This is a genomic window from Bariatricus massiliensis (genome assembly GCF_900086725.1).
Lineage (GTDB): Bacteria > Bacillota > Clostridia > Lachnospirales > Lachnospiraceae > Allocoprococcus > Allocoprococcus massiliensis.
The window spans coordinates 730,805-846,147 of the sequence record NZ_LT574836.1; the positions used below are offsets into that span (position 1 = coordinate 730,805).

General features: G+C 44.5%; 109 protein-coding genes, 1 tRNA gene and 1 riboswitch (1 of these 111 cut by a window edge). Of the genes, 28 read left to right on the forward strand and 82 right to left on the reverse strand.

Features of this window, described 5'->3' with window-relative positions:
* Positions 1–188 precede the first annotated feature (188 nt).
* From BN6465_RS05100 to BN6465_RS05180, 17 genes are all read left to right on the forward strand, one after another.
* A complete protein-coding gene (locus tag BN6465_RS05100) occupies positions 189–2,909 on the forward strand; it encodes an EAL domain-containing protein (protein WP_066732318.1) in 2,721 nt (906 codons plus the stop codon).
* A gap of 36 nt (positions 2,910–2,945) precedes the next feature.
* Positions 2,946–4,805, forward strand: a complete 1,860-nt coding sequence (locus tag BN6465_RS05105) for a TIGR03960 family B12-binding radical SAM protein (RefSeq protein WP_066732322.1) — start codon at positions 2,946–2,948, stop codon at positions 4,803–4,805.
* A complete protein-coding gene (locus tag BN6465_RS05110; RefSeq protein WP_066732324.1) occupies positions 4,795–5,481 on the forward strand; it encodes a TIGR03936 family radical SAM-associated protein in 687 nt (228 codons plus the stop codon). Before BN6465_RS05105 ends, BN6465_RS05110 begins: the two co-directional genes overlap by 11 nt.
* A gap of 3 nt (positions 5,482–5,484) precedes the next feature.
* Positions 5,485–6,657 carry a ribonuclease E/G gene (locus tag BN6465_RS05115; RefSeq protein ID WP_066732327.1) on the forward strand — a complete coding sequence of 391 codons (1,173 nt, stop codon included), beginning with the start codon at positions 5,485–5,487 and terminating at the stop codon, positions 6,655–6,657.
* Complete coding sequence (gene ybaK, locus BN6465_RS05120) at positions 6,650–7,132, forward strand: Cys-tRNA(Pro) deacylase (RefSeq protein ID WP_066732329.1); 483 nt, start codon at positions 6,650–6,652, stop codon at positions 7,130–7,132. Before BN6465_RS05115 ends, ybaK begins: the two co-directional genes overlap by 8 nt.
* Positions 7,133–7,253: 121 nt before the next feature.
* On the forward strand, positions 7,254–8,573 hold the full coding sequence (locus BN6465_RS05125) for an aspartate kinase (RefSeq protein ID WP_066732331.1): 1,320 nt from the start codon (positions 7,254–7,256) through the stop codon (positions 8,571–8,573).
* 114 nt (positions 8,574–8,687) lie between these two features.
* Entirely contained in the window at positions 8,688–9,125 is a 438-nt protein-coding gene (locus BN6465_RS05130; RefSeq protein ID WP_066732333.1) for a CBS domain-containing protein, read from the forward strand.
* A 131-nt stretch (positions 9,126–9,256) separates the two neighbouring features.
* Positions 9,257–9,565 carry a 50S ribosomal protein L21 gene (gene rplU / locus BN6465_RS05135; RefSeq protein ID WP_066732336.1) on the forward strand — a complete coding sequence of 103 codons (309 nt, stop codon included), beginning with the start codon at positions 9,257–9,259 and terminating at the stop codon, positions 9,563–9,565.
* Between the two features lie 23 nt (positions 9,566–9,588).
* Positions 9,589–9,921, forward strand: coding sequence for a ribosomal-processing cysteine protease Prp (locus BN6465_RS05140; RefSeq protein ID WP_066732338.1), 333 nt, complete (start codon positions 9,589–9,591; stop codon positions 9,919–9,921).
* A gap of 4 nt (positions 9,922–9,925) precedes the next feature.
* Positions 9,926–10,210 (forward strand): 50S ribosomal protein L27, encoded by a 285-nt coding sequence (gene rpmA, locus BN6465_RS05145; protein WP_008975781.1) that lies wholly within the window; start codon positions 9,926–9,928, stop codon positions 10,208–10,210.
* Between the two features lie 82 nt (positions 10,211–10,292).
* Entirely contained in the window at positions 10,293–11,576 is a 1,284-nt protein-coding gene (gene obgE, locus BN6465_RS05150; RefSeq protein WP_066732339.1) for a GTPase ObgE, read from the forward strand.
* 14 nt (positions 11,577–11,590) lie between these two features.
* Entirely contained in the window at positions 11,591–11,881 is a 291-nt protein-coding gene (gene yhbY / locus BN6465_RS05155; protein ID WP_066732341.1) for a ribosome assembly RNA-binding protein YhbY, read from the forward strand.
* A 16-nt stretch (positions 11,882–11,897) separates the two neighbouring features.
* Positions 11,898–12,509, forward strand: a complete 612-nt coding sequence (gene nadD, locus BN6465_RS05160; protein ID WP_066732343.1) for a nicotinate-nucleotide adenylyltransferase — start codon at positions 11,898–11,900, stop codon at positions 12,507–12,509.
* A 2-nt stretch (positions 12,510–12,511) separates the two neighbouring features.
* On the forward strand, positions 12,512–13,096 hold the full coding sequence (gene yqeK / locus BN6465_RS05165) for a bis(5'-nucleosyl)-tetraphosphatase (symmetrical) YqeK (RefSeq protein WP_066732351.1): 585 nt from the start codon (positions 12,512–12,514) through the stop codon (positions 13,094–13,096).
* A gap of 8 nt (positions 13,097–13,104) precedes the next feature.
* Complete coding sequence (rsfS, locus tag BN6465_RS05170; protein WP_066732795.1) at positions 13,105–13,455, forward strand: ribosome silencing factor; 351 nt, start codon at positions 13,105–13,107, stop codon at positions 13,453–13,455.
* Positions 13,456–13,528: 73 nt separating this feature from the next.
* A complete protein-coding gene (locus tag BN6465_RS05175) occupies positions 13,529–14,338 on the forward strand; it encodes a hypothetical protein (protein WP_066732356.1) in 810 nt (269 codons plus the stop codon).
* A gap of 111 nt (positions 14,339–14,449) precedes the next feature.
* Positions 14,450–14,704 (forward strand): hypothetical protein, encoded by a 255-nt coding sequence (locus BN6465_RS05180; protein ID WP_066732361.1) that lies wholly within the window; start codon positions 14,450–14,452, stop codon positions 14,702–14,704.
* Between the two features lie 144 nt (positions 14,705–14,848).
* On the opposite strand, the gene lexA is transcribed toward BN6465_RS05180, so the two are convergent.
* Entirely contained in the window at positions 14,849–15,466 is a 618-nt protein-coding gene (gene lexA / locus BN6465_RS05185) for a transcriptional repressor LexA (RefSeq protein WP_066732363.1), read from the reverse strand.
* Positions 15,467–15,674: 208 nt separating this feature from the next.
* Between lexA and BN6465_RS05190 the strand changes: the two genes are divergently transcribed.
* On the forward strand, positions 15,675–16,067 hold the full coding sequence (locus BN6465_RS05190) for a LysM peptidoglycan-binding domain-containing protein (RefSeq protein ID WP_082891589.1): 393 nt from the start codon (positions 15,675–15,677) through the stop codon (positions 16,065–16,067).
* Positions 16,068–16,363: 296 nt separating this feature from the next.
* On the forward strand, positions 16,364–17,422 hold the full coding sequence (locus tag BN6465_RS05195; protein ID WP_066732365.1) for a tyrosine-type recombinase/integrase: 1,059 nt from the start codon (positions 16,364–16,366) through the stop codon (positions 17,420–17,422).
* Positions 17,423–17,429: 7 nt separating this feature from the next.
* Here BN6465_RS05195 and BN6465_RS05200 read toward each other — a convergent pair whose 3' ends face one another.
* The gene (locus tag BN6465_RS05200) at positions 17,430–17,876 is read right to left on the reverse strand and encodes a MarR family winged helix-turn-helix transcriptional regulator (RefSeq protein ID WP_066732367.1); all 447 of its coding nucleotides are present in this window, start codon (positions 17,874–17,876) and stop codon (positions 17,430–17,432) included.
* Between the two features lie 161 nt (positions 17,877–18,037).
* Between BN6465_RS05200 and BN6465_RS05205 the strand changes: the two genes are divergently transcribed.
* Complete coding sequence (locus BN6465_RS05205) at positions 18,038–19,657, forward strand: FUSC family protein (RefSeq protein ID WP_066732369.1); 1,620 nt, start codon at positions 18,038–18,040, stop codon at positions 19,655–19,657.
* Between the two features lie 11 nt (positions 19,658–19,668).
* On the opposite strand, the gene BN6465_RS05210 is transcribed toward BN6465_RS05205, so the two are convergent.
* From BN6465_RS05210 to BN6465_RS05255, 10 genes are all read right to left on the reverse strand, one after another.
* A complete protein-coding gene (locus BN6465_RS05210; protein WP_066732371.1) occupies positions 19,669–20,469 on the reverse strand; it encodes an ABC transporter permease subunit in 801 nt (266 codons plus the stop codon).
* Positions 20,462–21,352: an ABC transporter ATP-binding protein gene (locus BN6465_RS05215; protein ID WP_066732372.1), complete on the reverse strand. Its 891-nt coding sequence runs from the start codon at positions 21,350–21,352 to the stop codon at positions 20,462–20,464. The genes BN6465_RS05210 and BN6465_RS05215 overlap by 8 nt, the downstream gene beginning before the upstream one ends.
* Positions 21,345–21,974 carry a TetR/AcrR family transcriptional regulator gene (locus tag BN6465_RS05220; protein ID WP_066732373.1) on the reverse strand — a complete coding sequence of 210 codons (630 nt, stop codon included), beginning with the start codon at positions 21,972–21,974 and terminating at the stop codon, positions 21,345–21,347. The genes BN6465_RS05215 and BN6465_RS05220 overlap by 8 nt, the downstream gene beginning before the upstream one ends.
* 123 nt (positions 21,975–22,097) lie before the next feature.
* Positions 22,098–23,027, reverse strand: coding sequence for a PH domain-containing protein (locus BN6465_RS05225; RefSeq protein ID WP_066732375.1), 930 nt, complete (start codon positions 23,025–23,027; stop codon positions 22,098–22,100).
* Positions 23,028–23,061: 34 nt separating this feature from the next.
* Positions 23,062–23,481 carry a DUF3887 domain-containing protein gene (locus BN6465_RS05230; RefSeq protein ID WP_066732377.1) on the reverse strand — a complete coding sequence of 140 codons (420 nt, stop codon included), beginning with the start codon at positions 23,479–23,481 and terminating at the stop codon, positions 23,062–23,064.
* Positions 23,465–24,820, reverse strand: a complete 1,356-nt coding sequence (locus BN6465_RS05235; RefSeq protein WP_066732379.1) for a sensor histidine kinase — start codon at positions 24,818–24,820, stop codon at positions 23,465–23,467. Before BN6465_RS05235 ends, BN6465_RS05230 begins: the two co-directional genes overlap by 17 nt.
* Before the next feature lie 25 nt (positions 24,821–24,845).
* Complete coding sequence (locus BN6465_RS05240) at positions 24,846–25,544, reverse strand: LytR/AlgR family response regulator transcription factor (RefSeq protein WP_066732381.1); 699 nt, start codon at positions 25,542–25,544, stop codon at positions 24,846–24,848.
* Positions 25,545–25,648: 104 nt separating this feature from the next.
* Positions 25,649–27,040 carry a dipeptidase PepV gene (gene pepV, locus BN6465_RS05245; protein ID WP_227183232.1) on the reverse strand — a complete coding sequence of 464 codons (1,392 nt, stop codon included), beginning with the start codon at positions 27,038–27,040 and terminating at the stop codon, positions 25,649–25,651.
* A gap of 61 nt (positions 27,041–27,101) precedes the next feature.
* On the reverse strand, positions 27,102–27,551 hold the full coding sequence (gene dtd, locus BN6465_RS05250; RefSeq protein ID WP_066732383.1) for a D-aminoacyl-tRNA deacylase: 450 nt from the start codon (positions 27,549–27,551) through the stop codon (positions 27,102–27,104).
* A gap of 38 nt (positions 27,552–27,589) precedes the next feature.
* Positions 27,590–27,841, reverse strand: a complete 252-nt coding sequence (locus tag BN6465_RS05255; RefSeq protein ID WP_066732385.1) for a hypothetical protein — start codon at positions 27,839–27,841, stop codon at positions 27,590–27,592.
* A gap of 137 nt (positions 27,842–27,978) precedes the next feature.
* Between BN6465_RS05255 and BN6465_RS05260 the strand changes: the two genes are divergently transcribed.
* The 3 genes from BN6465_RS05260 to BN6465_RS05270 are packed head-to-tail and all read left to right on the forward strand — an operon-like array spanning position 27,979 to position 29,798.
* The gene (locus tag BN6465_RS05260) at positions 27,979–28,713 is read left to right on the forward strand and encodes a tRNA 2-thiocytidine biosynthesis TtcA family protein (protein WP_066732387.1); all 735 of its coding nucleotides are present in this window, start codon (positions 27,979–27,981) and stop codon (positions 28,711–28,713) included.
* A gap of 30 nt (positions 28,714–28,743) precedes the next feature.
* The gene (gene azlC / locus BN6465_RS05265) at positions 28,744–29,475 is read left to right on the forward strand and encodes an azaleucine resistance protein AzlC (RefSeq protein ID WP_066732389.1); all 732 of its coding nucleotides are present in this window, start codon (positions 28,744–28,746) and stop codon (positions 29,473–29,475) included.
* A complete protein-coding gene (locus BN6465_RS05270) occupies positions 29,472–29,798 on the forward strand; it encodes a branched-chain amino acid transporter permease (protein ID WP_066732391.1) in 327 nt (108 codons plus the stop codon). Before azlC ends, BN6465_RS05270 begins: the two co-directional genes overlap by 4 nt.
* A 48-nt stretch (positions 29,799–29,846) precedes the next feature.
* Here BN6465_RS05270 and BN6465_RS05275 read toward each other — a convergent pair whose 3' ends face one another.
* From BN6465_RS05275 to BN6465_RS05310, 8 genes are all read right to left on the reverse strand, one after another.
* Entirely contained in the window at positions 29,847–30,491 is a 645-nt protein-coding gene (locus BN6465_RS05275; protein WP_066732393.1) for a cytidylate kinase-like family protein, read from the reverse strand.
* A gap of 84 nt (positions 30,492–30,575) precedes the next feature.
* Positions 30,576–31,493, reverse strand: a complete 918-nt coding sequence (locus BN6465_RS05280; protein ID WP_066732395.1) for an RluA family pseudouridine synthase — start codon at positions 31,491–31,493, stop codon at positions 30,576–30,578.
* A 2-nt stretch (positions 31,494–31,495) separates the two neighbouring features.
* On the reverse strand, positions 31,496–32,032 hold the full coding sequence (gene lspA, locus BN6465_RS05285) for a signal peptidase II (RefSeq protein WP_066732396.1): 537 nt from the start codon (positions 32,030–32,032) through the stop codon (positions 31,496–31,498).
* 33 nt (positions 32,033–32,065) lie between these two features.
* Entirely contained in the window at positions 32,066–32,842 is a 777-nt protein-coding gene (locus tag BN6465_RS05290) for a YlmH family RNA-binding protein (RefSeq protein ID WP_066732397.1), read from the reverse strand.
* A 4-nt stretch (positions 32,843–32,846) separates the two neighbouring features.
* Positions 32,847–33,389, reverse strand: coding sequence for a cell division protein SepF (locus BN6465_RS05295; RefSeq protein ID WP_066732399.1), 543 nt, complete (start codon positions 33,387–33,389; stop codon positions 32,847–32,849).
* Positions 33,390–33,424: 35 nt separating this feature from the next.
* Positions 33,425–34,117, reverse strand: a complete 693-nt coding sequence (locus tag BN6465_RS05300) for a YggS family pyridoxal phosphate-dependent enzyme (protein ID WP_066732401.1) — start codon at positions 34,115–34,117, stop codon at positions 33,425–33,427.
* 12 nt (positions 34,118–34,129) lie between these two features.
* On the reverse strand, positions 34,130–35,551 hold the full coding sequence (locus BN6465_RS05305; protein WP_227183234.1) for an HlyD family efflux transporter periplasmic adaptor subunit: 1,422 nt from the start codon (positions 35,549–35,551) through the stop codon (positions 34,130–34,132).
* Positions 35,541–36,494: a TIGR01212 family radical SAM protein gene (locus BN6465_RS05310; RefSeq protein WP_066732405.1), complete on the reverse strand. Its 954-nt coding sequence runs from the start codon at positions 36,492–36,494 to the stop codon at positions 35,541–35,543. The genes BN6465_RS05305 and BN6465_RS05310 overlap by 11 nt, the downstream gene beginning before the upstream one ends.
* A gap of 91 nt (positions 36,495–36,585) precedes the next feature.
* On the opposite strand from BN6465_RS05310, the gene BN6465_RS05315 reads away from it, so the two are divergent.
* Entirely contained in the window at positions 36,586–36,792 is a 207-nt protein-coding gene (locus tag BN6465_RS05315) for a DUF378 domain-containing protein (protein WP_066732408.1), read from the forward strand.
* A gap of 61 nt (positions 36,793–36,853) precedes the next feature.
* Here BN6465_RS05315 and BN6465_RS05320 read toward each other — a convergent pair whose 3' ends face one another.
* The 25 genes from BN6465_RS05320 to BN6465_RS05440 form a co-directional block, all read right to left on the reverse strand.
* A complete protein-coding gene (locus tag BN6465_RS05320; RefSeq protein ID WP_227183236.1) occupies positions 36,854–37,837 on the reverse strand; it encodes a D-alanyl-D-alanine carboxypeptidase family protein in 984 nt (327 codons plus the stop codon).
* Complete coding sequence (locus BN6465_RS05325) at positions 37,821–38,216, reverse strand: methylglyoxal synthase (RefSeq protein ID WP_066732410.1); 396 nt, start codon at positions 38,214–38,216, stop codon at positions 37,821–37,823. The genes BN6465_RS05320 and BN6465_RS05325 overlap by 17 nt, the downstream gene beginning before the upstream one ends.
* Before the next feature lie 13 nt (positions 38,217–38,229).
* Entirely contained in the window at positions 38,230–39,354 is a 1,125-nt protein-coding gene (locus BN6465_RS05330) for an FtsW/RodA/SpoVE family cell cycle protein (RefSeq protein WP_066732411.1), read from the reverse strand.
* A complete protein-coding gene (locus BN6465_RS05335) occupies positions 39,351–39,581 on the reverse strand; it encodes a cell division topological specificity factor MinE (RefSeq protein WP_066732412.1) in 231 nt (76 codons plus the stop codon). Before BN6465_RS05335 ends, BN6465_RS05330 begins: the two co-directional genes overlap by 4 nt.
* A gap of 13 nt (positions 39,582–39,594) precedes the next feature.
* The gene (gene minD / locus BN6465_RS05340) at positions 39,595–40,386 is read right to left on the reverse strand and encodes a septum site-determining protein MinD (protein ID WP_066732414.1); all 792 of its coding nucleotides are present in this window, start codon (positions 40,384–40,386) and stop codon (positions 39,595–39,597) included.
* 12 nt (positions 40,387–40,398) lie between these two features.
* On the reverse strand, positions 40,399–41,052 hold the full coding sequence (locus BN6465_RS05345) for a septum site-determining protein MinC (RefSeq protein WP_066732416.1): 654 nt from the start codon (positions 41,050–41,052) through the stop codon (positions 40,399–40,401).
* 16 nt (positions 41,053–41,068) lie between these two features.
* A complete protein-coding gene (locus BN6465_RS05350) occupies positions 41,069–43,903 on the reverse strand; it encodes a penicillin-binding transpeptidase domain-containing protein (RefSeq protein ID WP_066732806.1) in 2,835 nt (944 codons plus the stop codon).
* Positions 43,904–43,964: 61 nt separating this feature from the next.
* Positions 43,965–44,495 (reverse strand): rod shape-determining protein MreD, encoded by a 531-nt coding sequence (mreD, locus tag BN6465_RS05355; RefSeq protein ID WP_199882792.1) that lies wholly within the window; start codon positions 44,493–44,495, stop codon positions 43,965–43,967.
* Positions 44,496–44,509: 14 nt separating this feature from the next.
* On the reverse strand, positions 44,510–45,409 hold the full coding sequence (mreC, locus tag BN6465_RS05360; RefSeq protein ID WP_066732418.1) for a rod shape-determining protein MreC: 900 nt from the start codon (positions 45,407–45,409) through the stop codon (positions 44,510–44,512).
* A complete protein-coding gene (locus tag BN6465_RS05365) occupies positions 45,410–46,432 on the reverse strand; it encodes a rod shape-determining protein (protein WP_066732420.1) in 1,023 nt (340 codons plus the stop codon).
* A 31-nt stretch (positions 46,433–46,463) separates the two neighbouring features.
* Entirely contained in the window at positions 46,464–47,165 is a 702-nt protein-coding gene (gene radC / locus BN6465_RS05370) for a RadC family protein (protein WP_066732422.1), read from the reverse strand.
* A gap of 75 nt (positions 47,166–47,240) precedes the next feature.
* Complete coding sequence (locus tag BN6465_RS05375; RefSeq protein ID WP_066732423.1) at positions 47,241–47,501, reverse strand: DUF4321 domain-containing protein; 261 nt, start codon at positions 47,499–47,501, stop codon at positions 47,241–47,243.
* A gap of 78 nt (positions 47,502–47,579) precedes the next feature.
* A complete protein-coding gene (locus tag BN6465_RS05380) occupies positions 47,580–49,235 on the reverse strand; it encodes an NAD(P)/FAD-dependent oxidoreductase (protein WP_066732424.1) in 1,656 nt (551 codons plus the stop codon).
* A gap of 20 nt (positions 49,236–49,255) precedes the next feature.
* Positions 49,256–50,752, reverse strand: coding sequence for a carboxypeptidase M32 (locus BN6465_RS05385; RefSeq protein WP_066732425.1), 1,497 nt, complete (start codon positions 50,750–50,752; stop codon positions 49,256–49,258).
* Positions 50,753–50,788: 36 nt separating this feature from the next.
* Positions 50,789–52,036, reverse strand: coding sequence for a BaiN/RdsA family NAD(P)/FAD-dependent oxidoreductase (locus tag BN6465_RS05390; protein ID WP_066732426.1), 1,248 nt, complete (start codon positions 52,034–52,036; stop codon positions 50,789–50,791).
* 3 nt (positions 52,037–52,039) lie between these two features.
* Complete coding sequence (locus BN6465_RS05395; RefSeq protein WP_066732429.1) at positions 52,040–53,335, reverse strand: methionine gamma-lyase family protein; 1,296 nt, start codon at positions 53,333–53,335, stop codon at positions 52,040–52,042.
* Positions 53,301–54,296 carry a tRNA (adenosine(37)-N6)-dimethylallyltransferase MiaA gene (miaA, locus tag BN6465_RS05400; protein WP_066732431.1) on the reverse strand — a complete coding sequence of 332 codons (996 nt, stop codon included), beginning with the start codon at positions 54,294–54,296 and terminating at the stop codon, positions 53,301–53,303. Before miaA ends, BN6465_RS05395 begins: the two co-directional genes overlap by 35 nt.
* Before the next feature lie 13 nt (positions 54,297–54,309).
* On the reverse strand, positions 54,310–56,358 hold the full coding sequence (gene mutL / locus BN6465_RS05405) for a DNA mismatch repair endonuclease MutL (protein WP_066732433.1): 2,049 nt from the start codon (positions 56,356–56,358) through the stop codon (positions 54,310–54,312).
* A gap of 24 nt (positions 56,359–56,382) precedes the next feature.
* Positions 56,383–59,031 carry a DNA mismatch repair protein MutS gene (gene mutS, locus BN6465_RS05410; protein ID WP_330384745.1) on the reverse strand — a complete coding sequence of 883 codons (2,649 nt, stop codon included), beginning with the start codon at positions 59,029–59,031 and terminating at the stop codon, positions 56,383–56,385.
* Positions 59,032–59,090: 59 nt separating this feature from the next.
* The gene (locus tag BN6465_RS05415; RefSeq protein ID WP_066732810.1) at positions 59,091–59,549 is read right to left on the reverse strand and encodes a putative ABC transporter permease; all 459 of its coding nucleotides are present in this window, start codon (positions 59,547–59,549) and stop codon (positions 59,091–59,093) included.
* A gap of 62 nt (positions 59,550–59,611) precedes the next feature.
* Positions 59,612–61,075 carry a tRNA (N6-isopentenyl adenosine(37)-C2)-methylthiotransferase MiaB gene (gene miaB / locus BN6465_RS05420; RefSeq protein ID WP_227183244.1) on the reverse strand — a complete coding sequence of 488 codons (1,464 nt, stop codon included), beginning with the start codon at positions 61,073–61,075 and terminating at the stop codon, positions 59,612–59,614.
* 13 nt (positions 61,076–61,088) lie between these two features.
* Positions 61,089–61,286: a DUF4250 domain-containing protein gene (locus BN6465_RS05425; protein WP_066732434.1), complete on the reverse strand. Its 198-nt coding sequence runs from the start codon at positions 61,284–61,286 to the stop codon at positions 61,089–61,091.
* Between the two features lie 2 nt (positions 61,287–61,288).
* Complete coding sequence (locus BN6465_RS05430; protein ID WP_066732435.1) at positions 61,289–61,825, reverse strand: DUF5662 family protein; 537 nt, start codon at positions 61,823–61,825, stop codon at positions 61,289–61,291.
* An 8-nt stretch (positions 61,826–61,833) separates the two neighbouring features.
* A complete protein-coding gene (locus BN6465_RS05435) occupies positions 61,834–63,528 on the reverse strand; it encodes an alpha-amylase family glycosyl hydrolase (protein ID WP_066732814.1) in 1,695 nt (564 codons plus the stop codon).
* Positions 63,529–63,545: 17 nt separating this feature from the next.
* Positions 63,546–64,535, reverse strand: coding sequence for a sugar ABC transporter substrate-binding protein (locus BN6465_RS05440; RefSeq protein ID WP_066732436.1), 990 nt, complete (start codon positions 64,533–64,535; stop codon positions 63,546–63,548).
* Positions 64,536–64,664: 129 nt separating this feature from the next.
* Here BN6465_RS05440 and BN6465_RS05445 point away from each other — a divergent pair, with 129 nt between their 5' ends.
* The gene (locus tag BN6465_RS05445; RefSeq protein WP_066732438.1) at positions 64,665–65,021 is read left to right on the forward strand and encodes a DUF1292 domain-containing protein; all 357 of its coding nucleotides are present in this window, start codon (positions 64,665–64,667) and stop codon (positions 65,019–65,021) included.
* Positions 65,022–65,052: 31 nt separating this feature from the next.
* On the opposite strand, the gene BN6465_RS05450 is transcribed toward BN6465_RS05445, so the two are convergent.
* From BN6465_RS05450 to BN6465_RS05560, 21 genes are all read right to left on the reverse strand, one after another.
* Entirely contained in the window at positions 65,053–66,909 is a 1,857-nt protein-coding gene (locus BN6465_RS05450) for an ATP-dependent helicase (RefSeq protein WP_066732442.1), read from the reverse strand.
* 15 nt (positions 66,910–66,924) lie between these two features.
* Positions 66,925–68,379 (reverse strand): glutamate--tRNA ligase, encoded by a 1,455-nt coding sequence (gene gltX, locus BN6465_RS05455; protein WP_066732444.1) that lies wholly within the window; start codon positions 68,377–68,379, stop codon positions 66,925–66,927.
* Between the two features lie 90 nt (positions 68,380–68,469).
* Positions 68,470–68,925, reverse strand: a complete 456-nt coding sequence (locus BN6465_RS05460) for a threonine/serine exporter family protein (RefSeq protein WP_066732446.1) — start codon at positions 68,923–68,925, stop codon at positions 68,470–68,472.
* Positions 68,925–69,728 carry a threonine/serine exporter family protein gene (locus BN6465_RS05465; protein ID WP_066732448.1) on the reverse strand — a complete coding sequence of 268 codons (804 nt, stop codon included), beginning with the start codon at positions 69,726–69,728 and terminating at the stop codon, positions 68,925–68,927. The genes BN6465_RS05460 and BN6465_RS05465 overlap by 1 nt, the downstream gene beginning before the upstream one ends.
* Positions 69,729–70,280 (reverse strand): phosphodiesterase, encoded by a 552-nt coding sequence (gene yfcE / locus BN6465_RS05470; protein WP_066732450.1) that lies wholly within the window; start codon positions 70,278–70,280, stop codon positions 69,729–69,731.
* Positions 70,277–70,786 carry a threonine/serine exporter family protein gene (locus BN6465_RS05475; RefSeq protein WP_066732452.1) on the reverse strand — a complete coding sequence of 170 codons (510 nt, stop codon included), beginning with the start codon at positions 70,784–70,786 and terminating at the stop codon, positions 70,277–70,279. Before BN6465_RS05475 ends, yfcE begins: the two co-directional genes overlap by 4 nt.
* Before the next feature lies 1 nt (position 70,787).
* A complete protein-coding gene (locus BN6465_RS05480) occupies positions 70,788–71,564 on the reverse strand; it encodes a threonine/serine exporter family protein (protein ID WP_066732453.1) in 777 nt (258 codons plus the stop codon).
* Positions 71,565–71,777: 213 nt separating this feature from the next.
* A complete protein-coding gene (gene grdD, locus BN6465_RS05485; RefSeq protein WP_066732454.1) occupies positions 71,778–72,932 on the reverse strand; it encodes a glycine/sarcosine/betaine reductase complex component C subunit alpha in 1,155 nt (384 codons plus the stop codon).
* A 14-nt stretch (positions 72,933–72,946) separates the two neighbouring features.
* Positions 72,947–74,479, reverse strand: coding sequence for a glycine/sarcosine/betaine reductase complex component C subunit beta (gene grdC / locus BN6465_RS05490; protein ID WP_066732455.1), 1,533 nt, complete (start codon positions 74,477–74,479; stop codon positions 72,947–72,949).
* Positions 74,480–74,576: 97 nt separating this feature from the next.
* Positions 74,577–75,050, reverse strand: a complete 474-nt coding sequence (grdA, locus tag BN6465_RS05495) for a glycine/sarcosine/betaine reductase complex selenoprotein A (protein WP_082891590.1) — start codon at positions 75,048–75,050, stop codon at positions 74,577–74,579.
* 95 nt (positions 75,051–75,145) lie between these two features.
* Entirely contained in the window at positions 75,146–75,463 is a 318-nt protein-coding gene (gene trxA / locus BN6465_RS05505; protein ID WP_066732459.1) for a thioredoxin TrxA, read from the reverse strand.
* A 33-nt stretch (positions 75,464–75,496) separates the two neighbouring features.
* Positions 75,497–76,438 carry a thioredoxin-disulfide reductase gene (trxB, locus tag BN6465_RS05510; RefSeq protein ID WP_066732461.1) on the reverse strand — a complete coding sequence of 314 codons (942 nt, stop codon included), beginning with the start codon at positions 76,436–76,438 and terminating at the stop codon, positions 75,497–75,499.
* Between the two features lie 29 nt (positions 76,439–76,467).
* Positions 76,468–77,781 carry a glycine reductase complex selenoprotein B gene (gene grdB, locus BN6465_RS05520; protein ID WP_082891591.1) on the reverse strand — a complete coding sequence of 438 codons (1,314 nt, stop codon included), beginning with the start codon at positions 77,779–77,781 and terminating at the stop codon, positions 76,468–76,470.
* Between the two features lie 20 nt (positions 77,782–77,801).
* On the reverse strand, positions 77,802–79,082 hold the full coding sequence (locus tag BN6465_RS05525; protein WP_066732470.1) for a glycine/sarcosine/betaine reductase component B subunit: 1,281 nt from the start codon (positions 79,080–79,082) through the stop codon (positions 77,802–77,804).
* Positions 79,083–79,169: 87 nt separating this feature from the next.
* Complete coding sequence (locus BN6465_RS05530; RefSeq protein ID WP_066732472.1) at positions 79,170–79,550, reverse strand: GrdX family protein; 381 nt, start codon at positions 79,548–79,550, stop codon at positions 79,170–79,172.
* Positions 79,551–79,693: 143 nt separating this feature from the next.
* Positions 79,694–79,816: riboswitch (glycine riboswitch) on the reverse strand.
* A 176-nt stretch (positions 79,817–79,992) separates the two neighbouring features.
* Complete coding sequence (locus BN6465_RS05535) at positions 79,993–81,372, reverse strand: alanine/glycine:cation symporter family protein (RefSeq protein ID WP_066732475.1); 1,380 nt, start codon at positions 81,370–81,372, stop codon at positions 79,993–79,995.
* A 260-nt stretch (positions 81,373–81,632) separates the two neighbouring features.
* A complete protein-coding gene (purB, locus tag BN6465_RS05540; RefSeq protein WP_066732477.1) occupies positions 81,633–83,066 on the reverse strand; it encodes an adenylosuccinate lyase in 1,434 nt (477 codons plus the stop codon).
* 33 nt (positions 83,067–83,099) lie between these two features.
* Complete coding sequence (gene purF, locus BN6465_RS05545; protein ID WP_066732479.1) at positions 83,100–84,527, reverse strand: amidophosphoribosyltransferase; 1,428 nt, start codon at positions 84,525–84,527, stop codon at positions 83,100–83,102.
* An 81-nt stretch (positions 84,528–84,608) separates the two neighbouring features.
* A complete protein-coding gene (locus tag BN6465_RS05550; RefSeq protein ID WP_066732480.1) occupies positions 84,609–85,370 on the reverse strand; it encodes a hypothetical protein in 762 nt (253 codons plus the stop codon).
* On the reverse strand, positions 85,345–86,628 hold the full coding sequence (locus BN6465_RS05555; protein WP_066732484.1) for a DUF5716 family protein: 1,284 nt from the start codon (positions 86,626–86,628) through the stop codon (positions 85,345–85,347). The genes BN6465_RS05550 and BN6465_RS05555 overlap by 26 nt, the downstream gene beginning before the upstream one ends.
* Before the next feature lie 15 nt (positions 86,629–86,643).
* Complete coding sequence (locus tag BN6465_RS05560) at positions 86,644–89,928, reverse strand: DUF5717 family protein (protein WP_066732485.1); 3,285 nt, start codon at positions 89,926–89,928, stop codon at positions 86,644–86,646.
* A gap of 155 nt (positions 89,929–90,083) precedes the next feature.
* Between BN6465_RS05560 and BN6465_RS05565 the strand changes: the two genes are divergently transcribed.
* Positions 90,084–91,193: a pyridoxal phosphate-dependent aminotransferase gene (locus BN6465_RS05565; RefSeq protein ID WP_066732486.1), complete on the forward strand. Its 1,110-nt coding sequence runs from the start codon at positions 90,084–90,086 to the stop codon at positions 91,191–91,193.
* Positions 91,194–91,209: 16 nt separating this feature from the next.
* On the opposite strand, the gene BN6465_RS05570 is transcribed toward BN6465_RS05565, so the two are convergent.
* From BN6465_RS05570 to BN6465_RS05615, 10 genes are all read right to left on the reverse strand, one after another.
* Positions 91,210–91,554 carry a cupin domain-containing protein gene (locus tag BN6465_RS05570; protein ID WP_066732487.1) on the reverse strand — a complete coding sequence of 115 codons (345 nt, stop codon included), beginning with the start codon at positions 91,552–91,554 and terminating at the stop codon, positions 91,210–91,212.
* 62 nt (positions 91,555–91,616) lie between these two features.
* On the reverse strand, positions 91,617–93,605 hold the full coding sequence (locus BN6465_RS05575; protein ID WP_066732488.1) for an ABC transporter permease: 1,989 nt from the start codon (positions 93,603–93,605) through the stop codon (positions 91,617–91,619).
* Positions 93,598–94,365 (reverse strand): ABC transporter ATP-binding protein, encoded by a 768-nt coding sequence (locus BN6465_RS05580; protein ID WP_066732489.1) that lies wholly within the window; start codon positions 94,363–94,365, stop codon positions 93,598–93,600. Before BN6465_RS05580 ends, BN6465_RS05575 begins: the two co-directional genes overlap by 8 nt.
* A 125-nt stretch (positions 94,366–94,490) precedes the next feature.
* Entirely contained in the window at positions 94,491–95,525 is a 1,035-nt protein-coding gene (locus BN6465_RS05585; RefSeq protein ID WP_154670186.1) for a sensor histidine kinase, read from the reverse strand.
* Positions 95,526–95,539: 14 nt separating this feature from the next.
* Positions 95,540–96,211 carry a response regulator transcription factor gene (locus BN6465_RS05590; protein ID WP_066732491.1) on the reverse strand — a complete coding sequence of 224 codons (672 nt, stop codon included), beginning with the start codon at positions 96,209–96,211 and terminating at the stop codon, positions 95,540–95,542.
* A gap of 83 nt (positions 96,212–96,294) precedes the next feature.
* A complete protein-coding gene (carB, locus tag BN6465_RS05595) occupies positions 96,295–99,501 on the reverse strand; it encodes a carbamoyl-phosphate synthase large subunit (RefSeq protein WP_066732493.1) in 3,207 nt (1,068 codons plus the stop codon).
* Complete coding sequence (locus tag BN6465_RS05600) at positions 99,501–100,571, reverse strand: carbamoyl phosphate synthase small subunit (protein WP_066732494.1); 1,071 nt, start codon at positions 100,569–100,571, stop codon at positions 99,501–99,503. Before BN6465_RS05600 ends, carB begins: the two co-directional genes overlap by 1 nt.
* 126 nt (positions 100,572–100,697) lie before the next feature.
* Positions 100,698–101,132 carry a DUF1893 domain-containing protein gene (locus BN6465_RS05605; RefSeq protein ID WP_082891592.1) on the reverse strand — a complete coding sequence of 145 codons (435 nt, stop codon included), beginning with the start codon at positions 101,130–101,132 and terminating at the stop codon, positions 100,698–100,700.
* The gene (locus tag BN6465_RS05610; protein WP_066732495.1) at positions 101,122–101,667 is read right to left on the reverse strand and encodes an ECF transporter S component; all 546 of its coding nucleotides are present in this window, start codon (positions 101,665–101,667) and stop codon (positions 101,122–101,124) included. Before BN6465_RS05610 ends, BN6465_RS05605 begins: the two co-directional genes overlap by 11 nt.
* A gap of 10 nt (positions 101,668–101,677) precedes the next feature.
* Complete coding sequence (locus BN6465_RS05615) at positions 101,678–102,937, reverse strand: transglutaminase domain-containing protein (RefSeq protein ID WP_227183248.1); 1,260 nt, start codon at positions 102,935–102,937, stop codon at positions 101,678–101,680.
* 77 nt (positions 102,938–103,014) lie between these two features.
* Between BN6465_RS05615 and BN6465_RS05620 the strand changes: the two genes are divergently transcribed.
* Both BN6465_RS05620 and BN6465_RS05625 read left to right on the forward strand, forming a co-directional pair.
* Positions 103,015–104,277 (forward strand): peptidoglycan-binding protein, encoded by a 1,263-nt coding sequence (locus tag BN6465_RS05620; protein ID WP_066732496.1) that lies wholly within the window; start codon positions 103,015–103,017, stop codon positions 104,275–104,277.
* A 125-nt stretch (positions 104,278–104,402) separates the two neighbouring features.
* Positions 104,403–104,609: an alpha/beta-type small acid-soluble spore protein gene (locus BN6465_RS05625; protein ID WP_066732498.1), complete on the forward strand. Its 207-nt coding sequence runs from the start codon at positions 104,403–104,405 to the stop codon at positions 104,607–104,609.
* Positions 104,610–104,690: 81 nt separating this feature from the next.
* Here the strand turns inward: BN6465_RS05625 and BN6465_RS05630 are convergent.
* From BN6465_RS05630 to BN6465_RS05655, 6 genes are all read right to left on the reverse strand, one after another.
* A tRNA-Thr gene (locus BN6465_RS05630) sits at positions 104,691–104,763 on the reverse strand.
* A gap of 66 nt (positions 104,764–104,829) precedes the next feature.
* On the reverse strand, positions 104,830–105,063 hold the full coding sequence (locus tag BN6465_RS05635; RefSeq protein WP_066732500.1) for an acyl carrier protein: 234 nt from the start codon (positions 105,061–105,063) through the stop codon (positions 104,830–104,832).
* A complete protein-coding gene (locus BN6465_RS05640; RefSeq protein ID WP_066732506.1) occupies positions 105,060–106,715 on the reverse strand; it encodes an AMP-binding protein in 1,656 nt (551 codons plus the stop codon). Before BN6465_RS05640 ends, BN6465_RS05635 begins: the two co-directional genes overlap by 4 nt.
* Positions 106,712–108,250: an HD domain-containing response regulator gene (locus BN6465_RS05645; RefSeq protein ID WP_082891593.1), complete on the reverse strand. Its 1,539-nt coding sequence runs from the start codon at positions 108,248–108,250 to the stop codon at positions 106,712–106,714. The genes BN6465_RS05640 and BN6465_RS05645 overlap by 4 nt, the downstream gene beginning before the upstream one ends.
* A 17-nt stretch (positions 108,251–108,267) precedes the next feature.
* Positions 108,268–110,088: a sensor histidine kinase gene (locus BN6465_RS05650; protein WP_066732510.1), complete on the reverse strand. Its 1,821-nt coding sequence runs from the start codon at positions 110,086–110,088 to the stop codon at positions 108,268–108,270.
* A 23-nt stretch (positions 110,089–110,111) separates the two neighbouring features.
* Positions 110,112–115,343, reverse strand: partial view of a non-ribosomal peptide synthetase gene (locus tag BN6465_RS05655; RefSeq protein WP_066732512.1) — the 3' portion only. The gene runs 2,139 nt beyond the window's last position; 5,232 of the gene's 7,371 nt are visible here — the last part of the coding sequence; its start codon lies beyond the right edge, outside the window — the gene reads right to left on this strand; its stop codon occupies positions 110,112–110,114.

Here is a 115,343-nt window from a genome sequence, read left to right on the forward strand (position 1 = left end):
CGGCTTTCCATTATAAAGAATGTGGAGCCTTTTCTTTGCTTGCTCTTTTGCTTTTTATATCTTTATTGCTTTGTACAGGATATTAGGTTACAATTACAATATTGGTATAGCGAGAATAGGGTACTTTATTATTGCTGTACTGTCGGTCTGAAGGGATTGAATCAAAGGAAAAAGGTGAGGTTGAAACGATGAGGACGAAACGGGGATTTCAACTATATACTGGAATGTGGCTGCTTGCAGTCCTGCTCTTGGTAGTGATGCTCTTATGGAATGTGGGCGATGCCCGTATCATTAATTACAGCGGGTTAGTGCGTGGTGCGACGCAGCGTCTGGTGAAGGAAGAGATGAATAGTAAGCCTGATGACGAACTGATTGTACGTCTTGACGGAATCATTTACGATCTCCAGACTGGCAGGGGAGATTATAACCTCGCAAAAAACAATGATAAAGTATTTCAGAAGCAGTTATCAGAATTGAATCAGATATGGAAAGAGATAAAAGACGAGATAAGTGCTGTACGTTCTGGGAATACTTCTAATGAAAGATTATATGATTTGAGTCAGGAGCATTTTGAATTGGCAGATCAGTTGGTCCTGCAGGCTGAAAAAAACTCTAACCACAAATTGATTAGTTTTATTTCGGTGTACTTTGTCATTTTGCTTCTCTCTATAGTGGTCTTTGTAATTGTAAATAACCGCAATCAAAAGAATTTGAAGACAGCGGCATTTACAGATAAATTGACCGGTCTTCAAAATCGGGCCGGCTTTGAGGCTGCAGCTTCAAACCTGTTGCGACAGCAGTCCAAAAGGAAATTTGTGATTGTGGCATTCGATATCGACAATTTTAAGGTAATCAACGATTCAGTCGGATATATTCAAGGCGACGAGCTTTTGTGTGCCTTGGCATCGACACTGAAAAGCTGGAAAGACGAAAACTACCAGTGTGCGCGCCTTGATGCGGACGACTTTATCCTTATGGCCGAGGCAAAGGACTCGCTGATTCCTGAATTGCAAGATATTTTAGAGCATACTACAAAAGCACAGGGGTTTCTGGAGCCTTTTGGTGATGTTGGTTTTACATACGGTGTCTATCAAATCCAGAACAACACAGAACTGATCAAGACTATTATGGATAAAGCCAAAATGGCCCACAAAGCAGCAAAAGCTGCCGCTAATCAATCGCTGGTCTGGTATGACGAACATTTGTTGGAAAAGCTGACGCAAGAACGCAGATTAAAAGAGTTGCTGCAGCACGCTCTTGTCAACCAAGAATTTGAGCTGTACCTTCAGCCTAGAGTGGAATTGTCTGAACGGAGAATCGTTGGAGCTGAAGCTTTGGTCCGGTGGGAGCTTCCCGGACAGGGGACTTTATATCCCGACTCATTTATTCCGCTGTTCGAAGAGAATGGCTCCATCGCGAACTTGGATTTCTATATGCTTAAAAAAGTCTGCAGTTATCTGCATGAACGACGGGAGCTGGGAAGAGAACTGTTTCCTGTCTCGGTCAATTTTTCCCGAGTCACCCTTTATCAGCAGGCATTTTACGAAACGTTCCATTCCATTGTGGATCAATATAAGATACCCTATGACTGCATTGAGATCGAGGTCACGGAGAGCGCTTTTAATGATATCGCAGATAGTGTTTTAGAGATGCTGAACAAGCTGGATGAAGAAGGGTTTCCCATTGCCATGGATGATTTTGGCTCCGGCTATTCTAATATGAATTTGCTCGGGAGTCTTCCTCTCCAGATTATCAAATTAGACAAGGTGTTTTTGCAGGAAACGGACATACACGACCGAGTGAAGGGAATTATTATCTGCGCCGTGGAATTGGCTCATACCATGGGCGTCCAGATTGTGTGTGAAGGTGCAGAGAGTGAACAGCATGTCAGCTTCCTACAGGAAATAGGGTGTGACTTTGCTCAAGGCTATTACTTTACCAAGCCAATCCCACAAAAGGCATTCGATCAGAAGTATCCGGTATTTGAGAAACGGATTCCGCTGCCACCGCGCCATATGACCAGAAGTGGTATATCTATGGTTCCAAATTGGGAAAAACGAAGCAAGCGGATGTTTGAAGAAGTTCTGGCCGAGACGTATCCGGGTTTCTTGAGTCTCCGGAATGAACAGCATCAAATCGTATATCTGAATCAGAATTTCCGGGATTGGATTGCCAAGTACACGGATGTGGATCCTTTAGGCAAAACAAATATAGATCTAGCCGCAATCGTACCCGAAAACGTGGCAGATACCTTTATGCAATGTCATGACGGCAGTCTTGATCTGCAGAAGGATGAGACTAATCTGACTGGTGTAAAGAAGCTGTTAGAATTTAAGGGCGCCGCAGGGACGAACGAGCCTTCGCAGTATTTTGACGCCCTGAAATATTGGGTCGTGCTTGACGGGGCAAAGTATATATTTACCGTCGCCTACGACGTGACCGAGCTCTATCAGGAAGATATGTTCAATCTGCAGAACGCTCTGACTGACAGTTTGACGGGCGCACAGAACCGGCGGTATCTGGAGACGCATTTTGAGCAGTTCCATGGACACTATGCAGCAATCTTTGATCTAGACCATTTTAAGGCTGTCAATGATCTTGAGGGGCATATCATGGGGGATAAAATACTGCGTGATTTCGTGAACTTTATCAGGGAACAAATATCTGGTGTTATGGCTATGATTCGTCTGGGCGGTGATGAGTTTCTTGCCATTTTCCAGAGCGGAGAGACTGCCGACGCTATATTGGAGTCCCTAAAACAGGCGCGTTCCCGGTATGAGGCCGCACGTGTCCAGCACAGCAGTCTGTCTTTCAGCATGGGGGTGAGCCTGCTTGGAGAACAGATGGATGCTGCATTAGATGAACTGGACAAGCTTATGTACGAGGATAAGCACCGTAATCATACATAATGATTACATCAATATAGAATCAACGAGAGGAAAAATATGAGAAAATTAGCTTTAAGTGATGAAATATTATTAAGAATCGAAAAACCGGCGCGCTACATCGGCAACGAGGTCAATTCTGTAAACAAAGACGCCGATAAAGTGGATGTGCGGTTTTGTATGTGTTTCCCGGACGTCTATGAAATCGGCATGTCCCATTTAGGACTGCAGATTTTATATGATATGTTCAACCGCAGGGAAGACGTCTGGTGTGAACGTGTATTTTCGCCATGGACTGATATGGATAAGGAGATGCGCTCTGAAGGAATTCCGCTTTTTGCGCTGGAATCGCAGGATCCGGTGAGAGACTTTGATTTTCTCGGTATCACGCTCCAATTCGAGATGTGCTATACCAATATCTTACAGATATTGGATTTGTCAGGCATCCCGCTTTCTGCCCATGAGCGTACAGAGAAAGACCCGTTTGTCATAGGCGGCGGTCCTTGTGCTTATAATCCAGAACCGCTGGCAGATTTTTTTGATTTATTTTATATTGGAGAAGGTGAGACTGTCTATGACCAGCTTTTTGATGCCTATAAGTCTTGGAAGGCATCTGGAGGCAGCCGGGAATCATTTCTTGAAATGGCGGCTGAAATAGAAGGCATATATGTTCCCTCCTTTTATGATGTAAACTATAAAGAAGACGGAACTATTGCGTCCTTCCTTCCTAACAACCCACATGCGAAAGAAAAAATACGCCGGCAGGTTGCTTCGGATATGGGGGAGACCACCTATCCATTAAAGCCTATCGTGCCATTTATCAAAGCCACACAGGACAGAGCGGTGCTGGAAATTCAGCGGGGCTGTATCCGTGGATGCCGTTTTTGTCAAGCCGGAATGGTGTACCGGCCTGCGAGGCCAAGGGATATCGAAATGCTGAAAGAAACGGCCCGTGCTATGTTGAAAAATACAGGCCACGAAGAAATCACCTTGAGCTCTTTAAGCTCCAGTGACTACAATGAGTTAAAAGAGATTGTTTCTTTTTTAATTGAAGAATTCAAGGGACAAGGGGTGAATATTTCCCTTCCGTCTCTTCGCATCGACGCTTTTTCTTTGGACGTCATGAGCAAGGTACAGGATGTCCGCAAATCAAGCCTAACATTTGCGCCGGAGGCAGGAAGCCAGCGGATGCGTGATGTGATAAACAAGGGCTTGACCGAGTCTGAGATTATCGACGGTGCAGGGCAGGCCTTCGAGGGCGGCTGGACGAAGGTGAAGCTTTATTTCATGCTGGGACTCCCGACCGAGACGCGGGAGGATATGGAGGGAATAGCAGTCCTTTCCGATAAAGTGGCACGCCGTTACTATGAAATACCGAAGGAACAGCGTAATGGGAAATGCCAGATTACGGCCAGTTCTTCCTTTTTTGTGCCCAAGCCTTTTTCTCCCCTTCAGTGGGCGACCATGTTCTCAGCAGAAGAATATGTGGCGAAGGCCAATATAGTACAGGAAGCGATGCGGAATCAATTGAACCGAAAGAGTCTTCGCTATAACTGGCATACCGCCGAGCTGACTGTCTTGGAGGGAACCTTCGCCAGAGGTGACAGGCGGATGGGGGCGGTTCTGCTTGAGGCATACCGTCTCGGGTGCATTTTTGATTCGTGGGATGAATATTTCCGCTATGACCTTTGGATGCAGGCATTTGAAAATACAGGAACAGATGCTGCGTTCTACAATCTGCGTCCCCGTACAAGAGACGAAATTTTCCCATGGGATTTTATTGACTGCGGCGTGACAAGGGATTTCCTCTGGAGAGAGTGGGAAAACGCCATGCAGGGGAAGGTGACGCCGAACTGCCGGGAGAAGTGTTCCGGCTGCGGCGCGATGACATATAAGGGAGGCGTCTGCTATGAAGGTTAGAGTAAAATTTCGGAAATTTGGTGTCATGAAATTTATCGGGCATCTTGATGTTATGCGGTATTTTCAGAAAGCAATCCGGAGAGCGGAAATTCCTATCAAATTCACTGGCGGCTACAGTCCCCACATGGTGATGTCTTTCGCGAACCCTCTGGGTGTCGGACTGACCAGTGACGGCGAGTACTTTGATATTGAACTGACTGAATCCATTTCCAGCAAGGATGCAGTAGAAAGATTAAATAACGTTATGGTCGAGGGTATGGAAGTTTTAAGTGTTGTAGAGATACCCGATGACAAGAAAAATAAGGGAATGTCACTCGTGGCGGGCGCATCCTATCTGTCTACGCCGAAGAGTGGAGTGCTTCCCTGCGGTTGGGCGGAAAAGTTGATTGAATTCTACGGTCAGTCCGAGATTATAGTAATAAAGTCTACGAAGAAAAGTGAAAAAGAGGTGGATATCCGCCCAATGATTCATGAGCTGAGACCAGAGGGAGAGTCTATCTATATGATGGTGTCAGCGGGAAGTGTAGAGAACTTGAAGCCGGAATTAGTGACGGAGGCTTTCTGCCGCTGGCTGGGAGTTGAGCCGGCGTCATTTTCCCATCACAGACTGGAAACTTACGCGGCGTCGGCGGAAGGATTCCTCCCGTTAGAAGCACTGGGATTGGAGATTAACTAGCATATGGAGCGGAAAATTATTATTGCTCATGTCGGCGACCGGATTGCAGCGGTTTTGTCAGAGGAGGGGAAAATTGTAGAAATACACTACAGCCCTCAAAATGAGCCATATGCATTGGGGAGTATCTATGTTGGAAAGGTACGCCAGATTCTTCCCAATATAAATGCGGCCTTTATTGAGATTGGTGACAAAAATGAATGTTACTATTCAACAGAAGAAAAATATTCTCCCATCTTTACTTCAAAGGCAGGGAAAAAGCCGTTCTGCGTCGGAGATGAATTGTTAGTGCAGATTCAGAAGGAAGCGGTGAGAACAAAGAAACCTGTAGTGACTGGAAACCTGAATTTCACAGGCAGGTATGCCGTGCTGACTTCCGGAAATTTGACAGTGGGCGTCTCCTCTAAGATCTCGAAACCTAAGCGTGAAGAACTGCTCGCCAAGGCAGAAAGTTACGGGGGGCGAGGTTATGGTTTTATACTGCGGACGAATGCCGCGGATGTTCCGTGGGAGACAGTAGCTGCCGAGCTCGAAAAGCTGGAGGAGGAATATTTTCATATACGCAGAATTGCGGGGACACGCACTTGCTTTAGTTGCCTTAAGGAAGCCCCCAAGCCTTATATCTCAATGCTCCGTGATATTTACCAATCAGGGCTGGCTGAAATTGTGGCCCAAAGTGGCACATTGTATGAAGAGACTAGAGATTTTCTTGCCAAAGAACAGCCGGATGATTTGAGGCTTTTGCGGTGTTACACGGATGAACAGTACCCACTATCTAAATGTTACAGTATGGAGCATGTGACGGAAGAGGCGCTTAGAGAGCGGGTCTGGCTGAAATCCGGCTCATATCTCGTGATTCAGGAGACGGAAGCCATGCATGTCATCGACGTGAATTCTGGAAGATGTATGAAGAAAAAGAAAGAGTTTCTTGCCATGAATCTGGAAGCGGCCAAGGAAGCTGCCAGACAAATCCGGCTCCGCAACCTTTCTGGCATTATCATGATAGATTTTATCAATATGGGCACAGACACTGAAAAACAAGAGCTGCTTGCTTATTTTCAGCATGAGTTGAATAAGGATAGAAATCCAGGTAATGTAATAGACATGACAAAACTTCAGATAGTGGAAGTCACTAGGAAGAAAGTTAAAAAGACGCTGAAGGAGAGCTTGTATGAGTAAGAAAGAAGTAAAGACTAACGCCATGCGTATTCTGGACCGTATGAGAATCCCATATGAATATCAGATGTATGAATGTGATACTTTTACAGATGGAATCGAGACTGCTGACCGTCTGTCGCTTCCGTATCAACTTGTGTATAAAACGATTGTGACCACTGGAAAGAGCGGTGGTCATTATGTATTTGTCCTTCCAATAGAAAAAGAGATTAACTTAAAGGAGGCCGCCCGGACGGTGGGGGAAAAATCACTGGAGATGCTTCCGCTGAAAGACTTGACTCCATTGACGGGCTATGTGCGGGGAGGATGTACGGCCATAGGCATGAAAAAGCAGTTCCCAACTGTCATAGATAAAAGTGCAGAAAGACTGGATAAAATATATGTGAGTGGAGGACGGATCGGCATGCAGCTCGCGCTCACTCCGGAAGCACTTAAAACCGCGTCCAACGCAGTCTTCGCAGATGTGACACATGCATAAAAAATAATAGAAAACCCATGGTTTTTCGGGAATTTGCACACAATTTATAAAAAAGGTTGCATTTTTTGCGTTACCGTAATAAAGTAATAAGAAAAACTACTTGAGACGGAGGGTACTAGAGATGATAAAGGTGGTCAAATTTGGCGGTAGTTCGCTTGCAGATGCCGCACAGTTTAAGAAAGTTGGACAGATTATCCGCGAAGACAAATCGAGAAGGTATGTCATTCCATCTGCTCCGGGGAAACGGTTTTCGGACGATGTCAAAGTGACCGATATGCTCTACCAGTGTTATGGCGCGGCTGTACGTGAGAAAAAGTTTACTGAACTTTTGAAGAAAATAGAACTCCGTTACCAAGAAATTATCGAAGAGCTGGGATTAACGCTTAATCTGGAAAAAGAATTCGAGATAATCCGTCAGGATTTTGGCAAAAAGGCTGGCCGGGAATATGCGGCATCCAGAGGAGAATATCTTAACGGGATTATCATGGCCAATTATTTAGGATATACTTTTATTGACGCAGCCGAAGTGATTGCTTTTGATGAAGAAGGAGTCTTTCTATCCGAGAAGACCAACGAGCTTTTGGCCGCCCGGCTTGACGGGGTGGAGCAGGCAGTCATTCCCGGGTTTTACGGAGCTAAGCCCGACGGTTCCATCCAGACCTTCTCCAGAGGTGGTTCTGATATAACAGGTTCTCTCGTTGCAAAGGCGATTCAGGCGGATGTATATGAGAACTGGACGGATGTATCCGGATTTTTGATTGCGGACCCTCGTATTATAAAAAATCCCAAAGGAATTGAGGCTATTACATATAAAGAATTGCGGGAGCTTGCTTACATGGGGGCCTCAGTACTTCATGAAGATGCTATCTTTCCGGTTCGAAAGGAAGGAATTCCTATCAATATCCGCAATACAAATAAGCCAGAAGATAAGGGTACACTGATCGTGGAAGGCACCTGCAGGAAACCGAAGTATACGATTACCGGAATCGCTGGAAAGAAAGGATTTGCATCGATTACGATAGAAAAGGCAATGATGAACGCGGAGATTGGGTTCGGAAGAAAGGTGTTAGGTGTATTCGAGGATCAGGGCATATCTTTTGAGCATATGCCGTCGGGAATTGACACGATGACAATTTTTGTACAGCAGGATGAATTTGAAGAGCATGAACAGCAGGTAATCTCTGGTATCCACCGGGCTGTACAGCCGGATGACATTGAACTGGAGTCAGACCTTGCTTTGATTGCCGTGGTGGGCCGTGGCATGAAGCAGACCCGCGGCACGGCCGGACGTATTTTTTCTGCTTTGGCCCACGCCCATGTCAATGTAAAGATGATAGATCAGGGCTCCAGTGAGCTGAATATCATTATCGGTGTCAGAGAACATGACTTTGACAATGCCATAAAGGCAATTTATGATATTTTTGTAAACACTGTGCTTTAATCTACATTTAAACGGTAAAATATGGTATAGTATATGCGGAAGCAGTGAGGCATTCACTGCGGGCAATGGTCCGTCAACGGGCCAAATACCATAGATTAAAGCGAGGGAGCAAGCATGAATATTTTATTTTTCCTGAAACCGAAATCTGAATTGGCATATATTTATGATTACCATACTCTGCGGCAGGCCATGGAGATTATGGAGTATCACAAATATTCTTCAGTACCAATCATCAATCGGGAAGGAAAATACATAGGAACAATTACCGAGGGGGACCTTCTCTGGGGGCTGAAGGAATTGAATATATTGAATATAAAGGATGCAGAGAACATTCCAGTGACCCGGATTCAACGGCGTTTGGATTATCGTCCGGTACGCGCGGACAGCAATGTGGAAGATTTGATAGGCCGGGCCATGGAGCAGAATTTTGTTCCGGTGGTGGACGATCAGGGCAACTTTATCGGAATTGTCACTCGTAAGGATATTATCGGTTACTGTTACGACAAGATTAAGGTGATGAGCGGTAAGTCCACAAAAAAGGTAAATAATTGAAAATAATTTATTTTGACGGTTGACTTTGTGCGGCGTGCTGGTGTATAATACAACAGTATGCCGCACAACGAGGTTATAAGCTCCATTTCCGGACACCGCAGTTGGCGAGTAATGATAATAGGAGGTGCCATATGTACGCGATTATAGCAACAGGTGGTAAACAGTACAAAGTAGCCGAAGGCGATATCATTAAAGTAGAAAAACTTGGTGTAGAAGCCGGTGAGTCTTATACATTTGACCAAGTGCTTGCAGTAAGCGATAACGAACTCAAAGTCGGAGCTCCGACAGTAGAAGGTGCAACAGTAGAAGCATCTGTTATCGAGAACGGTAAAGCAAAAAAGGTTATCGTTTACAAGTATAAGAGAAAAACAGGCTATCACAAGAAAAATGGTCACAGACAGCAGTACACAGCAGTTAAGATTGAAAAAATCAACGCATAATTATTTGCAGAAGCTGGTGTTCTATGGTAAAAGTAACCATTTATAAAAATGAAAAGAATCAATATGTCGGATTTAAAGCTGTAGGCCATGCGGGATTCAGTGAAGAGGGACAAGATGTCGTCTGTGCTGCCGTATCCGTGCTTACGATCAACACAGTGAATGCTATCGACGCCTTTACGGATGATGAGACATCGGAATTATCTGATGAGACCGACGGATTGATTGATTTCCAAGTGAAAGGAAATCCAAGCAGTGATGCTGCACTTTTGTTGAACGCGATGGTTCTGGGACTGGAACAGATTGCAGACGACGATAACTACAGAAAGTATATGGAATTGACATTCGAGGAGGTGTAAGACCATGATGAAATTAAACCTTCAGTTTTTTGCTCATAAAAAGGGAGTTGGTTCTACAAAGAACGGCCGTGACTCTGAATCCAAGAGACTTGGAGCCAAGAGAGCAGACGGACAGTTTGTAAAAGCTGGTAATATCCTTTACAGACAGCGCGGAACTAAGATTCACCCAGGCGTGAATGTAGGACGCGGCGGAGATGATACATTGTTTGCATTAGTAGACGGTGTTGTCAGATTTGAAAGAAAAGGAAGAGATAAGAAGCAGGTTTCTATCTATCCGGTAGCTGAATAATAAGAGTAGTTTCAAAAGACAGGAAGCGGATGTTTTCCTGTCTTTTTTAAAAAGTAATAAAGAATAGAAAGAGGAAGTATTTATGTTTGCGGACAGAGCAAAAATAGTAATACGGTCAGGAAAAGGCGGAGACGGCCACTGCAGTTTTCGAAGAGAGCTCTATGTTCCCAACGGGGGACCAGACGGAGGAGACGGTGGAAAAGGCGGAGACTTGATATTTGAAGTCGATGAAGGGCTCAATACGCTTGTTGACTATAGACATAAGAGAAAATATGCCGCAGGAGATGGCGAAGAAGGCGGCAAGAGGCGCTGTCATGGAAAGGATGGTACAGATACTGTCCTCAGAGTGCCGGAGGGAACTGTAATTAAAGAGGCTTCCACTGGAAAAGTTATCGCCGATATGTCAGGCGATAACCGTAGACAGATCGTACTGAAAGGTGGAAAAGGAGGACTGGGTAATCAGCACTTTGCCACGGCCACCATGCAGGTGCCGAAATATGCACAGCCGGGCCAGCCATCCAAGGAACTGGAAGTTTTACTTGAACTTAAAGTGATTGCCGACGTGGGCTTGGTAGGATTTCCAAATGTGGGAAAATCCACGCTGTTGTCCAGAGTGACGAATGCGCAGCCCAAAATCGCCAATTATCATTTTACAACGTTATCCCCGAATCTTGGCGTTGTCGATCTGGAGGGTGCAAAAGGTTTCGTGATAGCGGATATTCCGGGACTTATTGAGGGAGCATCTGAAGGAGTGGGGCTGGGGCATCAGTTCCTTCGGCATATAGAACGGACGAAGCTTATGATACACGTGGTGGACGCAGCCGGAACCGAGGGCCGCGACCCGGTGGATGATATCTATAAAATCAATGAGGAGTTAAAGGCATATAATCCGGAAATAGCCGAGCGTCCCCAAGTGATTGCCGCTAATAAAACGGACTTGATTTACAGTGAGGATGAAGACCCGGTACAGCGTCTTAAGGATGAATTCGAGCCAAAGGGAATTAAAGTATTCCCAATCTCAGGGGTATCGGGAGAGGGGATACAGGAACTTTTATACTATGTAAGTGACGCGATTCAGCATATGGATGTGAAGCCTATTGTATTTGAGCAGGAGTATTTCCCGGAAGACGAGATTATTTATTTGAATCTTCCTTATACCGTAGAGAAAAAGGACGACATGTACGTTGTGGAAGGGCCTAAGATTGAAAAGATGCTTGGGTATACAAACCTTGATTCTGAAAAGGGGTTTGCATTCTTCCAGAAGTTTTTAAAGGAAGCAGGAATTTTGGACGAATTGGAAAAAGCCGGAATAGAAGAGGGCGATACTGTGAAAATGTATGGTCTTCAGTTTGAATATTTCCGTTAGAAAGGAGAGATACTATGACATCAAAGCAGAGAGCGTATTTAAAAGGACTTGCCATGACTATGGATCCAATCATGCAGATTGGAAAGTCTGGTGTGACTCCAGAGCTGACAGCATCTGTCTCAGAGGCATTGGAGGCCAGAGAGCTGATTAAGCTCAATGTTCTTCAGAACTGTTCTGATGATTTACGCCAGATGGCAGAAACACTTGCTGAGCGCACAAGAGCTCAGGTAGTACAAGTTATTGGCAAGAAAATTGTATTATACAAAGAAGGTAAAGAAGAGAAGAAGAAAATCCAGCTGCCGTAGATAGAGGTGAAGTGCAATGAGAATCGGAATTATGGGGGGGACATTCGACCCCATTCATAACGGACATCTTATGCTGGGCGAGTATGCGTATAGGAAGTTTGACCTTGATGAGGTATGGTTTATGCCCAACGGCAATCCTCCTCATAAGCAGGATGTATCTATTCGCCGAATGACCAATCACAGAGTCCGCATGACAGAGCTTGCAATAGAAGATATACCTTATTTTAAGCTCTGCACATACGAGACAGACCGGACAGAGAAGTCTTATACCTATGAGACCATGGAGTGTTTTCATGAGCGGTATCCCGAGCATGAATTCTATTTTATTATAGGTGCTGACTCACTGCTCGCTCTCGATTCATGGAAGTGTCCTCAACGTCTGCTGCAGCTTGTCACAATCTTAGCTGCTTACCGTGACGACATGGACACACCGGAAGAGATGGACAGCCGGATACGCTATTTGAATAGAAAGTATCACGGCGACATCCGCCTGTTAAGAACCCCGGTTGTTTCAGTGTCTTCGAGAGATATCCGAAGACGAATCAGGGAAGGACTTTCCTACGACTATCTGATGCCTGATAAAACGGCAGAATATATTAAGCAGTATCATATATATCAAGGTGAATAAAGATGACAGAAGCAATCAATAAAATGCGCAAAAAGGTAAAAAGATATCTGGACAGCGAAAGGTATGAACACACTCTGGGCGTAATGTATACGGCAGGTTGTCTGGCCATGAAATATGGGGAAGATATGGAACGGGCTATGACTGCAGGTGTCTTGCACGACTGCGCAAAATGTATCCCCAATGATGAGAAAATTAAGCTTTGCCGTAAATACCATCTGGACATCTCTGAGGCGGAGATGGCGAATCCCGGATTGCTGCACGCGAAGCTTGGCGCTTTTATCACATGGAAAAAATATCATGTGGAGGATAGAGAGATTATCTGTGCAATCGCGGCCCATACGACCGGACGGCCGGATATGTCTCTGCTGGACAAGATTATCTATATTGCAGATTTTATTGAACCGGGCCGGGACGAGGCTCCCAGTCTCCCTATAGTGAGAAAGCTGGCGTTTACAGATCTGGATGCCTGCCTGCTCCGGGTCTTGGAAGATTCGCTGAGCTATTTGAATACAAAAGGGGCGGCAATAGACCCAATGACAGAAAAGACATATCTATATTATAAAAATAGGAAAGGTGGTACGGTATAGTGACACAGATGGAACAATCAAGAGAAATGGCACGCATAGCCTGCAAGGCACTGGAAGATAAAAAAGGTGAGAACATTCAAGTTATCGATATATCCCAAGTATCAGTATTGGCAGATTATTTTATCATTGCCAACGGTACCAATGAAAGTCAGGTCAGAGCACTGGTAGACAGCGTAGAAGAAAAGCTTGAGAAGGCTGGCTACCGCGTGAAGCAGCGGGAGGGTTATGGGCTTGGAAGCTGGGTACTGCTGGATTTTTCAGACATTATCGTGCATGTCTTTGATAAAGAAAACAGGCTGTTCTATGATTTGGAACGAATCTGGAGTGATGGGAAGAAGATTGCGGCAGAAGATTTATAAGACAAGATAAGCAGGACCTTCATAATTATTATGTGGGTCCTGCTTTTTAAGGCAGTAGTTGTGGAGGAATAAAATGAAATTACTGGAAATTGCACTTTCTTCAGTAGTAATTGTGGCTATAATAGAAATGACTATTCAAAATAAAAAGAATAGCCTTCATTATGTAACTAATGAGCGCAATGAATGGCGGAGAGCTATGAAGAGAATCACTGTTAAAATTTATGATTCTGATAGCTCCCATATAGGGAGTGTGCTGACTGAGCTAAAAGTGAATTTAAATAGTTATGGAAGACATGATACATATGCGGAAGATAAGGCGCTCAATCTCTATAAAGATGAACATATATGGAAAGAGATTGATTACATAGAAAAAAATTGCATCAAATATAAGGATGAAAATCTATTAAAAGTACATAGAGAAAAATTGATTTACTATTTAAGCCTCCTTCTAAAATTTGACTGGGAACGTTCAAAAAAAGAAGTATATCCGGCGAAGGCAGCTTTCATTTCTGTCATATGTTATTGTTTGAGCGTATGTCTTATTATTATAGGGAAGTATGATATTACCAATCTGTTCGAAAAATTATCTGAAATAAAAATGGTAGTGGAATTGTTATTAATCCCATACATAATTTTATGGTATCCTTACATAAAAGATTTAATTGTCTTACTGCGAACCAAACATTGGTACAATGAGATTCATGTAAGTATAAAGCTTTGGATTGCAGGCGTTATTATTTATGGAATTATCTGGGCTATGTTAAAAGGAAATTTATTGGAGTATTTGCTATTTTTTGTAGCTGCTTTTGCCCTTATTATTTATGCATTTTCAAAAAGGAAATTATATATTGATTATTCTGGGTCGATAATTGATATGTTATAGATTCCCAATATAATCATATACGGGTATGGAGACGGAAACGAATTAGCGACTTTTAAAGTAATCAATTATTTTCTTCAGCTGGATATCAACGTCAATTACAAAATAATAGAGATGAAAGATATCAGAGATTCTGATTTACAAGAAGCTATGAATAGTATACAGGGAAACTGTCCAAAGAAAATGTTGAATATGGTGGGGTACATATTATTTAAACTGAGAAAGAAAAGATATGCTGACTTAAAAGCATTTATTAAAGAGAATCCCCAATATAGCCGGGTTATTGTAAAAAGACTGGCAGAGGAGGACGAGAGGCCTTTTTATACCATTGGGTATCAACAGGAAATATGGAAAAATTGGTTTGATTAAAAGTATCAGAGATGACATCCCCCTGATAGAATTTGCCAGCAGGAACCCCTGCTGGCAAAAAGTATATAATTTTGAGTATCTACTTGACGGAGAGCGGTTCAAACCGTATCTCTTTATATTTATTATGTATAATTCTAAAGTCATTTATCTCATGAAGCGGAATACGGCAATAACTTTACCTAAAATTTCAACATCGGGGAGAATGAACGGCTCCATAGTATCATTTTCCGGCTGCAGGCGTATTACACCTTCCTCTTTATAGAACGTCTTCACCGTTGCCCCATCCTCTATCATAGCTACGACCATTTCACCGTTAGAAGCGGTATTCCTTTTCTCCACTACAACATAGTCGCCGTCCATAATTCCGGCATTGATCATACTTTCCCCGCGTACTTTGAGCATAAATACATCATTATTAGGGAGAAATTCCACGGGAATAGGGAAGTACTCTTCGATATTCTCCTGCGCTAGAATAGGCTCGCCAGCCGCAACACGTCCTACCATGGGCACTTGAACCATTTCCCTTCTGGTAAGATTGAAATTATCATCTAAAATCTCAATGGCACGCGGTTTAGTAGGGTCGCGGCGGATATATCCATTTTTCTCAAGTGTCTCTAAATGGGAGTGCACCGAAGATGTGGATTTCAGATTTACAGCATCACAAATTTCACGAACTGCCGGCGGAAAGCCTCTTTCTAAGATTTGAGACTTAATATACTGTAATATCTCTTCCTGCTTTTTACTGATTTTACCTTTACTCATAACAACGACCTCCTGAATCGTACACACGTTTCTTTTACTTATGTATTTATATTATCACAACTTTTTTTAAAAAGCAAACAAATGTTTAGAAAATATGTTCGTGTTTTTTGGAAAAAGCTATTGACAAACATTCGTTCTGGATGTATAGTAATTACAGAACAGTTGTTCGGAACAAATTTTCGAGATTAGATTAAGGGGGATATCTGATATGAAAAAACAGTCTATCGCAAATTGTAAAGGAAGCATGCTTAAAAGAAGGAGAGGGCATAAAAATCTTTTGTCCGTCAGCCGGATGCTGGGAGGCATCTTCGCAGTGATATTAGTATTAGCATGCAGTTTCGGTTTCGGAAGTTTCTTTTCAAGTGCTCATGGGAATGAACAGCCACATAATGTGGATTATAAATATTATAAAAGCATAGAAATACAAAAAGGCGACTCCCTCTGGAGTATCGCTGAGACATATATGAATGATAAATATGATTCCGTGCATGAATATATTGATGAATTGGTGTCAATTAATAATATGAATGCCAACAAAATAGACGCTATTCAGGAAGGCGATTACCTTATGGTTGCTTACTATGATAACGAATACAAATAAGCAATATGAATGAAGCCCATATCTTTAACACCCTATTGATATAGAAAGTCCGTCATCTATCTGTTACTTACTCATACTATACCCGGCAGATAGAACAAGTGGCGGACTTTCCTACCCAAATAAAACCATGATTCATGTAGAAAATAAGACTTCCTTAGAGCAGGGAAGTTTTCTTTGAGAAATCAATCTATACGACAAATACCGATTTTTCCAAAAGATATAGACGAATGAAGCACATTATGATACAATTTACTGTATAAATGACATTAACAATATTTTATTAGGAGGTTTTCAGAATGGCCGAACCGAAAACATATCATGAACAATCTTACATAGACAATACCATTAAGCTGCGCGAAGTTTTGAACACAATGCCTTCTTTTGCAAAAGATTATTTCCGTGCCATAGAACCAACTACATCAGCCCGGACCCGTATTTCTTATGCATATGATATACGTGTCTTTTTTCAATTTCTGTTAAATGAGAATCCTGCATTTAAGAATTATAAAATGACTGATTTTCGTATCTCTGATTTAGAGAACTTGACACCCGTTGATATTGAAGAATATCAGGAATATTTGAAGGTCTATAAGGCAGATGGCCGTCAGATTACAAATGAAGAAAAAGGCCTTGCCCGGAAAATGTCTGCGCTGCGCAGTTTTTATGGCTATTTTTACAAACGACAGATTATTGAGAAAAACCCTACATTGTTGGTAGATATGCCGAAACTACATGAGAAAGCGATTATCCGTCTGGAGACCGATGAGGTGGCCAGTTTATTGGACTATGTGGAAAACTGTGGCTCTAAACTTACAGGGCAGGCCAGAGTATATTACGAAAAAACAAAGGAGCGGGACCTTGCTATACTCACTCTTCTGCTGGGAACAGGCATTCGAGTGTCAGAATGCGTAGGTTTAGATATTGATGACATAGATTTTAAGAATAACGGAATAAAGGTGACACGAAAAGGTGGAAATGAAATGATTGTTTATTTTGGAGATGAGGTAGAGAAGTCTCTGCGGAGTTACCTTGAAACAACTCGAAAAGCTGTCGAACCTCTTCCGGAATATGAAAAAGCACTCTTCCTCTCCACTCAAAGGCGCCGGATGGGCGTACAAGCTGTAGAAAATATGGTGAAAAAATATGCGAAACGGGTCACGCCAAACAAGAAAATCACCCCCCACAAACTCCGCAGCACTTATGGTACATCTTTATACAAGGAAACTGGCGATATTTATCTTGTGGCAGATGTTCTGGGACATAAAGATGTAAACACCACGAAAAAGCACTATGCGGCCATAGATGAGGATAGACGGCGAAGTGCGGCAAATGTAGTAAAACTGAGGGAGCCTTAAGATTCACTCAGTTTAGTTTGGGAAGAATTTCAGCCAACACTTCCACTGCTTCATTCAACCGCTGAAGTTCTTCCGATGTTAGCTGTTCCTCTAGTGTACAGATAAAAGTTTGATTTTTCTTGTAGTAATTATCCAGATACTCTATTGCGTTTGGCGTCAAACGTATCCAGACAGAGCGTCTGTCTTCGGGGTTATGGAGTCGTTCAATATAATTATGCTCACTCAGTTTATCAATTAATTTCGTCACTTGCTGTTTGGGAATTTTTAGCTGGCGTGCCAATTCTGTCATGGTCATCATTTTGCAGGCCCTCAAAGTTTCCAGACAATAATAGGTTTCCAGAGTCATTTCCCTGTTTAGGGATTCTTTGAAGGGTCGCACAAGCCTTGAATGCCAGCTGGGCATTACGAGCAGCAAGTTCTTTACAAATCTTTCGGATATTTTTTCTGATTTCATCTTATTTTCTCCTAGTTGACAAATGTATTTTGGAGTGATATGTTATAAAATAGTAAACAAAATATGACTATCATGATTTTGCTACTAGTTCTTCTTTTATTATAAACTCTTTTATAACTAATTCAATAACAAATCACATTGTTTTCAAAAAGGAGCCGCATATGTTTTATGAGTTTAAAAAAATTAAGTTACCAGAAAAACTAAGAACAGAATTTCGATTCAGTACGTTAAGTTTTCTTTTCATTATTCTCTATGTAAATGTATTTCAAAAAGTTTTTGGTGCCGAGAATTCAATAGTTGGTGTAATATTTACTATAATGATGTCAGCGTCCATGGTGCGCGATATGACGGCGGAACCGGTAAAAAATTTGCTCACGCAGGCTCTGCTTCTCGTATGGATGGCAATTGCTTCCAGTCTGGTAACGGTTCTTCCTCTCCCGTTCTCATTTATAGTGAATTTTGCGACGATAATGCTGATACTATATTCATTCACCTATGAGTATTCCAGCCATATATATTTTCCTTACATATTGTCCTATTTGTTTCTTATATTTATCTCACCGGTGGATATTCAAGGCCTCCCCGTAAGAATTGCAGGCATGCTGTTCGGGGCGTTTTCTATCATAATGTATCAATGGTTCATGGGGAGAAATCGAGTTGTAGATACGGCGAAAGATGTTTTAAGTGAGATGATCGATAGAATTTGCCAATATATAGTGTATAAGCGGAAGGAATCGTCAATCATGCCAGATTTGACTGATATGCACAGTAAGCTGGGGCATTTGAGCCGGACGGTATATGACCGGCGGAAAAGGGTACTGTGCGTTTCAGACGCCGGTTTCTCTATGTTAGAGACAGGCCGCAGCTTGGAGAAAATGTTGCGGCTTATAGAGAAGATGCCGGAAGAGCTGACTGTCAAGGAATCTTCATTCCTGCAAAAAATCAGTGAGCGGCTGAAAATATACCGTACATTCCTGCAAGGGGAGATTCCTTCTCTCCCACCGCTTGAACCGCAGGAATTATATGAAGAAGAAACCGAACAAGAAGCACACCTATACAATACACTGCTCTATACGCAAGACAGATTGGAGCATATGACAAACCCCGAAGCAAAGTCACATTACAGAAAGACAAAGCTTCCCTTGAAAACGCGGATAAAAATCGCATTGGATTTGAGTCCGGTGCGTGCTGTCTATGCATTGCGCACTTCACTCTTGCTGTCTCTTGGTACCCTCTTCGTTTTGGGGTATAATCTTCCGCACGGCAAATGGCTTATGTTTACACTTGCTTCTGTATCACTGCCATATGCAGATGATGTTCCTGCCAAGATAAAAAATCGTATTCTGGCTACAGTATCAGGCGGTTTAATCGCTGTACTTATTTATTCACTGATTCCATCTGCGATAGGACGTACTGTAGTGATGATGTTCTCCGGTTACATATCTTTTTATTTTATAAATTATAGGGAAACGTTTGCATGTTCTACAGTCGGCGCACTGGGAGGGGCTGTTTTTGCCAATGCCTTTACTTTTACAGAAGTTGGCAGTATATTTCTTATCCGGATTGGTTATATACTGCTGGGTTCCCTGCTTGGATATGCAGCCAACTGTTTCATCTTCCCTTACAGCCGCCAGAAAGCGGAAAGGCATCTTTGGAAAAAGTACAAAGCAGTTACCGAATATCTTTCAAAGAAAGGGAATAACAAAAAAATAGATGACCAGCTCTATTATAATCTGGTCATCCACTCTTGCCTGATGAAAGATAAATTATCTCAAGGCTGATTCTTCAAAGGCTAAATCGGCAGATTTCTCTTTGAAAATGCCGTACACCCTACCGCTAAAAACAGGAGTCCACATGCATACAGGACAGCGCAGCATATCCATGCGTTTCGCTCCATGGCGATGAGCCCCTCTACATCATACAAGGTCAGAGGCGTTGCATATTTAAGAGCTTCAAATTTATCGCCCACACGGGCCAGCATCTGCGCAAGGATAGAATAGACTACAATTCCAGTACCGATGCCTGTCGAGAGCCTTGTCTCGTTGAACAGACAGGAAAATAGGAAGCAGGCTCCACCTATAAACACAAGCACCCCCAGAAGCCCTACATTGACTCGAAGGAACTCTGCTGTATTCAACTCTTTTGGGAACATCAAATGACTGACAAATAGAATCAATCCTGTAATATAGGCGACCATGATAAAGAGGCAGCATACAAGAAATACAGCCTGTGTAATCACAATTTTTCTGCGCTTTTCGGGCACTGCCAATATATAGGCCATGGAGCCGTTATCAACATATTTGGCAACAAGACGGTTTGCGAGAATGATGAGGAACACACAGGGGAACGCAATATAGAGCATATTATAGAGGTAACCTGTCACGAAGTCCATCAACGTCGTTCCCACATCAGTCATTCCAAACGCCGCAAAGATTTCCGGCATACTATCTGCCATGGCTTTCAGGCTTTCACTCATTTTAGGTTCGAACATGGCAACGATCATACTGCCGTACACCGTGAGCACTGCGGAAAAAATTAAAAGAAGAATATAATTCGATTTGATTTCTTTTTTAAATAATGTAGTATTAATCATTGTTCTGCCCTCCGTAAAAATGCAGGAAAAATTCTTCCAGACTCTGTGTGCGGACATTCAGGTCCACTACCGTGTAAGCGCCGGCTTTTTTTATGAACTCATCCATATCAAGCCCAACATTAGCGCTCACACTGCGCCCTGTCACCTTGCTCCCGGCAATCTCTCTGGCAAAAGACGCCGCCATATTTTCATCTGCCAGATGAAGTTCGACAATCTTTTTCCTTCCCGACTTTAACTTCTCCATATCCTCTACTGCCACCAGTCTGCCTTCACGTATAATCGCCGCCCGGTCACATGTTTTCTCTACCTCTTCAAAAATGTGTGAGGACATCAGAATTGTTTTCCCTCGCTTTTTTTCTTGTAGCAGTAAATCTATAAATTGATTCTGCATTAAAGGGTCCAGCCCGCTGGTAGGTTCATCCAGAATCAAAATTTCCGGGTCCTGCATGAATGCACAGACAATACCAATCTTCTGTTTCATGCCCTTGGACATTTTCTTGATTTTTCCAGACGGATTCAACTCAAATTTTTCCATCAAGGACTCTGCCCGTCCTAGCCCTTTCATTTTTTTCATTTTAGCAATAAAACGAATAAATTCAATACCGCTCATAGAATCTATAAACGCAATCTCTCCCGGTAGATATCCTAGTGATTTTTCTATGAAATCAGCCTCCTTAAAGCAGTCCTTTCCAAGTATGCTGACACTCCCGCTGTCAGGTTTTATAAAGCCCATCAACTGTCGTATGGTAGTTGTTTTGCCAGCCCCGTTAGGGCCCAGAAAGCCAAGTGTTTCGCCCTTTTGAACTTGAAAAGTAATATCGAATACTCCCCGTCCCTGACCATAATCTTTTGTGATATGGTCGATTTCTATGTGATTAGTCATCTTGATACTCCTCCTTATAAACTAGTTTTTTAATCATTTTCATCCAACGGTCAAATTCATCCATCAACGTATCTACGTCTATGGAATGTCCTGACATCTGTATATCATGCATATAACCGTCTGCCATCCACCTCAGCATTTTATAGATATAGAAGTAATCTCCGGCCTCTTCTTTGAACTTACTTGTATCTAAACGCGCAAAATATTTTTGAAATGCCGTTTCTTCATAATTTAAAGTCATTGCCTTCAATCTTTCTGACACGTCCTCCTTTTCAGAATAGAATGCGCGCATGGAGAAATCCATAATATGTGGATTACGCTTTAAAACATCATGTTTTTTTATAACTGAATACCGGAGGAGGTCAAAAAAATCTGTGATGGCAAGAAATTCTTCATCTACCACAAGTTTAGTCATTATTTCAATTAAGTAGTTATATAAGAATATATAAAAATCTTTTTTGTTTTTGAAATAATAAAATAGCAGCCCCTTTGAAATTCCGGCTTTAGATGCCATTAAGTCTGTGGAGGCGTGTTTGTAATCGTATTGACCGAACACTTCCAAGCCTGCATTTATAATTCGCTGCTGTTTATCTTCCGCCAGAGAGTAAAATTTTTCATACATAGCAGTTTCCCTTCCTGTTGACTTATCTAGTCAACTCCTATTCTCATAATACAGGATTGACTATTTTTTACAACCCCTCACAAAAAAATAAACAGGATTTTTCAATCCTGTTTATCCGCGACGCTATTCCATATACAGTTCCCGCTTTCTATTTATTTTGTCGATAAATTCTTTTTTCCTTTTCGGCGATATCAAAATCATATTATTGCTGCCTCCCGCCATTTTATAATCAATCTGAAGCCGGTCAAGGGAGAGGGCTGCTGAGGAGAGCGGATTGTGGGTTTCTTTCATACTTGTAATATTTCGGTAAGGAATCCGTTCCTTTCCAATACAGATAATCAGCAGATGATCCGGGTAAAGGATATATTTCATATTGAACATAGGAATCAGTAAAGCCAGAATGAAAATCTCCGTCACAAGAAGTGTCCATGATATATCACCTGACTCCATATAACCTTTCACTAGTAAATAAACTGGGAATGTAACACATCCAATCAAAATCACTCCCAGCCACCAGTCCACTTTACTGCGGAACACTTCGCCTTGAACTTCTAATTCCTTTTGTCTGAGATGTGCTGTCTGCTCTTTTGGCGTCATGCCGGCCTTCATGCTTTTGGGTAAAAAATAGGCAAGGGGGGCAAACGTTAGTATCAGTACAACAGGAAGGAACCACCTGCCCAGATCCCGGGCTGTCGCACAGCAGAATATGATATAGGCAATCATCAGTTGCAGCGCCAAATTCATGAGAACTATCATCGGATAGACATGAAATAAGCTTCCTTTTTCCGATTGGGGAGTATTGGCCGACAATCCGCTGGATTTTACAAAATATTCGGCTATACTCATCATTCCAAGCATCATAAGTGCAAAGATAAACATCACAATAAGAAATCCCTTATCCGTCCATGCGTCTGCCCGGCCTGACGCACCGTAATGCTGCGGTATCTGATCAGGTATCTGCTTCCAAAATACAATCGGCAGAATGATAGATAAAAGACTGATTATAATTGTAAGCCTATGAAAAATTTTGAATTTTTCTATTACCTTTTCCATAAATGCCCTCCGTTCGACGCCGTTATAATTGTCTTTATTTGATATAAAAACCCGCTACCTGCATATCTTTGTTGAAGGATATCGTATATTGTGCACTGCGGTTCTCATATTTAACTTTGACAATGGCAACTCCAAATTCCTGATCCGTATCCTTGTCTGTGCTTCCGGTGACCGCCTCTTTGTCAAAGGATACAAACGCTCCCAATTCATCGATGACAGGCCCAATGTCCGACGCCATTTTTTCTGCGGGTATCACGGCGTTCATCTGTGCGCTCCACCATGTGTCTGTCAAAGTTTTATAATCTTTGGCATTGACTAGCTCAATTACTTCCTTGGCGGCTTCCTTCAGTTCATCTGCGTCATATTCATCCGATAGTTTATCTGTCCCTTTACATCCCGATAAACAGGCAAGACACAGCACGAATGCTGCTATGGCTCTAAATTTCTTTTTCATGTTTGTCACATCCTTCCTCATTTTCTTTATGTGTGTTTATAGGTATAGTTAAGCTGACCTTATACTCACTGCCGCAGGAATCTGTCTGTATTCCTCCACCGTATTTTTTCAGTGTCTGCCGCACGTTTTCCAAACCGATTCCCATATGCCCTGCCTTCTTGTTCCTTCCCTTTATCTGAGGCGGCATAGAATTTTGGATTTTAATCACCGCAAAATCATGGAATGTACCGGCTCTCATTTTAATATATTTATCGGGCCCTGCCTGAGCGGCAGCCTCAATGGCATTGTCAAAAAGATTGGCAAATATAGTAGTAATATCAATATCTTTCATCTGGTTCAAGGGGATATGGCTCAATTCAACATCCAGCTCAATACCAGAGGACTTGGCGCGCTCTGCTTTATCATTCAAAATAATATTTAACATCTTGTTATCACTATACTGAGTCCTTCCAAGTGCGTTCAACATTTGATACATATCCTCAGCATAGCCTCGGGCAGCCTCCCCCTCGCTTTCCTGAACGAGGGATTCCATCGCCTGCAGATGATTTCTCATATCATGTATAAGCTGTCTTGACGCCTGATATTTCCTTTCCAGACTTTCATAATAGCTATATTGCAGCTCTCTCTGTCTGCTGAGGATTTCCAGCTCATCTTTCAGTTTCCTGTTCCTTGACAAGTAAGAGAACAGATATAAAATATAGAGATTCATCAATACAAGTAAGGTAATGTTGACAACAATTAAGAAAGCCCCGTACATCTGTACATAAATATTACCAAGTATAATCAAAGACACTATGATAAATATGCTGAACAAAGGAGGGAGAAATAATCCCGCAAACTGCAGTTTTGTTACATTCTCATACTTTTTTCTGTTGACCAGAAGTACCCATGCGCCTGTCAAAAGGAGAATGGACAGGATTCTGGTGATGAGTGCAATGTTATCGTTATAATAATCGAAGGCCACAAGCCCCCACCGTGCAATGTTGTAGCTAAATGCAGTGTATGATACAAGAGTCTGTGTAATAAAAATACTGATCGGGAATAAAAAATAGTAGAACAGGTACATTCTGCGGCTGTTATAAAGATAAAACCCGATAGAAAGTGTAGCCGCAATCATAAAGGCAAGTATGCCTAGGCTCCCATAACCTGCATTTGACAAATAATTGCTGAGTGCAAACTGTCCGGCGCCATATGCCAAAAACGCCGCCGCTCTTACAAATGCTTTCTTACTTCTTTCCACCTCGATATGACTGACAAAATACCATGTACACAGTATAATTACAACATTTTCTGCTATTGTGAGAATGAAATTCCAGTTTGCCGCTTCCACCCATCCCATTGCCGGCCCTCCTTAGCTTGTGCTTTTATATAAAATCTGCTTGGAAATTTCCTAATATATTACGAAATTCTGTAGAACGCTTTTGGGAAAGAGGAATCAAATCCCCATTCAGCATATGAATATCGTAACCCTTAATCGCTTTTACATAATACAGATTCACAGAAAAACTTTTATGAGGGCAGGCAAATCCGTATGCAGACATATTTTGAGCAAGTTCAGTTATATGACCTTTTAATATATAATCTCCCCGGCGGGTGGCCATCCGGATTTTCCTGTTTTGATATTCCAGATAATAAATATCTGAGATTAGGAATTCTTCTGCCCCCTTATCTGTGCGGAAACGTAGTTTCTGTTCATTATCCTCCTTAGTGTCATAACAGACAGCTTCTTTTAACTGTCGTATGATTTTCTCCACTGACACTGGTTTAATGAGAAAGGAGAAAGGATGAACCTCAAAGGATTTGCGCATATAGTCCGCATATCCAGTCACATAGATAATCTTCACTTTTTTATCTGAGCGGCGAAGTGTAAAAGCGGCATCAATCCCGTTCAGAGCAGGCATGTCAATATCTAAGAACAGGATGTCACAACCGGTATAATTCTGAATCAACTGTCTTCCGTCCTCATATTCCGTGACTTGAAAGATATCTCCTGCCTTTGCCACTGCGTTTTTTATAAATCTACGCATCTCCTTATTGTCATCGCAAATAGCAATTCGGTACATTGCTTATGTCCTCCTCGTTTGTTAGTATCATTATAGCCAAACATCTTCCCGCTTTCAATAAATGAAGCCTGAAATACAGGATTTCAGGCTTCAAATACAGTTTTTTATTTTTGTGCCAATTCGTACATCGCAGCTGCGGTAATCTGTATGGATTTCATCAGTTTATCAAGTTCCACCCGCTCATTCGGCTGATGGATAACATCCGGATCTCCCGGGAATTGAGGACCGAAAGCTACCATATTTGGAAATTCCTTTGCATAGGTTCCTCCTCCTATGGCAATCGGCTCTTCCTTCTGGCCCGTCTCCGCCTCATACACCTTCACCAGCTTTGTGACAAGTTCAGAATCTTTTGGTACATACAAGGATTTGGCATTTGCTTTCTTCAATACGTCGAAAGTATAGCTGTTGATATGATTGATTATCATATCGTCCACAACTTCCGGATCCGCATTTTTCGGATAGCGCACGTCCAATGTGAATTTAAGGGCTTCGCCGTCATACTCTACGATACCTAGATTCACCGTTGTCTCTCCGGTCTCTTCATCGGCATAATAGACGCCAAGGAATCTGCCGTTCGTCTCTGTGCCCACTTTTTCTAAGATAAAGTCCATAAGCTGCTGGAAATCACCACCGAATTCATTGTCTTTGACGGCATTTAAAAGCATGACGGCAGCATTTTTACCTAAATGTGGCGTGCTTCCATGTGCACTGGCGCCGACAGCCTCCACGATCGTTTTACCGTCCGCCTCTGTCACTGTAACCCCTTCGGCCGGTGTGACTTTGATAGAGCCGTTGACAATCAGCTTACATGCCGGTGTCACAATATTGGCGGCAATCCCGCCCCCGAAATATTCTACTTCTATCTCGCCCTTATCGTATACTTTAGAGCCGGCTATAAAATTTGACATTCCCTTTTCATAGAAAATGGCCGGAAACTCTGCATCCGGTGTGAATCCAATTGTGGGCATCTCATATCCATTCTCTACATAATATTTTACACAGGAGGAGCCGCTTTCTTCATCTGCTCCAAAAATGACACGAATTCTTCGGTCGATTGGCAGTTCCAAGTCCCTGATGGCCTTCAGGGCATAAACCGCGCCGATCGTAGGGCCTTTATCATCAAGACATCCCCGTCCCCATAGCACGCCGTCATGAATCTCCGCGCCATACGCCGGATATTTCCAGCCTTCTCCAGCCGGCACTACGTCGATATGTCCAAGGATACCGACCATCTCCTCGCCGTCTCCATACTCGATCCATCCAATACGGTTATCTGCATGTCCGGTTCTAAAGCCAAGCTTCTCACCCAATGCAAGCATATCATCAAGTGCCGCTTTCGGACCGGCGCCATAAGGGGCGTCCGGAAGGGGTTCTCCTTTTACACTCTCGATTCTCATATTTTGCTGTATTGCCGCAATCATCTCATCCTGCAGCTCCAACAGCTTTTCATTTAACATTTCATAACTCATTCCAAAATATTCCCCGCTTTCTTTCATAGTGCTTACTTTTTTATTATACATTATAGCCGGCGATTGACCAAAGACAAAATTTGGAATACTAACAAATTTGTTCCGAATCAAGGACAATCGTGAACGGGCCGTCATTTACAAGGCTGACCCTCATCTCGGCCCCAAAGCTTCCGCGTTCTACGATGGGAACACTCTTTTTACACTCTTCAATGATGTATTCATACATTTCATTTGCCATGTCAGGAGCTCCTGCCTCTATAAAGCTGGGCCGATTGCCCTTTTTACAATTGGCATAAAGGGTGAACTGTGAAATAAGAAGCATCTCTCCATCCACATCCTTCAGCGCCAGATTCGTTTTTCCGTTCTCGTCCTCAAAGATACGCAGCCCCACCATTTTTTTAATCATTTTATCGGCGATTTCTTTCGTGTCTTGCTGTCCGACTCCGATCAGCACTAAGAAGCCCTTACCAATCTTACCGATTACCTTATCTCCTACCGTTACATCTGCTTGTGTTACTCTCTGAATTACAAATTTCATATATACTTAGTATCTCCTTTGATGTAGTTTATCTCTCGCTATTCATGCCACAGTTCACTGTTCAAAAAATAGGTCGCCTCTTCCTGTTTATCCTTATCCACTAAAATTTGGTACTGCGTACTGGCGGCAGTATTTTCCCCGAATCGTCCCACCATATTATGTCTATAGCTTTCGCTATTATTCCTCATTTTTGTAGTATACGGAATTTGATGGGCTTCAAGGATATTTTTTGCCTTTACATATTTTTCCGGTTCAAATGTCATGATTACTTCTACTTTCCTGCCAAACATAGCGGCCCTCCTCTCCTCTGTCTGCGGTAAGCTTATTTTAGCATTTAATATGTCCGGTGGCAACATTTGTGCTTGTTTTTCTGCGGATTATACGGTAACATAAATGACGGAAATATAGTATATAAGGCGGAAAAAATATGAAATTACAACAGTTACTAAGTTTTACACGCAAAGCAGTGGATGAATATGGAATGATTGACGAAGGAGACCATATCGCGGTGGGAGTTTCCGGGGGCAAAGACAGTCTTACCCTTCTGTATGCAATGCATGGATTGAAACGTTTTTATCCCAATAAGTTCGAACTCAGCGCTATAACGGTAGATCTGGGTTATGAAAAATGTGATTTCACTCCCGTAGTGGAATTATGCCGTGAATTGGAAGTACCCTACAAGATTGTCAAGACGGATATTGCACATATACTTTTTGAAGAGCGAAAGGAAAAAAATCCCTGCTCCCTGTGTGCCAAAATGCGGAAAGGCGCGCTCAATGAGGCGGTGAAAGAGATGGGATGCAATAAGATAGCCTATGCCCACCACAAAGATGATATTATCGAGACAATGCTCCTGTCATTGATATTTGAAGGGCGATTCCACTCATTTTCCCCACGTACTTATCTTGACCGGATGGATCTTACTGTCATCCGCCCCATGATGTTTGTCGATGAGATGGATGTGATTGGTTTTCAGCACAAATATAATCTTCCGGTCGTAAAGAGCCGCTGTCCCATTGACGGATACACGAAACGGCAGTATGCCAAGGAACTGGTGCGGGATTTGAATCTGGAGCATCCCGGCGCAAAAAACAGGATGTTCACGGCCATTTTGAACGGAAATATTCAAGGGTGGCCGGAGCGGATACCGAATATCCGCTAACATAATTTTGGAATGAGAAGGGGCTTTTTCATGAATACAAAGGACAAGCAGTCAAGAGGGAAAATTGCCGCTGCGCTGCGGGCGGCTTTTCCTTTTACAATCCCTATTTTGGCGGGATTTACATTTTTAGGAATCGCATATGGATTTTATATGCATGCCTACGGATTCTCGGCAGTCTATCCGATTCTTATGAGTCTTACCATTTTTGCAGGCTCGATGGAGTTCGTGACAGGTCGGCTTTTACTGGCGCCCTTTGCACCTGTGGGAGCTTTTTTCCTGACATTGATGGTCAACGCCAGACATTTGTTTTATGGCATCTCCATGCTGGACAAATATAAGGACACGGGGAAAAAGAGATGGTATTTGATATTTGGCATGTGCGACGAATCCTTTTCTATCAATTGTACTGCCAATATACCGGACGGTATCGATAAAGGCTGGTTCATGTTCTTTGTGACCTTGCTGAATCAGTGTTATTGGGTCTTAGGAGCCACTTTAGGAGGGCTGGCCGGGAACTTTATACGCTTTAACACAAAAGGGCTTGATTTCGTCATGATTGCCCTCTTCGTGGTGATATTCATGGAGCAGTGGGAAAAGGAACGAAACCATACAAGCGGGCTGATTGGCTTGTCTGCTTCGCTGCTCTGTCTGCTGATATTCGGGAGTGAAAACTTTATTATACCATCGATGATTGCTATACTCCTTATATTGACGTCCTTAAGGCCGAAGCTGGAGAAAAATGAGGAGGGGGATGCCCAATGACAGTAACACAACAGATTTTGACGATAGCGGCCGTTGTACTGGGGACGATGACTACACGGTTTCTGCCTTTCCTGCTCTTTCCGGCGGGAAAGGAAACTCCAAAATATATTCGATATTTAGGAAATGTCCTCCCGGCGGCAGCCCTTGGACTTCTGGTCATCTACAGCCTCAAAGGGGTGACACTTTTTGGGGGCAGCCATGGGATTCCGGAGCTAACAGCAGTTGCCTTCGTAATGATTCTTCACAAATGGAAACGGCAGACGCTTCTTTCCATCGCCGGAGGAACCATATTATATATGCTCCTTGTGCAGATGGTATTTTAACGATATCTTTACTAGACAAAAAATCCGGGAATATTTTCCCGGATTTTTTTATAATTTTCTGTCAGTTACATTTTCACGAAGCTCTATCAGTGCCTTCAGTGCGGCCACAGTGCCGTCGATTCCCAGTTCTGAACTGCTCAGGCTGAAATCGTAGCTGTCCACGTCGCCCCACTTTTTATTGGTATAGTAATTATAATAGCTGGCGCGCTTCTTATCCGTCTTAAGAATCGTATCTTTTGCTTTGGCATCCGTAAGGTCATATAATCTGGTGATTCTGCGGACTCTGGCATCCAGATCGGCATGGATAAAGACACTCATCACATTGTCATAGGATTCCAGCGCATAATCTGCGCAGCGTCCAACAAGAATACATGGGCCTTCATCTGCAATCTTCTTAATGGCGTCGAACTGTGCGAGGAATACTTTATGGTTCAGCGGCATGTCATTGTATGTGCCGGAGGAATATCCAAGAGAATATGTATCCATCACAAGGGAATAGAGAAAGCTGTTGGTAGGTTTCTCATCATGAGTCTCGAACAGCTCCTGACAGATTCCGCTTTCCTTCGCCGCACGGTCAAGCATTTCCTTATCGTATAACTTAATTCCCAAATCAGCCGCAAGCTTCTGACCGATCTCCCTGCCGCCGCTTCCATACTGACGTCCGATTGTTATTATAGTATTTACATTGCTCATATCAGTCACACTCCTTCTAATGCAATTCTATGTTCAAGTCTTATGCACATTATACAACACATCACCGGGAATGTATAGATTTTTTTAGGAAATATGATGCAATTTATCTAAAAGCAGCTCAAAATATTCGGGTAAAGGAGCATCGAACTCCATATACTCGCCTGTGCGGGGATGCCTGATACCTAGTATTTTTGCATGCAGAGTCTGTCCCGTGAGCGGATAAGGGCATTTCTGAGGGCCGTAGACCCTGTCCCCAAGAAGCGGATGGTGAATACTTGCCATGTGGACTCGTATCTGGTGAGTGCGGCCAGTCTCGAGCCGGCAGGCAATATACGTATAGCTGCCGAAACGCTCTAATACTTGATAATGGGTAACCGCTTCTCTTCCGTTCTTATAATTAACACTCATCTTTTTGCGGTCTGTGGGATGCCTCCCAATAGGCGCGTCTATCGTTCCCTTATCCTCTTTTAGATTCCCGTGGACTATCGCGTGGTACACTCTCTTTATGGAATGTTCTTTCAATTGTTCAGCCAGTGACTGATGTGCCATGTCGTTCTTGCAGACAAGAAGAGAACCTGTTGTATCCATATCGATGCGGTGCACAATACCAGGCCTCATAACACCGTTAATGCCAGACAGATTATCTTTACAGTGAAACATCAAGGCATTGACCAATGTGCCGCTGTAATGTCCTGCTGCGGGGTGTACGACCATCCCTTTTGGCTTGTTGACAATCAAAATGTCTTCATCTTCATACAAAATGTCCAGAGGGATATCCTCAGGGAGGATGTCCGGTTCAGAAAGTTCCGGAATTTCCACCAAGATATTGTCATCAAAACTGAGCTTATAATTTGCTTTTACCGTCGCACCATTTACATGTACACAGCCTTCCTTGATTAACTTTTGGATATAAGAACGGGAAAAGTCCGTCATCTCTCCTGAGAGAAACTTATCGATTCTTTCCCCGTCGTCCTTTTCTACTTGAAACATTTCTGTTTTCATCACTATTTTTCATTCTCCCGCTGTTCTTTTCTGTATTTTCTGGTAAAGACTTCCAAATCCTCTTCCTTATAATAAAAGAAAATCAGGAGTACCAGTACGGCGAAGGTGACAGTCACATATATATCGGCAACATTGAAAATCGGGAAATCAATCAGTGAGAAATAAAAGAAATCCACTACATACCCCAGAAGAATGCGGTCAATAAAGTTTCCCAATGCCCCTGCCGTTAAAAAGACAATACAAATCTGTATAGGAAAATACCGCTTTGTCTTCGGAACAATGTAATAAAAATATACTGCGGCTAAAAGGGCCAGTGTGGTGGCAATCACAAAAAATCCTCTTTGATTTTGCAGCAGGCCGAAAGCCATTCCTCGGTTTTCTAGGTAATGAAGCTCGAACACACCTTTCACCAGCACAAGACTCTCTTGATTTTTCAAGTGTCTTACTGCCAAGAGTTTCGTGAATTGATCGGCAAGAACTAAAAGTATCAATCCCGCCAATGCAGAGAGATAATATTTTACAGACGATGACTTTTTCATAAAGCGTATCCCTTCTGGCTGCATACTATGCAGCTAAATGTATTTATAAACTGACACATAATACCGGCCTTTCTTTGTCTCGGACATTATTCCTTTATAAGCAAATCTGCCAAGCCCCCGCACAGAGACGATATCGTTCTCCTTTACTTGATACCCGTTGCTCGTAATCAGCTTGCCGTTCACATAGACTTTGCCACCTTCAATCAATGCGGTAAGCTTACTGCGGGAAGAGTTAAAGGCAAGGGACAGCAGGCTGTCCAATCTCACTGAAGCCACAGTCCCTTTTATTTCTTCGAATTTAGGTTCATATAAGAACTCCCCATTTCCGCAGATGGAAGCCATCACCGTCGTGTGTCGGACACGCGTCAGCTCATCGGTAATGAAGTCGGCCAGCGTCTCAGAAACAAATAGAAAAGCCTGTGTGTCCTCTACAAGAATGTCTCCTAGTTTGCAGCGCTCGATTCCGAGATTTAAAAGAGCGCCCAGATAATCCCTGTGACTCAAAGATTCTGCGAACTTTTTCTGAAGCGGCGCAATCTGGATAGTTCGGATAGGATAGGAAGACTCGAACTCTTCTTCCGGGGTATACAAATAAAAAGCATCAGGTAGAAATGCTGCCATCTGACGCTCTGAAAACGCATATCCGCCAAAGGTTCTGTATGGTGCAGGGAACAGCTCCTTTGGCGTTGTATGTAAAATATTCAATTCATTCAAATTCAGGAAATCGGAATGCATCACAATCCCCCGTTGATATGCGAGATTGGAAAGCTCTATCAGACGCTTTCTCAGTAAAACTTCTTCTTTTTCCATATGCTTAATAACGGTTCTGAATCGACGGCACGTCAAATGAAGAACCCAGTAAATCTTGAAGGTCACCAGAAATATCAACATTAGCCGGTGTCACAAGGAAAATAAAGTTAGATATTTTCTGCAGGTTACCGTCAATAGCAAATGTAGCACCGGAAGTAAAGTCGATAATACGCTGCGCAATTTCTAAATCCATACCTTCCAGATTCAGTATTACAGTTCTTCCGCTCAATAAGGTCTCCGTAATCTCTCTTGTATCATCTACATTATTAGGCTTAATTACGCATACTTCCATGGCAGGGCCGCTTCTTCTGGCTGCCGGCTGCCGCATAGGCGTAACCTTTGTATTATTAGAACGGGAAGATCTCTTAGGCTCGAAGTCGTCCTCATCTTCGTAAGATGGTTTCTCTTTCTTATTAAAAAGACTTCTTCTTGGCTTCTCCTCGTAGTCATCCTCTTCTTCAAAATCATCATCAAAGAAATCATCATCTTCGTAATCGTCGTCATCACTTAACTTCATTACGTCTAAAAACTTATCTAATACTCCCATTTTTTCTTTTTACACTCCTATCTGTGGTATCGGTTCTAATGAGCATAACTTCTCTCACCAAAGATTGCTGTCCCTACCCGGACCATTGTAGCTCCCTCTTCTATTGCAACTTCAAAATCATTGGTCATACCCATGGAAAGTATACTCATATTAACATTATTAACTTTTTCCTTTCCAATGTCAACAGATAATTTTCGTAAGTTTGCAAAATGTATGCGATTCTCCTCAGGATCATCAACAAAGGGAGCTATTGTCATTAAACCATTTACTTTTATATTGCGAAATCTGACAATTTGCTTCACAAAATCTAAAGCTTCTTCTGGCATGATTCCAAACTTACTCTCTTCCCTTGCCATATTCACTTCTAAAAGCACATTGGCAATAAGCCCCTTTTTACCGGCTTCTTTGTCGATACTTTCTGCCAGTCTCAGAGAATCTACAGAGTGGATGAGCTCTGCTTTGTCAATGATATATTTGACTTTATTTCTCTGCAGATGTCCGATCATCTGCCAATGTATATCTGAAGGCATTGCTTCATACTTGTCCACCAGTTCCTGCACCTTATTTTCTCCAAAGTACCTTGCTCCGCCCTCGTAAGCCTCCCGCAGCATCTCCAGCGGCTTAGTTTTACTCACTGCAATCAGTGTGACCTCCTCACGTCTGCGTCCGCTGCGCTCACAGGCCATCTGTACCCGTTTTTCCACTTCCCTTAAATTTTCAGTTACCATATTTGTCACTCCTTACTGGGTGACCACATCATTTTCCTGCACAGAATTCCCATACAGCGCAATGCGGTCATAATTTGAAAGTCCATAACTGCTGCCTTCTTCTACTATATAATATTCCTCGCTCTCGCAGAGAATATTGACCTGTTTAAATACAGCGTAGCCTTTGTTGATATTATAAACTCCCTGAAGCTTCCGGGAATCGCCGACTTTTGTTGTCTCTCCAGAGTCGGGCATCACCAATATATCCCCCGCCTTCAGGACATTCTTATCCAGATAGACCAGTCCTTCTACCGAATCACGGTAGAATACAGTGGCTGCCACAAATTCTGTAGCCGCATTACCATTTTTGCTCTTTGTCTGACGCATGACGCCGTTTTCCTTCGAGGCGCCGCCCGTGGTAAGGTAGGACTCAGGAACTACATAGAACTCTTTAGAAGTCAAGGATGTCTTCGGTATCTTAAGACCGGATTCATCCTCCAAAATCAGTTCAATGTCAACAAACCGTTCATCCGCATAACGTATCATGGAGGAGGTAAAAGTCAGAAAGCCATAGGCATCATCTTTTCCTCTATTATAGATATCTAATTTTGCCCGCAAGGTCTGATTGTCCTCGGTGAACTTTACCTGTGCGTATTTTTGCTTATCTGCGTCATACATCTCATTGTATTGTTTTTCCAGCTCAGGCGTCAGCTTGATTACTACCGTCCATTCTTCGCTGGTAATCAGCTTATACAAAGGGTCGCCTGCTTTGACTTCGGTATTGTTTGTATATTCTGTTCTTGTGTAATCTTCCTTCGAAAGATAACTCTCATCTACGTCCTTAAGCTTTAAATCCTCGTAGCCGTCTATGCCATACTCTATCACCCCGTCATCCGGTGCCTGACAGACCGAAAGCCCCTCTGTCTGTCCATTTTCAAGCAATGTGTTGAGCTGAGTCGCACGGTTCTGAGCCGTATTATTCTGAATGATCGCCGATACTTCTGTTTTTAGATTTTGAGCTGTTTTAAAGTTTTGGGAATCATAACTCTCATTGAAGGCTTGCGCTTTCAGAGCGATATTGTTCCACTCCTCCGCCGTGAGGGACACTTCCTGATTCTCCTGTACTTCTTCTGGAGTTTCCAGCTTTTCAGGGGATAAGGTACAGATATTCGCACCGACTGCCGCCTTTTCTCCTGATTCCGTGAAATAATTGACATATCCGTCACTGTCTGCCCGTACAACAGTCTCCTGCCGGATAACAATACCTGAAAAAGCATTATCTTTTAAGATACTTCCCTCACGCACCTCATATACGGCCACCCGGTCCTTTGTAAGATAAGTGAGGACCGTAACGGCCAGATAAATAAATACGACGCCGAATAAAATCAGCCCTATATTCCATGCTCCCTTTTTTTTATACGATTGTAGATTGATAATATCATTATTACCGGCCAAACGATAACCTCCCAGTAAGCGCAGCTCCATCTAAATAATGGCATCTTTTGCCTTGATAGCTGTGCTGTCCTTCCATTCTTTCCATCAGTTCATCTTTCAGTTTCCACCAGCTTGTCCCCCAGTTAGAAAATACAGCCTCCTCCTCGGGAACTCTGCTGAAAAGCCTTTCTACGGCCATTCCTTCCGGTATCAATTCTAAAAAAGCAATGACCCGGTCAAAATACTCTTCTTTTGAGCACACTGCTATTCTACCATTTTCGTACCATTCGCACAACTCTGTGTTTTTGGCAATATACAGTGAGTGGAGCTTTACAATATCTATTTTTAATGCAGTGAGAATCCGTGCAGTTTCTTCCGCATCCCGCAGCGTGTCACCGGGGAGATTGAGAATGACATGGGTACAGATAGTGAACCCTCTATACTCCTTTATCTGAAGCACCCCATCGATAAACTCAGCCAGACCATGTCCACGGTTGATTTTATCCAATGTGTGATAATTGGCCGTTTGAAGTCCCAGCTCCAGATTGACAGCAACACCAGTCTTTTGATGCACCTCTTCCAGTATATCAAGGTATGCCGTCTTAATACAATCGGGTCTTGTGGAAACCGATATCTCTACGATATCTCTCTGCCCTGCGGCCTCATACATGTATGTCCGAAATCTTTCGGGCTCCAGAAAGGTATTTGTATAGTTTTGAAAATACGCAATAAACTTTTTCGCATGATATTTCTGCTCGATCAAATCGCGGGTGACCTGCATCTGAACCGCCACGTCAACGGCCGAGTCCATCGCTTCGAATCCGGTTCCGGCCCCGGCACAAAAAGCACATCCCCGGCCGTCTAATCTATTGGGGCATGTGACCGGCAAATTGATGGGAAGTTTATATACTTTTTCATGATATTTAGTTTTTAAATATTCAGAATATGGATAATAAATTTTCATCGTTCTCTTCCCTGTATAAATTTCTTTAATTTGTATATTTTTCTAATAAGTGTACATACTACCGATAGAAACCAGATAAGGAGGAATTGACATGAAATGGTTTGATAACACATCTTTGACGATTGTAATTATTGGCGCTGTCAACTGGCTGTTAGTCGGTATTTTCCGTTTTGACCTGGTTGCTTATATCTTCGGCAACCTGTCCTGGCTATCTCGTATCATCTATACGATTGTAGGACTTTGCGGCCTCTACCTGATTAGCCTTTTCGGCCGTATTGGCAATATGTCTGATTCATAAGGAAGAGGGGTATCCCATTTGAGATGCCCCTCTGTTTTATTTCATCCGCTCAAATCCCTATTTAGGGATTAGTTCCGGGAATTGCCTCAATTAAGGATGTCATATCAACATACAGTGCTGGCTTATCCGATGCCCCCATCACTATGGAAATATACGGGGCATTCTGTGAATCCCGTTCCATCAAAATAAGACAGTATCCGGCTTCGCCGGTAGTCCCTGTTTTCCCTCCGACGATGGTACAGTTCGCCGGTCTCTCAACCGCCCCTTTTGCGTATAGGTTGGTCGGCAAAACCGTCAGTGAAGCTGTCGTGCCATCTGCATGCGTATATGCCACATCATGAGACTCTGTTTCGATAATGTTTACAAACGTCTCATTTTGAATACATTCATTGAAAATCAAATATAAGTCATAAGCGGTAGTGTAATGCTCATCATTATGAAGTCCGTGAGGATTGGTAAAATGTGTATTGTTGGCCATCAATTCTCCGGCCCGTACATTCATCATCTCCACGAACGCTTCTTCGCTGCCAGCAATATGCTCTGCGATAGCAGTGGCTGCATCATTCCCCGAATAAAGCATAAGTGCATAGACAAGGTCTTCCAAAGACCAAGTATCCCCCTGCTGAAGCCCAATGACCTGAGCGTCTGCCGGAAAACTTGCCGCGGCGGCAGTCTGGCTTATGGTTACCGAATCTTCCAGATTCCCGTGCTCCAGCGCCAAAAGCGCTGTCATGATCTTAGTCACACTGGCTGGATACAATTTGTCATGCATTTGATAAGCATAAAGAACGTCGTTGTTGCTTAAATCGAACAGGGCAGCTCCGTGTACGCCCGTATCTTCAGCGTATTCAGCTAATGAAACATTTTCGCCGGACACGCACAGATTTTCTGCATAAAGAGAGCCCTGATAAAGATTTTGATTATAATTTTCAACCTCGTATGCGGCTACAATCGCTTCGTCTTCTTTTTTGCACCCCGATAAAAAGAGGGCGGCTGCCAGCATACCGGATAATAAAATTATTCTTGTTTTATTTATACATTTCACGCCAGTCTAAATCTCCTCGGTCAAGTGCCAATACGATAAGCTCCGCTGTCGCCAGATTGGTCGCCATGGGAATATTATGCATATCGCATAGCTGAATCACATCGTTGACATCTGGCTCGTGTGGCTTTGGAGTAAATGGATCCCGGAGAAAAATCAGGGCGTCAATTTCATTCTGCCCGATCTGTGCTCCCAACTGCTGTTTCCCTCCAAGCGGTCCTGCCAGATATTTGTGGATAGAGAGATTTGTCACTTCCTCTATCAATCTTCCAGTTGTACCTGTCGCGTACAATTCGTGTTTGCTCAGAATCCCCCGATAAGCTATGCAAAAATTCTGCATCAGCGTTTTTTTGGAATCATGTGCAATGAGTCCTATATTCATTTTGTCCACTCCTTTACTGGTATTTTTTAGGCTGGAGCCCAATATTCAGAACGATTCCGATTCCCATGTAAAGAGTTACAAGGGATGTCAGCCCATAACTTACAAAGGGCAGCGGAACACCGGTATTGGGGAAAATTCCTGTCGCCACGCTGATATTGACAAAGCCTTGAAATCCTATCTGCGTGGCTATCCCGCAGCAGATGATACGCCCTGCCATATCTTGGGATTTTATGCCTATTAAAATACATTGTATTACTATTAATAATAACAGACCTATGACAATACAGCAACCCACAAAGCCCAATTCTTCTCCAACAATTGCAAAAATAAAATCAGTCTGAGGTTCCAAGATGAAGTTGCCATTCTTCACAGAAGTCGTCGTATTATTATTCAGCCCCTTCCCCTTTAACTGGCCCGAGCCAATGGCCATGAGAGAGTTGTTCTGCTGATAAGCCTCGTCGCTGGCGTACTTCTCAGGCTCCAGCCAGGCAAGCACACGCTTCTGCTGGTATGGTTCCAGAAACGGCTGGTTGGGCTGTACAATAATGCTGATGAAAATCACGGCCACAGGTATGGCAATCGCCAGTACTGTTCCTATGAACTTATAGCTCAGACCGGCCAAATACATAACGACGCAAAAGACGACCGCTATCGTTATGGTAGTGGATAAGTTTGGCTGGGCCAGAATCAAGACCAGTGTAGGAATCAATAAAATCACCGATGTGATTATCGTACGCATGGAATTAATATCTTCCTGATGGTCCATTAGAAATTTGGCAAAAAATAGAATCAAGAACAACTTTGATAATTCCGAAGGCTGGACACTTGTAAAGCCAAGATTGATCCAGCGCTTTGCGCCGTTGACTGTATCCCCGATAACGAGGGTAAGTATAAGCATAATGATATTTAACCCATAAAGAATCCAGTAAAAATTAAGAACCCATACATAATCTATCAAAGATATAATGACCATAGCAACGAGGCCGATCACTAGTCCCATAATCTGTTTGTTCTGTACAGACTGCTTTGCGCTGCCAATAACCATGATTCCCAGAATACTGAGGATCAGTACGGTTACTACCAGATTGAACTTATATTCTTTAAGACGATATGGTTTTGTCGGTTTAGGTAATCTCACGATTCTTCTCCTGTTAATGTGATAGAAATCTTTGACCGGGTTATGTCCACGTCAAATTGATTTTCAGTTACTTTCATGTATTTTGAAATTGTACGGTATAATTCCTTGTACAACAGTTCATATGTATCAGGTTTGCACTGTACACGGTCTGTCACGATCAATGCCTTCAGTCTTTCTTTTGCAATCGGAACGGACGGTCCGCGGGATTCATTTTCAAATACATGCATGGCTTCCTTCCTCCTAATTCTTCTTGAACAAATGAGAAAGTTTCTTGAAAAAGCCTTGCTGCTTCTCTAAATCCAAGAACGGAACTTCTTCTCCGACAATGCGCCGGCAAATGTTCTCATATGCCTGCCCAGCCAGTGAATCCATATCAATAACAGGTTCCCCTTGGTTCGTACCGATGACGACCTGCTCATCATCGGGAATCGCTCCGATTAGATTGATGGATAAAATTTCTGTCACATCGTCGATGGACATCATATCCCCCCGTTTGACCATATCCACCCGGATACGGTTGATGACCAAATCCATATGGGTCAGCTTATTGGCTTCCAAAAGACCGATAATGCGGTCGGCGTCACGGATAGCCGATACTTCCGGCGTGGTCACTACCAATGCCCTGTCAGCCCCGATGATCGCATTTTGAAAACCCTGTTCAATGCCTGCCGGACAATCAAGAAGGACATAATCATACTCTTCTCTCAACTGCGCGGTGAGCTTCAGCATTTGCTCCGGGGATACGGCCATTTTATCCTTTGTCTGCGCTGAAGGAAGCAGATACAGATTCTCATGTCTTTTGTCCTTGATCAACGCCTGCTTCAGACGGCAGTTCCCTTCGATTACATCTACCAAATTGTAGACGATACGATTCTCCAGCCCCATCACTACGTCCAGATTACGAAGCCCTAGGTCTGTATCGATGACCAGAACCTTTTTATCTAATTTAGCAAGCCCTGCGCCGATATTTGCTGTGGTCGTCGTTTTTCCGACGCCCCCTTTTCCTGATGTTACAACAATGATTTCGCCCATTTCTATCTCCTCCTACCAATCTTGATCTGTAAGCGGGTCGATATAAATGCGTTCGCCGTCAAGCCATGCAATTTTTGCCTCTGGTTTTTCATCCTTCCGCACATAGATAAGCTGTGCCTGCGCATCCGTATCTCCGATACGAAGCATTTGAGGCTTCATGGATAAAGCTACGATAAAAGCATCTTTTTTTCCCGCTGCACCTGCATGCACTGAACCGCGTATTGTCCCGAGCACAACGATATTCCCCTTGGAAATAACCCTCGCGCCGAACTCTACGTCTCCAAGAACGATGATACTTTTCTCGGATTCCAGAACCTGCCTTTTCTTCAGTGTCCCTTTGTAGAATTGCCCTTCCTTCTTGGGCATATCTTCAAGGTTTCTTTCTACAACTCTTTGGTACAGTCTTTCTGTGTTCTCATTTGTGTCAAAGATGCATACAATATGAACATGAGCAATATCGGAAATCAAATCGATAATCTCCTGCTCCTGCACTTTCGTAAGTACACGACCCTCGAAGGTGATTGCCATTGTGGCGTCTTTAAAGAATCTGGCTGACTCTGTGAATTTTTCCTTTAGTTCTTCCAGAATCGCCGTGTAATCCCCCTCCGGGTCCATGTGAACAATCAGTCCGTATTTGTTGCTCTTTATTACGACTTTTTGTTTCACGCTCTCCCAACTCCTTTTAGTCTCCGTGACCTGTGCTGACACCTATTTCGGCGGCATGTCCGGTAACCAGTTCGCTCCGGTCCGCAAGTCCGTAGTAATAACGCATAAGATCTCTTCCGATTTCGGAAGGATATAAAGATTCATAACCATTTTTAATTCGGATAGCAAACGCTATCTCTGGGTCATTGCTTGGCGCATAACCGACAAACAGGCCATGATTTGCATGGGTTTTGCTCTGCTGCGCGGTACCAGTCTTCCCAGACATGGCAAAGTCACCTAACGATGAGTAAGTGTTGCTGCTGGTGACCACTCCACGCATACCTGCTTGGACAGCATCCCAAGTTGATGATGATACAGTGTCAATTTGATTCAGCACTTCAGGGGTAAAATCTTCCACGGTCTGCCCGTTTTTATCTACGATTTTATCCAGAACCGAGATGTTATAAACGATCCCACGGTTGGCTACGGCTGTTATATAACGTGCCAGCTGTGTCGTCGTGTAGTTGTTCGTGCCCTGTCCTATGGCAGAACGCACCGCATCTTTGTCTGAAATCTGAGGTTCTGACTCCGGTATCTCAATGCCTGTTGTCTGTCCTAAACCAAATAAAGTGGCATATTCCTGCAGTTTTGCAAGCCCTCTGTCACTGGAATATCCAGTATCCTCTTCGCCATTCAATGACTGGCTGGCGCTTCCAAGACGATATCCCACCTCATAGAAGAAAACATTGCATGAGTGCTGAATCGCACCGGTGACGTTCAGGCTGCCGTGAGAGTTCGGATAGACCCAGCATTTCGGAGGGTTCTGTGTGAATTTGTCAAAGACACCGTTACAAGTCACAATACTGCCTGTATTGATTACACCCTCTGTCAGTCCGGCTGTGGCGACCATAGGCTTAAAGGTAGAGCCGGGCGCTGTTTTTTCCTGTGTTGCGTTGTTGAACAAAGGCGCTGCCTGATCGTGTGACAATTGACTGTAATAGGACGAGTCCATTGTATTGGCGAGCCTGTTGTTATCGTATCCGGGATAGGATACACAGGCAAGCACTTCTCCGGTCTGAGGGTGGATTGCCACAAGGGAACCGGTACACGGTTCGAGTCCCAGCTGTCCCGGAGTAATCTCTAATGTCTCCAGCTTGCCTCTTATAAAGTCATAAGGCCCCACGGCCCCGCTTGCCAAATTGTTGTACTGTGTCTCATCATATTCAAGTACATCCTGCTCATACAGAATCATACATACTTGTGAACCGGTAATCCGTCCGGTCTTTATCATATAGCGGTAAATCAACTTATCAAATTCAGAGTCCTTGGACAATGCCTCGGCAATATAGGATACCATTCCCTGATATACTTGGTTCAAATCTGAATAACTGCTTTCATCTTCCACGTACTGTTTCAACTTGGCAGTATCCACCCAGTTCTGGGATATGGCATAGTTTAGATACGTATAGAGACTGATCGTCTCATCGGTCTCCCATGCCTGATAAGTCTGGTCTTCAGTATTTATGCTGTCTTTTTGGATAATTCCGCCTGCATTCAAAAGGTCAGATGCCACATAGCTCAGATAAGCCTGCATCTCTTTGGAGCATTCCGAATATGCAGCTGCATTAGGATCGTTCAGCAGATTGAGAATCTCCGTTATCACTTCTTCCTTTCTCACCACCTGAGCCTCACCGACCGCACGTTCTGTGCTGTCCGCATCCGGCGCCGAAAAATGTCCGGTATCAAAGATTTCATTTCCAAAGAAAGAATAGTATACATCATCGATCGGGATAATCGCGTCACTGCCCTCCTCCAGTCCACTTCTGTCATAATTCATGACATTCTGCAGATTGGCCAATACAATGCCGGCCAGCTTCTCTTCCAAAAGATCATACGCTGTCTTTTGAAGTTCGGCGTCGATGGTAAGCTGCAGATCATTGCCCGCTTGCGCCTCGGTACCTTTCGTCGTCTCAATTACTTTTCCAACACTGTTGACGTAAAGCTTAATCTCCCCTTTTGTACCCTGAAGCTGTTCATCCATGACCTGCTCCAGACCGGCTTTTCCTATGATATCCGTAAGGGAATACTTTTCCTTGATATCATCTTCAAGACCGTCATACTCGTCCTGTGAAATCTGCCCTGTATATCCAAGGATGTTGGCAAAATATTTACTGTCATTATAAACACGCAGCGAATCCTCCGCTATATTGACTCCCTGAAGCGAATCCATATTTTCCATGATGGCAGCCTGTGTTTCTTCACTGACATCACTGGCTATAGTTGTCGCGACATATTTTTGGAATCTGTTCAAGCTCATAGCGTAACGAATATTGATTCGTTTCAGCACTTCTTCTTTTGTGTATTTGCTCTGGTCGATTCCATATCCGGACTGCTTGTCCGTACAGAGGTGGTCAATAATATCTTCCGCGGTGTATGCCCGCTCTTTCTCGCTCAGCTTATCAATTGTAGCGTATCCAAAAATATCGGCAAGGAATCGAAGTCTCTGTGTATCGTTCGTCATGGAGAATACATAATTTCCACTGTCGTCCAGAACAACCTTAAAATTGTTGATAACAGCGTCTCCGTTGGATTCAACGATGTCTATGACTTTTGTGATTGTCTCGTTGATAATCTCATTCTTTTCCGCCGTTGTATCATAATCGCCGTTGTCCTCGATAGTCACAGCATATGCCAGCTTATTATCAGCCAGCACGACACCGTTCCTGTCCAAAATCCGTCCCCTTGTACCTTGCACTTCTTTTGTCTTTTGAATTTGTAATTTATAGTCATCCAGATAATCTTGTCCTTTTACTATCTGCAGGTAAAAGACTCTCTGCACAAGTATTGCAGAAAGAATGCAGAATACTATCATAACGACAAATGCTCTGGATTTTACTATCTCGATTATCCCCGCCTTAATGCGGTCCAGTAAATTATACAAACTTACTTGCACTCCTTTTTTCTTCTTCTTCAAGCCGGCGGTTAATATGCAGAATAATCTGATATAAACCTAATGTGATTAGTGTCGTGTATACAAGCTCGGGCATAATAATATGACCGAGGTAATATCCAAATTGAAAGTCACTTTTCAGCATGAACAGGCAGCCGTAGATAATCAGACTGTAAACAAATTCGCTGGCTGCAATCAACGCAATCGGCAGCTTGATATCCTCGTCGTAAAAAAGACGCCGGAAAAACCCATTGCAATATCCAATCATCATATAAATCAAGGCGTAAAAACCAAGCAGATCCCCGCCGCCTAAAATGTCCTTGAGCAGGCCACAGAAAAAGCCAATCAATAACCCTTCCTTTTTCCCCCTCATGAATCCAAAGGCGGAGGTGATTACAATCAAAAGGTTCGGTATGATAGAGGCAATTGCCAAATAACGGAAGACCGTAGTCTCCAAAAGAAAACAGATAATGATAATCACAGCGCAAACGAGTATACGTTTCAGCTTTTTCATCTTTCTCCCTCCCGCTATTCCTGTGTGCCGGAATTATCAGCGTCATCCGGCGTGCCGGCCTTCCTGTCCATCACATCCTGCTTTGTGGTCGTGATGACCAGAACTTCGCGAAGCTTCCTGTAATCGGTCGCCGGGATGATATATCCCGACCGAGTCAAATCGTTGGCATCCACAGATACTTCAGACACATATCCTATAAGAAGTCCCTGCAGATATTTACTGCTTATATTCGAAGTGACTACTTGCTCGCCGGCAAGCACCTCATTTTCATTATTGGCCAGCTCCTCAAAGCGAAGGACCCCGTCCTGAATCAACGTCAAATCACCGCTGACAATACATTTGTCAAAGGATGTCAGCATCATGGCGCTGACATTTTTTTCATCTATGATAGCAGAGACTGTAGACCAATTTGGACCCACCTCGGTAACGATTCCTGCCAGACCGGAACCGGAAAGGACATTCATATCCACCTTTATCCCGTCGTTTTCACCCTTGTCAATGGTAAACTTGGAGAACCAGTTGTTGTTCTCGCTCGCGATGACACGGGCCCCCACCTTGGGGTAATCTCCGGTAGATTCATGCATTTTAAATAACTCTTTATATCCGTCCAGTTCTGCCGCTTCCTGCTGAAGACGGCTGTTCTCCACAGTCAATTCGTCCACCTTGGCCTGCAGTTTTTCATTTTCACTTTTTACTTCCTGTAATGTGGCAAAGTTGTCGGACAGATCACTCATCCACATGCCGACACGGTTAATGCCCTTCTGCATAGGGACAATTGTATACCCTGCCACCCAGGAAAGAGGGCCTTTGCCAGTGTCGGCAAACCCGGAAAGGCCCATCAGAATAATACATATTACCGCCAGTATTAAGAGCCAGTATTTACTTGAAAGGGAAAATTGATTCTTTGCTTTCATCTATCTCATCCACCTATAATTTTCATCCAACATTGAGTAAGCAAGTTTTTTTAGTTCCTTGGACTGGATTATGCGGCTCAATCCTTCCACCGCACAGATATCCGGTCTTCTGGCGACACGCACGCGGTATCCGGTGGTGCCTTCTATGTAACGGGCAAGCCCCGGCAGGTAAGACAAGCCTCCTGTCAGGAAGATGCCATTTTCCTGAATGGCCGTCAGCACTTCCGGGGGAGTCCTGTCCAAGAGGGAATTGATGGAACGGATACATTCCGCCAGCGGCTCCTTCATGGCAGCCCGCACAAGGCTGATAGAAATCTCCTGCTGCTGGGGAACTCCTGTGACCAGATTCCGGCCTGCAACGACAAGCGATGCCTGACTGTCCCCGCCGAACACACCGAACCTGCGCCGGAGCATCTCGGCAGTCAGTCTTCCTATCAGGAAATCATGATTGTGGCGGACTAGATTGGCCACAGCATTGTCAAATGTCACTCCGCCTATTTTTACCAATTTATTCAAAACCATACCTCCGGAGGCCACAATAGAAAGCTCGGTTGTCTCACCCCCGAAATTAGCAATTAGCACGCCCTTTGTATTCTGCACATCAAGGCCAAGCCCGATACAGTCTGCGATAGCACGTTCTACGATGTTCACTTCTTTCGCTTTTGCCGTAGAATGAACTACCAAATCAAAAAAGGCTCTTTTCTCCACTTCCGTCACATCGGTAGGCACGGCAATCACGTACTCAGAGCCTCTGGCGAACTGCCGCTCCTTTTTCAATAAATTCTGAAGCAGGTACTGCATATCGTTGAAGCGGCTGATTACCCCTTCCTTCATAGGAAATACAACTTGAATATTTCCGGGGGCTTTTTCATACATCTCATAAGCCTCATCGCCAACGGCAAATATATTCTTTCCATTGGCAATCGCGATAACATCTTTTTCTTTCCAGATAGTATCCTGCTTTTTATCATAAACCTTGATCTCATAAGTACCAAGGTCAAGTCCATATACATTACGTGCCATTACTCTGTATTCCTTTCAATGCCCTGCAGGCCTAGATGCTGTCGCGCATAGCCAGACTCACATAGCAATTGTCTCCTATAATAATGTGATCCAGAAGCTCAATGCCAATCAATTCGCCGGCTTCTTTTACTCTTCTGGTAACAAGTATATCATCTTTACTGGGAGATGGATCTCCGCTTGGATGATTGTGCAATAGTATAATATAAACCGCGTTCTTTTGCAACGCTTCTATAAATAATTCCCGGGGAGAGACGACGGACATGTTGATTGTTCCTTTTGAAATCTCAGTCTCCCCGATAAACCGTGATTTAGAATTCAGCATCAAGAGCTTCATATACTCCTGTTTTCTATGACGCATATCTTCCATATAATACTCGGCGATTGTGCCGGGTCTGGAAAAATCCAGTTCTTCTCTTGCGCTCATCTGTGAAAGTCTTTTTGAAAGTTCACACAGGCAGAGTATCTGTATTGCTTTCACCTTACCGATTCCATGAACCTTGAGTAAATCGTCCTTCGTCCAATCTTGGAGATGCGTCTCCCCATTTACTCCCATGAAGGAAGGCGGATATAAAAGCCTCCTTGCCAGTTCCAGAGAGTTTTCTCCTTTTGTTCCAGTACGCAATAAAACAGCAAGCAATTCAATGTCCGTTAAACTGCCCGCCCCAAAGCGCTCACATTTCTCATATGGACGCTCCTCTGCTAACATATCCTTCATGGTACTTTTTTGATTCATTTCTCTTCTGCAGACGTTGATTACTCACACAATAAAATAGACTCTCCACCCTAAAACATGGGGCGCTGACGCACCCTATAAGAAACGATAAATAATGATAGATATTACTACCCCTATAATGCTTGCAATAGTGATTTTGATGTTCAGGCCAAAGGTGATCACCAGCAGCCCTAGATTCAGCACGATGGGACTGTCCAACCCAAAAGACTGTCCGTAGGACAGCCAGCTAAGTGCCGAAACGTTCTCTGAAAGCATCCCAATAAAGCCGCCCAGAACAATTCCTGTCAATATCATCAGAAACAGGGCCCAGGCATTTTTACTTCCGGTTCCCTTCATCCATACTCCTCCTCTTTTGAATCACAAACTGTGTACATTCTAACATATTTGAAAAAACGTGTACAGCCTTTTTAGTCATTAAATTTTTCTTAACCTGTCCTCACAATTGTCGAAAGAAGCGTATTTTCTGCGGATTGCCTCCGCGGTTTTTATGCCGTCCACGGCGGCTGAAGTGATGCCGCCGGCATACCCCGCTCCTTCTCCACAAGGATAAAGCCCCGCAAGTGTACTTTCCAGCGCATTCCCTCTCACAATACGCACGGGGGAAGAAGTTCGGCTCTCCACTGCCGACAGCAGCGTGTCCGGACTCGAAAAACCGCTGATTTTGGCGTTAAATTTTTCCATGCCTTCTATGATTGACTGACTAAGAAATTCTGGAAGGGCCGAATGCAGATCCGTAAATGTGTACGCACCCTTCATACAGGGCTGCGGGCCTTTGCCATCCCCTACATGGCCATCCTTAAAATCACCATAACGCTGTACTGGTATCCTGCCCTTTCCTGCCTGATAAGCCGCCTCCTCAAGCTGCTGCTGGAATTCAATTCCTGCCAGTGGATGTTCATCTCCAAAGTCTTCCGGGGTTACCGTCACTACGATAGCACTGTTGGCATTTCTGCTGTCTCTGGCATGATAGCTCATTCCGTTGACTGCAAGACGCCCCTCTTCTGAAGAAGCATTGACCACATATCCGCCCGGACACATACAGAAGGAATAGATTCCTCTCCCGGAACAAAGTTTTTCCGTCAGCTTATAAGATGCCGCCCCTAATTCCCCGGGTTCTGTCATACCATACTGCGACATATTAATCAAAGACTGAGGGTGTTCTGCACGCACACCGACGGCAAACGATTTGGCTTCCATTGGTATTTTGAGTTCATAGAGCATGCGGAAAGTATCTCTGGCACTGTGCCCCGGCGCTAAAACTAGCAATTCCGTATCCAGCCTGACTGGCTCTCCTCCTGCCTCTTTTAAATCTTGAACCTGAATTCCACAAAGACGAGATGCTGCCGCATCCGTAATAATGTCTGTCATCTTTGTGTGGAAACGGAATTCAGCCCCAAGTGAAATCATTTTGTTACGCATGCTTTCCACTACGCCAATCAAAATATCGGTTCCAATATGAGGTTTATTTACATAAAGGATTTCTTTGGGCGCACCGTGGGCAGCGAAGATTTCTAACACCTTTCTGATGCGTCCGTCTGTATCTTTCACCAGCGTATTCAATTTCCCGTCAGAGAACGCTCCTGCGCCTCCTTCACCAAACTGCACGTTGGAGTTGGGATTCAATATCCCTTCTTCCCAAAAGCGCTCCACATCCTTCTGACGGTCACGTACCGGCGCACCCTGTTCAATTACGATGGGGCGATAGCCGGCTTCCGCAAGAAAATACGCGCAGAACAGTCCAGCCGGGCCGCTCCCGACAACTACAGGGCGCATCGGCAGTGTCTCCTTGCCGGCCTCCGGAAAACGATAGGGTTTTTCCCTGCAGATAGAGATATCAGCCTGCCCCTTCTTTTTAGTGGCGCCCTTGAATACTGTCTCTTCTCTTTTTACACTGACATCAATGGTATATACATAAAAAATATCCGGTTTCTTCCTCGCGTCCAAAGACTGTCTGCGTATTTCATAGGACAAAAGCTCCTCTTTCTTTATGCGAAGCAGCTGGAGGAGCTTTTTTACAAGTGCCTCTTCCGTGTGCCCTGTACGTATTTTTAATTGGCTGATTCTAATCATTTATGCCTCCACTAATTTTTTTAAAGTTCATATAAATCGGTGTATTTATTGGTCAGATAATCAATATAATAATCCGGATTAAAGGGCTCGCCCGTAGCTGCTACGAGAATTTCATCTGCTGTTTTGCTCGCCCCGTATTGATGGACGTTTTCCTTAAGCCATCCGCTGATCCGCTGGAAATCCTCTCTGCGGAGGGCATCTTCAACATCCACTGCCTTCTGCATTGAGGCAAAGAGCTGGGCGGCGTATGCACTTCCCAGCGCATAGGTAGGAAAATATCCTAAATTCCCGGCGCTCCAATGTACATCCTGCAGAATTCCTTCGGAAGGACAGGATGGCCGGACACCGAGATATTCCTCATATTTATCATTCCACATTGTCTCAAGCTCTTTCAAATCAACATTACCGTCAAATATCTCCTTTTCTAATTCATACCGAATCAAAATGTGAATCGGGTATGTCAGTTCGTCTGCCTCAATTCGTATGAGAGAAGGCCGAGAGACATTGATCATTTTTATAAATTGTTCCAGCGGTACACTGCCAAGCTGCTCTGGGAAATGCTTTTGCAGGTTCTTATAATTCGCTTCCCACAGCGCGCCGCCTCGACCTATATGGTTCTCCATGAGACGCGACTGGCTCTCATGCATCGCGTATCCGACAGCATTTTTGAACGCAGTTCCGTCATACTCTTCTTTTATCTGTAAAGCGTACTGTGCATGCCCATATTCATGAATCGTAGAAAAAATTGCAGGCATTAAACTATTTTTATGATAACGTGTAGTAATTCTTGTTTCCTGAGCGGAGAAAAATTCTGTAAACGGATGCACGGATGTTGTCAAGAGACATTTGCTGCGGTCAACTTTCATATAATCCTGCAATTCCTTGAGAAAGGCTTTCTGCTCCTGAATATCATACTCCGAAAACAAGACGGAGTCATCAATTCTGCAGCCTTCTTCTTGTATTTTCCGGATCAACGGCAGTAACTTTTCCTTGACTTTTGCGAAAAAGCTGTCATAGGTTTTTGTGTTCGTCCCGATTTGAAAACGGTCGAGCATATAATCGTAGTCAGAGCAAGTCTTAACCATATAGGTAAGTACTTCTTTTTGAATAGCAATTACCTTCTCAAGGTGGGGAAGGAACATTTCCCAATCGTTATCCGCTTTTGCCTGTTCCCATGCATTTTCACTGTCAGCCAATGTCCGGCGGCGTCTTACATACAGCTCTTTGGGCAGCTTCCGTTCTTCTTCGATGAGCCGGAAATACAGCTTTAGTTCTGCTTTGATAACATCATCGTCCCCAGCTTCCTGATAAATTGCTTCCAGCCGTTTGAGATTATCTGGATTCATCTTGTAGGAAAAGGCTTCCCCCGCGAGGATAGACATCATTCTATTCCGATAGGGAATTCCGGCTTTAGGCGCTGCGGTTGCCACATCAAAGTACATTGTGCTGTCCGCCAGCTGATAAGCTGCACATATATCCTTATAAGTTTTAAAAAATTCTAACTCTTCTTTTCTCATACAACATCATCCTCCTCTGGTTTTATGCTGTCCTAATTACCGATGAATGGCCGCTTCTCTGCCGGCCAGATATCCGCTGGTCCATGCCCACTGGAGATTGTAGCCTCCGCATTGTCCGTCCACATCCATGATTTCGCCCGCAAAGAAAAGGCCCGGCATGACAAGCGACTCCATCGTCTTTACATTAATTTCTCTCGTATCTACACCGCCTGCACAAACTTGAGCCTGTTCATAAGAGTTCGTATTCTCTACCTCCGTGGTGAACCGTTTCACAGCGCATACCAATGCGTCGACCTCGTCTTGTGTCAAGCTTTTTGCAGCCCGGCTGCCTTTGATTCCGGCTAATTTTAAGAATAGAGTGGCTATCTTTTTATGAAACAATCCGGTGAAAAAAGAATCCATCGGCCGTTCCGGCCTGATATTCACCCTGTTTATCAGATAGTCTTTGAACTGTCCTTCACTGAAATCAGGCATAAAGTCCAGTACGGCCTTGACCGGCTTCTTCTCATAAACTGCTTTTGACGCAAACCGGCTGACCTGAAATACGGGTATTCCTGAAATTCCGTAATTTGTCATCTGGATTTCCCCGGTGTCCTCTGCTTCTATTCTGCCGTCCACGATCAGGGATACCTTTCCCCCGATCCGTACACCGGACAGGCTCTTGAAAAATCCTTCTCTGCACCGCAGCTGGGTGAGCGCCGGATGTACCGCGATCATAGAATGGCCGCATTCTTTTGCGAGACAATAACCGCTTCCGTCAGAACCCGTTACCGGCGCGGCTTTTGAGCCAGACGCAAGTATCACGGCATCGCATTTGTAAGTGTGCTTCGTTCCCTTATTATCACCTTTATAATTAGAAACTATCTTGAACCCGCCTGCATTTTTGGCAATTCTGGCCACATGTTCCTGACAGTGTATTTCTACTCCCAGACGTTCCAGCTCCATCCGCAGGACATCTAATACCGCCGCCGCCTGCTCTGAGTAAGGATAGAGATAGCCATTTTTATTTTTCGAATAAATTCCCAACTCTGTGAAAAACGCGATTGTCTGCTGGGCCCCGTATGCCTTCACCGCCGTCCAGGGAAAGAGTATATTGTCACTGTGATAAAAAATAGGCTCCTGCACTATGTTCGTAAAGTTACACCGGCCGTTGCCGGTAGACAATATCTTCTTTCCTACTCGTTCGTTATGCTCCAGAACAATTACACGAGCCCCTTCTCTGGCAGATGTAATTGCAGCCATCATTCCTGAGGCGCCGCCCCCGATGACAATTACCGTATTCATAATTTACAGCTCCTTTGTGATGCCGGCTTCCCAAAGCTTCTGCAGCGACATCAATATTCCAAATTTAGCATGTTCCCAGGTAAGTCCCCCTTGAAAATACACTGCATATGGCTCCTTGATGGGACCGTCTGCTGAAAGTTCAATGGAGGAGCCCTGTACAAAGGCCCCGGCCGCCATAATTACATCGCTGTCGTATCCCGGCATAGCCCATGGTTCCGGTGAAACGTAGCTGTCGACCGGCGCGGCCGCCTGAATGCCTTTACAGAAGGCAATGACTGCCTCAGCACTTCCTAGTTCCACTGCCTGTATAATGTCGTGCCTATCTTCCGCGCCCCCCGGAACGACTGGATATCCGAGCCGCTCGTAAATATTTGCGGCGAACACAGCGCCTTTCAGCGCCCCGGCCACCACCGTGGGCGCCAAGAAAAGGCCTTGATAGAATGCCTGCATCACGCCCAGCGATGCCCCTACTTCTTTCCCTAGCCCCGGGGAAGTGAGTCTGTACGCACATTGGGCAATCAAGTCTCTGCGTCCGGCCACATAGCCGCCAATGGGGGCAAGTCCTCCGCCGGGATTCTTTATCAAAGACCCCACCACAAGATCTGCCCCGACATCACTTGGTTCCCTGGCCTCGACAAACTCCCCGTAACAATTATCTACCATGCAGATGACTTCAGGCTTCACCTTCTTTACAAATGCGATAGCTTCCCCGATTTGTTCCACAGAAAAGCTGGGTCTGGTCTGATAGCCTTTTGACCTTTGGATTGTAATCAGTTTTGTCTTGGAGGAGATGGCCTGCTCTATGGCCGGATAATCGAAGCTTCCGTCTGGGTTTAATTCCACCTGTTTATAAGTTATTCCATATTCAGCAAGGGAACCGGGAGACTTACGGATTCCAATCACTTCCTCCAATGTATCATAAGGCTTTCCTGCAATTGATATCAATTCGTCGCCGGGCCTTAAGTTTGCGCTTAACGTAAGAGACAGCGCATGGGTACCACAAGTGATTTGAGGCCGTACCAGTGCGTCCTCCGTATGAAAAACATTTGCATATACCTGCTCTAAGGTGTCTCTTCCGAAATCGTCATACCCATATCCTGATGCATAATGAAAACATTCTGAGTTGACCCTCGCTTCCTGCATTGCATGGATGACTTTCAATTGATTCAGCTCCGCCATTTTGTCTATATCCGCGAAACGCTCCTTTAAGGTCTCTTCTATTTTTTCACCAAAGGCTGACACCTTCGGCGAGATTCCCATTTCTTTATAGAGTTCTTGAGTCAGAACATGTAAGTCCATTGGTAATAATCTCCTTTTCCTTAAGGCAGTCAAGCATTGCCTGCAAGACTGTCTCCTCTTCATAATTGTAATGATTTTTTTCTATCCATATCACATCGTGCTCCCGCCTGAACCAAGTAAGCTGGCGTTTTGCAAAATGTCTGGTATCACGTTTTAGCTTATAAACGGCTTCCTCCTGAGTCAGCTCTCCGTCCAGATAAGAAAGTATTTCCTTGTATCCAAGCCCCTGCATGGACACCATATCTTTTGTATAACCTTGATTTTTCAGCCATTTCACTTCCTCGATTAGTCCGGCATCGAGCATTTCATCCACCCGGCGGTCGATTCGCTCATACAGACGGCTGCGCTCGTCATTGAGAACAAAATACGCAAACCGGTAGGGGGAGGATTTTTGCCGCTCCTGCTCATTGTGCTCCGAAATCGGCTTTCCGGTCTGATGATAGAATTCTAAAGCCCGAATGACCCGCTTTCTATTATTTTCATGGATGGCCGCGGCTGATTTTTCATCCACTTGCCGGAGCAGGCTATGAAGCGCCTGATTCCCTTCGGCATCTGCAAAATCGATAAGCTTCTGTCTGTAAGCGCTGTCTTCCTCGCCTTTGGAGAAATCAATATCATATAAAAGAGCCTGAATATAAAAGCCAGTTCCGCCGGCCACAATGGGGATATGACCGGCAGCATAGATTTTGTCTAAGGCTGCCTTCGCCATCTCCTGAAACTTGGCCACATGGAACTCTTCATCCGGCTCCAGCACATCGATCAAATGATGTGGAACACCCTCCATCTCCTCGGGACTGATTTTTGCGGAGCCGATATTCATGTGTTTATAGACCTGCATGGAATCCGCAGATATGATTTCGCCCCCGATGGCTTTCGCCAGCCCTATAGAAGCCTTTGTTTTTCCCACAGCGGTGGGACCTGTCAAGATGATAAGTGGCCGCTTTTCTTTCCCGTCAAACATTCCCGTCTCCTTCTTAAACAATCCGCTTAAATTTTTTCTCCAGTTCTCGTTTTGTCATCGCAATGATAGTCGGTCTGCCATGGGGGCAGTGATAAGGATTCTCCAGTGTGAGAAGTTCACCTATCAATTGCTCCACCTCAGCCGTCGACAGCCTTGAATTTCCCTTTACAGCCGCCTTACAAGACATAGAAGCAATTTTCTCGTCAATCAAATCCGGCTCAAGAGTTGTAGTAAGGCCGTCCGCCAGAGCATCCAGCATCTCCATAAGAAGTTCCTTTTTTGCAATACTGAACAAATTATCCGGGACTGCACGGACTGCGTATTCATCCCCACCGAAAGGTTCCATCTCAAAACCTATGGCAGTGAACCGGTCCAGATTCTGTTCCAGCACATCCCTTTCCTGCATAGACAAGCTTAATATAATCGGGGGACTCAAATATTGAGAAGTATACTCACGGTTCTTCAGGCCCTTCAATGTCCGTTCATAAAGAACTCGTTCGTGAGCCGCGTGTTGATCAATAATATAAAGACTGTCATGATACTGTACAACCCAGTATGTATCGAAGACTTGTCCCACTATTTGATATTCCTGTCTCGCTTCTTTTGTCAATAATTTCTCTTCAAACAGGTTCAATTGTCTGTTTTGTGGAGAACTCTGTGGATAATGTGGAACACTTTCGAGAGCGCGCTCTGTTTTTGGATTATTCTTGATCTCTTTTTCGAGAGTGCACTCTGTTTTTCGCAGAGCACGCTCTGTTTCTTCCTCCTTTTTTCTGTAATTTACAGCTTCTCGTATTTTATCTGCCTTCAGAGCTTTGTCGAACACACCCTCCCGGTCGGTGACTTCCGCTTGAGAAGACTGCTTATGATAAGAAAGGACGCGCTCCTTCATCTTATCCATGAAATAATTCAAGTCTTTCTCCTGTGGCGCGGGAGCAGCCTCAGGAACGGCAGTTTTGTGCGGCCTCACATCCGGTACAGAACTTTTAGGTGTGATGTCTGTCGGATGTGCAGAAAGTTCCGGTTCCGGGCTGGATTTGGGCGGTTCCGGCACCTCAACGACAGGTATCAGTTCTTTTTCGTGAAGCCCTTCCCGTACGGCTTGATAAACCAGATTGTATATTTCCTGCTGAGCCGAGAAGCGAAGCTCCATTTTCGTAGGATGCACATTGATGTCTACTTTTTCCTGCTCTAAAAAAAGGTGGAAGGCCACAAATGGATACTTGTGCTGCATAGAAAAATCCTTATATCCGTCTTCAATGGCTTTTGATAAAATATTACTCTTCACATAACGGCCGTTGACGAAGTAATTCTCAAAATTTCTATTCCCTCTTGATATAAGGGGTTCTCCTAAAAATCCACTTAACCGGACGCCGTTTTTTTCAAAGTCCAAAGGCAGCAGATGATTGGCTACCTCTCTTCCGTATATGTGGTATATGACATCCTTCATATTTCCGTTTCCGGATGTGTGGAGCTTTGTCTGACGGTTATTGATAAACTGGAATGATATTTCTGGATGGGAAAGCGCAAGTCTGGTGAGAAGGTCACTGATATGGCTCGCTTCTGTCATTGGAGTCTTCAGGAACTTTCTTCTTGCAGGCGTATTGTAAAATAGCTGGCGTACCATAAACGTAGTGCCGTCCGGGGCTCCTGTGTCTTCCAATGCCTTTTCCTTTCCGCCCTCAATCACATAACGTGTCCCGAAAAGCTCTTCACGGGGTTTCGTAATCAGCTCCACCTGAGAAACGGCAGCGATACTTGACAACGCCTCTCCCCGGAACCCCAGCGAGGATATTCGGAATAAATCCTCTGCACTTCGTATTTTGCTAGTGGAATGGCGCAGAAAAGCATTGGCAACTTCAGTTTTTTCAATCCCACAGCCATTATCGGTGATTCTCATCATTGTGATTCCGCCGTCCTCTATCTCTGTCACAATGGCAGTCGCTCCTGCGTCAATTGCGTTTTCTACCAATTCCTTGACTACGGAGGCCGGGCGTTCAATGACTTCCCCGGCCGCAATTTTATCAATTGTTATTTGATCCAGCAATTCTATGTGCGGCATGATTCTAGTTCCTTTCTAAAAGTGTTACCATCTGTTCTTCAGCTTATTCTGGAGCTTATACAGTGTATTAAGCGCATCCATAGGTGTCATATGGCTGATATCAAGTTCTTTTAATTCACTGAGCACGTCGTCATCCTTCACGGTATCGAACAGAGAGAACTGGGCCAGATCCACCTCATCCAGTCTCTTTTGTGATGTATGTTTCGGCTCCGCGCTCTGGGCTGCAATATCCTTCACCCGTGTGGTGATATCAGCGTTGATCAACTCTTCCACAATTTCTTTGGAGCGGTTGATTACAGAGTCCGGTACTCCCGCAAGTTTGGCAACCTGAATTCCATAACTTTTATCTGCGCCGCCCTTTACAATTTTGCGGAGAAATACAATATCGTCTCCTTTTTCCTTTACGGCGATACAATAGTTGTTTACATTATCTATCTTGCCCTCCAGCTCGGTCAATTCATGATAATGAGTGGCGAATAAAGTCTTGGCGCCCAAGAGCTTGCTGTTGCTGATATGCTCCACCACGGCCCACGCTATGGCAAGGCCGTCGAAGGTACTCGTCCCCCTGCCGATCTCGTCCAGAATCAGAAGGCTCTTTCCTGTGGCGTTTCGCAATATATTAGCCACCTCATTCATCTCCACCATAAAGGTGCTCTGCCCGCTGGCAAGATCGTCCGAAGCCCCCACCCTTGTAAAGATACGGTCTACAATCCCGATATTAGCGGATGATGCAGGCACGAAGGAGCCTATCTGAGCCATCAGCACGATGAGTGCGGTCTGACGCATGTAGGTGGATTTCCCGGCCATATTAGGGCCGGTGATAATCGAAATCCGTTTTTTCTTATCATCCAGATAAGTATCATTTGCAATGAACATATCGTTGGGTATCATCTTCTCTACAACCGGGTGGCGGCCGTCCTGAATGTCAATTACACCCTTTTCGTTAAGTTTCGGGCGCACGTAATTATTACGCTCGGCCACAAGCGCAAGGGATGCCAGTACGTCAAGTTCAGCCACCGCTTTCGCTGTCGATTGTATTCGGTTGATCTGAGAGGCAATCTTGTCCCTCACTTCGCAGTAGAGCTGATACTCTAATGCACAGAGCTTGTCCTCCGCCCCAAGAATCGTATCTTCCAATTCCTTCAGCTCGGGGATAATATATCGTTCGGCGTTCGCCAGTGTCTGCTTACGTGTATAATAATCCGGCACCATATTTTTGAAAGAATTTGTCACTTCCAGATAATATCCGAATACCTTGTTGAATTTGATTTTGAGGTTTTTGATTCCAGTCTTTTCCCGCTCTTTTGTCTCAAGCTCCGCAAGCCATGACTTTCCGTCCGACTTCGCTTTGCGCAGGCGGTCGACCTCCTCATTGTATCCCTCCCGGATAATTCCGCCCTCCTTCATGGCCAGCGGCGGCTCTTCCGCAATGGACGCACTGACCAGCGCACAGAGATCTTCCAATGTGTCTGTATTTTCATACAGCTCTTTTAAAAGCGGGGACTGCATTTCTTCCAATATGTATTTAATAGGCGGCAGCATGGCAAGAGAACTCTGAAACGCCATGAGATCTCTGGGATTGGCCGATTGATAACTAATCTTTCCGACCAGACGCTCCAAGTCATAGACAGGAGACAGATATTCCCGAATCTCTTCCCTTGATATGGCATTGTTTTTTAGCTCCTCCACCGCGTCCAGCCGCCGGCTTATGGCTTCTTTTTCAATCAATGGCTGTTCCACATATTTTCGAAGATTGCGGGCCCCCATTGCTGTCTTTGTTTTATCCAGCACCCACAAAAGCGAGCCTTTTTTCTGTTTCTCTCTTAATGTCTCGCAGAGCTCCAGATTTCTTCTTGTGGAACTGTCAAGCACCATGTATTTTCCTGTCGTATAGCTTGTCAGGTGTGTCATGTGGGCGAGGGTAGTCTTCTGCGTCTCCTCCAAGTACCTGAGCAAGGCTCCTGAGGCGATGATTCCGCAGTCATAATCGTCCAATCCAAGGCCTGCCAGCGCATTTACCTTGAAATGCTCCTTCAGTGTCTGACGGCATATGGCATCATCAAAATACCATGCGTCTAAAGAATAGATGGTGATGCCCAGCCGGTCTCTCAAATCATCCAGATTCATTCCGCTCATATAGAATGACTCATTACAGATAATCTCAGACGGCATAAATTTGTAAATCTCATCTAAAAGCTTATTGCCGGCATCCAGCTCTGTAACCAGATAGTCTCCGGTCGTGACATCCGCCACCGAGACACCGTAGCGGTCGGCTATGTATACGATACACATAATGTAATTATTCTTAGTCTCATCCAAAGCCTGTGTATCTAAATTGGTTCCCGGCGTGACAATCCTCACCACTTCACGCTTTACGATGCCTTTGGCAAGCTTCGGGTCTTCCACCTGCTCACAGATAGCTACCTTATATCCCTTGGCCACCAGACGGTTCAGGTAAGAATCTACCGCATGATATGGGACTCCGCACATGGGAGCCCGCTCTTCCATTCCACACTGTTTTCCTGTCAGTGTAATCTCTAATTCTTTCGATGCAGTCAAGGCATCGTCGAAAAACATCTCATAGAAATCTCCCAGTCTATAGAAAAGAATACAATCTTTGTATTCTTCTTTTGTTTTCATGTACTGCTGCATCATAGGGGTTAGTTCCGCCATGATTTTTCTCCTTTGCTGTTCAGTTTTTTACATACATAGAAAGTATAACACAATTTGAATTAAAGTACAAAAAAATGTGGCTTATCTTCCTTATAAAGGCGGTGCGATAATATGCCTCCAAGAAAGATACCAATTACGATTAAGCCAGAAAAAAGTACCATAAAAGGAATACATATCTGTCCCCACAATTCCAGAGGCTGGTCACTATAATCCCAGACTGCCAGCCCCAGCCATTTGTTCACGATGATACCGGTAATAAATTCCAATGCAGTTACAAAAATAACAGAGCGGAGCACTTGTATCCACATAGGCTCCGACCAATGCATGGAAGTACCCTGAAAGGTACAGAAACAAAGGGCAAGCCCGCCTAAAACAAACATACTCCAATGAGAGAATCCTCTGAACGCGATTTCCAGCAGATAATAAAAGCAGCCGCCCAGAGTCCATATGAACAATACTTCACTGATTTTTCTCCACTTGGTGCCTTCTGTCTCTTGTTTTGCTCTCTTGTATTCCATAAAAAACGCCCCCGCTATGTTCATATTTCTTCCTTACATAGTGTGAGCGCTTTTTATATTCTTTATGACTGGTAATTTTCGGCCAAATGGCCCATATAATAAAATCCTTTTGCTTCAGATAGGTAAACGTCTACCAGCCTGCCTACCAGCTCTTTCCCTCCGGGAAAATGTACAAGTAGATTGTTCCCCATTCTTCCCGTCACAAGAGAAGAATCATGGTCATTGATTCCTTCCACCAATACACGCTGTACGGTGCCTTCATGAACCGAGCAGACTTCCGAAGATATCGCTTGGACTTCCTTCAACAGCCGGTCAAATCTAGTTTTTATTACATCTGCAGGCACTTGTTCATCCATAACGGCAGCCGGAGTCCCCGTACGCTTAGAGTAAATAAACGTAAATGCACTGTCAAAACGCACCTTCCGCACCACATCCATAGTCTCTTCAAAGTCCTCTTCGGTCTCTCCCGGAAATCCTACGATAATGTCAGTAGTCAAAGAAATATCCGGAACGGCACGGCGGATTTTATCTACCAGTTCCAAATAATGCTCCTTTGTATAACGGCGGTTCATCTTCTGTAATATGCGGCTGCTTCCCGACTGAATCGGAAGATGGAGATGCGGGCAGATTTTTTTGGATTCAGCCATCACTTCGATCAGCTCACCAGATAAATCTTTCGGGTGCGAAGTCATGAAACGGATTCGCTCAAGGCCCTCTATTTTCTCTATCTCTCTAAGAAGCTCTGCAAAAGTCAGGGGCTCGTCTAAATTCTTTCCGTAAGAATTGACATTTTGTCCTAACAGCATAACTTCCACCACACCGTCCGCCACAAGACTTTCAATCTCTCTTACGATATCTCTTGGACTTCGGCTGCGCTCCCGGCCTCTTACATACGGAACGATGCAATAACTGCAGAAATTGTTGCACCCGAACATAATATTGACACCGGATTTGAATGTATATTTCCTTTCGCTGGGGAGGTCCTCCACAATTTTATCGGTATCCTTCCATATATCGATCACCATCCGCTCAGACTGAAAGCGAGTCACAATCAACTCAGCAAATTTAAAGATGTTGTGTGTGCCGAAAATCAAATCCACGAACCGGTAGCTTTTCTTCAGCTTTTCCACCACTTCAGGTTCCTGCATCATACAGCCGCACAGTGCGATCATCATATGTTTTTTTTGCTGCTTGATGCGGTTCAACTGTCCAAGACGCCCATAAACCCTCGTGTTGGCGTTCTCCCGCACGGTACAGGTATTGTAGATGACAAAGTCTGCCTTATCTTCCTCAGTCTCCTCAGTGTATCCGATCAGCTCCAGAATACCGGCCAGTTTTTCCGAGTCTCTGGCATTCATCTGGCAGCCGAACGTTGTCACGCAAAAAGTGAGCGGACGTCCTAGTTCCGCGGCCTGAGATTCCACATACTCTTTTGCCTTGGCAATAAAATAGTACTGCCTCTGAGGCTCTGCAATGGGAGCTTCTCCGGCAATATCTATTTGAGTAAAATCTATTTTATTTTTCATTAGCTTAACCTTTCTAGACAAATTGATTCCTTTTTTCTTCATATTCATAATCTATGCTGCCGAGTTTTTCTGTGAGTAACTCTCTGTCGATCTGCAAATCATCGCATAAAGCGTCCAGATCAGCATAGTAATCTCTCAGCTTTGTGTTGATTACGCTGAGAAGAAGCACGGGATCATTCGGTAATTCATTAAAAACAGTCTGCTTTCTCATTGCTAATAGTCCTTTGTTTTTAGAATCTTGTTCTTAATATAAGCGAAGGTAACATCTTCTCCCTTTTCTGCCAGCATGTTGAGCAGCTCTTCAAGAAGCCGCCTTGTATCCTTGTGGATCAACTGCGCGGCGCTTCCCTTTTCATAATATTCCAGCGGCGACGCATCGGTATAGCGCGCTCTCATATATATTTTCGAGGCGGCGATGCGGTCCATAAACATTTCAATCACAAATCTTTTGGGCATTTTCATTCCTGTGAGGCCGGGTTCGTTCAGGCCATAATCTATCCAATACTCATAGTGATGCTTGTTTCTACCTTTATGGTGCAGCCATGCAGTAGAACATCCGGTAGTTTCACGCTCGGCATTGTTAGGGCTTCTTGTCCCCTGATAATAACGGCAGCCGACCAGAAATTCAGAAGGCATATATTTGGACATATCGTGGAGAAGTCCCTGCCGGTAAAGTCCAACTCGAAAACAATGTTTCATAACAAGAATTTTGTGATGTGTAATCGTACAAAAATGCTGCAGTGCTTTCATACAGCCTCCTATTTACCGATAAATACTTTAATAGTTCTCTCCTCAAGCATCACTTCTCTGGCACTTTTTAAAGGTATGGCAGTCTCTAATATCCCTTCCCGGGTAGACGCGGCTTCATACCACCGTTTTCCCTTTGGCAGTGTTGGAAGAGCAAATGTGTGCGGCAGCCAGTGCATATTATAGGCGGTGAATAAAGCCTCTTTTTCATTCTGCCCACTGATATATACTCCCAGCTGCCGGCTGGCGATTTCAGATGGAACCTGCCAGGCATTTTCCCCATGGTAAGAAATATCAGGAACGCCGCAGCTCGTATAATCGATTCCCTTCATTTCTCTATCGGGATATAACAGTCTATGTTCTTTTCTGAAAGATATCAGCCCTTTTACGAAAGAGAGAAGTTCTGCTTCTTTGGGTATCCTGCTCCAGTCAAGCCATGCTGTAGGATTATCCTGACAATAAACATTGTTATTGCCTTTCTGTGTATTACCGAACTCATCACCTGCTAAGATACAAGGTGTTCCCTGTGACAGAAGAAGGATAAAAAATGCATTGCGTATCTGCTTTTTGCGCAGTTCTGACACTGTCTTCTTTCTGCTGGGCCCTTCCGCCCCACAGTTCCAGCTGTAGTTAAAATCAGGACCGTCCTGATTATTTTCTCCGTTGGCCTCGTTGTGTTTGCCGTCATAGGAAAAGACATCATTTAATGTAAAACCATTGTGGCCGGCCACATAGTTGAAAATTCCTTCCTCCTCGGATTGACGCTTTAACCACCACATGACATCCAAGACCATACCCTCGTCGCCCTTTAAAAAACGGCGCATTGTATTCTGGTAGATATCTTGCTTTTTCATAATCTTTGTACAGGCAAGGAACGGATCCCGGCGCAGGGCATCCATGGTAATCCGCACTGGATTGACGATAAAACCGTCTATATGATATTCCCTCACATAATAACGGAGACAGTCAATCATCATAGTCTCTCCTGTTTCCGCATCAAAAGGCATTTCCAGAACCAGCTCGATCCCCGCCTTATGCAGAGACTTAACGAGCAGTTTCAGTTCACTTACGGCGTCGCCGGATGCGGCGTAAGAGGACTTGGGAGCAAAATAGTATCCTTCCCCATACCCCCAATAATTGGTATATTTTAAATTCTCTTCAAAATCATAGACTGGCATACACTGAATCTGGTTTATTCCCAGCTCTTGGAGATAAGGAATTTTCTCAATAATCCCCATAAAAGTACCCTTATGCTTGATTTTGGAGGAGGCATGCTTTGTGAATCCCCGCACATGAAGACTGTACGCGATCACTTCATTATAGGGAATTCTAAGGGGCTTGTCCCCCTCCCAAGGATAAGTACCGCCCACTATTTTTGTGCGGACTTCATGCTTCTGCGTATCCCGCTCCTGATTCCAAAGCTGCCGTCCGGCAAAATCTTTGCCGTATGGATCTGGTATAATAGTCTCGTCAATTCGATAGTTATATTCATAATTCTCCGGTGTATCCAGACAGACAGCTATATGCCGGATGCGGCCCGCTGTATTATCTTCATCCATCGCTAATACCTGCACTGGTGTTGTCTCGCCTTTTTGATATAATAAAAGCTCACAGGTGGATTCCTCCGGCGCCGCCGCCGAGAAATTGACCCATTCCCCTTCCACGGTAGCACCCATGGGCAAAGGATAACTTTTTTCTTTATTCATATATACTTCCATCCTTTTTACTGCCATCCATCTGCACCGTACATCTCCACATTATCTGATGTAATGAAAAAGACCTCCTCATGAGTAACCTCTTCATAATCATCACCGTTCAAAATGGCGATACCGATTTTAGCCGCTTTTTTCCCTATATTGATTGGAGATTGACCGCTTGTCCCACGAATAAGAGTATTCTTTTTAAGCAGTTCTTTCTTTAAATCCGGAGAACCATCCACTCCATATATCATAATATCATCGAGGCCGGCTGTATGCGCCGCCACCAGCGCCCCAAGCGCAATTTGATCGTTGCCGCACATGACTGCCGTAATATCTTTGTTATCGGCAAATATTTTATCCGCTTCCTGCCTGGCTGTATTCAAATCGCCCTGTGTATCCGCTCTTGCCACAACTTCAAAACCTTTGTCGGCAATCGCTTCCTCAAACCCTGTTATTCTGTCGATGACAGAGTTCTGGGAAGGACTTTCTAAGATAACTATCTTGCCGCCGTCCGGACTTTGCTGGAGCAGATCCTCCCCGCAGATATAACCGGCATTTTTATTGTCCGAACCTATGTAGGCATCTACATAGGTTGTTTCTTTGACCTCTGAATCAATATTAATAATCTTAACATCTGCCGCTTCTAATTTTTCAAGGGCAGGTGTTATTTCATCCCGTGATACCGGACATAAAAAAATGGCATCTATCCCCGCTTCGATCATCTCATCGATCTGCTGAATCTGTAAATCAATATCAACCGCAGGGTTCTTAGTAATCATGGAATGCCCCTGTGACTCCAACGATTCTCTCAGTGATTGCTCCAGTGTGATGAAATAAGGATTTTCCATAGTGATACAGGAAAAGCCAAACTTATAGCTTACCGTCTCATCCTGTTCTTCTTCCTCTTCCTTTATGGCATTGTCCTCGCTTGTGCCCACATTTTTCTTGCAGCCTGCGAGAAGGCTTATACAAAGCATAATGGCTAGCAATACTGACCCTATACGTTTAAACATATTATTTCCTCCCAAAAAACCTTTCTTTTATTGTAACTTTTTTACGGACAATGTCAATAGTTTTCCCCTTGCAAATCTTGTCCGACTCTGTTAGAGTGAGTATATCAGATGAAAGGAGAACCTGTAACTATGGAAAAAGAGCATTGCGACTGTGGCTGTAACGAGGAACATGAACATGGCCACATTCTTACAGAGGGTGTCGTTACCTTAACATTGGATGATGATGAGGAAGTAGACTGCGCCATCATCACAACTTACGAGGTGAATTCCAAAGAATACATTGTACTTCTTCCCTTGGATGAGAACGGGGAGAACGAAGAAGGCGACGTATGGATTTATCGTTTCATGCGTGACACTACCGGAGGCAATAATCACGGAATCGACGCTATCGAAGACGACGATGAGTATGAGGCAGCGGCCGACGCCTTTGACGAATGGCTGGATGAGCAGGAGTTTGCAGAGATATCCGACGGCGAAGAAGAATAATCTATTAAAAAAGCGAAAAGGTCTCTTGGTGTCAAGAGGCCTTTCCTAATAGTTCTGCCACAAAACGGGACGGTTTCAAACAGTTCCCGTTTTTTTCTGTTATATAGGATATATACAAGCGCTCCTTAGCACGTGTCAAGGCAACATAAAACATCCGGCGTTCTTCTTCCAGTTCCTCCTTCGTCTCTGCCTTTTGGTAAGGAATTTCCCCTTCATTTGCATGAATCACAAACACGCTCTCAAATTCCAGACCTTTTGCGGCATGCATCGTCATAAGCTGTACTTTCCCTTGGTGTTCTTCCTCCACAGCCCGCACACTGCGCTGTGCTTCCAATTCCTTCGTATATTCCTTGATATGGCGTCTCCAGTCTTCAAATGTGCGGTAAGTTTTGCATCGCTCTTCCAGCTCTTCCATGACAGCCATCAGGCTGTGCCAAGGAATCTGGTGTTCCTTCGCATATTCTTTCAAAAAACTGTCATATCCAACTCTTTTCCGTATATATTGGATTGCCGCGTAAGGCGCCATATTCTCGAGGATACGCAGATCCACCTCCAGCTGGTCGATAATATCCTGCATATATTCTTTGTCGCAGTAAAAACATCGTAATTCCTCAAAGGTCACAACGGGATGTTCCATAGACGCTCTCGACAAATACCGCACCGGCCGGTTCGCTATTTGGAGGAACAGATTGCGTGCCCTGTCGCCGGAGGCCAGCTTTAAATAAGCCAGCATGTCCCTTGCGATAAAGTGCTCATAAAAATTGGGAACCCTCTCTTTTGTCTCGTAGGCGATATGATGCTCGTTCAGTATCTCCGTCACCATGCGGGCCTGCATCGCAGTGCGGTATAATACTGCGATTTCTTCCGGCTTTGTGCCTTTTTCAAGAAGCTTCTCTATCTCCACCGCAATATAACGGCCTTCCTCCGCCTCATCCTTCACTTCTTGAACGTGTACGGCCTCCCCTTTTCCTCTGAGGGATTGTACACGTTTAAAATAACGGGCCTCATTGTGATAAATAACGCGGCTGCCCGCCCCTACAATAAATTCCGTGGAGCGGTAATTTACTGTCAAGGGTATGGTCCGGATTTCCGGGAACTCCTGTTTCATATAGAGCATGAGCTCCGGCTTGGCACCACGGAATCCATAAATCGACTGGTCGTCATCCCCCACAACGAATAAATTATTTTCAGGAAATGTCAACAGCCTCATGATTTCATATTGAATTCGGTTAATATCCTGAAATTCATCAATCAAAATATAGGTGAACCTATCCTGCCATTTACTGAGAATATCCGGCCGTTTCTTGAATAGTGCATAACACTGCACCATCATATCATCAAAATCAAATTTTCTTTGTTCCTTCTTTTTGTGCTCATAGGCCCGGAACACCGCCGCAAACTCTTCCGAATTCAGTATTGCGCTCTGGAATTCATGCAAATGCAGAAGTCCATTTTTGACAATGCTGATTTCTCTGGCAAGTTCCCGCAGCAGCTCCTCTTCATCCCCTCCATCGGGCGCTGAAGTGATGTCCTCTGAATTTACAACATGCCGCAGCAGGTCGAGCCCCTCCTTCTCCGAGAGGAGATTGGCCGGACTCAAGCCGTATACACATTTTAAAATACCGTAGAAAACACTGTGAAAGGTGCCGAAGGTAACCGGATATGCCTTTCCCTCCGTAAGCTGCGCAAAACGCTCCCTCATCTCTCTTGCGGCATAACGGGTGAATGTGATGACTAATATCCTCTCCGGCTTCACTTGTCGTTCTTCTATTAAATACTTTGTCCTCTCCGTAATAATCAACGTCTTTCCGGAACCCGGAGGGGCCAGAACCATACAGGGCCCTTCCCCGTGACGTACTGCTTCTTCCTGTCCCTTATTTAATCTCATTAGTACCCCTTTTTTCTAGCTCAACATCTCAATCGCTTTTTTAATACGAGCCAGAGATTCTTCTTTGCCAAGTATCTCCATAATCTCTGTAGCTCCGCCCGGAGTGTTCTGCTTTCCTGAAACAGCCGTGCGGACCGGCCACATAATGAAGCCGTTCTTACATCCCTTTTCTTCTACATATGACTTCAGGACAAGGAAAAGTGCATCGTTGCTGTAATCGTCGCATGCCTCGAGTTTTGGAAGGATTTCCTTAAGTGCCTCCAGAGAAGTTTCTTCGTTCGTTTTCATCTTTTTATGACAATACATGGCAGTGTCATATTCAGGAAGTTCTTCGAAGAAATCAACCTGCTCCTTGATATCCGGCAAAATCTCAATTCTTGTCTTTACAAGGGCAGCAATCTTCTTCAAATCCAAATCTTTGGTGATTACTTCTTTCAGGTAAGGCTCGGCCAATTCGTAAAATGTATCAAAATCCATGGACTTCAAGTACTCGCCATTCATCCATTTCAGTTTAGCCGTATCAAACACGGCCGGTGACTTACTCATATGACGATAGTCAAATTCCTTCACCAGTTCTGGCAGAGAGAATATCTCCTGCGTGCCTTCCGGACACCAACCAAGTAGTGCGACATAATTCACGATTGCTTCGCTGACATATCCTTGCTCCAGAAGGTCTTCATAAGAAGAATGTCCACAGCGCTTGCTCAGCTTTTTGTGGTTCTCGTCAGTGATCAGCGGACAGTGTACGTACACAGGAACTTCCCAGCCGAACGCCTCATAGAGACGGTTGTATTTGGGCGCAGATGACAGGTATTCATTTCCACGGACTACATGAGTGATTCCCATAAGATGATCATCAATTACATTTGCAAAATTGTAAGTAGGATATCCGTCTGATTTAATCAAAATCATATCGTCAAGCTCTGCATTCGGCACGCTGATGTCTCCATAAATCTCATCATGAAATGTTGTAATGCCTTCTGTGGGCATGTTGATACGGATAACATACGGCTTTCCTTCTGCCAGATTTGCCTCGATTTCCTCTTTGCTAAGGTGCAGGCAATGCTTATCATAATTCACAATTTCAACACCGTTTTCCGATACGGATGTACGCAGAGATTCCAGTCTTTCTTTATCACAGAAGCAGTAGTAAGCATCTCCCTGTTCAATAAGCTGCTTTGCATACTTCAGATAGAGGCCGGATGCATTTCTCTCGCTCTGCACATAAGGCCCTACCCCTCCATCTTTATCAGGGCCTTCATCATGAATCAGGCCTGTTTTTTCTAAGGTACGGTAGATGATGTCAAGAGCGCCATCTACGAACCTTTCTTGATCCGTATCTTCAATACGGAGCATAAAATCTCCGTCCTCATGTTTCGCTATCAAATACGCGTACAGCGCAGTTCTTAAATTTCCTACATGCATTCTGCCGGTAGGACTCGGCGCGAATCTTGTTCTTACTTTATTCATTGTAACATTTCCTCTCTATATTTCATTTGTTTTTTCACTGCTCTTTTTAAATCGGCAAGAAGCTAAAGATATACTACCATATTCTATAACCTACTTCAAGTGTGTGCCCTCCTTCTTTCGACAGCAAAGGCCAAAAAATTCCTTTGGTATAGACAGTACGAACACAATCCCTACCACGATGGCAAACGCTATTTTAATGGCTTGAATCCCATTCTGGGCAGCCAGCTCTAAACTGTTAGTCACAAGATAGTAGGCTGTATAGTAAACGCTGCTTCCAGGAATCAGTGGAAAGATTCCTGCCACCAGAAATACTGTGATGGGACATCGTTTCCAGACAGCAAAGTACCGGGATAAAAAGACAACGACCAGCGCTCCTGCCAGTGAAGCTATCGGGGCTGTGGTAAATTGTGACACGGCTAGATAGGCCGCCCACCCTGCCATTCCTGTAAAACCACAACAGATATAAAAGCGCCGGTGTACATTGAATAAGATAGTAAATCCAAGTGTCCCAAAAAACGCACAGATCAGACTTGTCAGCACTTCCATCAGAAACCACCTCCTAACAGCCCGTGGTAGAGCGATAAGACCGTACTTGCACCGATGGCGATATACATAAAGACCATGATTGTGTCCAGCATCCTCACTGTCCCTGACAAGAAATCGGTATTGGCAATTTCACGGATAGAGTTGACGAACGCCACCCCCGGAATTAAGGGCATAATGGCCCCGATAATCATTTTATCCACGCTTACTCCAGTTTTAAAAGGGATGTATGTGGCAGCCAAAGCTAAAAGCGCAATCATCCCACCGCCAAGTATATTTTTGACAAGTTTTGGAAAACTATGCTTTTCTGCCCATAAGCTGAACAAAAGTACCATAGCCCCAATCACCACTGTCAGAAGGCTTTCCGTCACGCTGGCTTTAAGAATATAGCAAAAGCATCCTGCCCCTATGCCGGAAGCCAGCGCACGGTAAAAAGGATTTTTCGCAGGGCGCTTCCGAATCTCCTCCAGCTTTGTCGAGGCCTCCTCCAGCGTATATTTTCCCGCTGAAATATGCCTTGACAGATCATTGACTTCCGTGACAATCCCCAGATGTACCCCGGAAAGAGGGATATGTTTCACTTTCGCGAACACTGCTTCTTTATCGTTATTTCCTGTTATAAAAATAGCATTGCTCAATATGAAGGCATCCACATCGTCCACCTGATAAGCCTTACATATGTGAGAAATCGTGTCCTCGACCCGCCATATTTCCGCACCGTTACTTAAAAGTACCGTCCCCGCGTCGAGGGCAAGCTGCATGATTTTATTGCAATTGTCGTTTGTTGTTTTAATCTCTGCTTCCATTTACTCTCCAAACTGCTTCATCCAAATCTGATTTCCACTCAAATTGTTCAGCCGGCACTCCCTCTCACACAGTATCAGGTAGCTCTTTTCACTGTCATTCTTAGGAATGGATACGGAGCCCGGATTCAGATAAAGCCATCCTCCCTCCTGCTTCTCATAAGCTGGCACATGGGTATGCCCGTTCAACAAGATTTCCCCTTGTTTGAGATAAGGTGGATTGGACGGATTGATATGATGCCCATGGGATGCAAATATCATTCTCTCTCCCAACTGGACTACGGCGTACTCCGCCATAATAGGGAATTCCAGCACCATCTGGTCCACCTCAGTGTCACAGTTTCCTCTGACGCAGAGCAGCCTCTCTTTGGCACCATTTAACATAGTGATTACTTCCTTGGGAGCATAGTCCTCAGGTAAATCGTTACGCGGGCCGTGATATAGTAAGTCGCCTAAAAGTAAAAGCTTATCGGCCTGTTCACGTTCCATGGCTTCCAGCATTTTCCGGCAGCATTCTGCCGCACCATGTATATCTGACGCAACCATCCACTTCATTGTACATCATCCTCACTTTTTACTTTACTTTTAACAATACGCACATATTTCAATGAATTTTGTTTCCAGCCGCCCTTCTTCAACAAGCCAAATACGGTATCCATCACAAATATGGCCAGCGCGATCACACCCGCTATTTCCAATGTCTGCGTGAAATAATACGCGGTCATTTTTTGATTTCCTTCTATAATATAATGAACAGTTTGATACATGCCTGTTCCCGGCACTGTGGGCAATATTCCTGCTATCAAAAATAAAGTGACCGGAGCTTTAAAGATTCTGGCAAAGGTATGAGATAAAAATGCGACCGATAACGCTGATAAGAATGAAGACAGTACTTCTCCTAACCCTGTATTGATACCAATCGTATAGACCAAGCATCCCAGTGCCCCGACAAGTCCCGCGCGCAGGACATATTTCTTTGGTGTTTCAATTAAATAAGCAAAAGAGTAGACCGCCAAAAACGCCCCGAATACCCTAACTGTCGTCTCTGCCGCCAAATTCATATTACCTGCCTCCTTTCAAGAAAATATTGCTGAATATAGCAATACCGATACCAATGCCAAGGGCAATACCTGCCGCCTTTAAAAATGCTTCCAGAGTTCTGGCAGCTCCGGAGATATAGTCGCCCTGCAGTGTATCTCTTACCGCATTTGTGATAGCCATTCCGGGTACCAGCGGCATGATGGCGCTTATCATTACAATATCCATGTTCATAGGCGTTCCGATTATCGCTTTTAGGACAATACTTATAAATGCAACACCTACGGAAGATGTCACATCTTGAATAAAGGCATGGAATTCTAGTTTTTTCCCGCAAAACAAGCACAGCGCCAAGAACGCTCCTACAACGGCGGCCAGAGCTGCATCCGTCAATCTGCCGCCGAACATCAAAGTAAATCCTGCACAGGCTCCCGCTATTGCAATAGGATGAAGGGAGCCGTTGTGCTTCTCTCCTTTGAGCTCCAGTAGCATATCGTAAGCCTGTTCCACCGTCAGATATTGTCCGCAGTATCTTCTCGATATTTCATTTACTTCCACAACACGGCTTAGGTTCGTCCCCCTGCTTGCCACACGCTTTACGATACTAACAGGCATTTCGCCCGTCCGCTTAAGCGTTGCGCTTATTCCTGTCATCAATACAAGTACTTCTATAATCTCTGCATCATCAGCAGTCTTTAATATATGATGCATTGTGTCTTCCACACGGTAAGTTTCTGCTCCGCTGCACAGCATGATTTCGCCCGCCAGCATCGCAGTGTCAAACAAAAGCTGCGTATCCATAGTATCAAAACCTCCGCTCATTCCCGGTGTAGGCCGGAGAATGAATAATAGTTTCTAGTCTCAAACATCATACTATTTCTATGTTTAAAAAGCAACCATTAAAAAAGAAAAAAAGCACCCTGCCTTCCCCTTGGCGAGTGCTCTTTTTCAACTTTTGGAGTGCTAAATTATTATAACCCTGCCGGAAGGTCTACTCCCGGCAGAACAATTTAGTTAATTAATGTATCCGCATTTTTTCAACTCTTCTTCTGCCTTTGCAAGATTTGCATCGGACACACGGATAATAGGACCAGTACAGCCCATTCCGCTCTCTGCATAAATGTTGATCTTCCAGAGTGCCTTTACCGCATCCTCAAGATCCATAACTTCGATTCCAGGAATCTGAGAAGTTACGATTTCCTTCGGAGGCTCTTTTACATCTTCTTCGGCAGCTGCCGGTTTGGATGCGGCTTTGTGAGCGTCTAAGATTTCCTTCAGGCCGGCTTTCTTGACAGCCTTGAATTCTTCTTTTGCCACTTCAAATACTTTTCCTCTGACAAGCTGGGCCGCATAACGGATTGCATTTGCAATTACCGGTGCGCCTGACGCACGGGATACAATCATAACAAGCTGTTCGTATCCTTCCCCGATACCCGGGCCATAACCGTAACCTGTTGCTTCAAAGCTTCCGCCTGTTGTGTAGGAGGAGAGCATCTTCACAAGAATGTTACCTGTCAGAGAATCTGTGACCATGATGTCCGGTGATGCCTGAAGAATATCATTTCCACGCATTACACATCCGCCATCTGCTCTTCCGGATTCTGCAAATTCAAAATTGTAGCCTTGTTCCTGAAGCTGTTTCAGGGCTTTTTCTGTCTGACGTGCACCGTCAACATTCAGAATACCCACGGTAGGATTCTTCTTGCCGCATGCTTTCGCAGCGATAATGCCGTAAACAGCATTTTTGATCATACCTTCAATACGGTCAGTACTTGATGTACCTGTTGTATTTGCGATATACATTTCTTTGTTCTTTGCCGGAGTAACAACACGTCCTACGGTAGAAACGCCGATTGGGAACGGGAAGTGCATGGTTACTGCCGCATCCACTTCTTTGTTCTTGAGAAGTTCTTCCATCTTGTCATGGCCTTCTTCGTCGTTTGCAACCTTGACTGTTGTAACACCTTCCGCTTCCAGAGTACCGATGTAGTATACATCTATTCCGTCTTTGGCAGCTTCCACAGCAGCAGCCATGGAGTTTTCTTCTCCATGCTCACTTCCCATTCCGGTCAGTGCGATTTTCGGACGTTTGCCAAAGCTTCCCGTCTCCAATCCCTGTGCCATTTCCATAAAGGTGTCGGCAATCATTCTTTCAATTCCATTTGCCATCTTTGTCCACCTCTCTATTCTGCCATCAATGATGCGGCAAAATCCTTCATAGCTTTTGCGATTAATCCTTTAACTTCTTCTTCGGATACGCCGCTGTTATCCTCGGCGCCTGTGTTTGCCTGAATAACGAAGGATACACCATCGAACAGGTTGGTCATACGTCCAAGGAACAAACTTCCCTTACCGATAATCATTGCGTTTTTCTGCTTACCTGCAAGGATATCTTCTCTTGCAAAACCGATGTACGGTACACCTGACGGGATATGGCCCTGTGTCGGTGCCCATCCTGTAAGGCCATGTTTCTCAGCAAATGTTGCAAGGTCTTTTTTCTCCAGCTCGCCGCGCTTTACAGCAAGAGCTGCAATCATCTTGTAGTTAGCAAGCGGAACATCTCCAGCGCCTGCCGGTTTTGTGATATCCGGGTTCTGCATTTCAGGAGAGAATTTATCGATATCTGTAATCTTCATTCCTGCTCTTTCCAGCGGATCAGCTACAAGGCTTCCGATAACATTCTGCGGAGCACTTCCTGTTCCTACTGTATGACGTCCAAGAATGTCCAGATTGATTTCTGGGTTCACACCATCGTTCTCGCAGATAATAACACAGAATCCTGCAAGGCAGTCTTCCAAAATCGGAAGTCCTTTCTTCACATGGTCTTTTCCATTCATACCAAGCTTAGCAGTACATCCGCCAGCTGTAACAGCAACACATTTGTATGCTCCTGATTTAACCAGTGCAGCAGCCTCGATCAGTGCATGGGACGGTCCTGCACAGAATCCTCTGGAGTCAGATCCTGTCGCATTCATAAGTCCTGCAACTTCAGCAGCAGCCTTCGCAAAGTTACCGCCGCCTCTCTGATTCATATCACCACATGCTTCCTCAGCACAGTCAATAACATATTCTATATCATTTTTATCAATTTCAGCATTGCGTACTGCGTATAACAACGCAAGAACACTGGATGCTTTACTCATAAGGTTCTCATGCATAACATGCGCGGAGAGGTTCACGTCAATATCATGTGCTCTCTTAACACATCCAACTAATTTTCCATCGAGGTATAAGCCTTCTGCATGCTCTTCATTGACAAGAGCTTCAATTTCAGCTGATTCGATACCTTCTTCTACCCTTGCCACGATATCTTCTGTGATAATCGGGTCAGCGGCAAATGCTTCTTTATATGTGCTTACGAATCCTTTTTCAAGTTTTGCAACTTCGAACATATCGCAAGCCTGAACTAAAAGAAGGAATTCTGCTTCCGGCATGATTTCGCCGTATTTTCCATATCTCTCAGCGCCTTCTTTAGCTTTGTCAAAATAAGGGAATTCAACCTGAGTCAGGTCGTCTGGGTGAGCATTCCCTATATATACCTGATTCGGCCAATAATTCACACAATCTTCGTAAGAACGAAGATGGCTTTCTAATTCTTTCAAATATTCTGATTCCGGATTGACAACTCTTTCTGTGGTCTGAGTTGTTCCGTTGTATACTACCATCTGAGGAGTATGCGCCAATACATAGCTGGCACCTTTAATTACACTATTCATCGCTAAGTGTCCACCTTTCTTATAGATAAAAAAACGGTGAGGTAAGTATTTACCTCACCGCCTTCAGATATCCGAAATCTTCTGTTTCAGATTCATCTTATAAATACTTACAGTATTCGTTACGGATAGATGACATTTCGCTTACGATGTCGTCAACGTCAAGTACCATTTCCATCATACCTACCTGCTCATCGTAAACTGCTTCGTCAAATTCTTCCTTCAATTCTGGTTCACATACGTGATATGTCGTGAGTCCAAGCTGGACCCCTGTCAACGGACCTGCGAATGTAGGGTCGCCTGCTGTAACGGTTTCTGCTGCAAGACCTGCCGCTTCACCTTCAGCTGCACCAACGATTACAACTACATTTTCTGCACCATATTCGTCAGCAAATTCTTTTACCCTTTTCTGATTCTCAAGATCCATTGCGCCTGCGCTCGTTCAGACGAAACATTCTGTTGAAGAAAAAACTACATCTCCGCCAGCTGTCTTAACGCATTCAGCGATAGCTGGTCCCGGTACACCGTCACGGTCACCGATAATAACAACTTTTTTATCTTTTAAAATTGCCATGATGTTATTTTCCTCCTTCCCTTCATTTTATTTTTGTTTGGTTTATTTAAGAAACGCTGTGCGTTTACTTAACATTAGTTACTTAAAATATCAAATTAGATGTATTTCTTGATCATTGCTTCGATATTTTCCTGTGTAGCGTCGTCTTTAACAACTTCCTCTACTTTTTCTCCATCTTTGTAAATTGCCATAACCGGAAGTCCCAAAATCTTCTGGCCGATAGCAAGACGGCGTGCTTTTGTTGTGTTAAGAGAAGTGAATTTTAATTTGTCACCATATTTGTCAGCCATCTCATGTACAAACGGCATAAGAGCCTGACATGGTACACAACCGTCACCAAAGAAATCTACAAATACGTAGCCTTCAGCTTTTAACACTTCTTCTTCAAACGTGTTTTTGTCTAATTCTACCATTGGTTTGTCCTCCTTGCTCTTAATTATATTTTTCTACTCGTTGATATATTTTTCACACTGAGTAGCCGCGATTGCTCCGTCAGCAGCTGCAGTCACAACCTGACGAAGGCTCTTTACTCGGATATCTCCTGCCGCAAATACACCCGGGATATTGGTGTGCATATCTGCATCTGTTGGAATATATCCTCTTTCATCCATCTCAAGACCCTTATCTACAAAAATCTTTGAGTTTGGAAGTGTTCCGATGAAGCCGAATACGCCGAACATACCGTCCTCTTCATCAGCCACAATCTTGGTGAGTTCGCCGGTTTTTACATTCTTTACTGTCATTTCAGAAAGGATGCCGTCTCCGCCGACCTCTTCAACTACAGTATCCCACATAAAGTGAAGCTTTTCATTCTTGAACGCTTTTTCCTGAATGGATTTTGCTGCTCTGAGTTCATCACGTCTGTGGATAATAGTAACTTTTCTAGCGAATTTTGTAAGGTACATAGCTTCTTCAACGGCAGAATCACCACCGCCCACAACATACACTTCAAAATCCTCAAAGAAATTGGCATCACAGGTAGCGCAGTAGGATACGCCTTTGCCCATGAATTCTTTTTCGCCTTTACAGCCGATAGGTCTTGAAAAGGCTCCTGTAGCGATAATAACAGTCTTGCCACAGTATTCTCCTTTTGCGCTGATGAGCTTTTTAACATCTCCCTCCAGCACAACGTCATTGATGACGTCAGACACACGCTCTACGCCAAATTTTTCGCATTGCTGTGTCATTCTTTCGATGAGAGACGGTCCGCTTTCACCTTCTACTATCTGACCAGGATAGTTTTCAATTTCATCAGTGATAGCAATCTGTCCACCATCTTTGCCTTTTTCTACGATTAAAGTAGAAAGGCGGCTTCTTCCTGCGTACAGACCTGCAGCTAAGCCTGCAGGTCCCGCACCCAGGATAATTACGTCATAAATCTTGCTCATAACGTGTTTCTCCTTCTTTCTTATGCATATTAGTTATCGAAGATTGTCTGACCATCAACTTCTGTTGTCAAAGCGTTTAATGCTTTTTCAACTAATCCCTTACGAAGTGCATACTCTTCATCTTTGTCAAGCGCCGGATTTCCAAGCGGATGAGGAATAGCTATAGCAGGAACAATTCTGTTAGCTCCAACTGTCATAGAGATAGGTGTTACTGTACAAACATGAACTACCGGAAGTCCTGCAGCTTCAATGCCCTTAACCATCGTTGCACCGCAACGTGTACAGGTACCTCAAGTAGAGGTCAGAATAACTGCGTCAACTCCGTCTGCAAGCAATTTCTGAGAGAATTCTTCAGCAAATGCTTTAGAAGATGCAACGGCTGTACCATTACCAACTGTTGTGTAGAACTTGTTGTGTAATTTTCCAATCACACCGTTCTTTTCCATCTCACGAAGTACGTCAACCGGAAGTACACGGTCAGCGTCCTCATTAGCGTATACCGGATCGTATCCGCCGTGAGCTGTTTCATAAGTTGCTTCTGTAAGGTCCATAACGCCTGTGATGTCATATTCACCATAGTGAGAAGCGTTGGAACTTTCAATATGATCCGGATTTCCTTTCGGAACAATACCACCGGATGTAACAAGAGCGATTGTAGCTTTGCTCAAATCTTTGATTGCCGGATTTGGTTCAACCCTGTCAAATGACGGCATCGGATATTCTGTCTCAAACGGTTTGTCAGCAAGTTTCTTGAGAAGCATATTAACAGCTCTCTTAGATCCGCGTTCTTCTTCAAAGAAGTTCACGCGAACGCCGTTCGGCATATAGCCTTCCTGACAAGAAGCGCCGATTGCTTCTTTTTTAGCAATCTTAAGAGCTAAAGGAGCCAATTTGCTTACAGCATCCTTCATACCAGCAGCGCTGTTCTTTGTAGCGATTGTATAAACTTTATTTTTGAACATATCAGCGCCCGGATTTTCTACATACATACCTGTAACAGCCGGAATTCCTAATTCTTCCTGTACTGCATCACAGATAGTACCGCATGCAACACCGTAACGGCCTGCATTGAAAGCCGGTCCTGCGATAAAGATATCCGGAGCCTGCTCCTTAACCATCGCAAGAATGTCTGCTTTTGCTTTTTCCAGATTTTCGTTGAAGTAAGAGTCACCACAAACAATTGTAGCAACGATTTCTGCTTCTTCTCCGAAATACTGTTTTAACGCCATGCCAGGTCCAACGATTTCGCCAACGCGAATCTCTGCCGGGTAATCTGCTTTTTCTTCTCCACCGATATTAGCGAAGAACTGATTGATATAATGTACAACTTTAATTTTACTCATTGTTTTTACGTCCTCCCTTCCTATCGTGCACTTAAGTAACCGAATCCAGTTTCATTGGTAGCGCCTGTAATAGCCTGGATTTCAACTTCGATTGTTCCATCTTCACGCAGAGAGTGTTCATTACCACCTGCGATTGTGTTAACGTAATCTAAAGTTCCGATAACTTTGTCCATCTTCGGAAGAACGATTACCTGATTAGCATTTCCGCCTGTTACAACTGCATCTGCAGCTACATCAGCATCTGCAAGTGACTGAGATTTACCGTCACGTCCTGCATACTCGTCTGTGATGATTACAGTCTTAACGCCTTCAGCTTCAATCTTCTTACAGTTCATGATAAGGTCGGTATCCGGGTTTCCGAATCCTTCCTGAGACACAATAACTGCATCAAGATCTAACATGCGGCACATTTTTGCTGTCCAGTCAGAGGAGCGCATTTTGTCTGCAAGGTAAACATTTTCATTTGTAATAATCTGGCAAACGAAGTTAATTGTCTTGCCGTGTTCTTCAAACAGGTCATGTACTACCGGGTTGTTTTCATGTACATAAGTTGGGTTCTTATCACATGCAGATACACAGTTACCGGAAACGATAGCTCCATCCATGATTTCTGTCGGGCACATAATGGTAGACAATGTCTTTTTCGCGTCTACGCCATATACATATGTGTCATGAAGAAGTCCCTGACTCTGCAGCATCTGAACATAGGCAACTCTCGGAAGTTCCGGGAACTTTTCTTTCCCTTCCATGATTCCGTATGTTTCGTAAACTTTTGTTTCATCCGGAGTAAGCTCACGAGCCAGTTCTCCAAGGTAAACAGCCACTTTGAATCCAGCGATTCTTACAGCTTTTTCATAGTCATGCTGTTTGACACCTTCAACAGGCTCACATACAACTACGAGGTTGTTCAGTTTAGAGAAAGGTGTATAGTCAGCACCAGGACCTGTCATGTCAATGATACCCTCCTGGAATCCAACAATCTTACCAGCGGTAACAACAGCCATACCCTTAAGAGCATAAGTCTTACCACTTCCAACCGTATCAACTTTTGCGATTACGCCCGGGAAGATTCCCCCTCTTCCTTCTACTTTAACACGTGGTTCAATCACGTCTTTAACCGGTGTGATTCTTACGCTCTCACCTGGTTTTGCAATATCAAGATTTACGCTTTTGATTTTTTCGTCCTCAAGAACGATAGCCTTTACAGCTTCTTCGGATACAGTAAGAACTCCGTTTTCAATTTTGGATTCTGTGCCAAACTGAATGTCCTTAATGAATATGTTACCCAATTCTAATTTCACTGTAAATTCCCTCCTTTTTTTTAATTGTTTACTATATGCCCCAAAAGTACTTGCGTACTTCTATAGCCGCTTTTTCAGAATGGTATTTTACCAGCATTCTGCAGATGGTATTGCGCTCCCAATCAGCGTGCAGTCAATTAAGCGGAAATCTTCGTATACGTCCGAATCATACTGTCCGGTTCTGTCCTGAAACTTTCCGCATGCCTGAATCGCACTTTCAATCAACTTCATCGACTGCATGTCCAGCCCTTCCGGCTTTTCTGACATCAGTACGGACTTGTACGGCGTTTCTTTCGGCTTTACACTCCCCGACAAAGGATGAGTGAGAAGCTTATATCCGTCATAAATCATATCCCTTACTTTCTTAAGTGTGTCCTCGAAAGAAAGCTCTTCATACTCTACATGGTAATCAGTCCCAAACTTTTCTTTCACCAATGTATTGTTTGTGATAATCATAAATCCGCCCATCTTGTCCACCTTCTAGTCTGTCTTCTTTCACCTTTTTTATCCTTAAAGTGTTTAAAAAAAGGACGACTCAAACAAACTTTTTGCTTTTGTCGTCCTTCTGTCTCCCGTTATCTACCAATAACCACTTTCGGATTCAGAGTGTAGTCCCTTTTTCGATCCTTTTGCCTGAAAGTTTCACCGTCTTCCTATGTAACATTCTGAAATACAGCTTGCATCTTCGGCGGCTGCCTGACGTTAAGCACACAGCTCTCTCGCGAAAAACATCACCCTACTATTCAATTGGCTCTAATAAGTTAAGTATTTTTTTAACAAATACCCCTTCATACAAGGTTATTATAGCACAACATTATGCAAAATGCCAGTCTTTTTATTGACTTTTACAGTTTTATTTATAGTTTTTTTCTATATGCTTTGTCCGCCACAATCTTCCTGTTGTGCAGATTTATGCGCCTTTTTTCTGACTTGGCAGGAAATTATTGTAGTAATCGTCGTGCACCTTCTTGACCATGCCGCTCAAGGCAAACAGGCCTATAACGTTAGGAAGTACCATCATACTGTTGAAGCAGTCTGCCATATTCCAGACAAGGTCTACTTCCTGAAGAGAACCAAATACTACACATACGCATACGAGCACTGCATAAATCTTAACGGCCTTTGAGCCGAACAGATAGCGAATGTTGGCTTCACCGAAGAAGTACCATCCGATAATTGTAGAGAACGCAAAGAACAGCATACATATAGCAATAAAGATTTCACCGAACTTTCCATATACTGAAGAGAATGCAAACTGGCTCAATTCAGCTCCTGTTTTTCCTGACGCTCTGGAACCTGTTGTGATAATAACAAGCGCAGTGAGATTCAGGATTACGAATGTATCGATAAATACGCCGACCATGGCCACGAATCCCTGTTCAACCGGATGATTCACCTTAGCAACCGCATGTGCGTGAGGTGTGGAACCCATACCGGCCTCATTGGAGAACAATCCACGAGCAACACCTTTTGTCAGCGCAAGCTTGATAGTAGCACCGAGAGCACCGCCGGTGATGGCTGCAGGATTAAAGGCTCCTACAAAAATGTCCTTGAACGCGGTAGGAATAGCCGTAACGTTTGCAAAGATAACAATCAGGGCGCCTATGATATAGAAGGCCGCCATAATAGGCACGATTGTCTCTGTAACTTTTGCAATACGCTTCATACCACCTGTGAATACAAACAAGGCAAGAATTGCGATTACAATACCCATAGCAAGCTTCGGAACGCCAAAAGCGGTATTCCAAGATGCAGCGATGGAGTTAGCCTGAACCGCATTGCCCATGAATCCGAGAGCAAAAATAATCAGTACTGCAAAAATTGCAGCAAATACTTTACCGAACGTTCCGGTGAATGCTGCGCGTATGTAGTAGACCGGACCACCGGTCACCGTACCGTCTTCAGCCACCTTCTTATACTTCTGGGCCATCGTTGCTTCCGCGAAGATCGTTGCCATTCCTAGAAATGCACTGATCCACATCCAGAAGATAGCTCCCGGGCCACCAATCGCAATCGCCGTGGCCGCCCCTGCAATATTACCGGTACCTACCTGCGCAGCTATGGCCGTTGCTAAAGCCTGAAAAGAAGACATTCCATCCTTCCCGGCTTCCCCTTTCTTCTTGAACAGTCCGCCGAAGGTCCGCCTCATACCTTCGCCAAACCCTCTCACCTGAATGAAGCCAAGCTTGAACGAGAACCAAAGTCCCGCTCCCACCAGAGCCACCAATAAAACAGAACTTGTCAATACATCATTGACCTTCAATACTATGTCGTTAAACGCCTCGTACACAATATACCCTCCTTTTTCTCATAGATATTATTTATAAATACCATTCGTTACCTCTATAATACTCTATTTAGTGAAAACATTCAAGAAAATTCCATTATATGGAAGAATTTTATGTATATTGCACATTTTTGCACTATATATATTAATTTTAGCAAAGAATAAAAGTGTTAAATCCCCCTAAATTAAGGGATTTAACACTTTTAGTAAAATTACATTTTTTTATAATTTCGTCGATTTGTCTAATTTTTCACATATGAAAACTAAACAGTTATTTCGGCCTTCACTCCAAGAAGCTCTTTATTTCTCTCCAGCACAGGGGCAATTACCTTTTCAAGGAACGCTTCTACCTGAACTTTTGAACGCCCAACATACTTTGCAGGATCCATTGTCTCCTTTAAATCCTCAAGGCTCATATTGAAAGCAGGATCCTCGGCAATCAATTCCAACAGGTTATTGTCTAATCCACGCTCTTTCACGTTTCTTCCCGCCTCCATGGACAGCTCTCTGATTCTCTCGTGTAATTCTTGCCGGTCTCCGCCAGCCTTTACCGCATCCATCATAATGTTTTCCGTCGCCATAAAGGGAAGTTCTGACAGTAGTCTCTTCTCGATAACTTTCGGATATACTACCAGCCCATCCACGACATTCAAACATAAATCCAAGATTCCGTCAACAGCAAGAAATCCTTCCGGTACGCTCAGGCGCTTGTTGGCAGAGTCGTCCAAAGTCCGCTCGAACCACTGTGTCGCGGAAGTGATAGCGGGATTCAGTGCATCAATCATCACATATCTAGATAAGGACGCGATTCGCTCACTGCGCATTGGATTTCTTTTATATGCCATGGCAGAAGAGCCTATCTGTGTCTTTTCAAATGGCTCCTCTACTTCTTTTAGATGTTGAAGAAGTCTGATATCATTAGAAAATTTATGGGCGCTTGCGGCTATACCGGCCAGTACATTGAGCACTCTCGTATCCACTTTTCTGGAATAAGTCTGTCCAGACACTGGATAACAAGCGTCAAAGCCCATTTTTTCTGCTATCATCGGGTCAATTCTATCAATTTTTTCCTGATTGCCGTCGAACAATTCCAAAAAGCTTGCCTGCGTGCCCGTCGTTCCCTTTGAACCTAAAAGTTTCAAAGTACTTAGGACATATTCTAAATCTTCTAAATCCATAAGAAATTCCTGCATCCAAAGTGTAGCACGTTTCCCGACAGTGGTCGGCTGTGCCGGCTGAAAATGAGTGAACGCAAGCGTTGGCTGTGATTTGTAAGTATCTGCAAATCTGGAGAGTTCATCTATTACATTCACCAGCTTTGTCTTCACCAACTTTAACGCCTCAGACATCACGATAATATCGGTATTGTCCCCCACATAACAGGATGTAGCACCTAGATGAATAATACCTTTTGCTTTTGGACACTGCTGTCCATACGCATAAACATGCGACATCACATCATGACGCACGACCTTCTCCCGCTCCTTGGCCACCTCATAGTTGATGTCCTCAGCATGAGCTTTCAATTCCTTAATTTGTTCATCTGTAATATTCAACCCTAATTCTTTTTCTGTTTCCGCCAGAGCAATCCATAACTTTCTCCATGTCCGGAACTTCATATCCGGTGAAAAAATGTACTGCATCTCCTTGCTGGCATACCTCTCAGAGAGAGGACTTTGATATCTGTCGTTTCCCATAGCTTCCTCCTGCTTAAATATAGTAGATTCTCCTTACTCAAATGCATGAGAGATGTCTTCCCCGGGCACATCCATAGGATAGTTTCCCGTAAAACAAGCGTCACAATACTTTAAATCTCCCACCATATCCTTCAGCTTTTCAACCTTCATATATCCCAGCGAATCGGCTCCAATCATCTCCCGTATCTCTTCCGTTGTATGGGAGTGAGCGATTAGCTGTTCATTCGACGGCACATCTGTGCCAAAATAACACGGAAATAGAAATGGCGGAGAACTGATTCTCACATGCACTTCCTTGGCACCAGCTTTTTTCAGCATCTTGATAATGTTCGCACAGGTGGTCCCCCTTACAATGGAATCGTCCACCATGACAATCCGCTTTCCACGAACAACCTCTTCTATAACACTGAGCTTTATCTTCACACTTGATTCACGCTGGCTCTGTTTCGGCTTTATAAATGTTCTTCCTACATAGCTGTTCTTATGGAAAGCCATTCCATAAGGTATTCCTGAATATTCAGAGTATCCTTTCGCGGCCACAAGACCGGAATCGGGCACCCCTACAACTAAGTCCGCCTGAACAGGATAAGATTCTGCGAGTGCTTTCCCGGAAACAATCCGAGAGTGGTAAACATTTACGCCATCAATCACACTGTCCATACGTGCAAAATATATATATTCAAAAATACATCTGGCCTGTTTTTCCGGCTTTAAAGCCATAGTTGTATCAGATTGAATACCATCTTTCGTAAATGTAACAATCTCGCCCGGAAGGACATCCCTTATAACCTCTCCGCCTACAGCGGCGATTGCACAACTTTCCGAGGCGAGAAAATAGACATTATCCCTCTTGCCGATGCAAAGAGGTTTTAATCCAAAGGGATCCCTCGCCCCAATCATCTTTCTCGGACTGGACACTACCAGAGCGTATGCACCTTTTATCTTGTGCATAGCATTTTTTACCGCATCCTCCGCCTTGCCGGTCTTGAGCCGTTCTCTGGCTATATGATAAGCAATGACTTCCGAATCGATAGTTGTCTGAAAAATCGCTCCCGTATACTCCAATTCTTTTCGCAGCTCAACAGCATTGGTCAAATTCCCATTGTGCGCGATTGCCAGTGTCCCCTTTACATAATTGATAACGAGGGGCTGCGCATTTTCAGCACGTGAGCCTCCCGCGGTGGAATAACGAACATGGCCGACTCCAAGATTGCCTTTCAAATTAGTCAGGCTTTCCTCATCCAACACTTCATTTACAAGACCGAGGTCCTTTTTAAAGAGTACTTTCCGCTTTCCACAAGTGTCTGTAACCGCAATACCGCAGCTTTCCTGGCCACGGTGTTGTAACGCGAATAAACCATAGTATACGGACGAAGCGACATCGTGTCCGTCTATATCATATGCGCCGAACACTCCGCATTCTTCGCCCAATCCTGTTTCTACTCTTTCAAGTCTGCTCATTCTCTTATGCCTTTCCTTCGTAAGTTGTCGTGTTTACTACATAGAGAGTATAATATAACAAAATCAGAAAATCAATATCAATCAACGGCGCCTATACTCTTTTTTCCATTCTTCCAGCAGTTCCCTAGACGAGTCAATGGAAATGTTGTCTCTGGTCTCCGCAATCTTCGCTGCCAGTTTATTATCTACATCAAGAAGCACATCATTTTCCGTTATCATCTTCTGGTACTCGTCTACCGGAAGATAGCGGTAACAAGCGTAGAGATACCCTTCCAACATTCTTGAATCCTCACATATTCTGTATGCTTTCTCATACATTCTTGCCGATTCTTCATAGAGAAATGCCCTCCCGTACGCTCCCGCAAGGCAGGCGTAGACCCGTCCATAGAATCTGGAATCCACCGATTCGTCCCGCTCACCGTTCACTATGGACATATACACAAGGATAGCTGATTCCAGCTCCCCGCTTTCCATCAGCGAATCGGCTTTGAATTTTTGCCGCTCCACTTCCTTCTGGTTTTTCAATTTTTCAAGCACATTTTGAATATGTGCCAGTTCTCCCTGTGTGTAAATACCGGAAGCGTTCAATATATGAAGGACGAACTGCTCTACAGAGCCGTGATTTTTCAAAAGTTCCAGCAACAGCTCTGAAAGTTCCTTAAGCTCCAGTTCATCTTCTATCCATTTGCAGAGCTGTTCGTTGATGATTGTATAATCGATTAGATAAAGATTATTACAAAGATAGTAGCACAGCTCTTCTATTGTATATACCCGCCGATGAATTCTGGAAATTTCATATGGATGTTTGGCCTTTTTTTTATGACAAAGAATTAAACTGCCCATTACTTCCTCCTAATTCAATCACTTTTTCTACTGAAAAACCACTAGGCGGAAAAAACTCTCCAAATCCAATATCCTCAAATATAATATGACATGTGCGTTCATCCGAGAACCTTGTTTGGATTTTCAACCTTAATGCGTAATTCTTTCTGTGGGGCAGACCATCAAAAGATACCGTCACGGCCTTCAGTTCGCCTGTCACTAAAGATTCAATGTGCAGCTCGATATCCTCGGTGTCCTCCATCAAGACCTCACACTGTCTGTCTGCCTCATACCAGTGAGAACCCCACGCCACCAGCGGATACCAGCCTTCCTCACCGCCTGATCTGAGCTTTAGGCAAATCTGTTCCGTCATCTTTGTCTCATCAAGATAAATAGGTTCATCTTCCTTTTCTTCAATACGGCGGTACGCAGTGTAACATGCCCCTTTACTATAAAGATTATTTCCCATAAAAGCGCGCCTGCCATTGCATAAGACTCTCAATGAATTCGGATACCAGTTATTTTCAAATCCTTCACCGGTCAAAAAGACAGAGGAGACGAGCTTTTTGTCAAACACGCTCTGTATAAAGCATTTAAAATGTTCATCCGCAGCCTTTGCCTTATCAACATTCAGCACCGGATAGACCGATTCCAGTTCCTCCATCTGTGCTTCTGCTACTTTATCCACTGTGACAAAAGTCTCCTTCGATTTTCTGTAACCCGTCTTCAGTTCCCTCAGCATATATGCGCGGATCACATCCTGATCACAGTAAAATAGGGCGGATTCATACTGCCACAGTTCCTTCGGCTGATTGAACATATAATGGCAGAAGCTTTCCTTATAGTCCTGTATATAGATAAATTCTTTGGATATACCTAATCTCTGCCCAATACCTTTGAGAAGATAACGTATGTCTTCACTCATATCCGGCACAGTAAACGTAATGCTTTCAATATCGGTAAAAGTGAGCAAAGTCTGTTTCACGAACTCGGCCAAGAGCCAGACTGCCTCAAACTCATGTCCTTCAATCTGAAGCCGCTCCTTTTTTAGTGCACTTTCCCAAATATCACTGACTGTCACGCTCCCACGCACAGTAGACATACGGCTGGCATTCTTTCCATAGGTCCAAATGTCTTTATAGTATGTCATGACCAGTGGAATCTGATAATTATCTACACTCATTTCCAATGTTTCAGGTTCCATAGTCTCTTCACTGTAATAACTAATCTGGCACACTTTTGCATTGATGTCATATCCTATGATACTTCCATGTGACATGAAGTATTTCCTCCTTTAATAAGCAACAAAGATTTTTTCTGCGAGCTCATTCTCCACTGCATACTCTGTCATTGCTATAGACAAAGCGCCTTCCTTTAAGTTCACCATATCATTGAGCTTCCCGTATCTGCCAATAGGCTTCACCTGTTTTGGCTCATATACTCTTTTCTCCGTCATCGTCACTTCGCCGCCGTTCGTCTCTGTAAAATAGTATCGAAGTATCTCATCTCCAAAAAGTATGAACGTTTTGATATAAGTATCTTCATAAGCCGGCATGAGAACCTCCTGCTGATAATTCATGCTGTCGTTTCCACCCTTCCTGATTTGATAAGAGATGGATACCTTGCTGCCGGGTTTGGCATGATACTCAATCATCGTTTTATCATACAATTGAACCTCTCTGAGCCAGTTTTCTGGATATGCGAGATAGAAGGAGAAGAACAATTGCTTTTCACACATCTCCCGCAGAAATTCTCTCAGCATTGGCTCCAGCGCCTGATGGGGTTCTCTGTAAGAATAATACTTTAGCAAAGCTATCTTGCATATATCGGGCAGATCCTCATCCTTGCGGTATTCATTGGCAATAATAGAAAATACACAGCCCTTCACCTGACGGCTGCTGACTACATACTCACGGGAAACATAAGCAAGGTAAGCCTGCTTCAGTCTGAAATAAGTCCTACCCTCATAATAATCCTCAAAAATTTCCTCTTCCCCGAACATCATTTCCGAAAAAAGCATTTGAGTAATGATGCGCTCCGAGAGTTTGTACGTAGTGACATCATAGTCTCTGGCCACATGCCAAAGTTTTTTCATATCGGCAGTTGCCCCGCAGAAATATTCCGCGAGATAAGTTAACGTCACTTTGTCATACTGTCCCCGAAGAAACAATTCGAAGCAGATATAGCTTAGGAATTCCTCCTCTTCATATCCCTCTTCCCGAATCTTCATACTACACAGCTTAAAGACGTCAGCCTCCTCAAATGCATCTATTCCATATTCCCGTACGCTTTTCCAATTCAGCTCCTCCAACTCACGCTTCCGCTCCTCTTCGTCGCTTTCTTCTTTATATTTACGGCATATCTCCATATACCTGCTCTCATAAAAAAGCCGCATTGTCTCATACGGGATGGAATCCATATAATGCCTTCCATCTCTGGACTCCCATACGATTCTGGAATCCTTACTGTACAGATAGACAATCGTATGCTCCGGATTGTAAGGTACACGCTGGCGTATCGCCCCGTCCGGCTCAATGACCATAACAAAAGACATGTCAGGCATGGAAGTCTTCACTTCGTATGCATGGCAGATATCATACATCGCTCTCACACGCTCCGGCGTCATATCCCTCTCTGTGCAGCAACGCTTATATATAATGCGAAGGGCCTCATTGATACGCCTAAATTCAAGCTGCTCCCAGGCAAACCGTTCCATCTGTTCACGATAAGCCGCATAAAGCTCGCCGGCCTCGTTTTGATATGTAATCATATTTGCGTAGAGTATGGCAGCCTTCCGGTAATTCAATGTATTGCCGTGCATAAAATATAGGTATACAGATTTAGGAAAGTCTTTCTTCAAGTGCCTCTCATCCAGCGTCATCATATAATACTCATAAAGCTGCGCAATCTTCAAATCTTCCTCCACAGCTTTCTCATACCAGACAAAACATTCTTGAGTCGTCTGATTTCCTCTGATAAGCTGCGTGCAAATAGCCGTCAGAATCATGGTATCCGGATACATTCGATAACATGCGCACAAAACTTTGTATAAGTTCCTGTCATAATTCCTCTGCTGAGTTGCCAGATTAGCCATATAGAGAGCAATCTCCTTTGTGATAAGACGGTATTTCACGGCAAAATTCAATATCTGTATCTCAAAAGAAGTCAGCTTCTTTAAAGACGTGGGATGCTCAAGGAAACATCGGTATGCCTGCCAGTAAAGAGCGATTTGGTTCGCCCCGTTATAATAGTGACGCTCGAGCACATGAAGGCGTTTGCTGTAGTTCCTATATTCGGGATCAAGATCCACAAGCATGCAGACAAGCTGCCAGGAACGGGGACGCTTCATATACGCCTTGTTCAGCTCTTCCACGACCCGGTTTACATGGCTTCCTGTCTTTCTCACCCGTGCAGTCAAATATAAATAATACGCGGAAACAACGGGATCTTTACCAATTGCAAATTTATTATAATTGTAACCTTCCAGAATCTCATTGGCCTTGTCTTTTTCGTCACATAACAAATGCAGCTGCGCATCCAGCAGTGGAAACACATCCGCATCCGTCGTATATATATCCAGATTACGCAGTTGGCTGCGTGCCTCGTCGGCCCAGTCTTTCACGGAATTACGTCCACCCATAGCGGCGAGAAATCCTTTGATGACAGAAGCAATCATTAAATCGGCTTCTCTTCTGGCCTGCACATGATTCTTGTGATCCGCCGCCATGACTTCATAGGTCAAAGACTCATACGGAGTCTCAAAGACAATCTTCCCATAATTATTGCCGGCATGAATCTTATCTGGGTGGATGATATAACTAAAATCAAACAAGTTTCCCACGAAATCATCCGTCGAAAAATTGTCTCTTGCAATTTGAATAAAACTCCCGTCTACGTGTACTTTCACCGGCATGAATCCCCACGTATTCTTTGTGAAATGTATAATCTCCTTCGTCGCCTCCTTCAGGTTGCGGAAGGTCCGGTGCGTTCTTCCCATAGTAAGGAATATACATTCTTTTAATTTGACAGCCACCAAAAATTCTTCCATGGCCTGCTCGCCCAGCGACCATTTTCTCATATTATCGTAAAGTACCCTGATTCTTGGTTCTTCATATTTAATAACTTCATAAAAATCACGGGAACGGAACAAGCGCTGTGCCTCCGTAAAATCCTGAAGCGCAAGTTTTTTAAAATCACGTGCATTCTGCACCTTTCCGTGGGATGTCATAACATAAGGGCGCTCAATGATTGCCGTAAACGCCACCTCATACTCGCCCCCATTGCAGACGATGGCAAATTTCCCCTGTTCTACATGTCCCGGCTTTAATCCGGTTCCGTCATATGAATACGCAATCTCTACCGGATTCCCCTCAAATCCCTGCTCTGGGAGGTGCACACGAAAAGAAGAAGAATATACAAGACCCCTGACATTTCCTTCTCTCCGGTTTTTCAAAATAAAACTTCCACGGTATACTTCGCCTTCACCGATTGTGAGCACCAGATGCGTCTCTGGAAATACGATGTCGGGACGTACCATGCGGAAGTCGCCTTTGGAAAATTTTTTAATTTTATTCTTCAAAGTTTCGCCCACCTACTTCTTGCATTGCATTTTTTCAAAAAAACATTATAATGAATTATAGCATTATTCCAAAGTCAAGGCAATGCTGTATAAGACGAAATATCGGAAAAACTGTAAAAATATCTGGAAAAATATCATATTATGGAGTGAGAATCATGAAAACAAAACCAAAGTTTCACGGCAGTGACTTAGAAGCTGTCGAAGCCTATTACCACATTCCCAAAGAAGAAATTGTCTGCTTCAGCGCAAATGTAAACCCTCTCGGCCTGTCGGAAAATGTAAAAAAAGAGCTGGCTGCCCATTTGGATATTCTCAGCACTTACCCTGACCGGGAATACACAAGTCTCCGGAAGGCTATCGCCGGCTACTGTCAGGTAGATCCAGCCCATATCGTGGTGGGCAACGGTTCTACAGAATTAATCTCTCTGCTTATCCAGACAAGGAAAGCCCGCAAAGCTTTGATCGTAGGCCCTACCTATTCTGAATATGAGCGTGAACTGTCACTTGTGGGCGGTACATTGACTTATTATCATCTGCGGGAAGAAGATTTATTCCGGATGGACATCACAGATTTTATCAGTGTCCTCTCCGACGGTTATGACCTTGTTATACTGTGCAATCCGAATAACCCCACCTCCTCTGCGCTGACCACGGAAGAAATCAGCCAGATTCTTGACGCATGTAAAAAAACAGGATGTTTTATGATGATCGACGAAACATACGCTGAGTTCGCTCCGGATATCCAAGCTGTGACTGCCATGAGCCTGACCGGAATCTATGATAACCTCATGGTACTGCGGGGCGTCTCCAAATTCTTCGCAGCGCCCGGGCTGCGCCTCGGCTATGGAGTAACCAGCAGCGCCCAATTTCTCAGCAGTCTTAAGCTTCTGCAAAATCCATGGAGCCTCAACAGCCTTGGCGCTTTTGCCGGGGAACGAATGCTGAAAGATACCGATTACATCCAGCGCACGCGAAACCTCATCCAGACTGAGCGCACACGGCTCGTCAAGGAACTGTCAGACTTTGAAGGAATAAAAGTATATCCAGCTTATGCCAATTTTGTTTTAATCCGGATTCTAAAGCCCGGACTCAACTCCTCGCAAGTATTCGATTACCTGATTGAAAAACGTATGATGATTCGAGACTGTTCCTCTTTCCAATGTCTCGATGGCGAATATATCCGCTTCTGTATCATGCTTCCCGATGATAACACGCGCCTGTTGAACGCATTAGGCGAATTATTAAAAAGACATAGGGCAGTATAAATCTGCCCTATGTCCACTACTCTGCCAGAATCAAAGCGATAAACACAATATCCTGCTCACCGGTATTCTTGATTCCATGTCCGCCACCTGATTTACAGAAGGTCACATCGCCTGCGGCTACCGGATATTCTTCTCCATTGTCATGATAGATACCCGCCCCTTTTATCAAATAGTAAGTCTCAGTCTCTCCGTGATGCTCATGATAGCCAATCTCACATCCGGGATGGAGGGTCACCTCACTGAACATTTTACAGTGAGCCCCCAGCTGTTCCTCTTTGATAATCGGTTGTTTTAAGATATATCCCGCACCGCCGGCTACGTGTTCAGCTTTTATAATCTCTCTGTCTTGTGGTCTAGTCATTTTGAATGTCCTCCTTTTTAATTAAGTCCATTCTACTACCACAGACTAGGAAAAACAATGCCTTAGTTTACAATCTTATAGTATTCTCTTGCCGTGATTCCATAAACAATGCCATATATTACCGCGAAAATTCCTACGGTCAAGATTGTGCAGTTCCTGAATAATCCAACGTCGCTCAAATTCATAACTGCCAAGAGTCTGGTAATCAGCTTAAAGGCGGCACAGATATGAATCACAGCCACGATCAAAGGAAGGGCAAATACCGATACGACCTGACTCCGGATAGATTTACGGACCTCTTTCTTACTCATCCCGACCTTCTGCATAATCTGGAATCGCTCTTTATCGTCATAGCCTTCTGAAATTTGTTTATAATAAATAATCAACACGGTCGCCATCAGGAACAGACTTCCGAAAAAGATACCAAGGAATAGAAATCCGCCATAGAATGTATAGAATTCCATACGGTAATTTTCTCTGATTTCTACATGTCCGCCGAACCCTGCTTTCGTAAATTCTTCTTCCATCCACGACAGAAAGCTCTCCTTTTCTGCCTTGCTCCCCTTGATATCATATCCCAGAGTACCGCTCAGCGTCGCTCCTTGAAGTTCCTCTGCCTCATCCATAAGCATACGCACCACTTCTTCGTCAGAGACAATTAAGTATACCGTATCCATCGCCAGCATAGCCTCGGTGCCTGAGCTCATAAATTCATCCAATATTCCCGTAATCTGAAATTCATGTTCATCCAAACGGAAGGTTCCTTTTCCCATCTCAAGTGTCTTATTTCTTTCCGGCAGATAAGCAATTGCCTCATCGCTATTCAGCTTCACATCGCTGCCGCTCATGGAATTATACCAATATACCGGAAGTACGGTAAGTACCGCCGATGCAGAATAAGTCTCCATCCCGTCTATCTTAACGAGTTCTACATCGTTCTCACCCCGGGGAGTCACCAGCAGACTTGCACCCTGATATCCCACTTCTTTCGCTATAGTAATGCCTCTCGCCTTGGCCTCGTTTCTGACATTTTCCTGAAATGCCATCATTTTTCCGCTGTCAGCATCGCTTATCTCTCCGCCGAATTCATAGGGGAATCTAGTCTCCAGCACATTGTTTATTCCTGCATACAAAGATACTGTCGTGGATACCATAACAAGCACCATCGTACTCAAGATACATATATTTGCTAGACCGACAGCATTCTGCTTCATACGATAGATCATACCTGAAACAGATATAAAGTGGTTCGTTTTATAATAATAAGTTTTATTCTTTCTCAGCATTTTTAGAAATGCTATACTCCCCGCGGCAAACAAGGCATATGTTCCAATTATTACGAGGAGGACCGCGACAAAGAACATTACAAGCGCCTCCAGAGGCTGCTCTACCTTGATAGCTATGCCATACCCGGCCCCAATACAGATGACTCCAATCACCGCCAACAGCCATTTTGTCTTTGGCTCCCGCTCACCTTGATTTTTTGCATGGAGTAATTCAATGGTGTTCACCCGGAAAACCTGCCACATATTATAAAGCATGGTCACGCCAAAAATACAGATGAATAATACAACGGTCATTACAATGGCTTTCGGCTCTATGATAAAAGTAAGCGGTGTGCTGAGTCTGCTTATTTTAAGAAGCAGAAGGAACATTAATTTGCTGAAAACCATCCCGCAGACCAGCCCGGCCGCAATATCAAATACCGCCGTCATAGCGGTCTCCAGAAGCATCATTTTCGCTATATGCCGTTTTCCCATGCCTAGTACATTATACAGTCCCAATTCTTTTTTTCGCTGCTTCATTAGAAAACTGTTCGTGTAAAAAAGAAAAATACAGGCGAATATGGCCACAATACCTATGCCCATGCCGATAATCTGAGTCAGCGACCCGGCCCCCGGCATTTCCTTGATTCCTTCATTAAAAACTATAGAGTTAATGATATAGTACATTGCTACAGTTAAAGTACCGGTGAGTAGATATGGGATATAGGTTTTGCTGTTTTTCTTTATATTGGTCAACGCAAGCTTTGAATAAAGAAAACTACGCATTTTTTCCACCTCCGGTCATAATAACAGTGAGTGTATCTGAGATTTTCTCGTACATCTCTTCGTTTCTCATATTTCCTTTATAAATTTGATGAAATACGGTGCCGTCCTTAATAAATAATACCCTGCTGGCGTGGCTGGCCGCCTTTACGCTGTGCGTCACCATCAGAATTGTCTGGCCATTTTTATTGATATTGCCAAACAATCTTAACAATTCGTCCGACGCCTTAGAGTCCAATGCCCCTGTAGGTTCGTCCGCAAGGACCAGCTGTGGATTAGTAATCAGTGCTCTCGCCACTGCCGCCCGCTGTTTTTGCCCGCCGGATACTTCATATGGAAATTTTGCCAACAGTTCTGTAATGCCTAGTTCCTCGGCAATCGGCATCAGCTTTTTCTCCATCTCGGGATATTTTCTTCCTGCAAGTACAAGGGGGAGAAAAATATTATCTTTCAGGGAAAATGTATCGAGCAAGTTAAAATCCTGAAAAACAAACCCCAGATTCTGTCTTCTGAAGGCAGCAATTTCTTTGTCCTTGACTGTGGAAAGATCGCGTCCCTTCAAGCATACCTTTCCACTGGTCGGTTTATCCAGAGAAGCTAAAATATTGAGAAGTGTCGTCTTTCCAGAACCAGACTCTCCCATGATAGCCACGAACTCCCTAGGCTCCACGGAAAAGCTGACATCTGTCAACGCCTGCACTTGTGTCCCTCCGAATCTTGTAGTATAAATCTTTTTTACATTTTTTACATCTAAAAGTGACATGTTAGTTTCCACCTTCCTTTAAGTTTTACATCTTACACTTATAGTATAAAGGAAGGGGAATTGACTTGCCATAAAGCTGGCTTACAATTCCCCTCTCTATCCTTACAGTTTTGTAAGGATTTGACTTATTCTATCTTAACTCTTTCTCTCTCGAAGTCTAAGAATACTTTTGTGCCCTTCTCCGGTTCCGACTCTATGGCCAGCCCTTGGTTCAGCTTGTCCATAATGCTTTTACACAGATAGAGCCCTATCCCTGTGGATTTTTTGTCTTCTCTTCCATTGTATCCTGTAAAACCCTTTTCAAAAACTCTGGGCAGATCTTCTCTTCGTATTCCAATCCCATTATCCTCCACCACAAGGATATTTCTGCCTTCGACCTGATAGATACGGATCATGCCGCCCTCTCTCGTATACTTCAACGCATTGGAGAGAATCTGTTCGAGAACGAGCAGCACCCACTTTTCATCGGTAAGCGCACGAAAGTTAATACTCTCTTTTTCCAACTTGATTTTCCGGTACATGAATTCCCTTGAAAACTTCTTTACCGCCTGATTGACAATGGCATCCATTGGATATTCCCTCAGCACCATGTCCTTACCCATATCTTCAATCCGCAGATAAGAAAGCACCAACTCCACATACTGCTCTATCTGAAACAGCTTCATCGCCATACGTCCGTTGCATTCATTCAGCATCCTTGTATCGCCGTCTTCCGACAAAAGCCCATCACGCTGGGCCTGCAGAAGTAGGCGCATCGCAGCAATCGGTGTCTTGATTTGATGTACCCATAGACTATAATAGTCCAGCATATCCTGCCTCGCAATAGCCCACTCTGAATCAGCCTCCATCTTGGCCTCATAAAGCAGCTCGAGAAGCTCTTGATAATCCCGCTCCAAAGAGGAATCGGCCGCCGGCAGGTCATCCACACTATAGGAGATTCCCTGTTTCATCGTCTTCAGCCGCAATCTCTTTCGACAGTATCTGCTGAAATCCCATATACCTATTAAAGCTAAAACAAACGCACTTAAGCTCAAGGCATAAGTCACTTTATGGAAGGACGTCCCCTGCAGCCACAGAGCAAAAAAAGCAATGCTTTCCATTAAAATAAGGCAGCAGAGCATCTTTACACGATCTTTCATATAATCCCAAAATAATCTCACGGCTTTCCTCCACATTATGGGATGACATATCCCAGCCCTTTCTTTGTCTGTATAAACTCTATCAGTCCCGCTTCTTCCAGTTTCTTCCGCAGTCTTGTCATATTGACGGTCAAAGTATTGTCATCGATGAAACTTTCACTTTCCCACAATGCCTCGATAATGTCATCTCGTGGCACAATTTTCCCGGCCCGCTCAAGCAGCATCTGGAAAATTTTGTATTCATTCCTGCTCAATTCAATCTTCTGGCCCTCATATGTGACTGTAGCGTCGCTGAGATTAAGGATTACCCCTTGGTGCTCTATTATATTAAGCTGACTCTTCAATGAATAAGTCCTCCTCAGTATGGCCTGTACTTTTGCGGTAAGTACATGCATATCAAAGGGCTTCTCTATAAAATCATCGCCGCCCATATTCATCGCCATGACAATATTCATATTATCGGAAGCTGAAGAGATAAACACAATCGGCACGTCACTGATTTCCCGGATACTCTGGCACCAGTGGAACCCGTTGAAAAACGGCAGTCCGATGTCCAAAAGAACGATCTGTGGAGCCGCTGTCTTAAATTCGTCAATTACATTTTTAAAATCAACGACACACGATACCTCATATCCCCATGTCTGAAGATGCTTTTTCAATGATTCGGCAATTGTGCGGTCGTCCTCTACAATGAACACTCTGTACATATTTTCTACCTTTACAATTTTATTAAATAGGACAAAGCAGAGCTGCTTTGTCCTATTTTTCTACAAGAAATACTTATGAGATACTATCTATTGTCAATTGTGGCAATATCAATCAATGTCAACTGTCTGATATCTGTATTTTCAAGACTTGTCACCAGAGCTTTTGCCGTATCCAGCGCGGTAAGCACGTTGACACCGGTCTCAATCGCGTTCCTTCTGATTAAGAATCCGTCTTTTGCACGGTCGGCGCCCTGAGGCGGTGTGTCGATAACAAGGTCAATCTCATGTCCAAGAATCAAATCCATGAGATTCGGTGACTCTTGCTCAATCTTATTGATTGGTATTGCTTTTACGCCTCCTTCTTTCAGCGCTTCTGCCGTCCCTCTTGTGGCGAAAATACGGTATCCAAGAGCCTCGAAACGTCTGCCGATTTCCGTAGCTTCCACCTTGTCTTCATCCCGTACCGTCATAATCATATTCTTGTACTTCGGAAGGTTGATGCCTGCCCCAAGGAAGGCTTTATATAACGCCTCATTAAAGGTCGAGGCAATGCCAAGACATTCTCCTGTGGACTTCATTTCAGGTCCCAGACTGATGTCTGCGCCGCGGATTTTCTCAAAGGAGAATACCGGCATCTTAATGGCGATATAGTCCGCTTCTTTCTGCAGTCCCGGTGTGTAGCCGAGTTCTTTGATTTTATGTCCGATAATCACCTTGGTCGCCAGCGGCACAATGGGGATTCCCGTGACCTTGCTGATATAAGGTACGGTACGGCTGGAACGTGGGTTCACTTCGATGACGTATACGTCTTCCCCACACACGATGAACTGGATATTAATCATACCAATTACATGCAACGCTCTGGCAAGCCGTTTTGTATATTCTTCAATTTTCCGTTTCGTCACCTCTGAAATACTCTGGGCCGGGTATACAGAGATACTGTCTCCCGAATGTATGCCAGCGCGTTCAATATGCTCCATGATTCCGGGAATCAAAATGTCTTCTCCGTCACAGACCGCGTCAACTTCGATCTCTTTACCAACCAGATATTTATCTACCAAAATCGGATGGTCTTGGGCAATCCGGTTGATGATACCGATAAACTCATCAATATCGTGGTCGCTGATAGCAATCTGCATGCCCTGGCCGCCCAGAACATAGGACGGGCGCACCAGCACCGGATATCCAAGCCGGTTCGCCACTTCCTTCGCTTCCTTGGCAGTATATACTGTATCTCCCTTCGGTCGCGGAATTCCACATTTCGCAAGTATCTCGTCGAACAACTCTCTGTCCTCAGCTGCATCTACATTCTCGGCAGATGTCCCCAGAATCGGCACACCCATTTTCATCAGCGCCTCTGTCAGCTTGATGGCCGTCTGGCCGCCGAATTGTACGACAGCGCCGTCCGGTTTTTCTAAATCCACGATGCTCTTCACGTCCTCCGGTGTCAACGGCTCGAAATACAGCTTATCCGCAATATCAAAGTCGGTACTTACCGTCTCTGGGTTATTATTGACGATAATCGTCTCATATCCTTCTTTTGAGAATGCCCATGTACAGTGTACAGAACAGAAATCAAATTCGATACCCTGTCCGATACGGATAGGCCCGGAACCGAGTACCAGAACTTTCTTCTTGCCTTTTGTCTCTATCACTTCATTTTCACTGCCGAACACCGAATAATAGTATGGAGTCTCGGCAGCGAATTCTGCCGCACAAGTATCTACCATCTTATACGCAGCAACGATTCCGTGTTCATGGCGTAAATCATGAATCTCCGCCTCACTTTTTCCTGTCAGTCTGGCAATCACATTGTCCGGGAACTCAATACGCTTGGCTTCCTTCAAAAGCTCTGCAGTCAGTTCCTGCGTCTTAAGTGCCTCCTCCATCTCTACGATAATTGCAATTTTATCAATGAACCATTTATCAATCTTTGTTATCGCATGAATCTGCTCGTAGGTGATGCCCTTTCTCAAAGCCTCTGCGATAAGCCAGATACGGCGGTCGTCTACGATTTCTAATTTGTCCAGAATCTCCTCTTTGGAAAGTGCCGTAAAATCGTAGGACATAAGACTGTCCACATGCTGCTCCAGAGAGCGGATTGCTTTCATAAGCGCCCCTTCGAAGTTATCGCAGATACTCATGACCTCTCCGGTAGCTTTCATCTGTGTGGTAAGCGTTCTCTTGGCACTGATGAATTTATCGAATGGAAGTCTTGGCAATTTCACGACACAATAGTCCAGCATAGGCTCGAAGCTGGCGTATGTCTTCTTTGTGACCGCATTCTGAATCTCATCCAGTGTATATCCAAGCGCAATCTTGGCGGCAACTTTAGCAATCGGATATCCGGTAGCCTTGGACGCAAGCGCGGAAGAACGGCTCACACGGGGATTTACCTCGATGACACAATATTCGAAAGTGTCCGGATGCAGCGCATACTGTACATTACATCCTCCGGTGATATTCAATTCGCTGATAATATTGAGCGCAGATGTACGGAGCATCTGATACTCCTTGTCTCCCAATGTCTGTGATGGGGCCACAACAATACTGTCCCCCGTATGCACGCCCACCGGATCAATATTTTCCATATTACATACGGTAATGCAGTTTCCATTCCCGTCCCGCATCACTTCATATTCGATTTCCTTCCAGCCTGCGATACAGCGCTCTACCAGAACTTGTCCTACACGGGACAGACGAAGGCCATTTGCCAGAATTTCTTCCAGCTCTTCTATATTATTGGCAATTCCACCGCCGCTTCCCCCGAGTGTGTAAGCCGGGCGGAGCACGACCGGATAGCCAATCTCTTCCGCAAATTTCACGCCGTCTTCCACGTTCTCCACCACCAGAGAAGCCGCAACCGGCTCACCGATTTTCTCCATGGTAGCCTTGAATTCAAGACGGTCTTCGGCTTTTTTGATGGTCTCTGCCGTAGTACCAATCAGACGTACATCGTTTTCTTTGAAAAATCCGGCTTCTTCCATCTCCATAGCCAGATTGAGGCCAGCCTGACCTCCAAGTGTTGGAAGCACACTGTCCGGCCGCTCCTTTAAAATAAGCTGCTCTACCACTTCCACAGTCAGCGGCTCGATGTATACACGGTCAGCGATATCTTTATCTGTCATAATGGTTGCCGGGTTCGAGTTAAGAAGAACTACCTCCAGTCCCTCTTCTTTTAAAGAACGGCAGGCCTGTGTGCCGGCATAGTCAAATTCAGCAGCCTGACCGATAATAATTGGGCCGGAACCGATTACTAATACTTTTTTAATATCATGATTTCTTGGCATTATTTTGTTCCTCCCATCATATTCATAAATCTATCAAACAAGTACCCTGAATCCTGCGGTCCCGGGCATGCCTCCGGATGAAACTGCACAGTAAAAATATTTTTGCCCACGTAGGATAATCCTTCGTTCGTCTTGTCATTGACATTCTCAAATGCATTTACCGCAATTTTCTCATCCATGCTCTCTGCATCTACAGCATAACCGTGATTTTGAGAAGAAATATATACCCGGTTGGTGCTCAAATCCTTCACAGGATGGTTGCCGCCACGATGTCCGTACTTTAATTTGTAAGTCTTTGCACCGTTTGCAAGCGCCATAAGCTGATGTCCCAGACAAATGGCAAATATCGGGATGTCAGATTCGTATAACTTCTTTACTTCTTTAATAATGGAAGTGCAGTCTGCAGGGTCTCCGGGACCATTAGACAACATTATGCCGTCCGGACTGCTTGAAATGATTTCTTCCGCAGATGTGCCGGCCGGGTAAACGGTCACTTCACAGCCACGTTCATTTAAAGATTTGGCGATATTATTCTTAGCTCCAAAGTCCATAAGCGCTACTTTGGGGCCGTTTCCTTCTAATACATACTTTTCACTGCATGTCACCTTGGACACTACGTCCCCCACCTTATATGCGTGAAGCTTCGGAAGTATCTCTTCCAGATTATAATTCTCATTGGTGGTAATCATACCGTTCATAGTACCCTTTTCTCTGAGAATCTTGGTAAGCGCTCTTGTGTCCACTCCTGAAATCCCCGGAATGTCCTGCTCTTTTAGGAAATCCTGTATCGTTCCCGTACAACGGAAATTGCTGGGCACTCGCGATAATTCTCTTACGATATAACCGTCCGGCCATGCCTTTTTGGATTCCATATCCGGCGTAATTCCGTAATTTCCGATTAGCGGATACGTCATAACGACAGCCTGTCCGGCGTAAGAAGGGTCAGTCAACACCTCTAAATATCCTGTCATTGAGGTATTAAATACTATCTCACTAATCATATCTTTTGTCGAACCTATGCTTGTACCTTCAAACACAGTTCCGTCTTCTAAAATTAGAAACGCTTTCATATGTTCACCTTATCCCTTCGTAATAATTCATTTCTTCTCATAAAGAAGGCACTCTTGGAGTCTTTTACGTTCCAGAGCGCCCACTTTCTCAAATTGTAAAGATTTTACCATATTTAAGGCAAGATTTCAACCGTTAATTTTTTCTTTTAAAACTCTGTATGCCATATCCGCATCACTGATTTCCCACACGGCTGACTCCATCGGACATCTTCCAGTTTTTGTGCGGTTCACAATATATGGAACGACTTCTCTGTACTCGCAGTACACTTCTTCTGCCTGAAGTACCCGCAGCGCCGCTTCACTGATAACATCCGCATATATCTGGCTGACGCCGCCGTAGACAGCAAGAAAGGCAGCCGCCTTCCCAATCACTTTGTCCGCAAGACATCCATTGCTCAGAGCAAGCCCTCCCTCTTCTAAAAGCTTCATCAATGGGCGGATGCCTTTTTCTTCTGATACATAAGGCTCCTTTGCAGCCTCATCTGCCCACACAACCGCACAAGTCCTTGTCTCTTCTTTATAGAGAAGCTCCTTTGCCTCTTCCAAATATCTATCTCTCATCGAATGTAAATCCTCCTCTTTTCAATCCAATATATAATGCCGGAAGCAGCGTGAGCTGAATCAAGTTCCCCGGTATTCCGGTTACCAGTGTACTTATAAAAGCCGCTGAATTGGCAAATGGGGCATGAATTCCCAAAATACTGACGCCTGCTGCCAGTGCTGCGCCATACATCAGCCGTCCTGCAATGATAGCCCCCAGAATGCTGACAATCACATTGAACTTCTTTTTTAACAACCCTGAGGCGACACCGTATGCCACCATCTCGAACAACATAAAATATACTTTAGGCACCGGAGGCATAGCAGTCAGGACACAGCTCAGTATGGGAACTGCCGCCCCTACTATCCCGCCATATATGGGGCCGAGCAGCAGGCCTGCCATAAAGACAGGTATCTGGATAGGCAAAAATATCATCCCTGCTTCCTGACCAAAAATATGAAATGCCTGCGGAAGCAGGATTCCCAATGCAATGAGTAGACCTCCGTATGCTATCTTTAATGTAACCGTCTGTCTTTTCGTTCTTAATTGTGCCATGATTTCCTCCTTATTCTTCATATGACCAATATAGTGTGATTTTATTGAGAGCCGGACTTTCCTCGTAAGAGTACTGTATCTCCTGCAGCCCATAAAGAGAGCCTAGATACTGTGCCCCCCTTTTCACCAAGTCTCCAATGATTGCCTCCTTAGATTGCATGAACAATGCTTCATCCGCAAATTTGAATATCGTGCTTGCGCTGCCCTGTTCTACAGAGCGGTATATCGCACTTAAAAATACATTTTCATCAAAAGCATCATAGTACATTCCGTTCATTCGATAGTAATTCAAATCCTCCGACAGGCATTCCGGATACTGGAAACCGGCCGTAAGCGTATGGGTCTTTTCAATCTCCCTCTGGCTGCAGCACAGATAGTCGTATGTCTTGGCCCTCTCTGCCCCAGCTCCCTCCTCCTGCTGGAAGATTGGATCTCCCCACGTCGTATCAACATAATAGTACTGTCCGTCACAGCGCACGAGATTCCATGCGTGCTCTTCGGCAGTCCCGCCAACGTCCGTCGCGGTTCCCGTGACATAAGCGCAGTAGATTCCAAGCCTTTGCAGCAAGTACTGCGTGCTTCTGGCATATCCGGCACAGACAGAGCGGCGGTTCACCAGAGCGCTCAAAATATTCTGGTTGTCCGGAGCCTCCAAGTCATAGTCTACTGTATCGATGATATATTCATAGACAAATTTTATTTTCTCATATTCCGATGCCTCAGCGTCCACACTGGATAAACATGCCGCAGCTGCCTCTTCGACCTGCGTCTGCTTCGCGGCCTTCTCCTCTTCCTTATATGTATACCGGGGTTCGACCACTACATAGGCATCTGTCCCAAGTACACTTGGATAGGCCGTCGATGTGGCATTGCCGTCGCACCAAAAAATCTCAGGGAAGTCGTCCAGCACGAACTGGAACAGCTCGTTAGCGCGCTGGGCATCCTCTTGGTGGATATAAATTTTTTCCGCATTTTCACGTACTCCCTGCAGAATTTCCTTATAAGCGGTCTGCTCCTGTTCTTGAATCTGCTGGTAGTAAAACCTGCCAGCAACCGTCTCCTCCTCTATCTCAGCCTCTTGATAAGGTACCGCGCTGCCCCGAGGTCTTGCAGCGCTTTCCTTTGTCTCCCGGCCAGACATCCACAATCCTCCGGCTACACAGGCCGCTCCAAATAGAAAGCAGAACAAAACCGCCAGCAACCCTCTGCGGAACCCTCTCCTACGTCTTCTCATCATTACCTCCGCCATCAAATCAACTAAAGATATCATAACACAACACCTTTTTTTTCACAATATCCCAACATAACGAATAAAATAGCAGTAACAGTACACCACGAGGTCTTTTTATGAGCATATTAAAATCTATGCAGGATACACTTACTTACCGGGGACGTCTGCAGATCAATGTTACATCGGAAATCACCGCCCGCCCTGTACCTGATGCCACAGTGCAGATTTCTTACACCGGCGTGCCCGACAGTACATTGGAAGAAGTCACAACCGATACTTCCGGACAAAGTGAGACACTGGAGCTGGCAGCTCCGCCTCTCGAATACAGTTTGAATCCTCAAATTGAAGAACAGCCCTACTCGGAATATACACTGGACATTACCGCCCCGGGATACGAGCCAATGAGTATTGCCGGAGCAGAGATTCTTCCTGATGTGACAGCGATTCAAAATGTCCAGCTCCGCCCTCTGGCTGATAACGAGGCTGAAAATGTGTTCGTCATACCGGCACACACGCTATATGCGGAATATCCGCCCAAAATTCCCGAAGACGAAATCAAACCAATGAACGAAACCGGCGAAATCGTATTGAGCCGTGTAGTTGTTCCTGAATACATTGTAGTCCATGATGGGTCTCCCAGAGACACGACCGCACAAAATTACTATGTAAGATATAAAGACTATATCAAAAATGTGGCATCCAGTGAAATCTATGCAACCTGGACCGAGAACACGATTCGTGCCAATGTCCTCGCTATCATGTCCTTTACTTTAAATCGTGTATACACAGAATGGTACCGGAATCAAGGATATGATTTTACCATCACTTCCTCCACCGCTTTCGACCACAAATGGATACCGGAGCGGAATATTTTTGATACCATTTCTGTGATCGTGGACGAATTGTTTGCAAATTACCTCTCGCGGCCTAACGTACGCCAGCCTATTCTCACTCAGTACTGTGACGGCCGCCGTGTTCAATGTCCCAACTGGATGACACAATGGGGCTCACAAGCGCTGGGAGAACAAGGTTATTCCGCTATAGATATTCTCCGCTATTATTATGGGGACGATATGTATATCAATATTGCCCCCGAGATATCAGGCATTCCTTCTTCCTGGCCCGGCTATACGCTCTCTCAAGGCTCCAGCGGTGACAAGGTACGCCAGATGCAGGAACAGCTCAACGTGATAGCCGGCGCATATCCCGCCATCCCCACCGTCACCGTGGACGGCATATACGGCCCGGGCACCGCTGCCGCCGTCACTAAATTCCAATCTGTCTTTGGCCTTCCACAGACCGGGACCGTAGATTACCGCACTTGGTATAAAATTTCGGAAATTTATGTGGGTGTATCGCGTATTGCAGAATTGACTTAACAGCCATTTTCAAAAATTGTTAAAAATAGAAATAACTTCTAGTTTAAGCTTTCGTTTTCTCCATATACTACTATCGTAACATCCACAAGGAAAGTTACAAGTTACCAAAAAGGAGGAAAAGAAAAATGGCAAATCGTTCATCTAACAGAGCAGCCGTACCGGAAGCAAAAGGTGCATTAGACAAATTCAAATATGAGGTTGCAAACGAACTCGGAGTACCGCTTACAGACGGATACAACGGAGACTTAACATCCAGACAGAATGGATCTGTTGGTGGTTATATGGTTAAGAAAATGATCGAACAGCAGGAAAAGCAGATGGCTGGTAAATAAGCAAATCTGACTGCTTAAATTAGAAAAAGCACCGGGGCTTCTAAACAGAGGCTCAGGTGCTTCTTTCTGTCTTAAGACAAAAGCTGGAAATCGGACTTGAACCGACGACCCCTTCATTACGAGTGAAGTGCTCTACCGACTGAGCTATTCCAGCTTATGACTTTTCGTGACAGTCACAAATATTATTATATCGAATTTTACAAAAAATGCAACTACTTTTTTAATTATTTCTTGATATAAACTCAATAACATCCCGAACCTGTGCCAGCTTCCACACCTCAGCAATGGGAATTTTCACGTCAAACCGTTCTTCAAAAACCGCCACCATGTTGGCGACATCCAGAGAATTCAGTGCAAGATCTTTCACAAAATCCGTATCCCTTGTGAGTGTCTCCGTACCGGTCACATAAAATACTATCTCTTTAATTACATCAAATAATTCATCCTCTGTCATAAAGAAACCTCATTTCTCTTGATTTTTCTGATACCGGTCTTCCCGAATTCTGCCTCCGTGAGTTTGATGGACTGCACTCTTTTATAGAGCGGAAGATTTTTGTTCAGCTCACTCATATCCTCCTGTATTTTTTCCAGTATCTCGAAAGAGCTCATCTCCCGTGTTGCATCCGGATCCGGATAAACCATTGCCGACAATGTCACTTCATCTGCTGTCTGCCCACTGCTTGCACCATATACCATAACTTCTTTGATGAGAGGCAGGGCAGACAAATACCGCTCCAGCTCCTCCGGAACTACCTTTTTACCGTTGCTGAACACGATGAGATTCTTTTTTCTGCCGCATATGTACAAGAACCCTTTTTTATCCATATAACCGATATCGCCGGTATGGAACCAGCCATTTACCAGCGCCTCCTTCGTCAGCCCTTCCGCCTTATAATACCGGGGAAATACCGATGGGCCTTTCACTAATATCTCGCCGCCTGCAAATTTAATTTCGGTCTCCGGCAGAACGAGCCCCACTGATTTTATTTTATTCAAACCATTGCGGTTCGCACTGATAAGAGGCCCGCATTCTGTAATTCCATAACCCTGAAGCACTTGAATACCATACACTTCTAATTCTTCCGCAGACCTGTCATTCAAATGAGCTCCTCCACTGATAATAAGGCTCAGTTTTTTTCCTACGATTTTATCCACATATTGATTGCGCTGGCTTTTAACTTTCATATGCCACTTTTTTCTGCGCATGGCCTTTTCCTGCACAGTTTTCACTGCATCTCTCACACCGGCTTTTCTCTCTTCCATTGTAATCGCTTTCAATAGGTTATCCGTTATCATCGGGACGCTGATCAGCGTCTCCGGCTCAAATCTTCTGATATCTCTCATCATTGTTTTCAAAAAACCATTGGAAGAAAAGTGGATTCCTTGAGCCAGACAGCCAAGCATCCCACAAGTAAGGGCATACGTATGATAAAATGGCAGTGGGGTGAATACTCTGGTGCCTACGTCGACCATGGCCAGTGCCCCCCATGCGTTGTACATCAGATTCCCGTGGGTGAGCACAACGGGCTTCGCCGTATTGGTGGTACCGGAAGTATATACTATCAGTGCCTGATCACTGCTTTGAACCACCCCCGCAAGCCGCTCTGTTTCCTGACTGTACTCCCCTGTCCTGCCAAGCGACAACAGAGCGTCGAAGCTATCCGTACCTCCGCCTCTTCGTATCACAAAGCGGTGCTCCGGAATCTTTTGTGCATTCAAAATCAGCTCGTATGTTTCCGATATAATCATTGCTCCACAATCCGCATGACGGACTGCCTTTTGTATCTCTTCTGCAGTTTGTTCAACATCGATAGGCACGGCCGTCCCGCCGCTGCATACGACCGCAAAGAAAGCCACGACCCACTCATAACAATTTTCACTTATCAAGGCCATATGTGTACCTGTCAGGCCTGACACGCAAAGCCCTTCCATACACGCATCCACGTCCGCCACAAACTGTCCAAACGTCCACTCTTTTGCTTCGCCGTCTTCGTCAAAAAAAGTGAGCGCCGTCTGGCCGCCGTAATTTGTCTTCATATATTCCAGACATTGGGGCAGTGTTTCAAAACGCTTTGCTCCGTTCAATGGATAGTTATCTCTTCTCATATAATATTCCCCCGTTGGTATGTCCACCGCAGTTCTTGGTCCATTGCATCAAAATCTTTCAGAACACTCAAAAACGCAGGAATCATATTGCTGTCGAATTGGGTTCCCATGCCTTCTTCCAGCTCCCGGATACATTCCTCCATTGTAAGCTTTTTGCGGTAATGCCTGTCGGACATCATTGCGTCAAAGGCATCTGCTATGGCGACAATTCTGGCCTCCTCTGGTATCTCCTCCCCCTTAAGTCCCTTGGGATATCCTGTCCCGTCATACCGCTCGTGATGTGCTGCCACGACATCGCCTATACTCTGAAACATGCTGATGCGAGCCAATATGTTTGCCCCCATCTCAGGGTGCTTCTTTATAACTGAAAATTCCTTGTCATCAAGTTTTGCTTCTTTTTTTAGAATAGCGTCTGACACGCCAATTTTACCTATATCGTGTAATAGTCCGGCCGCACGGACATATTCAACATATTCTCTTGATTTTCCCAGAGCCTGTGCAAGCCGGACCGCATAGTAGGCCACCCGGTCCGAATGCCCCCTTGTATAGATGTCTTTGGCATCAACGAGAAGCCGCAATGCCTCTATAGTATCCATATACCCCTTCTCTAGATGTTCATAGGTGAGTTGGAGTCTCTGATTATTCAACTGTAGCAAATGATGAAGAATTAGATTGTGCAAAGCGGATGCCGCTTGTTCTCCAAATACTGCATAAAGGTCATGTCCTTCCGTATTTTCCCCGTTCTCAATGATGCCCATCATCCCCAGACGTAATTTTTCTCCGATATTTAAAGGGATTAATACGAAGTGTCTCTCTCCTTCTACCAATGTAGATATCTGCCTTCTCTGAAAACAAATTTTGGTGGATGGATATTTTTCAAGGAAGGTGTCCAGCGTATCATCCTTCCACCGGCCTTCTCCGCAGAAGATTTCTTTTTTCATCTCCTCGATGTCTTCACCGGGCAGCATGTTTTCGGGCTTCAGCCATACGAAGCCGTTTTCAGCCCCGCTGATTCGAAGCAGCTCTGCAAGCAGTTCCTTTGCAAATACTGGCATAGGCAGATAGCGGTGCATCTTCGGCACCGCCTCCAAAATGTTGGAGAGCCCTTCCTGATAGCGGGATACTGTTTTCATCTGCCGTATTGATTTTATGCAGCTTTCCACAAGAAGCTCCAGTTGATCAAAACGGTCGCTTTTTTCAAAATATCCCTGTATCTCTAGTTCTCTTATCGTATTGAGCGGGGGCGCCACTTCTCTATGCCCAGTGAGCATAATCACATAAATATTTGTATCGAACTCTCTCAGCCTTGCGACAACCTCGTCCCCGCATATGGGATACATGATAAAATCAAGTAGCAGAATATCGTACGCCTTCTCTCTCATCTGCTCTAAAGCTTCCAGCGGGTCATTGGATTGCTCCACATCATAGCCTGACGCCTCAAAATAAGACTGAAGTGCGTCAGTCATATTCCGGTCATCATCCAGTATGAACATAGAAAACCCATTCTTCTTCCTGCCGACCCTATTTTTTCTCAATGTATTTCACCTCTCTTCTATGTATTCAACGGTATTTTTACGAAAAATACAGAACCGCCGGACGGATTGTCTTCCACCCACATCTCTCCGCCGAATTTTCCCCGAATCAATCCCGCCGAACTGTACAGGCCAAGCCCTGTTCCCTTTGCCCCTTTCGAGGTATACATGGATACGAACAGCTTTCTCTTCACTTCCTGAGAAATCCCTGTACCGCTGTCTGTAACTGATATGTAGACAACCTGCTCCTTATACCATGCACGCAGCACAATATCTCCGCCCTTTGTACCCATAGAATCCTTGGCGTTGTCTACTAAATTGGTCAGCACCTGCACAAGATTATTTACATCTCCCTTCAGATAAACATCTTCCGGCAGTTTATTTTCAATAATCAGATTACACCTGTGTTTTATCAGATTCTGCTTCATGAGTATGAGAACCTTCTTAAACACTTCTTCCAGTTTGAATTCGGTGATATTCGATGTGTTCATGTTCACGGCCATACCCTTGACTGTGGTAATGACGTCTGACATATAGGCGCAGCTTCCTTTGATTTTTTTCAGCCACTCTTCCATCTCTGCCGCGATTTCCGCATGATCATTCGGCGTGACCTCCGAATCACCTATACTTTCCCGGTATTCCATGATCAGCCGTTCCAGAGAATCCACGCTGCCGGAGACAGACATGATTGGAGTCTTGAGATTGTGAGAAATACTTCCCACCATCTGCCCCAGTGAAGCCAATCGTTCCCGCTCCATCTCCCGGCTCAGCATCTGCTTCTCCCGCCTCATATCCTCCTTCAGCTTTGTGACGTCCGCAAACAGCGCCACGACTCCGACAAGCTTCCTGCGGATAAAAATCGGCGTCAGCTCTACAGAGTAATACAGCTTACCACGCTCACACAATATTGCCTGCTCATAGGAAATCACACTGGTGGACTGCTTACAAATATCGAAAAAATTCAGAAGGTTGTAAATTACATCTCGCTTTCTCGGCTCCAATTCTTCCACCACCGAAGTCAGGTAGCTGTTGATCCGCATGCCATAATCATCTCCGAAATTGTCCAAGAATGGTTGATTCGCGTTGATGATGCAGCTGTCCGAGGAAAGGATGACATAACAGTCGGCTATACTGTCCAAAATGTTCTGCAGGGCTACCGGCTTTATATTTAAAAAATTAAGAAAATAAATAGCATATCCATGACAGATAATGGTAAAGAAAAACGCCATCGGTGTGGCAGCTATAGAAAAATCCACTATCTTTAAAGTAGCCAGAACATTTATTATCAAAGGTACCGTTAATCCTCCGCTGAAGAGCATTACCTGCCAGACAATCATTTTATGACGGTTCTTGAGCCCGTAACGCAGTACCATGAAAATAGACGCACACGACCAGAAATAATATTGTATTCCCGAAATTATGAACAGTGGGCCGAACTGCACCTCTGATACATACACGGAAAAATGTCTGTAGAACAAATGATGGAGCGGGTTAGTAAATGCGATGGTGGATGTAACAATGGGAAATAGATACAGCCAGCAGCATTTTTTCGGCATAACCGTCAAGTTATGGACAAAACAGTATGACATGATGAACATTGTCATTACAAGAAAGGCCATGGACGCACAGGTAACTGCATCCAGCGTCACCAAAACAGGAGCCTTTTTATCCTCTATCCATGTGATACCTGCCACCGCTCCGATCCATATAATTAGGAAGGAAGAGGAAGCAATGTACAGTTTTTGTATAATTTTAAGACTTCCTTTCATGATGCAGCTGATGATAAAAAATATTAAAATCGTCAACATCAGATATAAAATCCTCAGTGTAACGGCATCCATACACCGTCCTCCTCTTCTTTTTGTTATTTAACTTCTGATTTTATCCTATTTTTCCAGATTCCCAAATCCGGAAGTTTCCACCGGAATCCTGTTTTCTCAAGCTCATTTGAGGTCATCTCTGCCGCCACCTGAACCTTTGTTTTGAGCCCCGTGCCGGACACCCACATCTCGGCTGCAGCACGCACATATTCGGATACCGGCTCATCACATCCCTGCACAGTTTCTCGAATCAAGCAGTCGAATTCTTCATTTTCTATTGCCGGAATACCACAAAGTTCCTGTAATATTTCTCCTAAAGTGTATTGGTTCGTATTCATAATATGAAAACACTTCTTACTGCTGGCAAAGAGTTTCACGATAGCCTCCACCGCAAAATCCACCGGTGTCATCTCAAAAGGAATCTCATTTAGAATTCTAGGGTATCTGCCCAGCTCCGCCATTCCACGTATGAGCCTGTAGAACGCATTAGTCTGGGGATTTTTTTGAAAAATACCGTCACTCTGCCTCGATACCAGACGCCCAACGCGAAACACTTTGACATTCAGCCCACCCTCGGTGGCAGCAAACACCTGTTTCTCGGCCAGCATCTTTGTCTTGGCATAGCCGTTCTCCTGCCAGTTTTGTCCAATATCCAGAGAAGATTCCCGGAACACGGCCCATTTGTCCGGAGTTCGATATAAATATTCTCCCGCCACGCTCACCGTCGACATATGAGCGAACGCACACCCGCCGTTTTTTGCAAGCGCCAGCATTTCCTCTGTTCCTCTGGTATTTGCCCGCATCAACTCGTCTTCCGGCGCAAAATGTCGAACATCCGCGGCAGAATGGACTATGATGTCTGTTCTTTCCGCCAGTTCTTCATAGGCAGTCTCGGATAATCCTAAATTATGGGCTGTCATATCTCCGCATATGCTCTCTATTCTTCCCCAGTTATCTAAATAAAACTCACTGCCAAAATAAAGATTCAGCGTTTCCCGAAGACGTACGTCACTGAAATTCCGCAGCAGACAGATTACTTTTCCAGCACCTTGTCCCAAGAGCTCTCTCAACAAGTGCGCCCCAAGATAACCGGTGGCGCCGGTAAGTAAAATAGTCTTTCCCTTCACTTCTATAGGCGGGGAATCAAGCTCGATTTCCTCTTGTTCCCCGACGGCCTCCTCATCCTTTCCAGCAGACGTAATGTCCTTCCCGGATTCATGGCCCTGCATCTCACACCCAAGCATTTCCATCTGCTCTTTCAATGTGGGAAACCGATAAAAATCATTGAGCGACAAATCATAATGATGCTTATAATAATAGTTCAACACTATAATAGCTTTTAGCGATGTGCCTCCCTGCTCAAAAAAGGAGGTCGTTTCCAGCGGTTCTTTCTTCAATACTTCACGCCAAATATCTTTTATAAAGTTCCCGTCATTTAATCCTTGGGACTCGCTGGATATTATATCGCTCTCTGCTGGGTCCACAGCATTTGACTCCCATGTATCCAGCTCATGATAATCAATCTTGCCACTGGCTGTTTTCGGCATCTCTCCGATAGGAACGAATTCCGACGGAACCATATAGTCTGGAAGTCTGGAAGCTAGATACTTCATCAGCTCATTTTTATCATAATTTTTTCCGGGCACGCCGTAAGCCTTTAAATACTGAGGAATGCCATTCTCTTTCACCGGCAGGACAGCCGCCTCGCTGCACTGTCCACTCTCCACAATCTGCTGGGCAATTTCCTCAGGTTCAATACGATGCCCGTTCAATTTAAGCTGGCTGTCCACCCGTCCAAGACATTGCCAGTTGCCGTCGGGCCGCAGCCTTCCCACATCTCCAGTCTTATACATCCGTTCTCCCGGAAAAAACGGATCTTCCACGAATACTTCTTCTGTCAGCTCTTTCCGGTTCATATACCCGGCGGCCAGACATTCGCCCGCAATATAGATTTCTCCTATAGCCCCCGGCATGACAGGCTCCTTATCCTTATCCAGCAAATAGTAGCGGCAGTTTCCTATCGGTTTTCCGATATGGATGGCATCGGCCTCCCGAATTTCCCCTTGGCAGTTATACACCGATGTCTCCGTCGGCCCATAGATATTGTATATCTTCGCGTCTGTCAGCTTCTTGAGTCTGTCTTTCAGCTGCATGGTCCACGGTTCTCCCATAAGAATGATAATCTGAATCTGTGCAAGTACCTGACAGAACGATTCCTCGTTGAGACACATCTGCATTCGGGAGGGCGTAAATTGGAGAATAGTAGCCCCATCTTTGATGATTCTCCGGGCCATTTTCCACGGGAGCATCATCTCCTCTTCATCGGCTACACTGATTCTTCTGCCAGCCGCCAACGCCAAAATAGTCTCTGTAGTAAACACATCGAACACACAATTGGAAGCACATAGAATGCAGTCATTCTCTCCGCCCAAAATAGGGTCGTCATGGCTTGCAAGGTTCGCCAAAGCCTTGTGCAGCATTACCACACCCTTTGGACGTCCCGTGGAGCCAGAGGTAAATATGACATTCGCGGCATCATCCGGGCTTCGCTGCCCTGTTCTTCCACTGCCATAGACATTCTGTTCTCCGCCTTTACTTTCTTCCTCAAATAAAGCCTCCACCGCATAGACTGCGCATATATCCGTCTCGAACGCTATACCTTCGCCGGTAAGCAGACAGGCTGCTTTTGCCGTACTCAGCATATATTCCACGCGCTCCTTTGGAAAAGCAGCATCGATTGGCAGATAAGCCGCCCCGGCCTTCAGTATTCCCAGCATGGCCACCAGCATCGTACCGTTCCTTCTCGGCATGAACGCAACGACATCCCCATGCATGACACCTTTCGAATGAAGCCTCCAAGCCAAAGAATCCGCATGCATTTTCACTTCCTCATAAGTCAGAGACATGCCATCTCCCCAGCAAACCGCCGTCTCCTTCTGCTTCCAGACTGCATAGCGGTCTATGATTCTGTCGATGCACACCCTCTCATAGGGAGTCCGCATATACGCAGGCTTCTCCAGCAGGCGCATCTTATCACCCGGCGAAACCATATTAATCGACCGTAGTTTCTCGGGCGCTCTAAATAACTCCGTCAAAATGTGCACGTAGCATCTGCTGTAGTAGGCAATCGTCTCTTTGTCAAACAGACGGTCCGCATACTCAAAACAGAAGCGGTACCCTCCCGCAGAGGGGGTGGCTTCCAAATGCAGGTCCACTTTCACTGCATGTATATCCTGTGGTACGAATTTAAGCTCCACCTCTCCCAGCGTAAAGGCATCCGGATTCAACGGCGCCAAAGAAAATAATGTGGTGAACAATGGATTCTTTTCACGTGAGGGCGTCACTCCGGCTTTCTTCACAATCTCCTCGAACGGCACTGCCTGATGATCGATGACTGCCGTTATCTGCTCCTGCATCCTGCCCATAAATGCAAGGGTACTTTCCTCCCTCTGCAGGTTCACCAGAATTGGAAGTGTATTGACAAAAACTCCTATCATATCTTGAAGGACACTGTGTCTCCGGCCAGCCAGCGGTGAACCTACGGCAAACCTTTCCTGCCCTGCCAGACCGGAAAGTAGGACAGCGAACGCCGAAAATAATACGGTAAATACCGTAAGCTTATTATCCTGTGCAAAGGTCTCCAACATATCTCCCTGCTCTGGTGTAATCTGAAAATAGAGACGGCTTCCTCTGCCGTCAAAAGCGGAAGGCCTGACACGGTCAAGCGGCAGCTTAAGCTCCGGCATTCCTTCCTTTAACAGCTCCTCCCAGAAACTGCTCTGTTCCTTTACCGCCTCTGCATCATTCCGGCATGCCCATGCATAGTCTTTATAAGTAAATTCAGGCAGAGCCGGCTTACTTCCTCTGTAGTAGGCGTCAAGCCGTCTCATCGTCAGCACGCTGCTGATTCCGTCGGAGATAATGTGATGCACATCTAAAAGCAGATACTGTCTGCTGCCTTCTTCATAGAGAGCTGCACGCATCAAAGGAGGCTTGGATAGATCAAAGGGTCTGGCTAATTTAGAAAGCGCCTCGTTCAGGCTGTTCCCTTCTGCCTCTTCCAGCCGAAAGGCCACTTCTCCGTGAACCCTTGCAGCTACTTCCTCGTCATGAATCTCGAACCCTGTGCGGAACTGTTCTTCCTCTGCCACAAGCTGTGCAAATGCAGAGCAGAGCCTCTCCTTATCAAGTGAACCCTGCGCCTCAAAGACACCCGCCATATGATAGCTCATCTTTGTATCGTCTGCTTGTTCCAGTACATAAAAACTCTGCTGTGCCGCAGAGAGTGGATACACCGCAAGCTCAGGAGCTTTTTTTATATACTCTTCTGTTCTCCGTGGGCAGCCTCCCCTGAGGAGATTGGCCAGTTTTCTCACGGTACTATTATGGTAGACCTCCTCTAATTTCAAAAGACGGCCAAAGATTTTTTCCAATTCCGCCAGCATAGCCACAGCATTGAGTGAGTCCCCTCCGCACAAAAAGTAATCGGAGTGTATTCCAATTTCTTCTTTCCCAAGGATACCCTTCCATACAGTCAGAATCTTTTCCTCAGTCTCATCCGCCGGAGCCTCAGAATTATCCGGAAGTTTTGGCTCAGGCAGTCTGTTATAATCGGTCTTTCCGCCGCTTGTCTCCGGCAGCTCTGTAAGTTGTTCCGCATAGACTGGAAGCATATACCGTGGAAGATATTCTGCAGCCTGTGCAAGTACTTCATCCGGGGCTATCGTAGATTCCCCTGTATAAAATGCAATCAACTGGTTTTTGAATACTGCCACTGCCGCCCGGAGCACCCCCGGACAGGCGCAGAGCCTTTCCTCTACCTCTCCCGGCTCGATGCGGTGGCCCAGAAGCTTCAGCTGGCGGTCTTTCCTCCCTAGAAAGAAGATTTCTCCCTCCTCTGTCCACTCGCCGAGATCCCCTGTGCAATACAGGCGCTCTCCCGGTATGAAGGGATCCGGTACAAAGCGTTCCTCCGTGAGCGCCTCATCCAGATAATACCCTCGCGCAAGACAGTCGCCTCCAATATAGATTTCCCCTGCGCAGCCTACGGGCAATGCCTTTCTATTGGAGTCTAAAATATAGATTCTGCAGTTCGCGAATGGTTTCCCTATGGTGATGCGTCTGTCCCCCGTTACACGGGCATGGCTTACCGCTACAGTGGCTTCACTCGGTCCATATTGGTTATAAAGACTTGCCCCACTATATTTTCTGACATGATAAAGAAGTTCTGCCGGAAGGTTTTCCCCACCGCAGATAATACATTCTAACTTTTTAAG

Excerpts from the sequence above, each read along its gene's own strand:
- BN6465_RS05140 (WP_066732338.1), top strand. The coding sequence starts at position 9,589 with ATGGTAAAAGTAACCATTTATAAAAATGAAAAGAATCAATATGTCGGA.
- BN6465_RS05260 (WP_066732387.1), top strand. The coding sequence starts at position 27,979 with ATGAAATTACAACAGTTACTAAGTTTTACACGCAAAGCAGTGGATGAA.
- BN6465_RS05290 (WP_066732397.1), bottom strand. The coding sequence starts at position 32,842 with ATGGAAAAAGAAGAAGTTTTACTGAGAAAGCGTCTGATAGAGCTTTCC.
- BN6465_RS05465 (WP_066732448.1), bottom strand. The coding sequence starts at position 69,728 with ATGGAAGCAGAGATTAAAACAACAAACGACAATTGCAATAAAATCATG.
- azlC (WP_066732389.1), top strand. The coding sequence starts at position 28,744 with ATGAATACAAAGGACAAGCAGTCAAGAGGGAAAATTGCCGCTGCGCTG.
- BN6465_RS05440 (WP_066732436.1), bottom strand. The coding sequence starts at position 64,535 with ATGTTTAAACGTATAGGGTCAGTATTGCTAGCCATTATGCTTTGTATA.
- BN6465_RS05610 (WP_066732495.1), bottom strand. The coding sequence starts at position 101,667 with ATGGCACAATTAAGAACGAAAAGACAGACGGTTACATTAAAGATAGCA.
- mreC (WP_066732418.1), bottom strand. The coding sequence starts at position 45,409 with ATGAAAGCAAAGAATCAATTTTCCCTTTCAAGTAAATACTGGCTCTTA.
- BN6465_RS05565 (WP_066732486.1), top strand. The coding sequence starts at position 90,084 with ATGAAAACAAAACCAAAGTTTCACGGCAGTGACTTAGAAGCTGTCGAA.
- BN6465_RS05605 (WP_082891592.1), bottom strand. The coding sequence starts at position 101,132 with ATGAGAGATAGATATTTGGAAGAGGCAAAGGAGCTTCTCTATAAAGAA.
- BN6465_RS05590 (WP_066732491.1), bottom strand. The coding sequence starts at position 96,211 with ATGTACAGAGTGTTCATTGTAGAGGACGACCGCACAATTGCCGAATCA.
- BN6465_RS05295 (WP_066732399.1), bottom strand. The coding sequence starts at position 33,389 with ATGGGAGTATTAGATAAGTTTTTAGACGTAATGAAGTTAAGTGATGAC.
- minD (WP_066732414.1), bottom strand. The coding sequence starts at position 40,386 with ATGGGCGAAATCATTGTTGTAACATCAGGAAAAGGGGGCGTCGGAAAA.
- BN6465_RS05310 (WP_066732405.1), bottom strand. The coding sequence starts at position 36,494 with ATGAAAATTTATTATCCATATTCTGAATATTTAAAAACTAAATATCAT.
- BN6465_RS05650 (WP_066732510.1), bottom strand. The coding sequence starts at position 110,088 with ATGGATGCCGTTACACTGAGGATTTTATATCTGATGTTGACGATTTTA.
- BN6465_RS05270 (WP_066732391.1), top strand. The coding sequence starts at position 29,472 with ATGACAGTAACACAACAGATTTTGACGATAGCGGCCGTTGTACTGGGG.
- miaA (WP_066732431.1), bottom strand. The coding sequence starts at position 54,296 with ATGTTTGACGGGAAAGAAAAGCGGCCACTTATCATCTTGACAGGTCCC.
- BN6465_RS05530 (WP_066732472.1), bottom strand. The coding sequence starts at position 79,550 with ATGGGCGGATTTATGATTATCACAAACAATACATTGGTGAAAGAAAAG.
- BN6465_RS05475 (WP_066732452.1), bottom strand. The coding sequence starts at position 70,786 with ATGAATTTGGCGGCAGAGACGACAGTTAGGGTATTCGGGGCGTTTTTG.
- BN6465_RS05450 (WP_066732442.1), bottom strand. The coding sequence starts at position 66,909 with ATGAGATTAAATAAGGGACAGGAAGAAGCAGTACGTCACGGGGAAGGG.
- BN6465_RS05615 (WP_227183248.1), bottom strand. The coding sequence starts at position 102,937 with ATGATATCTTTAGTTGATTTGATGGCGGAGGTAATGATGAGAAGACGT.
- BN6465_RS05460 (WP_066732446.1), bottom strand. The coding sequence starts at position 68,925 with ATGGAAGTGCTGACAAGTCTGATCTGTGCGTTTTTTGGGACACTTGGA.
- BN6465_RS05390 (WP_066732426.1), bottom strand. The coding sequence starts at position 52,036 with ATGAATACGGTAATTGTCATCGGGGGCGGCGCCTCAGGAATGATGGCT.
- BN6465_RS05180 (WP_066732361.1), top strand. The coding sequence starts at position 14,450 with ATGAAAGATATCAGAGATTCTGATTTACAAGAAGCTATGAATAGTATA.
- yhbY (WP_066732341.1), top strand. The coding sequence starts at position 11,591 with ATGACATCAAAGCAGAGAGCGTATTTAAAAGGACTTGCCATGACTATG.
- dtd (WP_066732383.1), bottom strand. The coding sequence starts at position 27,551 with ATGAAATTTGTAATTCAGAGAGTAACACAAGCAGATGTAACGGTAGGA.
- BN6465_RS05620 (WP_066732496.1), top strand. The coding sequence starts at position 103,015 with ATGAGCATATTAAAATCTATGCAGGATACACTTACTTACCGGGGACGT.
- BN6465_RS05115 (WP_066732327.1), top strand. The coding sequence starts at position 5,485 with ATGGAGCGGAAAATTATTATTGCTCATGTCGGCGACCGGATTGCAGCG.
- BN6465_RS05325 (WP_066732410.1), bottom strand. The coding sequence starts at position 38,216 with ATGAATATAGGACTCATTGCACATGATTCCAAAAAAACGCTGATGCAG.
- pepV (WP_227183232.1), bottom strand. The coding sequence starts at position 27,040 with ATGAAAGAAAGCGGGGAATATTTTGGAATGAGTTATGAAATGTTAAAT.
- trxB (WP_066732461.1), bottom strand. The coding sequence starts at position 76,438 with ATGAGCAAGATTTATGACGTAATTATCCTGGGTGCGGGACCTGCAGGC.
- ybaK (WP_066732329.1), top strand. The coding sequence starts at position 6,650 with ATGAGTAAGAAAGAAGTAAAGACTAACGCCATGCGTATTCTGGACCGT.
- miaB (WP_227183244.1), bottom strand. The coding sequence starts at position 61,075 with ATGAAAAATAAAATAGATTTTACTCAAATAGATATTGCCGGAGAAGCT.
- BN6465_RS05430 (WP_066732435.1), bottom strand. The coding sequence starts at position 61,825 with ATGAAAGCACTGCAGCATTTTTGTACGATTACACATCACAAAATTCTT.
- BN6465_RS05335 (WP_066732412.1), bottom strand. The coding sequence starts at position 39,581 with ATGCATGTATTTGAAAATGAATCCCGCGGACCGTCCGTTCCGATTGCA.
- BN6465_RS05225 (WP_066732375.1), bottom strand. The coding sequence starts at position 23,027 with ATGGAAAAGGTAATAGAAAAATTCAAAATTTTTCATAGGCTTACAATT.
- BN6465_RS05230 (WP_066732377.1), bottom strand. The coding sequence starts at position 23,481 with ATGAAAAAGAAATTTAGAGCCATAGCAGCATTCGTGCTGTGTCTTGCC.
- BN6465_RS05380 (WP_066732424.1), bottom strand. The coding sequence starts at position 49,235 with ATGATTAGAATCAGCCAATTAAAAATACGTACAGGGCACACGGAAGAG.
- lspA (WP_066732396.1), bottom strand. The coding sequence starts at position 32,032 with ATGAAAAAGTCATCGTCTGTAAAATATTATCTCTCTGCATTGGCGGGA.
- BN6465_RS05175 (WP_066732356.1), top strand. The coding sequence starts at position 13,529 with ATGAAATTACTGGAAATTGCACTTTCTTCAGTAGTAATTGTGGCTATA.
- BN6465_RS05425 (WP_066732434.1), bottom strand. The coding sequence starts at position 61,286 with ATGAGAAAGCAGACTGTTTTTAATGAATTACCGAATGATCCCGTGCTT.
- BN6465_RS05625 (WP_066732498.1), top strand. The coding sequence starts at position 104,403 with ATGGCAAATCGTTCATCTAACAGAGCAGCCGTACCGGAAGCAAAAGGT.
- BN6465_RS05445 (WP_066732438.1), top strand. The coding sequence starts at position 64,665 with ATGGAAAAAGAGCATTGCGACTGTGGCTGTAACGAGGAACATGAACAT.
- mutS (WP_330384745.1), bottom strand. The coding sequence starts at position 59,031 with ATGGCGGAACTAACCCCTATGATGCAGCAGTACATGAAAACAAAAGAA.
- BN6465_RS05255 (WP_066732385.1), bottom strand. The coding sequence starts at position 27,841 with ATGTTTGGCAGGAAAGTAGAAGTAATCATGACATTTGAACCGGAAAAA.
- BN6465_RS05190 (WP_082891589.1), top strand. The coding sequence starts at position 15,675 with ATGAAAAAACAGTCTATCGCAAATTGTAAAGGAAGCATGCTTAAAAGA.
- BN6465_RS05435 (WP_066732814.1), bottom strand. The coding sequence starts at position 63,528 with ATGAATAAAGAAAAAAGTTATCCTTTGCCCATGGGTGCTACCGTGGAA.
- BN6465_RS05415 (WP_066732810.1), bottom strand. The coding sequence starts at position 59,549 with ATGGAATACAAGAGAGCAAAACAAGAGACAGAAGGCACCAAGTGGAGA.
- BN6465_RS05195 (WP_066732365.1), top strand. The coding sequence starts at position 16,364 with ATGGCCGAACCGAAAACATATCATGAACAATCTTACATAGACAATACC.
- BN6465_RS05275 (WP_066732393.1), bottom strand. The coding sequence starts at position 30,491 with ATGAGCAATGTAAATACTATAATAACAATCGGACGTCAGTATGGAAGC.
- yfcE (WP_066732450.1), bottom strand. The coding sequence starts at position 70,280 with ATGAAGTGGATGGTTGCGTCAGATATACATGGTGCGGCAGAATGCTGC.
- BN6465_RS05600 (WP_066732494.1), bottom strand. The coding sequence starts at position 100,571 with ATGAAAGCGTTTCTAATTTTAGAAGACGGAACTGTGTTTGAAGGTACA.
- BN6465_RS05205 (WP_066732369.1), top strand. The coding sequence starts at position 18,038 with ATGTTTTATGAGTTTAAAAAAATTAAGTTACCAGAAAAACTAAGAACA.
- BN6465_RS05350 (WP_066732806.1), bottom strand. The coding sequence starts at position 43,903 with ATGATAGTATTCTGCATTCTTTCTGCAATACTTGTGCAGAGAGTCTTT.
- trxA (WP_066732459.1), bottom strand. The coding sequence starts at position 75,463 with ATGGTAGAATTAGACAAAAACACGTTTGAAGAAGAAGTGTTAAAAGCT.
- BN6465_RS05635 (WP_066732500.1), bottom strand. The coding sequence starts at position 105,063 with ATGACAGAGGATGAATTATTTGATGTAATTAAAGAGATAGTATTTTAT.
- mreD (WP_199882792.1), bottom strand. The coding sequence starts at position 44,495 with ATGAAAAAGCTGAAACGTATACTCGTTTGCGCTGTGATTATCATTATC.
- purB (WP_066732477.1), bottom strand. The coding sequence starts at position 83,066 with ATGGGAAACGACAGATATCAAAGTCCTCTCTCTGAGAGGTATGCCAGC.
- mutL (WP_066732433.1), bottom strand. The coding sequence starts at position 56,358 with ATGCCGCACATAGAATTGCTGGATCAAATAACAATTGATAAAATTGCG.
- BN6465_RS05395 (WP_066732429.1), bottom strand. The coding sequence starts at position 53,335 with ATGGACTTACATGTTCTGACTCAAGAACTCTATAAAGAAATGGGAATC.
- BN6465_RS05375 (WP_066732423.1), bottom strand. The coding sequence starts at position 47,501 with ATGAAGGGAACCGGAAGTAAAAATGCCTGGGCCCTGTTTCTGATGATA.
- BN6465_RS05580 (WP_066732489.1), bottom strand. The coding sequence starts at position 94,365 with ATGTCACTTTTAGATGTAAAAAATGTAAAAAAGATTTATACTACAAGA.
- BN6465_RS05130 (WP_066732333.1), top strand. The coding sequence starts at position 8,688 with ATGAATATTTTATTTTTCCTGAAACCGAAATCTGAATTGGCATATATT.
- BN6465_RS05570 (WP_066732487.1), bottom strand. The coding sequence starts at position 91,554 with ATGACTAGACCACAAGACAGAGAGATTATAAAAGCTGAACACGTAGCC.
- BN6465_RS05210 (WP_066732371.1), bottom strand. The coding sequence starts at position 20,469 with ATGATTAATACTACATTATTTAAAAAAGAAATCAAATCGAATTATATT.
- carB (WP_066732493.1), bottom strand. The coding sequence starts at position 99,501 with ATGCCAAGAAATCATGATATTAAAAAAGTATTAGTAATCGGTTCCGGC.
- BN6465_RS05110 (WP_066732324.1), top strand. The coding sequence starts at position 4,795 with ATGAAGGTTAGAGTAAAATTTCGGAAATTTGGTGTCATGAAATTTATC.
- purF (WP_066732479.1), bottom strand. The coding sequence starts at position 84,527 with ATGAGCAGACTTGAAAGAGTAGAAACAGGATTGGGCGAAGAATGCGGA.
- BN6465_RS05555 (WP_066732484.1), bottom strand. The coding sequence starts at position 86,628 with ATGTCACATGGAAGTATCATAGGATATGACATCAATGCAAAAGTGTGC.
- BN6465_RS05235 (WP_066732379.1), bottom strand. The coding sequence starts at position 24,820 with ATGGGATGGGTGGAAGCGGCAAACTGGAATTTCATTCTCACAATAGCA.
- nadD (WP_066732343.1), top strand. The coding sequence starts at position 11,898 with ATGAGAATCGGAATTATGGGGGGGACATTCGACCCCATTCATAACGGA.
- rsfS (WP_066732795.1), top strand. The coding sequence starts at position 13,105 with ATGGAACAATCAAGAGAAATGGCACGCATAGCCTGCAAGGCACTGGAA.
- BN6465_RS05215 (WP_066732372.1), bottom strand. The coding sequence starts at position 21,352 with ATGACTAATCACATAGAAATCGACCATATCACAAAAGATTATGGTCAG.
- BN6465_RS05385 (WP_066732425.1), bottom strand. The coding sequence starts at position 50,752 with ATGAGAAAAGAAGAGTTAGAATTTTTTAAAACTTATAAGGATATATGT.
- rplU (WP_066732336.1), top strand. The coding sequence starts at position 9,257 with ATGTACGCGATTATAGCAACAGGTGGTAAACAGTACAAAGTAGCCGAA.
- BN6465_RS05300 (WP_066732401.1), bottom strand. The coding sequence starts at position 34,117 with ATGGTAACTGAAAATTTAAGGGAAGTGGAAAAACGGGTACAGATGGCC.
- grdD (WP_066732454.1), bottom strand. The coding sequence starts at position 72,932 with ATGGCAAATGGAATTGAAAGAATGATTGCCGACACCTTTATGGAAATG.
- yqeK (WP_066732351.1), top strand. The coding sequence starts at position 12,512 with ATGACAGAAGCAATCAATAAAATGCGCAAAAAGGTAAAAAGATATCTG.
- BN6465_RS05365 (WP_066732420.1), bottom strand. The coding sequence starts at position 46,432 with ATGGCACGTAATGTATATGGACTTGACCTTGGTACTTATGAGATCAAG.
- BN6465_RS05315 (WP_066732408.1), top strand. The coding sequence starts at position 36,586 with ATGAAATGGTTTGATAACACATCTTTGACGATTGTAATTATTGGCGCT.
- gltX (WP_066732444.1), bottom strand. The coding sequence starts at position 68,379 with ATGAATAAAGTAAGAACAAGATTCGCGCCGAGTCCTACCGGCAGAATG.
- BN6465_RS05220 (WP_066732373.1), bottom strand. The coding sequence starts at position 21,974 with ATGTATGAAAAATTTTACTCTCTGGCGGAAGATAAACAGCAGCGAATT.
- grdC (WP_066732455.1), bottom strand. The coding sequence starts at position 74,479 with ATGAATAGTGTAATTAAAGGTGCCAGCTATGTATTGGCGCATACTCCT.
- BN6465_RS05240 (WP_066732381.1), bottom strand. The coding sequence starts at position 25,544 with ATGTACCGAATTGCTATTTGCGATGACAATAAGGAGATGCGTAGATTT.
- BN6465_RS05125 (WP_066732331.1), top strand. The coding sequence starts at position 7,254 with ATGATAAAGGTGGTCAAATTTGGCGGTAGTTCGCTTGCAGATGCCGCA.
- rpmA (WP_008975781.1), top strand. The coding sequence starts at position 9,926 with ATGATGAAATTAAACCTTCAGTTTTTTGCTCATAAAAAGGGAGTTGGT.
- BN6465_RS05280 (WP_066732395.1), bottom strand. The coding sequence starts at position 31,493 with ATGAAAACAGAAATGTTTCAAGTAGAAAAGGACGACGGGGAAAGAATC.
- BN6465_RS05105 (WP_066732322.1), top strand. The coding sequence starts at position 2,946 with ATGAGAAAATTAGCTTTAAGTGATGAAATATTATTAAGAATCGAAAAA.
- lexA (WP_066732363.1), bottom strand. The coding sequence starts at position 15,466 with ATGAGTAAAGGTAAAATCAGTAAAAAGCAGGAAGAGATATTACAGTAT.
- BN6465_RS05480 (WP_066732453.1), bottom strand. The coding sequence starts at position 71,564 with ATGGATACGCAGCTTTTGTTTGACACTGCGATGCTGGCGGGCGAAATC.
- BN6465_RS05550 (WP_066732480.1), bottom strand. The coding sequence starts at position 85,370 with ATGGGCAGTTTAATTCTTTGTCATAAAAAAAAGGCCAAACATCCATAT.
- BN6465_RS05640 (WP_066732506.1), bottom strand. The coding sequence starts at position 106,715 with ATGAGAAGAGATAACTATCCATTGAACGGAGCAAAGCGTTTTGAAACA.
- BN6465_RS05100 (WP_066732318.1), top strand. The coding sequence starts at position 189 with ATGAGGACGAAACGGGGATTTCAACTATATACTGGAATGTGGCTGCTT.
- BN6465_RS05575 (WP_066732488.1), bottom strand. The coding sequence starts at position 93,605 with ATGCGTAGTTTTCTTTATTCAAAGCTTGCGTTGACCAATATAAAGAAA.
- obgE (WP_066732339.1), top strand. The coding sequence starts at position 10,293 with ATGTTTGCGGACAGAGCAAAAATAGTAATACGGTCAGGAAAAGGCGGA.
- radC (WP_066732422.1), bottom strand. The coding sequence starts at position 47,165 with ATGAATCAAAAAAGTACCATGAAGGATATGTTAGCAGAGGAGCGTCCA.
- BN6465_RS05200 (WP_066732367.1), bottom strand. The coding sequence starts at position 17,876 with ATGAAATCAGAAAAAATATCCGAAAGATTTGTAAAGAACTTGCTGCTC.